Genomic DNA, 81,485 nt, shown 5'->3' on the forward strand with positions numbered 1-81,485 from the left:
AAGGTTGCCTGAAAATGTGTGCAGCAGATTTTGCTTTATCAGGTGGCCTATTCTGTATCCCATCAACTCGCCGAACCTGTCTCACTCTCCGCGCGCAACATGGCGGCAGCGTCGTCGAATTCGCGGATGAAGTTACCTTCGCCGAGCAGGGCGACGATGCCGCTGCGCTCCAGGCTGGCGCGTACTTGCTCATTGGCGCCGGTAACGATGACGCGAATACCGCGTTTTTGCAGGCCGCCGATAACGCGCTCCAGCGTGAGGATGCCGGTGATGTCGATATAGGGCACCCAGCGCAGCCGCAGCACAACTGTGCGCGGCTGGGTGTTGATGTCGGCCAGCGTGGTTTCGAATTTTTCCATCGCGCCGAAGAAGAAGGGGCCGTTCACGATAAACATCAGCACGTTGTCCGGCAGGGCGGCGGCATCGCGGCTGTGTTCTTCCTTGCGCACCTCCACCGCTTTGGCCATTTGGCCGATAAAGTGCAGGGTGGACACAATCACGCCGATGTTCACCGCCACCACCAAATCCACCAAGATGGTGAGGAAAAAAGTTATGAAAAACAACACGACGGCGGCACGCGGGGCGCGGCGCAGGATGCGGATGCAGCGTTTGGGCTCGCTCATGTTCCAGGCTACCTGAAACAGGATGGCGGCCAGTGCGGCCAATGGAATATCGGCAGCCAGCGGCGCGGCCGCCAGCAGGATCAGTGCCAGCGTGAGGGCGTGCACCATACCGGCCAGCGGGCTGTTACCGCCCTGGCGGATGTTGGTGGCGGTGCGGGCGATGGCGCCGGTGGCGGCGAACCCGCCGAAAAACGGCGTGATGATGTTGGCCAGCCCCTGCCCCACCAGCTCCTGATTGGCGCTGTGGCGCGTGCCGGCCATGCCGTCGGCCACCACGGCGGAGAGCAGCGATTCGATCGCGCCGAGCATGGCAACGGTGAAGGCGGGCAGGATGAGCTGGGCGGTTTGCGCGGCGGAAAAGGCGGGCAGGGAAAAATGCGGCAGCGCGCGCGGAATCGCGCCGTAGGCCGAGCCGACCGTGGCGACGCCCTCGAAGCAGAACAGGCTTTGCAGCACGGTGGCGCACAGCAGCACCCACATCGGCGAAGGCAGGCGGCGCAGCAGCGGCACTTTGGGCATCAACAGCAGCAGCGCGAGCGAAAACAGCCCCAGTGAGGCGGTGGCCGGATGCAGGTTCGGCAGGCTGTGCAGCAGCGACCACAGCTGCTGGTGGAAATGCTCGCCGCCAGCTTTGGGCAGGCCGAAAAACGCCGCCCACTGCCCCACGAAAATCACCACGCCGATGCCGGCGGTAAAACCCATAATCACCGGCATGGCGATGAAGCGTATCATGCCGCCGAAGCGGAACAAGCCCATAAACAACAATATGATGCCAGCAAGGAGAGTGGCGATTTGCAGGCCGTCGAAGCCGAATTTGGCGGTGATGCCAGAGAGGATGGCGATAAATGCGCCGGTGGGACCGGCAATCTGCACGCGCGAGCCGCTGGTCACGGCCACAATCACGCCGGCCACGATGGCGGTGTAAATTCCTTGTTCGGGTTTCACGCCGGTGGCGATGGCGAAGGCCATGGAAAGCGGCAGTGCCACCACGCCCACGATAATGCCAGCCACAATATTGTTCGCCCAATGGGCGCGGCCGAGCAAACCGGCGCGGCGGGCTTCTGTCCAAGCAATCATGTTTGATTCCGTGTGATTCTGTAAAAAAATGTGAATTGTACGCTGGTGGGGTGGGAATGACAAAGGCTGCCTGATAATTCAGGTAGCCTTTGTTTGAACCGGATCGAATGGTAAAGGCGATGCTGAAGTTATTAAATAGATAGGGTGTTTGCGTAGGCAACGGGTTGCCTGAGTGATGTGCCGATACGAAAAGGCTACCTGAAACTTAGCTGCGCAGAAATTCACGTGGTTTGTTTTAGCAGCGTTGAAGGCAGCGCTTTCAGGTAGCCTTTATCTTGCTATGCAGCCTAGGCTTTCAGCTAGCTTGCTCGCCCTGCCGCAGGGCGGCGATGCGTTCGCGGGCGTTGGGGTGGCTGTCGTACCAGCGGGCATACCAGCGGTCGTTCACCAGGCTGGCGGCGTTGTTGCGGTAGAGTTTGATTAGTGCGGAAATCAGGTCTTCGGCATGGGTGTGCGCGGCGGCGAAGTGGTCGGCTTCAAATTCGTTGCGGCGCGAGGAAAGGCTGCCCAGCGGGGCGAAGGGGAAGGAGAGCACGGGCAGCACCAGCATCATCAACAGCAGCGCCATGGCGTGGCTGGGGTAGGCCACGCCCAAGCCGTGATACACGGCGGCGAAGTGGATGATTTGCCCGAGCGCAAACAGCACCAAAATCGCGAGCAGGAAGCGCACGGCGATTTGCTTCATGATGTGGCGATGTTTGAAATGCCCCAATTCGTGCGCCAACACGGCTTCCACTTCTTGCGGTTGCATACCTTTGAGCAGGGTGTCGAAAAACACAATGCGTTTGTTTTGGCCGAGGCCGGTGAAATAGGCGTTGGCGTGGCCGCTGCGTTTGCTACCATCCATCACGAAAATGCCGTTGCTGGCGAAGCCGGTGCGCGTGAGCAGATTGGTGATGCGCTGTTGCAAGTCTTCATCGGCCAGCGGTTCGAAGCGGTTGAACAGCGGGGCAATCCATTTGGGAAACGCCCACAGCATCAGCAGCGAGAAACCGAGCCACAACAGCCACACCCGCAGCCACCACGCATTTCCGGCCGCGCCCATCAGATAAATCACGGCATACAGAAGCGGAATGCCGATGGCCGCGCCCAGCAGCAGGCCTTTGATTTGGTCGGCAAAGAAAGTGCCCAAGGTCATGTTGTTGAAGCCGAATGCGGCTTCCAGCCGGAAGCTGCGGTAGAGCGCGAAGGGCAATGACAACAGGCTGCTAACCAGCGAAAACAGCACCACCAATAGCACGCCTTGGTTCAGCAGCGAGGTGGCAAGGCGGTTGGCCGTCTCTGCCAGCAGATTCAGCCCGCCGCCGAGAGTAAACATCAGCAGCAGCAAGGTTTCATACAAAATATGCCAACGCGAAAACCGCTGTTTGGCCAGCGTGTAGTCGGCGGTTTTTTGGTGCTCTTCCAACGAGACTACGTCTTTAAAATCGCGCGGCACGCGGCCTCGGTGCAGCAGCACGGCACGGCTCTGGCGCAAAGAGAGCAGTAGTTGCAGCAGAGTGGAAAAGGCGGTGAAACCGAGAAAGAGGTAAAACACGGTGGCGGACATGAGCTGCTCCGAATGGAAAACGGGCGGCAGTATAGTGGGATTTCTGATGAAGAGCTATGGCACTCGCTTGATTTGCCGTAATGGATGCATAGTGCATGGCTGGCTGATTTATATTTGAAAAGAATGATTTGTTTTGTTTGGATTCAAATGCTTGGCAAAGCAGTGGAAATTTGTGCGATGGAAGCAGGCAAAAAAGCGGCACATATTGAATATGTGCCAAATCTACAAAGGAGAAATAGAGGAGAAACTTGTTAAGCGGTCTCCTTGACCACCCAACAAGATGTATTATAGGGCGGCCTAAAAAGGAAGGCAAGGCTAATACTATGATTTAACCTGCTTTTTCTAGATTGTAAGTAAGTGTGAATGTAGAATGCTAGCAGCATGAAACTAAAACAGAAATTAAATATACTGATTTATTCGAAATTCAGATTGTATATGGATTTAGGACGGATGTCGGTATTTTATGGCTGCTATATGCAAAATGCTGTGTGCAAATAATACACTAATTTTTCAGGTAGCCTGTTTGGATAGAAAGCTACCTGAAAAATATGAGTGTGGTTTAGAAAGCATCCCAATCGTTCAGCATCACGCCCAGGCCGATGCTGTTGTGTTTGTGGTTGTAATCGAGCAGGCTTTCGCCGTAGCCGTGGAAGGCCTGCACATAGCCTTTGAGTCGGCCGGCGATGGGGAAGGTGTAGTTCAGCTGCAGGCTGCCTTTGCTGCTGGCAGGATTGTAGCGGGCGAGGGCACCGAGGGTTTGGCGGTCGTTGAAGCGGTAGTACATCTGCAAATCGCCGTAGCCCATGTAGCGGTTGATGTTGGAGTTGTCGTCATCGTCGCTTTTTTCGGGAATGCGCCACCACAGGCGCGGCACCACGGTGAGGTTGCCCCATTCCATGCCGGCCATGGCGTAGATGCGGTTCCAAGAGCGGGAAAGTGGGTCGCTTTGGCCGTTGGATTGGTGTGCGGCACCAATGCCGAGCATACGCAGGCCGCCGCCGCCAGGCAGAGCGGCTTTCACGGGCTGGGTAAGGAAGATTTCGGGCTCGTAGTCGGTGTTGCGGAAGGGGGAGGACATGGAGCCTTTATATACTTGCCAGTGGGAAACTTGAGTGTAGCCGAACCAGAGGTCGGCGTTGGTGCCGAATAGGTCTTGTAATAGCTTGGTTTTGAAGGAAATCTGCATTTTGGCTTCAACGTGGTTTTGGCGCTGCTGCTCGGGAATGGCGGAAGTGTGTTCGGGGGAGGAGGGGTTGCGGTTGGGCGAGCTGTTGTACCAGCCGGGCAGCAGGTAGAGCGGGCGGTGGGCACGCACGCTGAGGATGCCGGATTCGTGGTTGACGTCTAAATCGTAGGCGAGGCTGAGCGGGCTGAAGGCCTGCGGCTGGGTGGGGGCGGCAGGGGCTTCGGTGAGCACCACCTTGGGTGTGCTCTCGGCCTGGCTTTGCTCGATGCTTTGTTTGATGTCGATGGCGGCTTTGGTGTCGGCGGGAGCAGACAAGGGCTGGGTGGGCGGAAGTTGTGCACCCATGCTGTGGTCGTAGCAAGCAAGGCGGGCGGAGGGGTCGCCGATTTGGGTACAGGCCAAGGCGCCGGCGGGGGCTTGGGTTTGGGCGGCGCTGTGGGCAGAAACGAAAAGGACGGTGGCGATGAGGGGGAGGCGGGATGTTTGCATGATGGTTGGGGTGTGAAACGTCATCTTTGGAGTAAGGCTACCTGAAAACCTGCTTCAGATTTCGCCCATGCGGTAAAACAAATCGGCCAGTGCGGCCAGGCGCAGGGTGTCGCAGCCCCAGCGTTCGGATTGGATGTGGCGCATCCACAAAATGGGGCGCATACTGCGGCGCAAGGTGCGAATTATAGCGGGATTTTGCTTTTGCAGGCAGGTTTTGTAATGTTCAGCGGCTTGGTCGAGTAGGCCGCTGCGCAGGAGGATGTCGGCGGTGGATTGCAGGTAGCACAGCCAGTCGCGGCTTTGGCACAGCGGCAGGCTGAGTACGGTAGCGGGGTTGTCTTCGAAGTCGATGAAGCCGATGCCGCCGGCTTCGGTCAGCACCATATTGCGGGCGAAAGCTTGGCTGAGAAATTGGTTTTGCCGGTGTACGGCTTCGATGGCATGCAGGCCTTGCAGCCAGCCTTCGAGGCTGCCGACTTTGGTTTGCTTTTCGATGGCGATGAGCAGGGTTTGCTCGCCCACATGGCTCATCAATAGGGCATTCTCCTGCACGGCCAATAGTTTGGGCGCGGTGATGCCGGCTTCGGCCAGCTCGCGCAGGCGGCCGGCTTCGATGGCAATGCCGGCATGGCCGCCGGGATTGGGCACCGGGGTGAATACGCTCAAACGGCACACTTTGGCCAGGCCGTTGAGCAGGCTGTAACGCCAGGCGGCTTGACGCAGGGCGGCTTTGCGCAGCCACACGGTTTCGCCGTTGTCTAAACGGTGGCGGGCGATGGTTTCGGTTTGGGCGGCAGCAAGGGCGGCCAGCTGGGCGGCGTAGTTCATGGCAGTGCGGGAAAAAGAAAGCAGCATTATATAGCGAAACAGTTTTGCCCGCCTTGCTGTGAGGCTACTCCATTTTTAAGTAACCTGCCGCACATTCACACTACCAGGCGAGAAGGCGAAGTCAGCGATATGGTATGGATACAGGGTAAAGTAGGCACTTTGGTGACGCTGGTGCCCATCTACGCCTTGGGCAGCTTCCAAGGGCGGTTGCCCTTTCCAAGCCCTCCGTGCCGATGCTTACCGTTTCTGAAGATGCCGACAACTTGCAAAAATGCTTCGAGCTCGGTGCGTACGGCTATATTTTGAAAAACACCGATACCGATTTCCTGGTGGCCGCTATCCGCCAGGTCGTGGCCGGGCAGCAAACCGTGTCGCCCGAGCTTCCCGCCCGACCATTCCGCCATCATCGATTCCCGCACCCAGAGCGAGCACGATGTGTTGCACTGCGCAGCTGGTGGTATCAGCAACAAAATGATTGTCTGGCGGATGTTTTTATCCGAAAACACGGTGAAGGCGTATATGCAGATTATCTTCCGCAAACTAAACATCGACAACTGCGTATGTGCTGCCGTGTATGCCCGAGAATTGGGCTTGGATAAGTGAAGAGGAATAATGAGATTGGCGGTTTCAGGTAGCCTTTGGATGAGGCTACCTGAAAACTGAAAGACAGAAGGCTGGCGGCTGTTGCTGTTTCAAATAGCGGGATTGCCGGTGTCGGATTTCAGCATCCGGCCTACAGCGAGCTGCAATCAGTAAAGGCTACCTGAAAACGAGCTACGCAAGTTTCTGTGAAGCTAAATTTTCAGGTAGCCTTTTCAGCCTTTCTTATGTCCGCCGCACACTTTACAGGTGGGATTGGGGGGGTGGAGAAGTGCTGCCATTGGCCGCTGAGTGCGTTGTATCAGCACAAAACGCCGTTTTCGGCAGGCAGGCCGAGCAGGATTTTCAGGGTTTCGGCAGCTTGGGTGGTGCCGATGATGCCCACTAGTGGGGAGAACACGCCGAATAGGGTGTAGGTAGTGGTGGCCGGCAATGTTGCGGTTGCCTGCGGCTAGGGTTTGATAAATGTCTTGTGTGGCGGAATCCACTATATCGGCCCCCCATTTGGCTGATGCTTTTCAGATTAACGGGCTTGTCTTTGGCGAAAATCGGGCTGCTGATGAGCAGGCAGAAGATGAAGATGCTGTGTTTCATGTTTGTTTTCTGGTGTAGTGTTACAGAAAAAAACAGCCTGATGTGGCTTACATTTCAGGCTGTTTTCGCTCGGGCGCGGGGATTAGCGATGCTGCTTTTGATAATCCTTGTTCCACGCTTGAACGGCGGTATTGGCATCGCGCGCGGCGGAGTGCAAGGTGTTGCAGGCAGATAAAGTGTCCAGCAAAACGGCGCATAAAACGATTCTTTTCATATGGATTTTTCCTTTTAATTGATTGATATGTGTGATTGATGATTAAGCTTGTTTGGCGGCTTGCATATTTTGGATAAACCGGTCAAACAGATACCCCACATCTTGCGGGCCGGGGCTGGCTTCGGGGTGGCCTTGGAAGCAGAACACGGGTTTGTCGGTCAGCTCGATGCCTTGCAAGGTGTTGTCGAACAAGGATTTGTGGGTAATCCTTGCGTTGGCGGGCAGGGTGTCGGCATCGACGGCGAAGCCGTGGTTTTGGCTGGTGATGACGACTTTGCCGCTGTCCAAGTCTTGCACGGGGTGGTTCGCGCCGTGGTGGCTGAAGTGCATTTTCAGGGTTTTCGCGCCGATGGCGAGGCTGATGAGCTGGTGTCCCAGGCAGATACCGAAGATGGGTTTGCCGCTTGCCATCAGTTTTTGCACGGCTTCGATGGCGTAGGTACAAGGTTCGGGGTCGCCGGGGCCGTTGGACAGGAACACGCCGTCTGGGTTGAGCGCCAACACGTCTTCCGCGCTGGTTTGGGCGGGGACGACGGTCAGGCGGCAGCCGCGTGCGGCAAGCATACGCAAGATGTTGGTTTTTACGCCGAAATCATAGGCGACAACGTGGAACGGTTGTTCGGCAGGGGTAACGAAACCTTTGCCCAGCGCCCATTCGCCTTCGGTCCATTCGTAGGCTTCTTTGCAGGAAACTTCTTTCGCCAAATCTTTGCCGACCATGCTGCCGAACGCGGCGATGAGTTCTCGAGCTTTTTCAACCGTTGCGTCCGCGCCGGTCAGAATCGCGCCGCCTTGTGCACCTTTTTCGCGCAGCAGCGTGGTCAGGCGGCGGGTGTCGATGTCGGCGATGGCGACGGTTTTGTTACGCACGAGATAGTCGTGCAGGCTTTCGGAGGCGCGGAAGTTGCTGTGCAGCAGCGGCAGGTCGCGGATAATCAAGCCTGCGGCATAAACGCTGCGGCTTTCTTCGTCTTCGGTGTTGGTGCCGGTATTGCCGATGTGGGGATAGGTGAGGGTTACGATTTGTTTGCAGTAGGACGGGTCGGTCAGGATTTCCTGATAGCCGGTCATGGAGGTGTTGAACACGACTTCGCCGGAAGCTGAACCTTTGTAACCGATTGATGTGCCTTGAAATACGCTGCCGTCAGCGAGAACGAGAAGGGCGGGAGTGGTCATGATTGGTGTCCGGACGCGGGGGATAAAGAACACGTTTCGCGGCTTTCTAAGCGGGGCAAAACGTGCTTCGGAGAAGGCGGCAGTGCCTGCTGGAAGCGAGTTATTCTAATGGACAACGGGAGGGCTGGGCAAGTTTGGGCGGGGAGTTTTCAGGTAACCTGAGCGCTTGTACGGTGGAGGAGTTATATTTGGCTGTTGCCATACCGAAGGCTACCTGAAATTTGTGGAAGGCAGACAAAACAATATAGCTTTTAGGCTACCTGAAGAAGCGGTTTCCATATTTTCGGGTAGCTTTTTCGTATCGCAGCAAAAGGTCACCTGAAACCGCACACTTTATTTCGGCTGGCGGCTGATGCGGATTTGTTCGATGCGCTGGCCGGCTTTGGCGGCCACGGTGAAACGCCAGCCGTGGTAGTCGAGGGTGTCGCCTACCTCAGGCAGGGTTTTCAGCTCTTCGATCATCAGGCCGGCCACGGTGTGGTAGTCGGCATCTTCTTCGGGCGAGGGCAGGCCGAGCTGCGGGGCGAGCTCGGCATATTCGTGGCTGCCGTCCACCAGCAGGCTGTCGTTATTTTCAGAGCTGTTTTCGCCAGACTGGGCATTCTGCTCTTTGCGCTCGTAGGCTTCGGGGAATTCGCCGGCAATGGCGGAAAGCAAGTCTTTGGTGGTAACCATGCCCTGCACGGCGCCGAATTCGTCCACCACGAGGGCGTAGTCGGCACCGCTTTGGCGGAACTGCTCGATGGCGGAAAGGGTGTTGGTGCTGTCGGGCAGGATGAGCGGCTGGCACAAAGCAGCCTGGATATCTGGCTCTTCGCCGCTGAGCAGCTGGTTGAGCAGGTCTTTTTTGTTGATGTAGCCCAAAGGCTCGTCGGCACCGGCCTTGCCCACCACCAAGAGGCGGGAATACGGGGAGTTTTGCAGCTGGGCGTATTGCTGCTCGCGGCTTTGGGAAATATCGAGGCGTTCGATGTCGCGGCGGGGCACCATGATGCCGGGCAAGGGGCGCTCGGCCAGGGTGAGCACGCTGCGGATCATGGATTTTTCGTTTTCTTCAAAGTGGCCGGCATCGTGGTTTTCTTCGCCGGCTTTGGCCAGCATGGTTTCGCGGATGCCCATCATGCCGAGCACGTTTTCGGCGGTACGGCGGCGCCAAGAGCGGCTGCCGTAGGCGTTTTTGTCGGTATTGCGCTGGGAGATTTGGTTGAACACTTCAATCAGTACGGAGAAGCCGATGGCGGCATACAGATAGCCTTTGGGGATGACTACGTGGAAGGCTTCGGCAATCAGGCTGAAGCCGATCATCAAGAGGAAGCCGAGGCACAGCATCACCACGGTGGGATGGCGGTTGACAAATTCGGTGAGCGGTTTGCTTGCCCAAATCATCATGGCCATCGCCACAATCACGGCGGCCATGGCGATTGGGATGTGCTGCACCACGGCCACGGCAGTAACCACGGCATCGATAGAAAACACGGCATCGAGCACGAGAATCTGCAACACCACGCCCCAAAACGGCGCATGTTGTTTGCGATGGTCGGTGTCGGAAACGGCGTAGTGGTTGGCGCCTTCCAGCCGTTCGTGCAGCTCGGTGGTAGCTTTATAAAGCAGGAACAGGCCGCCCACAAACATGATGATGTCTTTGCCGGCCACTTCCAGCCGCCCCAAGGCAAACAGCGGGGTGGTGAGCTGCATGATGCGGCCCATAAAAGCGAGCATTAGAAGCCTGATGAGCACAGCCAAAGTCAGGCCGGTGATGCGGGCGTGGTCGCGCTGGGCGGGGCGCACTTTGCTGGCCAAAATGGCCACGAACACCAGGTTGTCGATGCCGAGCACGACTTCGAGAATAATCAGCGTGGCGAAGCCCAGCCAGGTTACCGGGTCGGCCAGCCAGGAGAAATCCATAAGTAGAATCCTTAAAATTAAAACGGCAATGAGCTTTTTTCAGAACCCCATCTTTGGCGCATTTCTTCGCAGTACGCCTCCCGAATGTTGGAAAATATTCAAATTTGAATTGAGATCAAATATGGGGTTTTGCAAGGGTTTCATAATAGGGAAAAACTAAAGGCTACCTGAAAATGCCGTGGGCAGTTTTCAGGTAGCCTTTAAATACGACGCACCGCGTACAAACTTATCTACCGAGGCAGGCTCGGGCTCTGAGGAGGCAGGGGAAGCAGGGTGCATATCGGTACGGGAGTAGTAAAGAGATGGCAAGTTTAGCAGATTGCGACAGCTTGCTGAAGCAATTATTCCTTTGGTTAAACTCAAACAGTATGGCGGCTACACTACTGGCCGTTGGCGGTAGAACAGCAACCCCGGCAGCGCCAGCCCGAAGGCCAGTGCGCCGATAACGAAGCCTGATTTTACAAAATAATCCACCGCCTGCTCTAAAAGCTGTCCGGAAAAGCCCTTGTGATTTATCTGCACCAGCGCAATCATAGCCTTATACACATACACGCCCGGAATCATCGGAATGATGGCGGCCACAGTAAACACTTTCGGGTGTGCCCGATAGCGTTGCGACAAATATACGCCGATAAAGCCCACCAGCGAAGCCGCACACAGCGTGGCCAAGCCCTGCGACAGACCAAACTGCATCATGAGCGTGCGCGAGCCATGCCCCAGCGCACCCAAATAAGCACAGTATTTCAACGCATTGCGCGGTACATTGAACAAAATCGCAAAGCCCACGGCGGGGATAGCGGCGAAGAACATATCGTCTAGCAAATTCAGCAGCATGGTTTAATCCCAAGCAGAAACATTCAACAGGCTCAAGGCCAACACAATGCCCAAACAGGTGCTGAACGTGAGCAGCATGGCCACTGCCCAGCGGCTCATGCCCATATTCACATGGCCTTTGAGCATATCGGCCAGCGAATTAATCAGCGGCATCCCAGGCACTAGCAGCAGGACGCTGGCCGCCGTGGCGATTTCCGGGTGCTCGCCCCAACCGAACTTCAGTGCCGTGCCCGACACCATTGAAGCCACAAAAGCAGTAACCGCGAACACCACTGCCGGGTTGTAGTGCCGTGCCGACAACCTTTGGCGTACCCACATGCCGCAGGCCGAAGCAATAAACGTGATGAAGCAAATCAGCGGATCGCCACCCGAGAGGTGGGCAAAGCTCGCGCAGGAGAGCCCCATCATAAACACCACAAAATAGCGGTTGTATTTTTCCGGCTTCACCGCATCCAGCTGTTCACGTACTTCCTGCACGCTATATAGACCGTCTTCCGCATCCAGCACAATGTGCTGCACCGCTGTGATCACCGACATATTGATGCCTTTGTCGAAATTCTTGCGCGTGGTGGTGATGCATTGATTGCAACGGCGCGTGGTGATCACAATAGCATTGGGTGTGAGCGCACACTCCACACTGTCCATGCCCAGCGCACGGCCAAGGCGCACGGCGATTTGGTCAATAAGCGTGCTTTCCGCACCGTATTGCAACAGCAACAGTGCGGCATGGACGCACAGGCGGGTGATTTCCTGCTGCTGTTCGTAATCAGTGGAAACGGAGGGAAGGGAGGCGGGAACGGGAGTCGTCATTAAATATACCGGCTGGGAAAAACAGAAGGAAGACGCGTGCAGAAAACGGCTGGGAATGCTGTGGGTTAAAGAGCCGTTTGGTTGGATGTATGATGGGAACGAATTATACCGCAAGCCCCGTACAGCAGCCAATTGTGCAGTGTGAATGCGGGTGTTTACGGGCAAAAAGGCTACCTGAAAACGTGAACTTCAGTGAGGTTAAAACGGTTTCAGGCAGCCCTTATATGGTGTGGGTGCTGATATACGCCCGTGGCATTGCTTTTCCCCACGGGAGAAGGATACAGATGATAGGCTGCTTGAAAACGGGATATCAACATGGTAAACAACCCATCATTTTCAGATTACAATACCGCTTCAAACCCCATATCGGCATCCAGCAAGAATCATGTTTCCACGAGTTCTTTCCGTCTCCGCCGCCCGAGGGCTGCGTGCGCACCTGCGCGGCGGCGGCTTGGTGGCTTATCCCACGGAATCCAGCTACGGATTGGGCTGCCTGCCCACGCATCGCCGCGCCTTGCGCCGGCTGATGCAGCTGAAAAAACGGCCGCAGCACAAGGGGTTGATTGTTATCGGCAGTAATTTGGTGCAGCTCGAGCCATTGCTGCAAAGGCTACCTGAAAACCAGCGCCGGCTGGCACAAAGCACTTGGCCGGCGGCGGTAACGTTTTTATTTGCGGTATCAGGGAGTGTACCGGCGTTGTTACGCGGGCGCGGGCGGGAAAAACTGGCGGTGCGCGTGCCGGCGCATGATGGGGCACGGCGTTTGTGCGCGCTGCTGGGCGCACCGCTGGTGTCCACTTCGTGCAACCGCAGCGGGCGGCGGGCTTTACGGCATCAGCGCGAGGTGCAGCGCTGTTTTGGGCGGGATGTGTATGTGGTAAACGGCCGCTGCGGTGGGGCGAAGCGGCCGAGCCGGATTGTGGATGCGCAGAGCGGGACGTGTTTGCGTTAGAGGCTACCTGAAAGCTGTTTTCAAGTAGCCTCTAACATACTATGCCGCGAGGTATGTGGCAGATCGGCGTTGCTGCGGGAATATTTGAATTTTCGTCCCTTTCAAATTTTCAGGTAGCCTGTATCATTCATGTCCAGTTCACCTTTGCGCCTCATACCTGCGCCCGCAGACGGATGGCAAGATCGATAGATTAACCATACTTGGCTTCTAAGCCTATGGGTGTTAAAAGCTACCTGAAACTTGCAGGAGCAGGGTTTATATCCGCCTGCTGCAATGGCTGAGCTTGCTCGAAGCAGTTTTTTAATTTGGCTGAAACGCGCCCGCTGTTAGCAAAGTTTCAGGTAGCCTTCATCTATCTTTGCCAATCCGGCGGCGGTTTGTTATAAGGTAATCTGATTAAAACGAATAAACAATGAGGTAGCTATGCGCTTGGGCGGGTTGTGCTGTTGGGTGGCGGGTGTGCTGCTGGCTTTTCTGTTGCCGGCAGCACATTTTATTGCCATTGCCTCTGCCTTGGCGCTGTTGCTCGCTCTGATCGGCTGCTTCCGGCGCGTTCGTGGGGCGTGGTGGCTGCTGTGCGGGCTGCTTTACGGTGTGTGGCGGGTGCAGCTGGCGCTATCGCAGCAGTGGCCGGCGGAGCCGGAGTTTCAAAGGGTACGGCTGGATTTTCAGGTAGCCTCGGTGGCGGAGGCATCGGCGCAGTCGGTGCGGTTTGAGGCTTGGGCGCAAACGGAAGTGGGGGAGCGGTTTCGGCTGCTGGTGTCGGACCGGTATTTGCGCGAATGGCGGCCGGGCAGCCGCTGGCGGATGACAGTGCGGGTGCGGCCTACGGTGGGCGAGCGCAATGAAAACGGTTTCGACCGCGAGGCTTGGGCGTTGAGCCGGTATATCGACGGCATGGCTTCGGCTGCCCGCGAGCGGGTGGAACTGCCGTCGGACACGGGCTGGCAATCGCGTTGGCAAAACTGGCGCTACGAGCGGCAGCAGGCTTGGCAACAGGCGGCGGAAAGCTACCCGAACGGGGCGGCGCTGATGCGGGCTTTGGGCGGTGGCGGATACGGCGGGCTGGCGGATGAGCATTGGCGGGCGTTTCGCGTGTTGGGCATCAATCATTTGATTAGCGTGTCGGGGCTGCACATCGGCATGGTAGCGCTGGCGGCAGCGTATCTGGCGAGGCTTTTGCTGCTGCGCCTGCCGCTGGCCGAGCCGCGACGCTGGTATTTGGCGGCGGGTTTGGCAGCAGCTTTGTTTTATTCGGCATTGGCCGGCTTCGGCGTGCCGATTCAGCGCAGTTTGCTGATGCTGGCGGTGTTTGCCTGGCAATGGTATCGGCGCGGCAGCCCTGCGCCGTGGCGGGCTTGGTGGCAGGCTTTGGCCGTGGTACTGCTGTTCGACCCGCTCTCGGCTTTGGGCGTGGGCTTTTGGTTTTCCTTCGGCGCGGTGGCGGCGCTGATTTGGGCGGCACAAGGGCGGCTGGAGTCCATGCCGGATGACGATGTGGCGGAAGACGGCTGGCTGAACGCGGCCAAGCATTCCGGCAAATGGCGCACCGCGCTACGCGCCCAATATGCGGCCACGCTGTTGGGGTTTTGGCAGGCCGGGCAGGTGTTCGGCATTGTGCCGCTGGCCGCGCCTTTCGCCAATGCGCTGCTGATTCCGTGGTTTTCCTGGGTGTTGGTGCCGCTGGCTTTGCTGGCGGTGCTGCTGCCGTTTGAAGGCTACCTGAAAACGGCGGCGGCCATCGGCGAGTACATCATGAGCGCGGTGGTGTGGGCGGGCAGTTGGGTGCCCACCGGCGCGCTGGCGCATTTGCCGCCGCTGTTTTGGCTGGCCGTGTTGGCTGCGCTGGCGGTGTGGCTGTTGCCGCGCGGCTTGGGTTTGCGGTCTTGGGCGGCGCTGGTGTTGGCGGCATCCTGCCTCTATCGCATGCCCGCGCCGGAGTACGGCACGGCGGCGGTGCGGATTATCGACGTGGGGCAGGGGCTTGCCTTGCAGGTGCGCACGCAAAACCATTGGCTGCTGTTCGACACCGGCACGGCAGGGGCGGCGCAGACACAGCTGGTGCCCAACCTGCTGGCGCAGGGGCTGCCGCCGCCCGATGTGCTGGTGCTCTCGCATCACGATGCCGACCACGACGGCGGCTTCTCCGCTGTTCAGGCAGCCTTTGCACCGCGCAAATTGTATGCCGGCCAGCCGGAAGCCTATGCCGGCGTAGCCGAATGGTGTGCCGGCGGTACCACGTGGGAATGGGACGGCGTGCACTTCGAATTCCTCACCCCGCCGCGAAACCCCGAAGCTGACGACAACGAACAAAGCTGTGTGTTGCGCGTGTTGGCCAACGGGCAGGCCGTGCTGGCGGGCGGCGATTTGGGTATTGCGGGCGAGCGCTGGCTGGTGGGCACATACGGCGATTCGCTGCACAGTCAATTATTGGTGCTGGGGCACCATGGCAGCCGCTCCTCATCCGATTCGGCCTATCTGAACGCGGTGGCGCCCGAAGCGGCGGTGGCGGCCAACGGCTTCGCCAACCCCTACGGCCACCCCGCCGCCATCGTGCGCCACCGCCTCTCCGCCCACCGCATCCGGCTCTACACCACCGCCCGCAGCGGGCAGCTGGATTTCGTGCTGGGGCAGGGCGGGGAAATGCGGCCGCAGCGCTTGGGCAGGAGGTTTTGGCAGCGCAAGCCGTTTGAGGGGTGAAGGTTTCAGGTAGCCTGTTGGTGGATTGAGAGGCTACCTGAAAATCTTTCCGCCACTTAATCACTCGTCCGCGTTCACCACCCGTTTGCGGTACAATGTGCGCCCTTCCTGTTTTCAATCAGGCTACCTGAAAGCGCGTAGCCCAACTCCTCCCGCAAGCCCGAAATATGACCGCCCCTGTTTACATCCCCCTGCGCCAACACACTGAATTTTCCATCACCGACGGCACCTTGCGCATCAAAGAGCTGGTGAAGAAGGCCGCCGCTTTCGGCCTGCCTGCGCTGGGCATCAGCGATTTGATGAACACGTTCGGCCTGGTGAAATTCTACAAAGCCTGCCGTAGCGCGGGCATCAAGCCGGTGGTGGGGGCGGATGTGTGGGTGGCGAGTCCGGACAATCCGGAGCAGCCCTTCCGCGCCATGCTCTTGGTGCGCAACGAAGCGGGCTACCGCCGCCTGTGCGAGCTGCTCACCCGCGCTTATGTCGGCACGGATCGCAACGTTGCCCATGCCGAGCTGGAGCCGCAATGGCTGGCTGAGGGCGATAATGAGGGGTTGATTTGTCTTTCTGGCGCGCATTTGGGCGAAGTGGGCCGCCAGCTGATGAACGGCCATGACAACGCCGCCCGCGCCGCCGCGCAGAAATACGCGCAATGGTTTCCCGATGCTTTTTATTTGGAACTGCAAAGGCTACCTGAAAAACCGGAATGGGAAACTTCGGTTTCAGGTAGCCTCAAATTGGCGGCGGAATTGGGCTTGCCCGTGGTGGCCACCCATCCGGCGCAGTTTTTAAACCCCGACGATTTCAAGGCACACGATGCGCGGGTGTGTATTGCCGGCGGCTGGGTGCTGGCGGACAAACGCCGCCCGCGCGATTTTGTGGCCGGCCAGTATTTTGCTTCGCCGGAAGAGGTGGCCGCGCGCTTTGCCGATTTGCCCGAAGCATTGCAGAACACGGTGGAAATCGCCAAGCGCTGCAACCTCACGCTCACGCTGGGCAAAAACTTCCTGCCGCAGTTTCCCACGCCCGACGGCATGAGCTTGGACGACTACCTCGCCCAACTGGCCAACCAAGGCCTGCGCGAACGGCTGGCCGCGCTCTATCCGGATGAGGCGGAACGCGAACAAAAGCTGCCGGAATACCAAGCGCGGCTGGATTTCGAGCTGGGCACCATCGTGCAGATGGGCTTTCCGGGCTACTTCCTGATTGTGGCCGACTTCATCAACTGGGCGAAAAACAACGGCTGCCCGGTGGGGCCGGGGCGCGGTTCGGGCGCAGGCTCGATGGTGGCGTATTCCTTAAAAATTACCGATTTAGACCCGCTGCGCTATGCGCTGCTGTTTGAGCGTTTCCTCAATCCCGAGCGCGTGTCGATGCCCGATTTCGATATTGACTTTTGCCAAAACAACCGTGGCCGCGTGATTGAATATGTGCGCCAAAAATATGGCTTCGAGGCAGTGAGCCAGATTGTTACCTTTGGCACAATGTCTTCCAAAGCCGTAATCCGTGATGTGGGGCGCGTGCTGGAGCTGCCGTTCGGCGTGTGCGACCGGCTTTCCAAGCTGATTCCGATGGAAGCCAACAAGCCGCTGAGCCTGGAGAAGGCGATGGAGGCCGAGCCGGAAATCGCCAAGGTGCTGGAAGAGGAAGAGGCCGAAGAGCTAATGGAGCTGGCCAGAAAGCTGGAAGACCTCACGCGCGGGCTGGGCATGCATGCCGGTGGCGTGTTGATTGCGCCAGGCAAGATTTCCGATTTCTGCCCGGTGTATCAGGCCGATGAATCCGCCTCGCCCGTTTCCATGTATGACAAGGGCGACGTGGAAGATATTGGGCTGGTGAAGTTTGACTTCCTTGGCCTGCGCAATCTTACCATCATTAAAATGGCGCAGGAATTTATTGCGCAAACCACCGGCAAGCACATCGATGTGAACCACATTGACCTCACCGACCAGCAGGCCTATGAAGTGTTCCGCAAGGCCAACACCACGGCGGTGTTCCAGTTTGAATCCACCGGTATGAAAAAGATGCTGGCGCAGGCCAATACCACTAAGCTGGAAGAAATTATCGCCTTCGTGTCGCTCTACCGTCCCGGCCCGATGGATTTGATTCCGGACTTCATCGCCCGCATGAAGGGCGTACGCTTCGAATACATGCACCCGCTGCTCGAGCCCGTGTTGCAGCCCACCTACGGCATCATGGTGTATCAGGAGCAGGTGATGCAGGCCGCGCAGGTGATCGGCGGCTATTCGCTCGGCGGTGCGGACTTATTGCGCCGTGCCATGGGCAAGAAAAAGCCCGAAGAAATGGTGAAACACCGCGAAATCTTCGCCGAAGGTGCGGCTAAACAGGGCATTGCCCGCGAAAAAGCCGATGAAATCTTCGACTACATGGAAAAATTCGCCGGCTACGGCTTCAACAAATCCCACGCCGCCGCCTACGCCTTGGTGGCCTACCAAACCGCCTGGCTCAAAGCCCACTATCCGGCCGAATTCATGGCCGCCACCATGTCGAGCGAATTGGACAACACCGACCAGCTCAAGCTGTTCTACGACGATGCCCGCGACAACGGCATCCGCTTCCTGCCGCCCGATGTCAACCATTCCGGCTACCACTTCCAGCCCGATGCCCAACGCCGTATCCGCTACGCCCTGGGCGCGATTAAAGGCACCGGCGAAGCCGCGGTGGAAGCCATTGTGGCCGCACGCAAAGAAGGCGGCGCATTCAAGAGCCTGTTCGACTTCTGCGAGCGCGTGAGCCGCCAGCACATCAACCGCCGCACCATCGAAGCCCTGGTGCGCGGCGGTGCATTCGACAGCATCGAGCCCAACCGTGCCCGCCTGCTTGCCAACATCGACCTGGCCATGAGCAACGCCGAGCAGCAGGAAGAGAATGCTAACCAAGGCGGCCTGTTCGATATGGTGGAAGACGCGATTGCCCCCTTAGAAATGATCGATGTGCCCGCCTGGGGCGAAGCCGAGCTTCTGGCCGAAGAAAAACAGGCCATCGGCTTCTATTTTTCCGGTCACCCCTTCGGCCCGGCCGAAAAAGAAGTACGCCAATTCGCCCCCACCCGACTCTCCCAGCTCAAGCCCAACGACAACGTGCGCGTGGCCGGCTTCGCCACTGTCATCCGCAGCATGGTGGGCAAGCGCGGCAAAATCGCCTTCATCACGCTGGAAGACACCGGCGGCAAAGCCGAAGTGATGATTAGCGGCGAAACACTCGAGCAGCTCAGCCGCGACACCCTGCGCGCCGACCAAGTGTTGATTGCCGAATGCCGCATCAGCCGCGACGACTATGGCGGCGAAGACGGCTTGCGCATCATCGCCAACCGTGTTTACACCCTGCAGGAAGCCCGAAGCCACTACGCCCGCGCCCTCACCCTGCACCTCGCCCCCCACGACAACATCCCCCGCCTGGCCGAACTGTTGCAACGCGGCGGCGAAGGCAAACGCGTTCCCCTGCGCCTGCACTACGCCAACGGCCAAGCCAGCGGCGAGCTCATCCCCGACAGCCGATGGCAGCCCTGCCTCAACACCGAACTCTTGGAAGAACTGGTGTCGCTCTTAGGCGAGCGGCAGGTAGGGGTAAATTGGTAGGGGCTACCTGAAAAGCATTGTGCTAACAGCAGTGGATTCGGCATTGATACCTGGCATGATGAGAAGCAGGCTACCTGAGAAGTTTCTGCAGCAGGACAGGAAGGTTTTCAGGTAGCCTGCGCAGTATGTACAGGCTACCTGAAAGTCTTTATTCCGTTTGGTCGTCCAAACTACCAATGTTGGACAAAATAAACCGGGTCAAATCTTCAGCTTGCGCCTGCCAGCCATTCAGCACGGAGAGGCGGTAATGTGTTTGCAGGTTGGCGGCGGCGAGGCAGCCGTGTTGTTCGTGCACCCACAGCGGCCATAGGGCGCGCATGAAGGGCGGCACTTTTTTTTCTTGCAGCAGGCGGCTGATTTTTTTGTGGCCGTGCGGCAGGGGCAGGGTGTCGTCGGGTTGCGGGGTGCGCCAGATGCCGCTGTTGGGTTGAATCAGGTTTTCAGGTAGCCCGTGGGTGGCAGGTTGCCACACGGGTTGGGCAAGCAGTTTGCCGGTGGTCCATTCGGCGGGAACGGGAAATAGGCAGCCGGCGTAGAGTATGGCGCGGCCGTGCGGCAGCGGCCATTGGGCTTGCTGCACGGCGGGGTTGGCGAGGGTGGCGGCGAATTGGCGCACGCTGTCGGCACGGGGGCTGCCTAGGCGGTGGTTACGGGCGAATAGGTGCAGCTGGTGGGGTTGCCGCAAGGGGGGAAGCTGCCGCCAAGAGGCTACCTGAAAACGGCTGGCGGCGTCATATAGGCTGTTGTGCTCAGCTTGGCTGTAGTCTTCCAATAACGCCAAGTCGTGTTGCAGGCGGCCGACGGTGGCGAGCAGCTGGTGGGTGAGGTGCGGCACGCGCTCTTGCCACGGGGGCAGGGCTTCGCGGCGCAGCCAGTTGCGCAGCAGGGAGGTATCGGCGTTACTGCTGTCTTCCACCCATGTCAGCTTGTGTTCTTGGGCGTAGGCGAGCAGCTCGGTTCGGGGAACGGCCAAGAGGGGGCGCCATAGGCTGACGCGTTCGTTCAGCGCCCGCAGGGCAGGCATGGCGGCGAGGGCACGGAGCCCACCGCCGCGCAGGGTGGCCAGCAGCAGGGTTTCGGCTTGATCATCGGCATGGTGGGCGAGGGCAACGGCATCGGCGCGGCTTTGGGCGAAGCAGCGGTAGCGTTCGGCACGGGCAGCGGCTTCGAGCCCGAGTTTGCCGAACGCCACCTGCACGCGCTCTATGCGCAACGGCACTTGCCATCGGGCGCACAGTTCGCGGCAGAATTCCGCCCATTCGTCGGCGGGGGCATCGAGACCGTGGTGGATGTGTACCGCGCTCAATTCCAGCGGCAATTCGTTGCGCAGGCTGCATAACAGGTGCAGCAAAACCACGGAATCGAGCCCGCCGCTGAAACCGACTTCCACGGCAAAACGGCCGGCGTTTGGCGCCGGCCATTGTTGGGCAAGGTGTTGCCGCAGGGGGTTATTTGTCAGTGAATTTTCCATAGGCCATGATGCGGTCGAAGCGTTTGGCCAGCAGCTGTTCCACCGGTTGGTGTTCCAAATCGGCCAGTTGCTGGCGGATAGTTTTGCGCACGTTGTTCATCACGGTTTCGTAATCGCGGTGGGCGCCGCCCAAGGGCTCGGCGATGATTTGGTCGATCAGCTCGAGGCTCTTCAGTCGCTTGGCAGTGATGCCTAGGGCTTGCGCGGCATCGGCGGCTTTTTCGGCGGTTTTCCACAGAATGGAAGCGCAGCCTTCGGGCGAAATCACAGAATAGGTGGCGTATTGCAGCATATTTACGGCATCGCCCACGGCAATGGCCAGCGCGCCGCCGGAGCCGCCTTCACCGATGACGGTGCAGATAACCGGCACGCGCAAGCGGGTGAGCTCATACAGATTGCGGCCGATGGCTTCGGATTGGCCACGCTCTTCAGCACCGATGCCAGGATAGGCGCCGGGGGTGTCGATAAAGGTAAGCACAGGCAGGCCGAATTTTTCCGCCATCTTCATCAGGCGCAGGGCTTTGCGGTAGCCTTCAGGGCGGGGCATGCCGAAATTACGGCGGATTTTGGCCTTGGTATCGCGGCCTTTTTGGTGACCGATAACCACCACGCTCTGACCTTCAAACTTGGCCAGCCCGCCCACGATGGCATAGTCGTCTGCATAGTGGCGGTCGCCGTGCAGCTCTTCAAAATCAGTACACAGCGCTTCGATGTAGTCGAGGGTGTAGGGGCGCTGCGGATGGCGCGAAACCTGCATAATTTGTGCGGGAGTGAGCTTGGCAAAAATGTTTTTGGTGAGCTCGTTGCTTTTCTTTTGCAGGCGTTCGATTTCTTCGGAAATATCCAATACCGAGTCGTTTTGCACGAAGCGCAGTTCTTCTATTTTCTGCACCAGTTCGGCAATGGGCTGCTCGAAATCGAGAAAAATCTGTTTCATGTGTCTGTTTCCTTGTTGCGGCTGCCAACGATTGACGGAGGCAGCCCAAACTAAGCTCGCTTGGGGAGGCTAAAGCACTTATTTCCTACTGATTACCTCGCTGCCGCGGATAAAAAAAGTGTTTTATCTATAGCTGTAGCGCGGAGACTATTTTTTAACATTACTTTGCGGTCTAAACCGCTGTAATGATACGCTAGGATGCGCAGTTTGTGCAGCCGTTGCTACTGATTTTTCGTGGGCCAGGTTGGTTTCAGGTAGGCTTTAAAATGGCTAACTGTTTTGTTGTATCGAGGCTTTTGCTAATTTTTGTTATGTTTGAAATGTGGGGCGCGGGGTTTTAGCTCCGCAGAAACTTGCCTCCTTCGGAGACCTCGTTTTAACTTCGATGAAGCTAATTTCAGGTAGCCTGTTGTTAGATGCTGCAAATAGGGCAGATACTAAATAGTACTACAGGCTACCTGAAAACCATTGGCTGGATTTTCAGATAGCCTGATTGGGTGGAGCTATTTGCTGTCGTTACTGCCTCGGCGGGAGAATTGGATACCGAGCTGTTTGAGCTTGCGGTACAGGTGGGTGCGTTCGAGGCCGACTTTCTGCGCTACTCTGCTCATGTTATGCCCTTCCTGGGCAATATGGTATTCGAAATAGCGGCGTTCCAAGTCTTCGCGCAATTCGCGTAGGGGCAGGTCGAAGTTGAAGCCGCCCACCAATTCGGAGGGTTGGTTGAGCGTGAACTGGCTGAGCACGGCCTGCACATTTTCCAAACAGATTTCTTTGCTCTCGGCGGTGAGCACAATGCTTTTCACCACACTGCGCAGCTGCTCGAAGTTGCCCGGCCAGTCGTATTGGCGCAGGGCGTTCAGGGCGGCAGTGTTGAATTTAACGACGGTTTTGCGGCTTTCGGAAAACTCTTGAATCAGCTGCTCCACCAAGAAAACAATGTCTTCGGGCTGGTTGCGCAATGGTGGGATGCTGACCATGATGGCCGAGAGGCCGTTGAGCAGGCGGGAGTCGAAGTCTGGGCTGGTAATCAGCTCTTGCACAGGCTGGCTGCAGGCGCAGACGATGCGCACGTTGTAGCGGTCGGCCTTACCCAAGAGGAAGAGGATGCCTTGCTGGATGCTTTTGCCGTATTGGGCGATGTCGCCTAGATAGAGCACTCCGTTGCCGGCTTTTTGCAGCAATTCGATGGGGCTGCTGCTGATTTGTTCGATTTTGCCGGGTTCCACCCAGGGGGCGTTGCCGGTTTGGAAGTAGTGCGCCACCAACTCGAACGGTGAACCTGGCTCGCCGGAGAGCAGTACGGGGGCTTGGGTGCGGGCGGCGCGTTCGAGCTGCTGGTTGAGCTGCTTCACGGCTTCGCTGGTGCCGAGTTTGTCCAGCGACATGGTGGAGGAAGCCTGCATAGCGCTGTGTTTGAAGGCACGTTCTACGGCAGCCAAAAGCTTTTGTAGGGCGATGGGTTTTTCCAAGAAATCCAGCGCACCAATTTTGGTGGCCTCCACGGCAGTATCGATGCTGGCGTGGCCGCTCATCATCACTACAGGCATGTTGAGCTGACCAGATTTGGCCCACTCTTTGAGCAGAGTAATGCCGTCGCAATCGGGCATCCAAATGTCCAGCAACACCATGGTGGGGCGGGTCTGGTTTCGAAGTTGGCGGGCTTCTTCGGCATTTTCGGCCAGAGTAACCGAATAGCCTTCGTCTTGCAGGATTTCCGACAGCAAATCGCGGATGCCCACTTCATCATCTACAATCAAAATATCACTGCTGCGCATCGTTTTCCACCAGTAGGGGTAAAGTAATTTTCACACAAGCCCCGCCTTCTGGGCGGTTGGCCAGCGATATGCGGCCTTTGTGCTCTTCAATAATTTTTTTTACCACCGGCAAGCCCAAACCGGTGCCGCCGGGTTTGTCGGTAACATAGGGATCAAAGGCGTGGAGAAGCATGTCTTCGCTGAAACTTTTGCCGTTATTGCAAATGTTTAGCAGCACTTTATCATCTTGCACCGCCGTTTGGATGAACACTTTCGGCTGTTCGTCTGCAGCAGCGGCTTCGGCGCCATTTTTCAAAATATTGTGTAACACTTGGCGCATGGCACCGGCATCGGCTTCGACCACGGCTTCTATATTACTGAAATCCGCTTCAAATGTACAATTTGAGCTCTCATACAGCACCAAAAGCTCGGCAGCCAAAACGTTTAAATCGATACGTTCCAGTTTGAGTTTCGGTGCTTTGGCGTAGTTGCGGAAGGCTTCAACCATATCTTTCATGGCGGCCACCTGGTTGACAATGGTGTTGGTGGCGCGCTCAAGCATCGCGGCGTCTTTATCGTCCAGTTTGCCATCGAGCTTCCAGGCCAGGCGCTCGGCGGAAAGCTGGATGGGAGTGAGCGGGTTGCGGATTTCGTGCGCCAAGCGCTGGGCCACTTCGCCCCAGGCGGCTTCTTTCTGCGCCTGCACCAGTGTGGTTACATCGTCGAACACCAATACAGTGCCGGCGCCGTTGTCTTCAGGCAGGCGGGTGGCCTTGCCCAGCAGGATACGGGATTCGTCGGGTGCGGCATAGGTGAGCTGCACGGGTTTGTCGCTGTCGATGGTGGGGAGGATGGCAAGCAGCACTTGGGCGGCCAGCGCCTCGGCCACGCCGAGCTTGTGCCATTCGTGCACGCTACTTTCCCGGCAGGCGGCCAAGTCGAGCATTAGGATGTGCCCAGCACTGCTGTTGTAGGCTTTCAGGTAGCCTTGGTCGTCGAGCGTAACCACGCCGCTGGTCAGGCTGGAGAGCACGCATTCGAGATAGTGGCGGGCGGCTTCCTGGCGGATATGGGAAGCGTTGAGCTCGGCGGTCATGTGGTTGAACAGGGTGGTGAGGCGGCCGAGCTCGTCGTTGCGGTATATGGCCAGCTGTTGCGAATAATCGCCCTGTGCCACGGAGCGTGCACCGGCAGCCAAGGAGAGAATCGGCGCAGTGAAGCGTTGAGCGAAAAACAGGGCAATTACCAGCGCGAGCAGAATGGCCAGCAGGGTGGCCATCAAGAGGGTGAACAGGAAGAAGGTTTGCAGACCTTGTTTGGCATAGCTGATTTCAGCGTAGCGGGCGCGGGCGGCTTCAATCAGAGTTACGTCGTTGGCTACTTGTTTCTGCACCGGTTGGCGGAAGAACAAAATATAGTTTTGGCCGTGTAGCTCGGGCAGGGCGAGCCAGCCTTGGGCGTAGAGTGTGTGGCCGACGTTGGCTACGCTGCGTGCGCTGCCGGTGGTTTTCACTTGTTCGAGGATATCGTGTGTGAGTTCGGGTGGCGGCAGTTTGTCGGCATCGGGCTTGCGGTATTCGGCAGCGGGGTTCAAGGTTTTGCTGTCGTAGAGTGCGAGCTGGTCAAAGCCGCTATTGGCAGAAAGCTGGCTCAGAGCCTGCCGCGCGTCTTGCTGCAGCGACATTTCGCCGATTAAGGCTACCTGAACAGTGGCAGCTTTGCGCACTGAGGTGTCCAGTGCCAAATCCAGTGCGGATTTGCTCAGGCTCAGACTGCGCTCCAGCGCTTCTTCGGTTTCGTTGCCAAACCAGGAGTCGATGCTGTGCGAAATAAACTGGGCAGATACGCCGAACAGGAACAGGCCGGGCAGGATGGCCACCAACATAAACATTTTGGCCAGGCGGATAGCAGTTTGCGAGCCGAACACCCGCCTGCGCCGGTCGAGCCAGAGTTTCCACAGTTGGGAGATGAGAATGGTGAGCAGGATGCCTAAGAGGGCGGCGCTGAAGGTAAGAATCCACCAGAAATACTGCGCCAGCTTGCTGGCGTGGCCAGTGGCGAGCGCCAGCACATATAGGGTGAGCATGCCCAAAACAGCGATGAAGGTGAGCAGACGGCGCATGTTTTCCCTTTATTGCTGGCTGATGAGCAGTTTGCACCAGCCGGAATCGAGCTGCCAGCTCTTCGAGGTTTCGCCGTTGATTTGGAAGGGGCGCGGCAAATCGCTGATGCTCAGGCTCAAGCGCACATCTGCGGCTACATCGGCGGGGGTGGTGTCGGAGAGTGTGCCTTTGTCGAGCACTTGCCAGTTGGCCACCGCACCGACGGCTTTCAGTGCGGTGGGCAAGGTACCGTATTCGGTGGCAAACGAGCCGACGCTGACACGGTAGCGGTCGGTGAGCGGGTGGTAGGCGAGTTTGTAGTTGATGGTTTGCGCCGAGCCGACCAGCTGGCCGAGCCGCCAGCGGTAGGCGGCCAGGGTGGGCGACTGCAAGCGGTAGCTAAGTTGGAAATTAAGCGGCACGCCTTGTTTGAGGGCTACCTGAAGCTGGCCGGGCAGCTCGGTTTGGAAGCGGCTGTTTACCGACAGGCGGCCGTCTGAGGTGAGAGTGGCGCTGGAACGGGTAACGTTGATGCCTTCTGCCCGCACGCCCACGGCTGCAAAAGCCAGCAGGCAGCAGGCGAGCAGGCTAAGCAGTTTTGTGGATAAGCGCGTAATAGAAGCCATCTTGGTGCGGGTTGGGTAACAGGGTTTCGCTGCGTGTACAGGCAGCGTCGGGGTGGCGTTGCAAAAAGGCTTGCAGCTGGCTGCCGTTTTCTTCGGCAAACAGCGAGCAGGTGGACAGGAGCATCCTGCCGCCGGGTTTGAGCGTGCACCACAGGGCATTGAGCAGATCGGTTTGCTGGGCGGCCGTGCTCTTGGCATCCTGCGGTCGGCGCAGCCATTTGATGTCGGGATGGCGGCGGGCAACGCCCGAAGCGGTGCAGGGCACGTCGGCCAACACGGCGTCGAACAGGGAGCCATCATAACACGAAGCCCATTGCCGTGCGTCGGCTGCGTGCAGCTCGGCACTCAGGCCGAGGCGGTTGAGGTTGTCGCGTACTTGTTGCAGACGCGCAGGGTCGATGTCGATGGCGGTCAGCTTGCAGTCTGCCCATTCGAGCAGGTGGCCGCTTTTGCCGCCGGGCGCGGCACAGGCATCGAGTACGCGTTCGCCGTTTTGCACGTCGAGCCAAGCGGCGGCCTGTTGTGCACCCCAATCCTGCACGGATACGGCGCCTTCGGCAAACAGCGGCAAGGCGGACACGGGCACAGGTGTGGCGAGCATCACAGCGTGGCTACCGAGGATTTCGGCCTGCATGCCGTGTTCGGCTAGGATTTTCAGGTAGCCTTCCGCATCGATGTGCCGGCGGTTGATGCGCAGGGTCATCGGCGGATGGCTGTTGAAGGCTTCGGTGATTTGCAGCCAGTGTTCGGGGTAGTCTTGCCGCAGCCGTTCGAGCCACCAGCCGGGCAAGTTGTAGCGGCCTTCCAGGCTTTGCTGCGCCTGCTGCATCAGGCTGTCACGCTCGCGCAGGAAACGGCGGAGCAGGGCATTAGCGAGGGCTTTGTATTGGCCTTTGCCGATTTTACCGGCAGCGCGCACGGCTTCGTTTACCACGGCATGGGCGGCATTGCGGCTGTAGGCGAGCTGGTAGAGTGCGGCCAATATCAGGCTGCTGATGTCGGCACGGGGCAGGGGCTTGTTCAGCATCAGGCCGAGCAGGGCACGCAGGCTACCTGAAAAACGTTGGCAGCCGTAGGCAATATCTTGCAGCGCGCCGCGTTCTTGGGCGGAGAGCTTCGGGTGGTCGCGCCAGATTTCGGCCAGCACGTCGGACAGGTTGCGCCCGGCTTCAACGGCAGCCACGCTGTGGGCGGCGAGGGTTTGTATGTTGGCCAGGCTCATGGGTGTTCCGCTCCGAATCGGCTGCCGGCGGCGACAGGGTGGCCGGCCAGAAAGGCGGCGGCTTCCATGCGGGCGCTGCCGGCGGGCTGCAGGGTTTGAATCAACAATGAGCCACTGCCGCAGGCTACCTGAATACCGTTTCTGTCGGCTTGCAACACGCTGCCGGCCACGCCATTGGCCGAGCAGGCTTGTGCAGCCCAGATTTTCAGCGGTTTGCCGTGGTAGTCGCACCAGGCGCCGGGCACAGGGTTGAAGGCGCGGATGCGGCGTTCGATGGCTTCGGCGGGCTGCGCCCAATCGATTTGGGCATCGGCTTTGCTTAATTTGTGGGCGTAAGTGATACCGTGTTCAGGCTGGGGCTGGGCGTTGCGTTGAGAATAGTGTTGCAAATCGGCAACAATGGCGCGCGCACCGATTTCGGCCAGTTTGTCGTGCAGGGTTTGGGCGTTGTCGCCGGGGAGAATCGGGCAGGGATGGCGGCTGATAACGGCACCGGTGTCAAGCCCGGCGTCCATTTGCATGATGCAGATGCCAGTTTCGCTATCGCCTGCTTCAATAGCGCGCTGGATGGGTGCGGCACCGCGCCAGCGCGGCAACAGCGAAGCATGGATGTTGAGGCAACCGTGGTGCGGAATGTCGAGCACGGCTTGCGGCAGTAACAGACCGTAGGCGGCCACCACCATGACGTCGGCTTCCACGGCGCACAGCATTTCTTGTGCAGATTCGCTTTTCAGGCTTTCGGGTTGGGCTACCTGAAAACCGAGTTCGAGCGCGGTTTCTTTCACGGGCGAAGCTTGCAGCTTCATACCGCGCCCTTTGGGGCGGTCTGGCTGGGTGAGCACCAGCGGGATGTCGAAGCCGGCCTGGGCAATGGCGCGCAGGGCGGTGGCGGCGAAATCGGGGGTGCCGGCAAAAATGACTTTGCGAATCATGGTTTCAGGTAGCCTCTTGCTCGGGTTAGAGCGTGTGTTTGTCGAGTTTCTTCATTTTGGTTTTGATGCGTTCCTGCTTCAGGCGCGACAGATATTGCACGAAAACTTTGCCGTCGAGATGGTCGACTTCGTGTTGGATGCAGATGGCTTGTAGGCCGTCGGCACGAATAGTGTAGGGCTTGCCTTCGGCATCCAGCGCTTCGGCCACGATGCTTTCGGCACGGGTTACTTTGTCGTATACACCCGGCACCGAGAGGCAGCCTTCTTCATACACGGTTTCGCCGTTGCGCTCCAAAATTACAGGGTTGATCAGCACTTGCAGCTGGTCGCGGCTTTCAGACAAGTCCATCACCACCACACGCTCGTGCACGTCCACCTGTGTGGCGGCTAGGCCGATGCCCTTTGCTTCGTACATAGTGTCGGCCATATCGGCCACCAGTTTTTTGATGCGTTCGTCCACTTGTTTTACCGGTTTGGCCACCAGGTTTAGGCGGGGGTCGGGATAGCGCAAAATATTTAGTAAAGCCATTTGATTTCTCTCTTAAGTGTGCATAGATAGATACGTTCTTATTGCAGTTGTAACGGTTTTTTCGCCTGAATACTGGCGCAAGATACCTAAAATGTTCTATGATTCCGTTAATTTCATCAACAACAACGTAAATAAAGCGTTATCAGGTTCGTTAATCCTAAAGGGAAGCTCTCTCATGAGAAAACATATTATAACCTTGCTTTGCGCCATTGGCTTGACTGTTTCTGTTCTGCCCGCCGAGGCCGCGCCCCTGCGCGTACGCCCCAACGCCCCCGCACGCTATACCGTGCGTACTGGCGACACCTTGTGGGGCATTTCCGGCAGATACCTTTACCGTCCGTGGAAATGGCCGCAGCTGTGGGGCGCCAACCGCCGCACCATCCGCAACCCTCATCTGATTTATCCAGGTCAAGTGCTGGTGTTGCACTATGTCAACGGACAGCCGCGCCTGCGTGTGGATAACGCCGGTGGTATTCCCACCGTTAAACTGCAGCCGCGCGTGCGCGAAACTTCTTCCGGCTACGGCATCTCCACCCTCAATCTGAACTACTACCGTATGTTCATGAAACACCCGCAGGTGATTGCCCGCCGCGCCACCCAAGATGCACCGCGCATCATCGCCGGCCCGGAAGGTAAAACCATGTATTCTCTGGGCGACCGCATTTATGCCTACGGCGTTACCGAATCAGGTGAATACCTAGTTTACCGCCCGATTAAAGATATTCGTGATCCCGAAACAGGCAAATTCATCGGTCAGCTGGTAACCTTTAGTGGTAAACTGGCTACCTTGCCGGTAACCAGCACCGCCTTGGCCGAGCGTTCCGAGCGCGACCGCCAAGCCCTGCCTGACAACCAATACTACACCCGCCTACACCCTTTGGTGAAAGTGCCGACCGAAACCGCACAGGCATTGCAGATTCGTGAGCAAGTGGCTGAAATCCGCCAAGGCGATTACCTGCTGCGTTATAACGGCGAAGAAAACGCCTTCAATATGATGCCCCACGAGCCCGAAAACCAGGTGCGTGCCCGCATCGTGGATGTGTTGGACGGCATCAGCGAAGCCGGTCGCTTCAGCACTGTTATCCTGAACAAAGGTTCGGCTGATGGTTTGGATAAAGGTACTGTGGTGAGCCTGTACCGTCAGAGCCGCCAAGTGCGCACCGATATCAATCCGAGCCCGACTGTGAAATACGTGAGCATCCCGGCTGAAGAAATTGGTTTGGCCATGGTGTATAACGTGGGCGAACATGTTTCTTCTGCCATTGTGCTGGAATCTAGGGTAAACGTATCAGTGGGCGATTTAGCCACTGAGCCCGGCCACGATTTGGATGACATGGGTCATCAGTACCGCCATACACCCAATGACCCGCAAGGCCCGTATGAATACGACCACCATCAATACGACTTCCGCAGCAATATCGATCCAACCCGCTAAGCATGAAACAGTGTGATTGAATAAAAGGCTACCTGAAAAGGTCAGGTAGCCTTTTTGTTGCGGGAGAGGGCAGAGTGTTGAATAAGGAGTAGGGATACAGTTGAAGCATGTTTTAAAAGACAGCGGGTAGTGTGGGTTTGAGCTCGCTGTGTACTAATCTATATTCACATTGTTGCTGATGGGTGTGTTAGTGGGTGTGGTTGGCATTGCGATATCGATATTTTGTTTTACCTGCTGTTTCCAGGTTTCAGGTAGCCTTGAGTTAAGCATTATATCAGACACAAGTATCCAAGCTATGGCTAGTTGAAATGCTGTGTCCAAAGTTTCTGCATGGTAGGGGTGATGTGGAATTCGTCGTCCGAGTCTTCGTCGAGCAGTGCCAATAGTGTACGAGCGGACGGGAATTCTGCCATTGCTGCTCCAGCAGGGCGGAAATGGTATGTTCGATTGCCGGATCGTGGATGGCTTCTACAGCTAGGTAGATATTGAATGAGGTAAGGATGAGCCCCATCAGGGCGTGCTGTTCTTGGCATGAAAAACTGCCGGTTTCGTAGGCAGAGATGAATTCGGGCAGGTGTCTGGGGTTGGTGTTCCCGATTCCCTGTCTTGCATATCGGGGAGGTAGACAAGGCCGGGGAGGCTGCTGAGTTTTCCGTAGAAGTACATAGTTTAGATATGTTTTTCTATTAGAAGGCTACCTGAAAACCACTTGCGGTTATTTCAGGTAGCCTTTTGCTATTTGGACTGACAGAATCCGCTTACCAAATCGATTTAATAGTTCAGCCGTTGCAGGCGGGCGATGCGGTCGTCGAGGGTGGGGTGGGTGCTGAACAGAGAACGCAGGGTGTTGTCGTTGATGCCCATGGCGGCCATGGGGGGCGGCAGGCTGCTGTGGCTGCCTTTGAGCCGTTGCAGGGCACAGATCATTTTGGGCGCCCCCACCAGTTTGGCAGCTCCGGCATCGGCACGATATTCGCGCTGGCGGCTGAACCACATCACGATGATGCCAGCCAGCCAGCCGAAGATCACTTGGAATACCATGCTGACTACGGTTTGGATGGCGCTGCTGCCGCCATCGTGCTGCCGGTTTTGACGCAGGGAGGAGGCAATAACGGAGGCGATGATTTGGGAGAAAAACAGTACAAAGGTGTTCACCACACCTTGAACCAGGGTGAGCGTAACCATATCGCCGTTGCCGACGTGTGCCATTTCGTGTGCGAGCACGGCTTCCACCTCGTCACGGTTCATGATTTGCAAGAGGCCGGTGCTGACGGCAACCAGTGAGCTGTTGCGGCTGGCGCCGGTGGCGAAGGCGTTGGGCTCAGGCGACTCATAAATGGCAATTTCGGGGGTTTGCAGGTTCCATTGTTTGGCCTGGACTTCCACCACGCGCACGAGCCAATCTTCGGTTTCGTTGCGCGGCTGGCGAATAACGTGGGCGCCCACGGCCTGCTTGGCGCTGCTTTTCGACATGATGAGGGCAATCAACGAGCCGGAAAAGCCGGTGATGGCGGAGAGCAGCAGCAGGCCGGAGATATCTTGCGGATTGAGGCCGAGCAACCCGAACAGCAGGCGGGCAGCCAGGAGTACGGCCATATTGGTGAGGAGAAAGAGGATTATGCGCTTCACGGTATTGGTCTGGGCGGTTTGATTTCAGGTAGCTTTTTGGCTTCTGCTTTTGTTTACTGCAGGCTGCTGCGGCATAGTGCCGCTGTGCCGCTTTAGCGGGAATGCTGTTTGGTGTGCTGTTTGACGCGGCAGTTTCTTGGCGAAACTTGTTTATTGGTTTTATGTGGTGAAGCTGAGGTTTTCAGGTAACCTTTTCTTGCCACCGCAATCATGCAATATATTGCCATAAGATCGCTGCTTTGGGGCTACCTGAAAAACCGGTTTCTTATAGTTAAATCAACTGGCCGTTAATCGAGTTGGGCGACAGTTTTGCCGATGCCTCGCAGTTGGGCGAGTTTTTGTTCCATGGTTTGCTGCTGGCGGCGGAATTCGGCCAGCTCGGCAGTGGTGAGCCGTTTGGCGGGCAGGGCGACACCGGCGGGGTTTACCGGCACGCCGTTGAGGCGTACTTCGTAGTGTAGGTGCGGGCCAGTGCTGCGGCCGGTGGTGCCGATGAAGCCGATGATGTCGCCGGCGCGCACGCGCTGACCGGGGGCGGCATTAGCGGAAAACGCACTCATGTGGCCATAGAGCGTTTGCATGCTGTCGCTGTGGCGCAGGATCACGGTATTGCCATAGCCGCCTTTGGGGCCGCGGAATTCTACGATGCCGTCGGATGGGGCGTGAATCGGCGTGCCGGTGGGGGCGGCGTAGTCGATGCCAGTGTGCATGCGCAAATAGCCTAATATCGGGTGGACGCGCACACCGAAGGGCGAGCTGATGCGGCTGCCCGGCACGGGCTGGGTTTCAAAACCTTTTTTCAGCGGCTGGCCGTGTTCGTCGTAGTAGCGGCCGTTGCCGTCTTCGCCGAAGTAGTAGGCGCGGTAGAGCTTGCCTTGGTGGCTTATTTCCACGGCGAGGATATCGCCCATGGAAATCTGCTGGCCGTGAAAGTAGTTTACCTGATAAAGGATGCGCACGGTATCGCCGGCTTCGAGCTTGTAGAGATCGAGCCGGTTGCTGAACAGTTCGCGCAGGGAATCACGGACTTCGGCAGGGATTTCGGCACGCGACATGGCACCGGCGGTGGTGCCGCTGGAGCGGATAATAACGGATTTGAGCGTAGACAGGGTGGTGGTTTTCACGTCGTCGGTTTTAGCCTGCCAGCGGTTGCCGGCATAGGCTAAATCAACCAGTTGGGTTTCGCCGTTATCGTCGTCGTTGAAAAACTGCACCTGCACGGGGTGGCGCTGGGTATCGAGCCTGAGGCTGACGGTTTGGTCGGGGTGCAGGTGGGGCTGTTTACCTTCTGAGGCGGCAGCTTGGGTAATGTCCTGAATTTGCTGGGCGGAAAGGTTGAAGCGCTCCAACACGTTGCGCAGGGAGTCGCCGGGCTGGATGACTTCGTCACTCCAGTAGCCGGTGGCCGGGGTTTTGCCTTTGGCGCGCACGGTGGCGAGTTTTTCTACGACGCGTTTGCTCTGCATCGCGCCTTCCGGCTTGGCAGAGGCGGCAGCGATGATGGCAATTAAAATGAACACGCCCAGCAGCGCAGCGGCCGCAACAAGGGCTATGCGGGCACGGCGGGGTAGGCGGGGAAATAGGGCGGATGGGGACACGGTTTGGCAGGATGCCGTTGGGGCAAACGGGTCTATCGGAAGCGCACTATTTTAATGGATAGGCAGGGCAGGGCGGGTGCCGCTTTGCGGTTTTTTACTTGTTATTGAACTAGGGTGCGGCTGGAAACCGACACAGGGGAGGCAAATGGTTGGGCTTAATTGGGGATTTTGGCTTCAGGTAGCCTTTTTCTTTAAGTAAGGCTATCTGAAAACTGTATCAACGCTCGATGTTTTAACTATTCTGTTGCTGATTGCACCGGATAAATTCGGCCATGGTCATATCGGCGGCGGTGATGGCGGGGGTCATGATTTGCTGCACGGTGCGGCCGATGGAATCGTTGGTGTGGGTATGGCTGCCATACACGAACAGCTGGAACAAGTCGGCCACGCGGATGGCTTCGGGGCTGGTTTTCAACATCCAGCCGTTGCGCAGGCTTTGCGCAATGTAGCCGCGTCGGGCGAGTTGTTCCAGCAGGTCGCCCAACTCGTCGTAGCCCAGCTGGATGTGGCGGCGGAACTGTTGGGTTTTCAGGCTTTTGCCTTGGCTTTGTGCCTGGGCGAGCAGGGTGAGGATGCCCAAGGCGTCGTGAAACCGCGTGCCGTGGCAGCCTTGGCGGCGGAAAGCCTCGCCTTCCCAATAGGAAAGCGAGGCGGCCAGGAGCGCGCCGCTGAGGATGACAATCCAGTTTAAGTTGAGCCACAGCAGAAACATCGGCACGGCGGCAAAGGTGCCGTACACCAACTGATAGTTGTTGAAGTTGGCCACATACACGCCGAACCCGCGCCGCAACAGTTCGATAGACACCGCCGCCAGCGCGGCGCTGATCAGGGCGTGGCGGAGGGGCACATAGCGGGCGGGCACGAGCTTGTAGAGCAGGCAGAGCATGCTCCAGGTGGCGGTGAGGGCAACCGTAAATTGCAGCAGCGAGGCGAGCAGCGGATAGTGCAGATAAAACAGGGTGCGCCGCCACACGATGCCCCACAGCGATATACTCACACCCACCAAAAGCGGCCCCAGGCTGAGTAGCGCCCAATACACCAGCACGCGGGTAACGATGCTGCGCGGGCGTTTCACCCGCCAGATTTGGTTGAAAGTGCGTTCGATGGTGTGTACCAGCATCAGCGAGGTGATGATCATCATGGCGATACCGATGGCGGTGAGTCGGCTGGCGTGGTCGCGGAATTGGAAAATGTAGTCGCTCACCGCCGCCACGCCTGCCGGCATCATGATTTCCGACACCAAGCGGTGAAACTGAGCGGAAAAATCAGCAAACACGGGAAAGGCAGATACCACCACCACGACCACGGTAAACAGCGGCACCAAGGCCAGCAGCGTGGTAAATGTGAGGCTTGACGACACCTGCGGAATGTTCACTTCATAAAAACGCGTATAGAGGAAACGGGCAAACGCCAGCGTACGCGAGTGGCGCAGGGGTTCGGGCAGGGAGAATTTGGGCAGTAGGCGCATGGTGTGTTGGGGCTACCTGAAAACCTGTTTTGGTTTTTCAGGTAGCCTGTGTATTTGGTTTAAATGATGCCGGCTGAATGTTTTAAAATAATAGCGTTGCGAGCCAACCGAATCAGTCGGCCTGCCGTATTGTAAAATAATGTTATTGAAAAGACAAAACCACCCTGCTAGGGCAGGGCGGGAGCGAGGCAAACCATGAACATTACCGTATTGGCCGTGGGCAACAAAATGCCCGGTTGGGTGGACGAAGCCGTGAAGGAATATGCCAAACGCTTCGGCCGCGACATCAAATACACCCTGAAAGAAATCAAGCCGGAAAAGCGCGGTGCGGGCGTGAATGCGGCGCAGGGCATGGCGGCGGAAGAAAAACGCATCTTGGAAGCCATGCCGGCCGATGCGTTTTTGGTGGTGTTAGACGAGCGCGGCGTTGCGCCCACTTCGCAGGAGCTGGCAGGCTACCTGAAAAAATGGCAGCAGAACGGGCGGCATGTTTGCATGGTAATCGGCGGGGCAGACGGGCTCACCAAGCGCATCAAACAACAAGCCGGCCTGATGCTGCGTCTCTCTAGCCTCACCCTGCCGCACGGCATGGTGCGCGTGTTGCTCACCGAACAGCTGTATCGAGCGGTGTCGATTCTGCATAATCATCCGTATCATCGTGAATAATGTTTCATTTTTAATATGATTTGAATATAGCTAAAGCGCTTATTTCTTCCTACTGCATAGGCTCGCCTTGTCGTAACTACTCGTACTGTCTGTGGCTTGCAGCCTTGTATAAAAATATGTTTTAGCTATTTGCAATACCTATGCCGCACATAAAAAATTGCCCCGGCAAAAGCGGGGCGCAAAAAAGGAACACAAACCACTACCAAAACTAAACATCTCGTAACAGGGCGAAATGCTGAAATTTAGCAGTTCAGCACAAGATAGAACCGTCTTGCTTTACTGAACGTGCATGTATTATACCGAAGAATGGCTATATCATCAAATGATAATTATTACTATTAACGTAGATATCGTGTAATAATTTGTTAATCCTACAAATCATTTTTACTGCCAGATAAGCTAATTCGAAGTATTGCCGCATTGCCGGCCAAGCAGTCTTTGCTGCAGTCTAACAAACTAGTATGTGTTGGCTTGCCTTACTGCATGTGTGTACTATCTGAGGCTCGCTGCCTTGCCTTGATTTAAAGTTAGTCCGCTATGAGTTAAGATGCTTCCCATTTGCCAACATTATTAAAGCTATACTCCGATGAAACATTTGCGCCAAATCATTCTTGATACAGAAACCACCGGTTTTTATTATGATCGCGACGACCGCCTCATCGAATTTGCCGGCCTGGAAATGATCGACCGCCGACTTACCGGCAACTATCTGCATTTATACGTCCACCCCGAGCGCGACATTCCTGAAGAAGCCGTCAAAGTGCACGGCATTACGCTGGATAAGCTCGAAGGCAAACCCAAGTTTGCCGAAATCGGGCAACAGATTGCCGATTTTATTGCCGGTGCCGAGCTGGTTATCCACAACGCTCCCTTCGACGTGGGCTTTCTCAACGCCGAATTCCGCCGAGCCGGCCTGCCGAGCGTGGAGGAGCTGACTGCTAATGTAGTGGATACGCTGGTAATGGCGCGCGCCATGTATCCCGGCCAGAAAAACTCACTGGATGCCTTGTGTACCCGCCTCGAAGTGGATCGCAGCAAACGCGTATTCCACGGCGCATTAATCGACTGCGAACTGCTGAGTGAAGTTTATCTGGGCATGACCCGCTCGCAATTCAGCTTGGCCGACCAGTTTGCCGAAGAAGAAAGTGCCGAAGCCGATGCGCCCGCTGTGGTGATCGCGCCTACCGAACGCCCGGCGCAACTGAAAGTGCTGGCTGCCAATGCCGAGGAAAACGCCGCCCACGAAGCCTATCTGGACGAGTTGGACAAAAAAGCCGAAGGCGGCAGCATCTGGCGGAAAACGCCATGAGCCGCTATTTTGCCCTCGTGCCCGCGGCCGGCGTGGGCAGCCGCTTCGGCGCCGCCCTGCCCAAACAATATGTGCAGATAGCCGGCCGCACCGTGCTGGAGCACACCCTGCGCCGCCTGTTGGCTGAGCCGCAGATTGTTCAGGTAGCCGTGGTGTTGGCGCGGGATGATGCGTGGTTTGAACGGGAAGTGAGGCTACCTGAAAACTTGGCTGCCAAACTGCGAACGCTGTATTGCGGCGGCGAGAGCCGTGCCGAAAGCGTGTTTAACGGGCTGAATTCGCTGCTGAAACACGGCGTGATGCGGCCGGACGATAAAGTGCTGGTGCACGATGCCGCCCGCTGCTGCCTGCCTGCTGAAGCCTTGCGGCGGCTGTTGCAAGAAGCAGGGCAGCATCCGGTTGGCGGCATTTTGGCTTTGCCCGTGGCCGATACCCTCAAACGTGGCAACGGCGAAAATCACATTGCCGAAATGGTGAGCCGAAGCGGTTTGTGGCAGGCACAAACCCCGCAGCTTTTTCCCGCCGAGTTGCTGCAACGGGCGCTGGCTGCCGCCAATCTGGCGGAGATTACCGACGAGGCCTCCGCCGTTGAACGACTGGGTTTGCAACCCTTGCTGGTGCAGGGCGACAGCCGCAATTTGAAACTGACTTGGCCGGCAGACGAGAGGATTGCACGGCTGCTGTTGCAAGATGAGGCTACCTGAAAAAGCCAAGCTTCTTTTGCTCGGCTGAATATTTTTCAGGTAGCCCTTATTGTGCTTGAGGCTACCTGAAAGTTCCATCTGGTTTTCAGGTAGCCTGAAATAACGGGCAAACTGCTATTTGGAAGCAGTTTGCCCGTTGGTTTTGGCTGGATGGTTTAAGCGGCTTCCCCAGAAGTCACTGAATACGCTTTGCCCTCATGCCCGTCTTCGTCGATGATTTGGCGCACGGCGGCGGCGAGGGCGGTGCGGGTCATGTATTGGCAGGGGATGGCGGGGAGCTGTTCGTGCAGCTGATAGGTGGTGTCGTCGCCGTCGGCGAGCCCGCAGGGGCGCAGGATGGTCCAGGCGAGGGGGCTTTGGCGCAGGGCGTTTTCGGCTTCGGTTTTGGCGGCCACGGCTTCGCCCAGGGCTTGTTTGAACATGTCACTCATCAGCGCGTATTGTTCGCCACAGCCCATGCTGGTAACGAGGATGAGGCGGGCTTGGGGGGCGTGCTGTTCGAGGGCGCGGATGATGTGTAGGTTGCCGGTGGCGTCGCTGCGGATGCCTTGTTCGTTTTTGCCGCCGATGAAGCTGACGACGGTGTCTGGCCGGAATTGTTGCACGGCGCGGGCGATGGCGTCTGCATCGAGTGCGTCGGCAACGGTGGTGGGGATGTGGTGTCGGGCGAAGAAGTCATCGGTTTCAGGTAGCCTTAATGCGGCTACAGCAGCTTGGGGGTTGGGAAGCCGTTGGATGAGTTGGCGGCCGCTGGAGCCGTTGGCGCCGAATATCATCAGCATGGTGGTGCTCCTGTGGGGAAATGGTTGGGAGGTTTGCGCGGATAAATATTCCGGCAAGAGTGCAGGCTGCCTTTTGGTTTTAGCTTCACAGAAACTACGCCTTCACTATGTGAAGACTGCATTTTCAGGTAGCCTTCAAACTATCCGGGTGGGTTTAGGCGAACAGGGCGCGCATGGCTTGGATTTGGTTTTGTTTGAGTTCGCCGGCTTCATCGCGGCCGACGAAGATTTTGAACATGGCGCCGCCATTGCGGTTGACGAAGTTGAGCGACACGGTGTCTTTGCCCATGAAGGGGCGTTCGATCAGGTAGATGGCGGCGCAGTTTTCATAATAAATGTGGCCGTGGATGCCGCCTTCTTCGGCATGTTCGAAGTTGTAGAAGCCGCGGCCGACTTTACCGTTGGGGATTTTCCCGGTTACTTCGGCAATCACGTCGGGGGTGTGGGCGATGAAGGTAACGGCTTCGTCCCAGCTGGCAAGGGCTTGCATGATTTCGACAAAGCGGTTACCTTCGGTTTTCTTGATGAGCTGTGCAGGCAGGCAGTTGATCACGTCTTCAAAGCTGCATTGGTGCTGGCCGGCAAGCATTTCGAGGATTTGGCCGGGTTTTTCGGCCAGAGAGTTGCGCAATACGGTTTGCTGTTCGGTAGAGAGTTTTTGCATAGTGCTTTCCTTTTCATCAGGTGGGAGGGACATCATCAGTTTACGGGTGAGGGTGGGCGACCAGTAGCGGCCGCTGGTGTTGAGAATGGCCTGGCCGTTCTCGTGGATGGTTAGGAGCTGGGCTTGCTGCCATTGGCGCAGTAGGGTTTGCACTTCGGCGTTGTCGGCAAACAGGGTGGTGTCGATGCGGCCGAGTTCGATGTCGTGCTGCACTTGGCCGAGCAGGGTTTTGTGTCGGCCGTGGCGGCTCATGAAGGAGAGGGCTTTTTGGCCGGCAGGGGCTTTCAGGTAGCCTTTTAAGTCGCTCTGCACTTGGTAGCTGAAGCCGCCGAAGTTGCCGCCTGCGCCGGAACCGAAGGCGAGGCAGGGCATATTGGATTTGACGAGGGTGTTGTAGCGGTTGCGCTCGCCGCGGCCGGGATAGGCGAAATGGTTGTTGCTCACTTGCTGCCAGCCGAGCCGCGCCAGTTCGCGCACGGCGTAGGCGTAGTGTTGGGATTGCACATCAAAACCGAGCAACGGCGGGAATGCGCCTTTTTCAATCATGCGGTTGATGGGCAGGAAGGGGTAGCAGTTGAAGGCGTAGGTGTCGAGGCCGGACAGGGGCAGGCCGGCGGCGCGTTCGATGTCGTGCGCCCAGATTTCGTCGGTTTGGCCGGGCAGGCCGAAAATCAGGTCGGCCACAATCACAGCATCGAGGCCGCACAGCTCTTTCAGGTAGCCATAGGCTTCTTCGCCGCTGTGTTTGCGGCCGAGGCGGCGGCGGATGGCGGTGTTGAAGGTTTGAATGCCGATGGAAATGCGGTTCACGCCGGCTTCAACGGCGGCGCAGGCTTTGTCGAGCCCGAAATGGCTCATGCGGCCTTCGAGGGTGAATTCGCAGTCGTCGGCCAGCGGCAGGTATTGGTAGCAGGCGCGGATGAGGCGCACCAGGTCGGGCGTATCCAGCGCGGTGGGGGTGCCGCCGCCGAAATACACGGCTTGGATTTTGCCGCTGCCAGTGCGCTGTTCGGCTTCGGCAGCCAGCTCTTCAATCACTTTGTCCACATACGCGCCGCCGTGCTCTTCTTTCCAGGCGTTGCGGTAGAAGCCGCAGAACACGCAGTGGTTGGCGCAGAAGGGGATGTGGAGGTAGGCCAGGCCGTCTTCATCGAGCGAATGGGCGATTTGGCTTTGCCACAGTTTCTGCCATTGCGGCATCGGCACGGGCACGCCGCCCCAAATCGGCATCAACGCCTGCCTTTCGGGAAAGGCTTGCGGCGCAGCTTCTTTCGACGGCCAGCGGATGGTTTTGATGGTTTGTGGGGCAGCAGCAGACATAGACTTTATTGGCAGATAGTAAACAAAATAGGAATTGATTCTACTACATGGAATGGTGTTGCTGAAATAGCAGAGTAGAAGCGTTTTCCTTTACCTTATTTTAGTGGTTTATTTTTATAAGATTTCTGTATATTTAAAGCAATTATTTCTTCATGCTGCGTTGGTTCGCTTCTCCATACTCCTGTACTGTCTTCAGCTCACCGCCTTGTATGCAAAAATAATTGTTCCAGCTATAGGGAAGGCTACCTGGAAAACGAGGTGGTGGTTTCAACTAGCCTTTGGTATGCTGAGAGGAATTGTTGAAGCTTAATTTTGCTTTACTGTGGTTTACAAAAAATAGGCAGCTGGTGTAGACCGAGCTGCCCATTTTTTGCCTTGCTGCCAACTACTGTTTCTCTTCCCGCAGCTCGCGGCGCAGGATTTTGCCTACGTTGGATTTAGGCAGCTCGTCGCGGAACTGAATGTCTTTTGGCACTTTATAAGCGGTGAGCTGGGTGCGGCAGAAGGCGATGATTTCTTCGCGGGTGAGCGCCGGGTCTTTTTTCACCACGAAAAGCCGCAGGGTTTCGCCGGTTTTGTTGCTGGGCACGCCGATACAGGCGGCTTCCAGCACCATCGGGTGTTTCGCCACCACTTCTTCCACTTCGTTTGGATACACATTGAAGCCGGATACCACAATCATGTCTTTTTTGCGATCCACTAGTTTGATGAAGCCTTGTTCGTCCATTTTCACTATATCGCCGGTAGCGAGGAAGCCGCGCTCGTCCAGTACAGCGGCGGTTTCTTCAGGGTGTTGCCAGTAGCTCTGCATGATTTGCGGGCCTTTAATACACAATTCACCGATTTCGCCCAGTGGCACTTCGTTTCCTTCACTGTCACGGATTTCCACCTCGGTGTTGGAGATGGGCAGGCCTACGGTGCCATTGTAGTCGCTGATGTTCAGCGGGTTGGCGCATACGCCGGGGCTGGCTTCGGTGAGGCCGTACACTTCCACAATCGGCTGGCCGGTGAGCGCTTTCCATTGTTCTGCCACGTTTTCTTGCACCGCCATGCCGCCGCCCAGGCACAGTTTCCAGCTGGAGAAATCCACGCTTTGGAAATCGGGGTGGTGGAGCAGGGCGTTGAACAGGGTGTTTACGGCGGGCAGCACGCTCACGCGATATTTTTTCAGTTCTTTGATGAAAAATTTAATATCACGCGGGTTGGTGATGAGCAGGTTTTGCGCGCCGATGCGGGTGAAGATCATCAGGTTTACCGTGAGCGCGAACACGTGGTACATCGGCAGCGCGGTTACCACCAGTTCGCCCTCGACGGTAAGGTTGGATTGAATCCACTCTTCGGCCTGCAGCATATTGGCGCAGATATTGCCGTGCGAGAGGATGGCGCCTTTGGATACGCCGGTGGTGCCGCCGGTGTATTGCAGAAAGGCGGTGTCTTCGAGCGTAACCGGCACGGGATGGAAGGTGTGCGCCGCGCCTTGCTTGAGTGCGTGGTTGAAGCGCACGAAGTGGGGCAGATCATAGGGCGGCACCATTTTTTTCACATGGCGCACAATCAGATTCATCAGGCCGCCTTTGAAGAAGCCGAGCAAATCGCCCACCGAGGCGAGGATGATGTGTTTCACATCGGTTTCGGCCACCACTTCGGCCAGCGTGTGGGCAAAGTTTTCCAACACCAGGATGGTGGTGGCGCCGCTGTCTTTCAGCTGGTGTTGCAATTCGCGCGGGGTGTAGAGCGGGTTTACGTTCACCACGATGCCGCCGGCCTGCAAAATGCCGAATACGGCCACGGGATATTGCAGCAGGTTGGGCAGCATCACGGCCACGCGCGCGCCTTTTTCCAGCTTGAGCACGTTTTGCAGATAGGAGGCGAACTGCTCGGCCAGGCGCGCGGTTTGGGCATAGGTTTGCACCTTGCCGAAGTTGGTGAAGCCGGAGCGCTTGCCGTAGAGGTAGGCGGTTTCGTGGAATACTTCGCAGATTGAACTGTAGCGGCGCACGTCGATTTCGGGGCGTACGCCTTCCTGATAACTTTGCAGCCAGATTTTTTCCAATTTGGTCTCCTGATAGGGGCTACCTGAAAATTCAGCTTTGCAGCAATTTGCCGCGCCGTGCTTTCAGGTAGCCTTTAAGGTTTGTGTTGCTGGGTTTTATGTTTGGTTTGAAGGGGTTAAACGCCTGTGCCGGCTTGATCGATAATGCCGCCGCCCAGGCAAACGTCGCCATCATACAGCACGGCGGATTGGCCGGGGGTAACCGCCCATTGCGGCGCGTCGAATACCAGCTCTGCGGAGTCGTCGCCCAAATAGCGCAGTTGGCAGGGCGCATCGGCCATGCGGTAGCGGGTTTTGCAGGTGTAGCGGCCTTCGGGCGGGCGGCTGCCGTGTGCTTCGCCGGGGTTTTCAGGCAGCGTCCAGCTTAATTGGCTCATGGTGAGGCTACCTGAAAATAATAGCGGGTGTTGGTGGCCTTGCACCACGATTAGGCGGTTGGCGGCCAAATCTTTGCCGGCCACAAACCACGGCTCGCCTGCGCCGCCGATGCCCAAGCCTTTGCGCTGGCCGAGGGTGTAGAACATCAGGCCGACGTGTTTGCCCACGACTTTGCCTTCGGGCGTAACCATATCGCCTTCGCTGGTGGGCAGGTATTTTTGCAGAAACTCGCGGAAGGGGCGCTCGCCGATGAAGCAGATGCCGGTGCTGTCTTTTTTGGTGGCGGTGGGCAGGCCGGCTTCGGCGGCAATGCGGCGCACTTCGGGCTTTTCCAAGTGGCCAAGCGGGAAGAGGGCGCGTTCGAGCTGGGAGGGCTGGAGGCGGTAGAGGAAGTAGCTTTGGTCTTTGTTGGCATCCAGGCCTTTGAGCAGGTAATGCTTGCCGTTGCGCACTTCTTTGCGGGCGTAGTGGCCGGTGGCGATGGTGTCCGCGCCTTGCTCGACGGCGTAATCCAAAAAGCATTTGAATTTGATTTCGGCGTTGCACAGCACGTCTGGGTTGGGCGTGCGGCCGGCTTGGTATTCCTGCAGGAAGTAGGCGAATACTTTGTCTTTGTATTGGTCGGCGAAATTGACGATGTCGATGTCGATGCCGATGATGTCGGCCACGGCGATGGCGTCGAAGGAATCCTGTTTGATGCTGCAGTATTCGTCGTTGTCGTCGTCTTCCCAGTTTTGCATGAACACGCCGCGCACTTGCTGCCCCTGCTGCTTGAGCAGGTGGGCGGTTACGGAGGAATCGACGCCGCCGGACAGGCCGACGATGATGTTTTGCGGGGTAGGCATAGTGTTTGGTTTCTAGGTGGGGCTACCTGAAAGTTTTCAGGTAGCCTTTTAATTTAAGACTGGCCTTGCCGTTTCTTCACGCTCACTTGGCGTTTTTTGGTTTTGGCTTTGCTGCGGGCTTTTTCATCGCGTTTGGCGATGCGGTTGCTCAAGGTGGTGCGGCGCAGGGGTTTGTTCTTGGTTTTTTCCGCCGTATCTTCGTAGGGGTTGTCGGAAATATTGTATTGGATGCGCAGCGGCGTGCCTTGCAGGTTGAAGGCTTTGCGGAAGGTTTGCGTGAGGTAGCGGGTGTAGCTGTCGGCCACGTGTTGCAGCGAATTGCCGTGAATCACGATCACGGGCGGGTTCATGCCGCCTTGGTGGGCATAGCGCATTTTGGGGCGCACCAGCCCGGCGCGGGCGGGCTGCTGGCGTTCGATGGCCGACTGCAGCACGCGGGTGATTTTGGGAGTGGGCATTTTGATGAAGGCCGCGTCGTAGGCCGATTGGATGCTGGCAAACAGGCTGTCGATGCCGCGCTCTTTCAGGGCGGAAATGAAGTGGAATTTGGCGAAATCGAGGAAGTGCAGCTTGCGCTCGATGTCTTTTTTAATCGCGTTGCGCCGCTCTTCGGAAATGCCGTCCCATTTGTTCACGGCAATGACCAGCGCACGCCCGGCTTCCAGCGCAAAGCCGGCGATGGTGGCGTCTTGGTCGGCAATATCTTGCTGCGCGTCCAATACCAACACGGCTACGTTGGAGGCTTCTACCGCCTGCATGGCCTTGATCACGGAGAATTTTTCCACCGCTTCTTCCACCTTGCCGCGGCGGCGCACGCCGGCTGTGTCGATGATGGTGAAGGGTTTGCCGTCGCGTTCAAAGTCGATATGGATGCTGTCGCGGGTGGTGCCGGCCATATCGAATGCAATCACTCGCTCTTCGCCCAAAATGGCGTTCACCAGCGTGGATTTACCCACATTCGGGCGGCCGATAACGGCGAACACGGGGTGTTTGTTTTCCGGCTGTTCTTCTTCGGCTTCGGGGAAGTTTTCCAGCACTTCTTCCATCAGATAATACACGCCGTCGCCGTGCGCGCCGGAAATAACGTGCGGCTCGCCGAGCGCCAGCTCGTAGAATTCGGCAGCCAGCACGTCGCGGCGGCCGCCCTCGCCTTTGTTCACGGCCAGATACACGGGGCGCGGCGATTGGCGCAGGCGGTCGGCAATGATTTTGTCTTGCGGTGTGAGGCCGGTGCGCGCGTCCACCAGGAAAATCACGGCATCGGCTTCATCCACGGCCTGCAGGGTTTGCTTGGCCATTTCGTGCAGGATGCCGCTGTCCACCACAGGCTCGAAGCCGCCGGTGTCCACCACGAGATAAGGCTTGCTGCCGACTTTGCCGTGGCCGTAGTGGCGGTCGCGCGTGAGGCCGGGTAGGTCGTGCACCAGCGCGTCTTTGGTGCGCGTGAGGCGGTTGAACATGGTGGATTTGCCCACATTGGGGCGGCCGACTAGGGCGATAGTGGGTTTCATGATATGGTCTTTCTGTATCAGGCTGCCTGAGCCAAGCAGCGAGCAGGTGCGCGGGGGCACGGAAGGGTTGGTGTGGCTTCGTTGGAAGCGGGTTTTCAGGTAGCCTTTGATTTTGGAGTGCGGCTGCCAAAAGTGTGTAGGCGAGATTATAGCTGGTTATGAATGGTTTGGCTTGGGGAGATGGGCCGGACGGATGGGGAGGCGGTGGTTTTAGTTTACGCTGGGGCTAATGTTTTCAGGTAGCCTGCTTAGCAACAGAAGGCTATCTGAAACCAGAAACCTGCCGTTCTTAAAAAACGGCAGGTTTCTATTTGGCTTACAGCAGGGTATCCGACAGCGGAATATCCTGCGGCTGCATGGGCGTGGCGGGCAGGGGCTGCTCGCGCGGTTCGGTGGTGCGGCGGCGCGGGGCAGGGCGGGTGCTGGCGGGAATCGGGGTTTCAGTGCTGCCGGTACCGTCGGTGAGTGCTTCCACAGCACTGCCTTCAGGCAGGATTTCGTCCTGCTGCTGGGGCTCGGAGGCTTCCACAGCTTGCGGGCGGCTCAGCTCGGCAGCGCCGTTTTGCCAGGCCACAGATTGTAATTTGCCCTGCACGCGGGCGTTGGTGTTCTGGCAGGTGATGCAAACCAAGCGGCCGTTGCGGCTGCGCAAAACGCTGTTGATGCGGGCTGGGTTGGCGGTGAGGCCGTTGGCCTGCGACCAGGCAGCAATACTTTGGCGCAGGGCGGTGGTGTTCAGGTTGCGCTGTTGGTAGGGGTCGGCATAGGCGGCGAGCCAGAGGTGATTGTTGGCATCGGCATTGAGGCTGGCCAGCTGGTAGATCACAGCGGCGTTGGCGCCGGTGTGCACGCTGCGGGCAAATTGCAGTGCGTTGTTGCTGTGCATGCGCACGCAGCCGTGGCTGCGGATGCCGGGCACGCTGGCGGGGGCGTTGGTGCCGTGGATGCCCAAGCCTAAGCGTGGCGGGCCCAAGCGCACAAATACCGGGCCCAGCGGGTTGCTCGGGCCGGGCGGGATGCTGCTGATTGCGGGCAGACCGGCGGCAGCGCGCTCGCGGCGGATGCTTGCAGGGATGGCCCAAGTGGGGTTGTAGGCTTTGGAACCGATGTTGTAGTTGCCCAGCGGGGTGCGGGTACGGTTTTTACCCACGGCCACGGGATAGATGTTTTTCAGTTGGCCGTTTTCATACAGGAAAAGGCGCATCTGCGGGATGTTGATGACGACGTGCTGGCCTTCGGCCATCGGTGAGAAATCGGGCAGCGGGGTGTTGTTGGCGGCGGCGGTGCCGACGGCGGCCAGGAGGCAAAGTAATGCGAGTTTTTTCATGTTAATCGTTGGGAAAAATAAGTTTGCGTGTTGTAAAGACGATAATGGTGTCATGATACCCGAAACTGCCACCGCTCGATGCGGCAGGCTACCTGAAAGCGGTAAAACGTGTTTTAATGCCACACATTGTTCCGATTACGGCGCATAGTTTATGCACGGCCGGCTCGGTTTGATTTGTTTAAATGTAATAGAATAATAAGTTAGCAAAAATTTCAGGCTACCTGAAAGCCCAGCGTCTTACAAAACCCAAACCACATTCACTGCTTTTCTGTTCACTCACTTCACGGAGCAGCCATGCAACACCACATCATCCAATCCTTGCTGGACACCGATCTCTACAAATTCACTATGCTGCAAGTGGTTCTGCACCAATTTCCACAGGCGCACGGCGTGTATGAATTCCGCTGCCGCAATCTGGAAGAATGCGTATATCCGCTGGTGGATATACGCATCGAGCTAGAAGCCGAGCTCGATGCCTTATGCACCCTGCGCTTCACCCCGGAAGAGCTCAACTATCTGCGCAGCCTGCGTTTTATTAAAAGCGATTTTGTGGATTATTTGGAGCTGTTCCAGCTCAAACGCCGCTTCATCCAAGTAACCGTGGACGAGCAGAACCGGCTCTGCATCCGCGTGGAAGGGCCGATTATCCAAGCCATGTTTTTCGAGATTTTCGTGTTAGCGATTGTGAACGAACTCTACTCCCGCCGCCTTGAGACTCCTGCAGTGCTGGCTGAAGGCGAACGCCGTCTACAGGTTAAGGCTGAACTGTTGCGGGGCTATGCTGCCGCCCAACAGATAGGCGAGCCGCCTTTCCTCGTATCCGATTTCGGCACACGCCGCCGTTACAATCTCGCCTGGCAGGAACACGTGGTGCACACGCTGAACCAAGCCGCCCCCAGCTGCCTGCGCGGCACCAGCAACGTTTATCTGGCCAAAAAACTCGGCCTCATCCCCATCGGCACCATGGCGCACGAATTTATGCAAGCCTTCCAAGCTTTAGACGTGCGCCTGCGCGATTTCCAAAAAGCCGCACTGGAAAGCTGGGTGCGCGAATACCGCGGCGACCTCGGCATTGCGCTCACCGACGTGGTGGGCATGGATGCCTTCCTGCGCGATTTCGACCTTTATTTTGCCAAACTCTTCGACGGTCTGCGCCACGACAGCGGCGATCCCTATGTGTGGGGCGAAAAAGCCTACGCCCACTACCAAAAGCTCAAAATCGACAGCCGTACCAAAATGCTCACTTTCTCCGACGGCCTCGATTTGGAAAAAGCCTGGGCGCTGCACCAATACTTCAAAGACCGCTTCAAAACCAGCTTCGGCATCGGCACCAACCTGACCAACGACATGGGGCACAAGCCTTTAAACATCGTGCTCAAACTGGTGGAGTGCAACGGTCAATCCGTAGCCAAACTCTCCGACAGTCCCGGCAAAACCATGGGCGATAACAATACCTTCCTCGCCTATCTGCGCCAAGTGTTCGAAATTGCCGACATGCAATAGGGCGTGAAAAATTTTCAGGTAACCTCTTGCTGCTAGCATTTAGATGCTACCTGAAACTTTATCCATGCCCTTCGGATTTCTACTATATATGAAATGGCTGGCTACCTGGCCGTCATCTTAAAACTATGTACCGCTGCTTCGGGCTGGCCGATCTTTATGGCCGTGTGTGGCAACCAGCATCGTTTACCTTGGCTCTGGTTCGGACTCCGATATGCTGTGTACGATGGCACGGAACAGATTGGATTTTCTGTGCCTGCTGGCTATTGGTTATGATGAAATCTGCCGGGGTGATTTGCTGCTGTTGCCACCCAACCATAATAAAGACAAACTTTTTGTCAAACCCAACCTGCCTTTTGCTCTTGGTTGGGAAATACTTTCCACACCACTGTTCCTGAGCTTGGAACGGAGATTATGACGCCGGTTTTGTTGATGGGGCAGGGAAATGCAGACAATATGTTTGTTTGTTGGGTTAAGCAGCAGGTAGCGGAATAAATGGGTAACGGCTTGCCGCCTTATGTCGGGAGATGCTAAGCCGCTCTGCCCGATATGGCTCCTGAAAATTTGTAATGGTGGGTTTTATATCCGCCTGCAACGTTAGTACGGGCTATCTGCAAACGTAAGTTGCACCCGCAATGTTGGTTGTGTTAAAGGCTGCCTGAAAGTTTCAGGTCCTTTCCCATCCCAATCTGCTAAATACTCCCAATCTTCATTTGGATGCGGGCATATGTGTCGGGAAAAGTAAATTGTTCGTGCCGCATTAGCCCCAAAATGCCGCTTCAAACCCTGCCGCTCTTGTTCGAAGCGGGTGTATTGCCAGCAGTGTGTATATTAAGGCAGCCACCGATGGCGCAATCAGGCGGCGGTTTGCTACGGTGCCGTAGCCGGTCATCAGCCAATAAACGGGGCTGCCGGACGCGGCGGTGTCGGCGAATAGGATTGAGTCGTCAAACATATTGCCAAATACCGCCCATTCTTCGCGCCAGCCGTCTATTGGCAAATATTGTTTCGCCTCGTTGTTCCAGCCGAACGCCCAATCGTTCCAAATATCGGGCAAACCCGCATAAGGCAGCCATTGCAGGAATAAGGTTTGCATTTCCAGCCAGTAGTCGGCACGCGGATTTTCGCCCTGCCACGTGCCATCCATATGGCGGTAGAAATCTGCCAGCTTGCCTAAATGCAAGTGGCGGTTGTCGGCCAAGGCGGGCAGGTTTTGCGGTTCTGGTGTGTAAGGCAAGCCGAAGGTTTGGGCGAAAGTGCGGATAAGGTTGGTGTTTGGCATGGGGTTTTATTCCTGTTCGGGCAGTTTTGCCTGGTGTTTATATTTTCAGGTAGCCTCGCGGGTAGGTTCTACATTCGTGGTGCGGGCTACCTGAAACTGTAGGCTGTAATCCTTAATGGTGTTTGGATTGAAGGCTACCTGAAACCCTATTCGGCTGCTCTGGGATTAAATTCGTCCAGTTTCTGCTCTACCCAAACTCGGGCGGTATTGGGGTGTCGGGCATGGTTCGGCTTCGCCGAAGTGGGAGACGGCGGGCAGGGAGTGCAGGTCGGTATCGATGTCTAGGCTTAAAAAGTAGCCATGCAGGTCAAAGCTTACGTTGAGGACGCAGCCGGGGAGGGACGATGCGGTCGTGCAGGTGGCTGAAAAGGCAGTGCTGCTAGTCGGCGCAGATTGTGCTGCACTTGACAGCGATGTCTGGTACGCCGAAGCGTTCGTTGAGTTTCCAGCAAGGTTGGCGGCCTTGGCTGATTTTGAAGTGGACGTTGCCAATTTGCTGGTCGCTGAGGCAAACTTGCTATTCGCCTGTACCTTCGATGCAGAGGTTTTTGCCGAAGCTGGCTGCTGATTTGGCTGTATTCAAAGGGTTCGGGCTAGGCAATGCGGATTTCGCGGATGGTGTCGATGGTTTGGGGTATGATGGGTCCCTCCACAAAGTTGGGGCGGATTATAGCGGATGGGCTTGGTTTCCTCTTTTACAGGCTATGGCTGAAGCGCATTTTCCCCTACAAGGCGGCGAGCTGCAGATAGCATAAGAGTACGGTAAGGCGAGCCGACACCATATGAAGAAATAATTGCTTTAGCTATATCTAAAAGTTTCAGGTAGCCTTTCATTTGGCAACCTGAGCCAAGGCAATAAAAAACAGGCAAGCTTGCAGCCTGCCTGTTTGCATGGTTTGGCATAATTAATCGTTGAATATGTTGCGGCTGCCAACAAATACTTGGCTGCTGTATTTACAACTGCCAGCAGTTTGGCAGCCGGGGATGGTTACACTCAAAGTGTAGCGGCCGGTATGGGTGGCGCGAAAGCCGAACATAGGGGCGTCGTCTTCTTTAGTGTCGGCTTTGATTATGCTGCCGTCGGCTGATTTTAGGGTCAGGTCGATGTTGTTGCAGCCAAGGTCACAGGCGGCGAAGAAGGAGTAATATTTGCCGGCGGTAAGCTGAACCTGGTGGTTTTTGGTTTCACCTGATTTGGCGCTGCCTTGGAACAGGTTGGCTTGGCGGGCGCCGGGATCTTTCTCCTGAATAACTTGTTTGTAGAGCTGCTGGGCTTCAGGCAGCCATGAACTGCCAGGCGCGGCCAAGGCGGTAGGGGCGGCGATTAGGGCAACCAGGCCTAAAACGGCAAATTTTTTCATGTTTCTTCCTTTTGTTTGGTTATATTATGAGTAAAAGTGTACGCATTATAATGTAAACTTGAGAAATGCTCTACTTTCCTATATTTTTAAAATCACTGGTTTATAGTTATGTACTTTGTGTTTTCGGACGGGTTAGGGAAGGCAAAAGGCTACCTGAAATTTTAGCTTCGCAGAAACTCGCGAGCTCGTTTTCAGGTAGCCTTCTTTAGTGCACTCGAGTTCAGCGATTGAATACGGGTTTGGTGCCCATGAATACCTGGCTGCTGTATTCGCATTGTTCGGTGCTGCATTTCGGCATGGTAACAGTGAGGGTGTAGGTGCCGGTGCGGTTAGCACGCCAGCCGAACATGGGGAAATCATCGTCGTCGCTGTTTTCTTTAACCACGCGGCCATCGGCGGCTTTGAGGGTCAGGTCGATGTCGCTGCAAGAGTAGTCGCAGTCGGCGAAGAAGCTGTAGTATTTGCCGGCGGTAAGCTGTACTTGGTGGCTCCGGTTTTGCTCTTTAGCAGCACGGCCGCTAAACAGATGGATTTGACGAGCTTGGGCGTCTTTTCTGTGCACTATATCGCGGTTGATTTTTTGTGCTTCGGGCAGCCAAGGGCCGTTTTCAAAGGCTTGGATACTGTAGGCACAGCCGGAAGAGGCTTCGCATTTGGTCATGTTGGCGGTGAGGGTGTAGGTACCGCTGGTTGAAATAGCGCTGTTGATGACGGGGTTATCGTCGTCGTCTTTATCTTCTTTGATGGTTTTGCCGTTGCTATCGGTCAGCTTGAGGTCGATGTCAGAGCATTGGCGGTCGCAGTCGGCAAAGAATACGTAGGATTTGCCGGCTTCGAGCCGGATGGTGTGGTTTTGGCTGCGGTTTTGTGCCAGATTGCCGTTGAACAGCTGGAGTTCTCGCGCATCGGCACTCCGTTGACGCACGATTTCGCGGTTGATTCTTTGTGCTTCGGGCAGCCAGTCATCGGCCTGCGCAGGTGCAGCGAAGGCGGGGGCAGCAGCCATCAAAGCGGCGATGGCGGCAAGAGTAAATTTCTGCATGGAATGCTCCTTCTGGTTAAGAAAGTAATAAAAGGGGAACAACAGGCAGATTATAGCCAATGTGCGGGAATTTAACTAATCTTTTCTTATGTTAATCAGGCTACCTGAAAAACCATTTTCAGGTAGCCTGATTGGGGCTTAACGTACCGAGCGGATTGGTTCGGCTTGCAGGAGAACATGCTGCCTGCGGTCGAGCAGTTCCAGCCTGTTGCCGTTGATGCGGTAGGCGGCGGTGCGGGCAAAGGCGGCAGAGAGCCGCTCTTCCTGCACCTGAACGTTCGGCGGACAGAGCATCAGAGTGGTGGCGAGTTCGCCGATTTGCAGATTTCGGCCTTGGTGGCTGAAGTGGCCGGATAGGGAGTTACAGCCGAACGAGGCGTTCATGCGATTGTTGGCGTTGAACTCCAACGATCCGTTGGCAGCGTGGCGGCCGATGCGGGTGATGCGCCAGCCGTGGCGAGAGAGTTCTGCTGCGGGTGCGCTTGGTGCTGTGGCGGCAGGGGCAGGCCGGTCTGGCCCAGCGGGGGGCGGTGGTGCGCTGTCGGCAGGGTTGGGGTGGGCGGCGCAAGCGGTGAGTAGGAAGGCGGCAAGATAAATCGGTTTCATCGTGTGGGCTCCTATCTGGTGGAAAATTATTGAATCCAATATATTTGGATTATACACCCGAGGGTGTTGCAGTGTTAATTGAAATATAGCAATTTAAAAACATTTTGTTTTGAGAAAGGCAAACAGTATGGCAAAGGCTGCCTGAAAACTATAGTATAGTCGCCCCAAATAGGAACGATACGGCGTTGGTTCATTTAGCTGTGCTGCCTGTGGCTCGCTGCCTCGCTTCCTTCCTATTTGGAACAACCCGAATATTCTAACAAACACAAGGACACACCGTGTCAGTCGGACACTACGAAAATTTTCCTGTCGGCTCGCTGGTTTTGCCGCGCCGCCTGCGCCGCCCGGTGCACGCCATCTACGTGTTTGCCCGTACTGCCGACGACATGGCCGACGAAGGCGATTTGCCCAGCGAAGAGCGTCTGCGCCAGCTCGATAATCTGCGCGCCGAGCTCGACCGCCTTGCCGCCGGCCAAACCTCGCACAGCGAATTGATGCAGCGGCTCGAGCGCGAAGCCATCCGTCCGTTCAATCTTCCGCTTGAACCTTTCTACCACTTGCTTTCCGCCTTCAGCCAAGACGTGGCTAAAACCCGCTATCAGCACTTTGGCGAGCTGGTGGATTACGCCCGCCGCAGTGCCAATCCGATCGGCAGATTGCTGCTGCACCTCTACGGCCACACCGACCCGCTCAGCCTCGCCCAAAGCGACGGCATCTGTACCGCCCTGCAACTCATCAACTTCTGGCAAGACGTGGCCGTGGATTGGCAGAAAGGCCGCGTTTATCTGCCGCAAGACGACCTAGAAAAATTCGGCGTGAGCGAAGCGCAAATCGCCGAAGGCCGCGCCGATGCCGCCTTCCAACGCCTGATGGCGCACCAATGCCAGCGTGCCCACAAAATGCTCAAAGCCGGCTCTCCGCTGGGCAAAACTTTGCATGGCCGCATCGGCTTCGAGCTGCGCCTGATTATCCTCGGCGGGCAAAGCATCCTGCGCAAGCTGGAGGAAAACCGCTACAACGTCTTCACCCGCCGACCCGTGCTCGGTGCAAAAGATTGGTGGCTGATGCTGAAACGGTCTTGGCTCAAGAAGTGAGCAGTTTTATTTAGCCCAGCCAAAAGGCTACCTGAAAATTTTAGCTTCGCAGAAAATCGCGAGCTCGTTTTCAGGTAGCCTTTTTGTTGTGCGGCAATATTGTTAACTTCAAGGATACTCAATCAGCGCATAGGCCGAATGGTTGTGGATGCTTTCGAAGTTTTCGCTTTCCACGCTGAAGCAGTCGATGCGCGGGTCGTTTTTCAGCGCCACGGCGATGTCGCGCACCATGTCTTCCACGAATTTGGGGTTTTCGTAGGCGTATTCGGTAACGTATTTCTCATCGGGGCGTTTGAGCAGGCCGTAGAGCTGGCAGGAGGCTTTGTTTTCCACCAAATCGATGATTTCTTCAATGGAAACTTCCTGTTTGTGGCAGGCGAGGGTAACGGTAACGTGCGAGCGCTGGTTGTGCGCGCCGTATTGCGAAATTTCCTTGGAGCAGGGGCACAGGCTGGTAACCGGAGCCAATACTTTGATTCGGTGGCTGTATTCGCCGCTGGCCGACACTTCGCCCTGCCAGGTGACGGCGTAGTCGAGAAACGAGGTGATGCCGCTCACGGGGGCGGCCTTTTTACGGAAGAAGGGGAAGCTGATATTGATGCGGCCGGCTTGGGCATCGAGCCGCTCCAGCATATCGAGCGTGAGCTGATGCAGGCTGGTGAAATCGAGCACCAGGTGCTGCCGCTCTTCTATCAGCGCCACAAAGCGCGACATATGCGTGCCTTTTTGCGAGGCAGGCAGGGCAACGGTCATACCGATGCGGGCGATAGTGTGCTGCACGCCTTCTGCGCCCTGGATTTGCAGCGGGAAGTGCAGGTCTTTGATGCCCACTTGGTTGATGGGCATATTGCGTTGGTCGGGGCTGCTTTGCACGTCGGCAATGGCATTCATCCGTGGTTTCCTTATCGGGTGTGTGTGGCGGTGGATTAAGGGGGCGAAGTATAGCCCTGCCGCTGCCGCCGGGCAATTGTTGGCGTGAGTTTATAGCGCAGATTTATGGCTGCAATTTTGTGCAATCGGGTGTGTTGCCCGGTTTTGGTTTATCATACCGCCCGCACCACCCCCTGTTTAAAGGACTGCCATGAATATCCTTTTTATTGCCGACCCGCCGGCCACTTTCAAGACCTACAAAGACACCACCTATGCCATGATGCGCGAAGCCGCCAAGCGCGGGCACAAATTGCACCACACCCTTGCCGCCGAACTCTCCGTGCAAAACGGCAAAGTTGCCGCCCTTGCCGCGCCTTTCGAATTCATCGGCGCGAAAGACGACCACGATCACAACTGGTTTCAGGTAGCCTCAGCCGAACAACGTGTGCTTGCCGATTTTGATGCCGTGATTATGCGCACCGACCCGCCGTTCGATATGCAATACCTCTACAGCACCCAGCTGCTCACCCTCGCCGAACAGCAGGGTGCAAAAGTGTTCAACAGCGGGCAGGCCATGCGCGATTTCAACGAAAAACTCGCCATTTTGAATTTTTCCCGATTCACCGCGCCCACCCTCGTTTCCACCCGCGCCGCCGACGTGCGCGCCTTTTTAGCCGAACACGGCGACATCATCGTAAAACCGCTCGACGGCATGGGCGGCATGGGCATTTTCCGCCTCACCGAGCGCGACCCGAATATCGGCAGCATCCTCGAAACCCTGATGCAGCTCGACACCCGCACCATCATGGCGCAGCGCCACATTCCCGAAATCGTGCACGGCGACAAACGCATCCTCGTGATTGACGGCGAAGTTGTGCCCTTTGCCCTTGCCCGCATCCCGCAGCAGGGCGAAATACGCGGCAACCTAGCCGCAGGCGGGCGCGGCGTGGCGCAGGAGTTGAGCTGGCGCGACCGCGAAATCGCCGAAACCCTCGCCCCCGAGCTGAAGCGGCGCGGCATTTTGCTGGCGGGTTTGGACGTGATTGGCGAAAATTTGACTGAAGTAAACGTCACCAGCCCCACCGGTTTCCAAGAAATTACCAAGCAAAAAGGCTTCGACGTAGCCGCTAAATTTATCGACGCAGTGGAACGGAACGCAGCATAGTTTTCAGGTAGCCTTAGCTGGTTTGGCTGAAGGCTACCTGAAAAACCACAACCCATCCCCACACACCCACATAAGGAATCCCTACTATGAAACCCGGCAAACACGGCCTCGCGCGCCTTATCGCTGCCGCCCAATATTCCCGCGACGGCCTCGCCGCCGCCTACCGCAACGAAGCCGCCTTCCGCCAGCTGGTGTGGCTGCACGCCGTGCTGCTGCCCTTGGCGTGTTGTTTCGATTTTGATACGCCCATGCGTATGCTGCTGGTGGGCGCGTCGCTGCTCTCGCTGATTGTGGAGCTGTTCAACACCGCCATCGAAGCCGTGGTGGACAGGATTTCCGAAGAGTTGCACCCGCTCTCCAAAATCGCCAAAGATGCCGGCTCCGCTGCGCAACTGGTGGCGCTGCTGCTCGTTGGCATTTTTTGGCTGATGGCCTTCAACACCCTGTAGTCCAACCCCGTTTAATAGAAAGGAAAGCATATGAAGCTTAAGCAAATCGTTATCCTCTCCAGCCTGCTTTTGGCCGCAGCCGCCCAGGCGGAAGTGCGCGCCAGCCCTGTGGCAGAAAGCATGGTGGGTGGAGGCTACCTGAAATCACAACTACCTGATTCAAAATCATGAAAGACAACTTCCAACTCCTCGACGACACCCGGCATATGTTGCAATGGTTTGCCGACGAACCCTATGCAGAAATCCGACGCAGCATCGAAAGCATTCTGCGCGAACATGTGGCCGACAGCCGCCTGCTCGATTTTACTGTTACCTCCCCGCCAGATTGGCTCACCGTGGGCGCTCACTCCGAAAGCAATCCCGAAGCTGTAACCGTAAACCGCACCGCCGTGGCCTTTGAGTTTTGTCTGCCAAAGACGAGCGCAACAAACCGCCCAATTCATCCAAAATTTCAGCAGCGCCCATTTGGAGCACTACCACTACGAAGCAGGCAAAGAAGCCTAAAGGCTACCTGAAAACCGAATCTTCAATGCAGTGGAAACGAACCATGCGAGTTGCGGCGAAGCTCAAATCGATGCCAAACCCATGAATAAAAAACCGCTACTTGCCCTATTATTCGGCACAATTCTTCTGCTGCTCGGCGGCTATGTTTTTCTGCGGCACAGCAGCAATCCGCCTGGCAGCCTGCCCAACACAGGCAACAGTGCCGGCCTCAGCCCCAGGCAGCAAAGCCTATTGCAACAGCCTGCCCTGCCGCCGGGCAGCGAAATTATCAAACTCGTTGTGCGCAAAGCCGAGCGTGAAATGGATGCCTACGATGCGCAAGGCAATCTGCTGAAAACCTATCCTATCGCACTCGGCTTTAGCCCGGTTGGCCATAAACAATTTGAAGGCGACGGCAAAACCCCCGAAGGCCGCTACACCGTCAACGACCGCAATCCCTACAGTGGCTATCATAAAAATCTCGGTATTTCCTACCCCAACGCCGCCGACCGCGCCCATGCCGCCGCACAAGGCAAAAGCTCCGGTGGCGATATCAAAATCCACGGCCTGCGCAATGGCTTCGGCCTTATCGGCGCGCAACACCTGCACCGTGATTGGACCCACGGCTGCATTGCTGTAACCGATGGCGAAATCGACGAACTTTACGCCCACGTCAAACCGCAGGCTGAAATTGAGATTTTGCCTTAGAGGGTAGGGTAGTCTTTTATGTGGTTCAGTTGTTTCTATTCCCGCTTCTGCGCCACCGCCCATTCATACAGCGCCTTCTTGTTTGCCCCGCTGATTTCCGCAGCCAGTGCGGCGGCTTTTTTCGGTGGCAGTTCGGCGGCGAGCAGGCTCATGATGTGTCGCGCCTGGTCGTTCAGTTCATTGGCAGCGGCGGCTTCGGGCGGGTGCAGCACCAGCACCATCTCGCCGCGCGTCTGGTTGGCATCGGCACGCACGGCGGCCAGCACTTCGGCCACGCTGCCGCTGATGAAGGTTTCAAATGTTTTGCTAATTTCGCGTGCCAGCACCAAATGCCGGTTGGGCAGGATTTCGGCCATTTGGGCGAGTGCCGCCTCGATGCGGTGCGGCGTTTCAAACATCGCCACGGCATAGGGCACTTCGCACCAACGCTCAAACCATTGCACCCGTTCGCCCGCCTTGGGAGGCAGAAAGCCGGCAAAATAAAAATCCGACTGCGTTACCCCGGCCACGCTCAAAGCCGCCATTACCGCGCTGGCTCCGGCCACCGGCACCACCTTGAAACCCGCTTCCCGCACGCCCGCGGCCAGCCGAGCCCCGGGGTCGCATACCGCCGGCGTGCCCGCATCCGATATTTGCGCCACCACCTGCCCGGCGGCGAGCGCAGCGGGGATGGTTTCGGTCATTTGCCGCTCGTTGTGTTCGCGCACGCTCACGAGCTTGGCGCGGATGCCGTAGGCGGAGAGCAGCTGCTGGCTCACGCGCGTGTCTTCCGCGCATACCAAGTCTGCCCGTTGCAACACCGCCAGCGCACGCAGCGTGATGTCGGCCAGGTTGCCGATGGGCGTTGCCACCACATACAGCGTTTGCGGCTCAATCTGCGCGGCCGCCTTATCCAATATTTTTTGCCACATTCTCTTCGGGTATGATTGCGTTTGAAACGCCGCAAACTATAGCAAATTAAATTCGCTTCCGATACAAGGCGGGGTAGGCCGTGGCGGAAGCGGAGCTGATTTACGGTATCGCACGAAAGGAAAACCATGCGCCTTAACCACGCCACCGGCCAAGCTGCCGAAGATACCGCCGCAGGCTACCTGAAAAAACAGGGTTGCCGCATCCTGGCGCGCAACTGGCATTGCCGCTATGGTGAAATCGACATCATCGCCGAGCAGGGCGGGGTGTATTTGTTTGTGGAAGTGCGGCAGCGGCGCAGCCAAAGCTTCGGCGGCGCGGCAGCGAGCATCACGCCGGCCAAACTGGCCAAACTCAGCCGCAGCGCCGAAACCTGGCTCCAGCAAAATGCGCCGAATCAACCTTGCCGTATCGATGCCATCTTGATTGAAGGCGATCAGCCGCCGCAGTGGTTGCAGAATATCGGCGGGTATTGAAGCGGCAGTCGGTGCTGGCGCAAGGCTACTTGAAAGAGGGTTGGATTTTTTGGCTTTGCAGAAACTTGCGTTACTGGTTTCAGGTAGCCTTTGGCGCTTGCAGTGAGGTTGGTATTGACCACACCGGCAAGCCTAAACGGTGCTTTGCTCGCCCGAGGTGGTAAAGGCCACCTGAAAATGCGGATGTGTTTTGTGCTTGACAGCAACTGGCGCTGCTTGTTTTAGCCGTGCCGCAGGCGATGTTTCAGGTAGCCTTTACCCGCTTGCCCGTTGCCAGCAATTGTTCAAACCACCATATGCCGCTACAATAGCCGACGTTTTCATTTTTTATTTTTCAGGTAGACTTTATGAACCCAGCCGCCCAACGCGTATTGCAGCATTTTCAGGAAAGCATTGCCGCCAAACAGCAGTGTGCCGAACAATTGGCCGAGCCAACGGCGCGGGCGGCAGCGTTGCTATTGGATTCGCTGATGGCCGACGGCAAGATTCTGGTGTGCGGCAACGGCGGTTCGGCAGCCGATGCGCAGCATTTTGCCGCCGAGCTCACCGGCCGTTTTGAAAAAGAACGTATGCCGCTGGGCGCCATCGCGCTCACCACCGATACTTCCGCGCTCACCGCCATCGGCAACGATTATGCCTTTGATCAGATTTTTTCCCGCCAAGTGTCTGCACTCGGCCGCCCGGGCGATGTGCTGGTGGCGATTTCCACTTCCGGCAATTCCGGCAATGTGCTTGCCGCCATTGATGCCGCCCGCGAGCAGGGCATGAGCGTGGTGGCGCTCACCGGGCGCGACGGCGGTAAAATCGCTGGTGTGCTTACAGAAGGCGATGTGCTGCTCAACGTGCCGCATAATCGCACGGCGCGGATTCAGGAAATCCATATCCTGCTGATTCACGCTCTGTGCGATCATATCGATACCGCTTTGTTTGAAGAATAAACGCTTCACCCATTTCCGCCCAATTAAGGACAATAAACCATGAAAAAAAGTTTCCGCCTCCTGCTGTTGTGTCTGCTGCCGCTGCCGCTTTCCGGCTGTTTTACCGCGCTGGTGGGCGCGGGCGCATTCGGCGTGATGTCGGCCACCGACCGCCGCAGCACCGGCGCGCAGGCCGACGACCAAGTGATGGAAGTGCGCATCCAAAACACGGCGCTCACCCATCTGCGCAGCAACAACACTACGCAGGGCTTTGAGCCGAAGCTTTCTGTGGTGAGCTTCAACCGTCAGGTGCTGTTGATGGGTTTGGTGGCCAGCGAGGCCGATAAAGCATTTGTAGAGCGCGTGGCACGCGCCCAGCCCAATGCCGAGAAGATTTACAACTATATTCAGGTAGCCACCAGTGCACGCGGCTTCGGCGAGGTGAGCAACGATTCGTGGGTTACTTCCAAAGTACGCACTACCTTGCTCGGCACCAAGGGTGTGTCGGCCAATCATGTGAAAGTGGTAACGTATAACGGCGTTACTTATGTGATGGGCATCCTCACACCCGAAGAGCAGGCGCTGGTGAGCAACACCGTGAGCACCACCGCCGGTGTGCAGCAAGTGGTTACGCTGTATGAAACCTTCGTGCCCAGCAATGTGCGCTAGACACGCTTATCTTTGAATTGTAAGGAAAGTTCATGACCGGCAAAGAAATGCCTTCTTCTTCCAAAAAGCCGCAGCGCAGCACGTTTAGCCACATTTTGTGGATAGCGTTTATTGTGGCCTTTATCGTGGTGTTTGCGCTGGTGGCCATGGCTTGGCTCACGATACAAAAATCTGATTTCGGGCCAAGCGCTGGTGATGCTTCCACACCGCAGCAGGGCGTGGAAATTTGGCAGCCCAACGGCGCATCAGCCGCGGCCGGCCAAACCTACAGCCTGCCACCGGCTGCCGATATGGATGCCGCTTCCCAGGCATCCGAGCCGGCACAAGAGCGCCCCGCCGCGTCGCGCCGCGTTACACCGGCCACCCCTGCTGAGGAAGAAGTGCCGATTCAGCCGGTTGCCCCGCAGCAGGAAACCGAAATCCGACCGATTGAGGTGCCGGTGAAACCTGCGCCGCAACCCCAGCCGCGCCAGCCTGGAGGCGATGGCGGTGGCAATCCGGTGGATAGCCTGTTTTAAAACGGAGGTTACCTGTAAAGCGCAGTGTAGCGAAGTTTTAGGCAGCCTGTTTGTGGTTATGGTTGCAGCAATGTTTAATGGCCGGCTATTGCTATAGTTACACGTATTTCTTCCTACTGCGTTGGCTTGTTTTGCCGTATTGCGTTGTACTGTCTGCGGCTTACTGCTTGGTATGAGAAAATGTGCTTCAGCTATAGTTAAGAGGAGAGAGATAGTGAAAGTTTACCGCTTGCTTACCGGCACAGACGATTCCGTGTTCTGCCGCCGCGTAACCGAAGCCCTGCAACAAGGTTGGGAGCTGCACGGCAGCCCGACCTTGGCGCACACCGACAACGGCGTGCGCGTGGGGCAGGCGATTGTGAAAGAAGTGGCGCAATACGACCCGAATAAGCCCTTGAGCGAATATTGATATGCAGCAAATAGCAAAGGCTACCTGAAAACTTTTCAGGTAGCCTTTATGGTGTCTGGGCGCGCAATCAATTGCTCTGCACTTGAACCCGGCTCGGAAACTTCGCGGCCACTTGGGTGATGATGCTGTGTGTGCGGGTGCCGCGTTCAACCACCTGTTTTAGCCGCGCTTCGTCCAGCCCCTGTTTTTCCACTTCTTGCAGCACTCTGTGGTATTTGCTAAAGGCACTGGTGCATTCGGCAAGCAGGGCATCATCGGGAATCGAGTGGCAGCCGCCTCGGTCAGAATTGGCCATAAACCCAGCACTATGCCGCACCGGCATCATCACAGCTTCGGGCACACTGCCGAAATCGGTACGCTCATTTAGATGGGTGAGGAAGCGGTTTTCGTTGTTGATGAACACATTGTAGTGTTCTACAAATTCTTTCAGCTTCACGGTTTTAACAGCATCGTAGCCGCGCCAGCCTAGAAGGACGATGGCAAGGGCGCCGCCGATGAGGATTTTTTTGGCTTTAGGGGACATGGTTTCTTTTTGGTTTGCTTGAAAAAAGTCATGATTAGATTGCTATATTGTTGGCAGGTAGTTTCAGGTAGCCTCTACAGTGTGCGGGAGGCTACCTGAAAATATAGTCGCCCTAGGGGGAGGACGATACGGTCTTGGTTCGCCTTGCTGTATCGTTCTTATTGTTGTGACTTGCCGCTTTGTTTCAATCCCTATTGGAAGCAATATATATTATACTGGATTGCACCGATACCCATTATCCGGCCAAACCCACCAGCAGCTGCCGGATGGCGGGCCAGGCTTCGCCGGTTTCTGCGCCTTTGATGATGCGGTCGATGCGGGCGCATTCTTGCAGGGCGGCGATGAGGCGCGGAGTGGCGATGCGGCGCACAGCCAGGGGGGCGAGTTGCTGTTTGCTGCCCCACAGGCGCAGGCTGTTGCGCACTTGGGCTACGGTTTGCCCTTGTTTGAGGGCGGCGGTGAGGCGGATGAGGGTGCGGATGTCGTCGGCCAACATCCACAGCAGCATCACGGGCTCTTCGCCGTCGGCTTCGAGGCCTTCGAGCAGGCGCACCACGCGGGCGGGCTCGCCGCTCATCCAGGCAGCGGCAAGCTGGAATACGTCGAAGCGCGCTACGTCGGCCACGGCGGCTTCGGTTTCGGCAATGCCCAATTCGTGGCCGGCAGGGTGGAGCAGGGCGAGTTTGTCGATTTCCTGCTTGGCGGCCAAGAGGTTGCCTTCCACGCGCTCGGCAAACAGGGCCAGCGCTTCGTTGCCGATGGATAAGTGATGCTGCGCGAGGCGGCCGCGTATCCAGCCGGGCAGGGCTTGGGCATCAACGGCTTTGGCTTCGGCCACGGTGCCGCTGCGGCTGAGGGCGGCAAACCATTTGGCCTGGATCTGGGCGCGCTCGAGTTTGGGCAGGAGGATGACGGTTACGGTGTCGGGCGGGAGGTTGGCGGCCAGTTGTTCGAGGGCTTCGCCGCCGGCTTTGCCGGGCTTGCCGCCGGGCAGGTGGATTTCGAGCAGTTTGAGTTCGGCAAACAGGCCGATGCTGTTGGCGGAGGCGAGGAGGTCTTGCCAGTCGGCGGTGGTGTCGGGGGTGTGGGTTTCGCGGTTCAGGTAGCCCTGCTCTTTGGCGGCGGCGCGGATGGCGTCTAAGGCTTCTATCCGCAGCAGGGCTTCTTCGCCATGCAGCACATACAGCGCTTGCAGGGGCTGTTTGAGCTGCGGCAGCAGGCGTTCGGTGCTGATGGCGGCCATTATTCGGCTTTCAGGTAGCCCAGTCGGCGCACGAGCTGGCGGGCAGCATCCACGCGCATGTCGGCCCAGAGTTGGGCTTCTTCTTCTTGCTTACCGAGGATTTCGCTGTCGCTGTAGTCCAGTGTGCGGTATACGGTAATCATCATCGGCTTGCCCAGGGCTTTTTCGCCGCGCCAAGCTTGGGCGGATACTTTGAGCTCCAGCTGGTATTCGGTTACTGTGCCGGAGAGGTTGAGGGTTTGGATGTTTTTATTGGTTTGGATATCGGTTACTTTGACGATGGCATCGGCAAAGGCGCTGTCGAGCTTGGCATGGCGGCGCAGCAGTTCGGTTTCGATGTTTTGCTGCAATTCGCGCCCTTGTACGGCCCAGGTTTGGTAGGGCAGGGGCGGGTTGAGTGCGGGGTCGCTGCCGGCTAGGCGGAAGCCGCAGGCGGCCAGCAACAGCAAAAGGGGCAGCATCAGATATTTTTTCATGGTGTTTCCTTGACTTGCGTCGTAAGAGACGGCGGCTTGGGGGCGTATTCTAGCGGATTGTGGATGGGGGAGGCTACCTGAAAACGGATAGGTGTTTTCAGGTAGCTCTTCAGTATGGACTCAGGCTATACATGACATGGTTGTCCGTGCGTACAAAATCAGTAGTCAGGTCAATCAGTTTTGCCTGGCATTAGTTTCGGCGGAGGTAGTATTGGGCATAAATCCTTGAGCTCTCACTAATGGTAAAGAAGGTATTAATTAATTATATTCTTTTTCTTCAATAACAAAAGATAGATATAGTACAAAAGAAAAATACTCCCAATAACCATATCGTATATTAATGTTTTTTTTCCTAAGAGTTGCCAACGATTGCGAAAGAGGAAAGTATAAGCATCTAAAAGCACCATTGCAACGAGAGCATACCTCATTATAGAGACTGCTATTTTTTTGTAAAATAGCAGAACAGCCATAATGCTAACAGGTGGCAAAAATACCGTGATACCAAACAAGATAGCTAACAGCAAAGGATAATCTTTAAAATATATCAATCCCCCTGCTCCAAAATGAGCACCGATATACGCTTCGTTGTACGACATTGTCAAATAAAAGTCTTTGATGCCTGCGAGCACTATCAGTAAAAACATAATACAGATAAACCAAATAGTAATAGTTCTTGTCATTTCATCAATTCATTATCTATGAAATAAATTTGAAAATTTCGTGTTTTTATTCTGTTTTGTTATAATATTCCGCATTGGTATGCGCATCAGCGGGTACGGTTTGCACCCAGCGCATAAGTTTGTCCGTTGCGCCAGGCAAACCACCAATACAGGCGCATGCTCGGGTTATTGGGCTTGCTCATGCGGCAAAACGCAAATGCTTGATTGTGGATGCACACCATCGGCATAACTCGGAGTTCAGACGGCAGCAAGGCTTTCCATTCGCGCACTTTCTGCACGGAAGAAGTCTGCAAACGGCATTCGCCTGAGCCTTGGCACACCGGTGCCCATGGACTGTTGCCGTTTTTCCCGTCCATCATCCATTGCGTGCCGCGCTGGTAATAGCGCATCTGCACCTGCGTGAGGTGCTGGTTCTTATCCAGTAGCACGTATTCGCCGGCATCCGATGCATCCAAACCAGCTGCCCATGCATTGGACCAACGCCAGCCATAAAACTATGATTTTGGTAATTTTCATAAAGATCTCCAAAGATAAAACCGTTGCCTATTCCTGCAGAAGCGCGGGTTGATTGAGCAAACGGTGCAGCTTACTTTCTAGCAGGCCAAAGCAGCCTGCACCTTAGTTTGCAGTTTAGACAGATACTCAAGCGGCATTATTAAGGCTACCTGAAAAACCTTTTACCGTTTTCAGGTAGCCTTATCCTTGCATTATGCCAGCTTCGCTCTAACCAGTTCCTGCACTTGCGCGGGATTCGCTTTGCCTTTGCTGGCCTTCATCACTTGTCCCATGATCGCATTCAGTGCTTTTTCGTTGCCGGATTTGAACTGTTCCACGGCTTTGGCGTTGTTTGCCAGCACTTCGTCCACCATCGCTTCAATCGCGCCGGTATCGGTCATCTGCTGCAAGCCGTGTTTTTCAATGATTTCGGCAATAGAGGCTTCGGGTTCCGCCCACATGGCTTCAAAGGCTTTTTTCGCCAATTTGCTGCTTAGAGTGCCGTCGGCGATTTTGCCTACCAGCGCGGCGAGGCGTGGGGCGGTAATCGGGCTGTCGGCAAGTTCCATGCCTTCTTTGTTCAGCGTGGCGGCGAGTTCGCCGTTCATCCAGTTGGCCGTCAGCTTGCCTTGTCCGCTGGCTTTGGCGGCTTCTTCAAAATAGGCTGCCTGCACGTGGCCGGCGGTGAGCAGGCGTGCGTCGTAGTCGCTCACGCCGTAATCCGCCACGAAACGCGCTGCCATTTCTTTCGGCAGCTCGGGCATTTCTGCTTTGGCTTTTTGCAACCGGTCGTCTGAAATGATAACGGGCAACAAATCTGGATCGGGGAAGTAGCGGTAGTCGTGCGCGTCTTCTTTCAAACGCATCACGCGGGTTTCGCCCTTTTCCGGGTCGAACAGCATGGTTGCCTGTTGCACTTTGCCGCCATCTTCCAAAATCTCGATTTGCGCTTCCACTTCGTAATTAATCGCCTGTTCCAAGAAGCGGAAGGAATTGAGGTTTTTAATCTCGCGGCGCGTGCCGAATTCCGCTTGGCCTTTCGGACGCACGGATACATTGGCATCGACGCGGAACGAGCCTTCCGCCATATTGCCGTCACAAATGTCCAGCCAGGTTACCAAGCTGTGCAAGGCTTTGGCGTAGGCAACGGCTTCGGCGGCGGAGCGCATTTCGGGTTCGGATACCACTTCCAACAGCGGCGTGCCTGCGCGGTTCAGGTCGATGCCGGTTGCACCGTTCAAGCCTTCATGCACGGATTTGCCCGCGTCTTCTTCCATGTGCGCGCGGGTTACATTGATGGTTTTCACCGCGTCGCCGACCACGATTTCCAGCTTGCCGTGTTCGACAATCGGTAAATCCAACTGGCTGATTTGATAGCCTTTTGGTAAGTCGGGGTAGAAGTAGTTTTTGCGGTCGAACACGTTTTTCTGATTGATTTTCGCATCCAAAGCCAAGCCTAATTTGATGGCTTTTTCAACGACTTCCCGGTTCATTACCGGCAGTACGCCCGGCAGCGCGCATTCCACCACGCTGGCGTGCGCATTGGGTTCAGCACCGAACGCAGTCGATGCGCCGCTGAAGATTTTGGATTTTGTGTTGAGTTGGACGTGGATTTCCAGTCCGATTACGGTTTCCCAGGTCATAAGGGGGTCTTTCTATTGAAGAAGGGTTAATCGGTTTGTAAGGGTTTCCGGTTGGGCAGAGGCTACCTGAAAACCTAGATTCTATCTTTCAGACGGCCTTTTACCGCTATTTTCTGCGCGGCTGGAAGCCGGGAAGCTGCCAGTGGAAGCGGTAGGCGGCCAGCCGCAGAAACAGGCCGGCGGCAAACAGCAGATGCAGGATAAAGGCGTTTATCCAGCCGAGCCGCGCGAGGAAATACATCAGCCCGCCGATGAAGATGGCAACGCTGCCGTAGAGGTCGGCACGCAATACGATGGGCACGTCGTTCACCAAAATATCGCGGGCGATGCCGCCGCCCACGGCGGTTACAAAGGCGAGCACGATCACGCCGAACAGGTTTAATTGCAGGCCGATGCCGATTTGCGCACCGGTGATGCTGAAGGCGGCCAGACCGATGGCGTCGGCAATTAGGAAGGCAGCGGCAAGGTGGGTGCGGCGGTAGCGTTGCACGCGCAGCAGCCAGGCGATAGCGAGGGTGGTGAATACCACAATGAGCGCGTCGGTGTGCCGGAACACCTGCGGCACATGCCCCACCAGCGCATCGCGCATCATGCCGCCGCCCACAGCGGTGAGCAAGGCGGTGATGACCACGCCGAGCACATCAAGCCGCTTGCTGTAGCCGACAAGGTAGCCGGACACGGCGAAGGCGGCGGTGCCGATGATTTGGATGAAGTCGGTGGTGGTCATGGTTTCAGGTAGCCTTAATCTGCATTATTGCCGTTTAACTGCTTGAACTGCCGATAACTGTCGAGCAGGCGGCTTTGGTAGAGGCCGCTGCCGGAAAGGGTAATCATCAGGTAGCTTTGGGCGCGGGTCATGGCAACGTAGAGCAGGCGGGTGTTGTCGGCTTCTTGGTTTGCGTCTTTATGCTTCAAGGTACAGATGCCCATCAACATCACGCGCTGGAATTCGAGGCCTTTGCTGCTGTGCATGGTAAAGATGGCAACGGTGTTGTTGTGCGGATTGTAGGCCTTTTTGCTGCCGCCGTAATGCAGGGAATGGTGGATACCTTTTTGTTTCAATAATTTGGCAACGTCATTGCATTGTTCTTTGTTATGGCAAATGATAGCGATATCTTGCGGTGGAATACGGTCTTTGAGCCATTTGTCGAGGCAGCGGGCAAGATAGTCGAGCTCACCCTGCCAGTCAGGACACTCTTTGATGTAGGGTGAAATGCCGTTTACGCCTGCGGCTTCCGGCTCAACCAATGGTACGCCGTCTTCACCGCTTTCGTGCGGCTGCATTTTGTTTTGAGCAAACAGGTAGGCGAAGCCGATAATTTCTTTGGTGTTGCGGTAGTTCAGGCGCAGGATGGTGGTGCGGCCTTGGGCTTTGATACCGACGCTGGAAAGGGTGAAACCCAATCCTGCACCGCTTTTTTTGTAGATGGCCTGGGCATCGTCGTAGAGCAGCAGCAAATGGCCGTTGTCGGCATCAAGCATATGCACGCTCAGGCGCAGCCAGTCGGCCTCGAAATCGTGGCCTTCGTCAATCAGCACCGCGCCGTAGCGGCCGCCGGGCAGTGTGCCGTCGTGCATGGCTTGCAGCACGGTCAGCGGGGCGTGTTCGTAACCGGGCAGGTGGCGGTAGTGCTCGGGCGTGTCCAGCCCGTATGCTTTTTGCAGTTTGCCGCACCATTGGTGGAAGCTGCACACCTCCACTTTTTCCGCCAAGCCTTTGTCGGCCACGGCGGTACGTAATTTATCGGCCAATACGCGGTTGTAGCACAGCACCAAAACGGGTTTGTCGGACTGTTCGGCTAGGTATTGGCAGCGCATCAGCAAAATCAGGGTCTTGCCGCTGCCTGCCACGCCGTGGATGACGCGGTGGCCGCCGCCGATGCTGCGGGCAAGCTGTTCCTGTTGGATGTCCATGATTTTGATGATGTCGGGCGCGGCGATGGGGTGCGGCACAGAGTCGGCAGCTGGGTGCTCAGGCTGCTTTTCCGTTTTGCCGTCGGCATGCTCGGCCGCGAACAGTTCTTGCTGCCGTGGAATACGGATACGGATTTCGGGGAATAGGCAATAACGGATACGGTCTATTTGTGCAGTATCCAGCGAACAGGGAAAAGAATGGGTAAACATTTTTTCCAAACGGCTATAAACGCGCTCGGAAGATTTTTCTTGTAAACTTTCTTTATACCAAGTCTGTTTGATAGGGAATAGTTGCTTGAATACGGCATTGCCGACTGCTTCATCTAATTTTTTAATTTCAGCATGTGCTAGATGGGTAAACACTACGCCGTGTGCATAGGGAAATATCAGGGCTCCTTGATATGCTCCGCTTTTTTGTAGCAGATATTTATCTTGTTTCAGTAGGTTGGCAGCGTATTGTATGTAACCTCGTGCCTGTTCTAATGGATGTTTTTGTACAATGCTGTGCCCGTCTACCATCAGTTCACATTTTTGCGGATTAAAATAGTTGAGCGATTTTAACTTCCAATCTTTCACTTCCAAACACAGTAATCCCAGTTTCGGCAACAGAATTAGAAAGTCTGCATACAAACGTTTGTTCCCAATCGGAATATTGCACCAAACAATACTGTCTTCTTGCAAATGCTGATTCAGAAATTTTGCTACACTACGCTCACCTACCGTATCCATCCGCTGTATAGCTTCATTTAGGCTGGGAACAAACTGAGCCATATTTCTTAATCTCCAAAAACTTTATTCTTATTTTTCAGGTAGCCTCGAAACAGAGGCTACCTGAAAACTTTCACGCTGGTGCTTTCGTGTGCCAATCGCTCGCCAACTGTACTTGATGCGCTGCACCAAGGATTTTGGCTTCGGAGAAGTGGTTACCGATAAATTGTACGCCGATGGGCAGTCCGCTGCCGCTGAAACCTGCGGGCAGGGTCAGGGAGGGCAAGCCGGCCAGATTCACGGCGATGGTGTAGATGTCGGAAAGGTACATCTGCACGGGATCGTGGATGTCGCTGCCGAGTTTCGGGGCGGCGGTGGGCGCAGTGGGGGCGAGGATGAAATCACATTGCGCGAAGGCCGTCTGAAAATCGTTGGCAACAAGGCGGCGCAGTTTTTGGGCTTTCAGGTAATAGGCATCGTAGTAGCCGTGCGACAACACATAAGTACCAATCATGATGCGGCGTTTGACTTCGCCGCCGAAGCCTTCGGCGCGGGTGTTGCTGTACATTTCTTCAAGGTCGTTGAATTTTGCAGCACGATGGCCGTAGCGTACGCCGTCGTAGCGGGAAAGGTTGGTGCTGGCTTCTGCGGAAGCGAGGACGTAGTAAGCGGGGATGGACAGGGCGGTTTGCGGCAGGGAGACTTCAATGGTTTCCGCGCCTTGCGCTTTTAAAAGGTCGATGACGTTTTGCAAAGCAGCCTGCACATCGGTATCCGCGCCTTCGCCGAAATATTCTTTAGGCAGACCGATTTTCATGCCTTTGAGCGGTTTGTCCAAATCGCGGGTGTAGTCTTCTTTGCTGCGTTCCAAGCAGGTGGAATCGCGCTCGTCGAAGCTCGCCATTGCATTGAGCAAAATCGCGCAGTCTTCGGCGGTTTGCGCCATCGGACCGGCTTGGTCGAAACTGGATGCGTAGGCAACCATGCCGAAGCGGGAAACTGTGCCGTAGGTGGGTTTGATGCCGGTGATGCCGCAGTGTGAAGCAGGCTGGCGGATGGAGCCGCCGGTGTCCGAACCGAGCGCGGCAGGAGCAAGGCGTGCGGCAACGACGGCTGCGGAACCGCCGGACGAACCGCCTGGGACGTGTTCGGGATTCCACGGGTTTTTGGTCGCACCGTAGAACGAGGTTTCATTGGTCGAGCCCATGGCAAACTCGTCCATATTGGTACGGCCGAGCGTTACCATGCCTTCGTTAAGCAGGTTTTGGACGACGGTGGCTGTGTAGGGGGAGACGAAGTTGTCCAGCATTTTGGAACCGCACGCGCTGCGCCAGCCTGTTTGACAGAAAATATCTTTGTAGGCAATGGGTACGCCGGTGAGCGCGGTGGCATTGCCTTGCGCGATACGTGCGTCGGCGGCGCGGGCTTCGGCAAGGGTTTTGTCTTGATCAAGAGTAATGTAGCCGTTGATAGCCGGGTTCTGCGCAGCAATGGCGGCGAGGTATTCGGTTGCCAGTTCGACAGCGGAGATTTGTTTGGATTGCAGCAGTTGGCTGGCTTGTTTGAGGGTATATTGGGTCATGAGGGTCTTTCGGTTGAAAATAAGTGGAATTTTAAAGGGTTAATAGTACAGGCTGCTTTTTGAGGCCGTCTGAAAATATCAGCCTATCAATTTTTGGTAAGTATCCGGTTGGTTGAGCTGTGTGGCGGAACGGTACAGCAGCGATTGTTCGTCATTTTCATCATAATCATCAATATAAAATGCAAACAGCAATATGCCGTTTTCAGCACGATTACCGAACAGGCCTTCTTGATCGCATTGCTGCAGTGCGGCTATCAGGGCAGTTTCGTATTCGGCACGTTTTTGCTGATAGGTGCCGTCATCGTCATCTAGATTTTCTATGCTGCGGTATCCAGCTTGGTAGAGCTCGCTTTGGTTTTCCAGCCAGTTTTTTGAAACGTTCTGAATTTTGGTTTCACCGTCATAAAGTGTGCATCTGCCATCCCAAATCGCCTGCAAAATAGTGCAGTTTTTGTATTCTTTCCTGTGCTTGGCAGCAAAGGCAGCTAAATCCTGATGGGTAATCGCGGCGTTACCAGCAGCAAAAAAGTCGTCTACCAGATAGAAATAATACGCGGCAACTTCTTTGCCTACCTGTTCAACCTGCTGCTTGATGCGGCTGAAACATTGGCGGATATGGCTAACGGCGGCAGCGTGTAGGTGTTGTTGCTCGGATGGCATGTGGTTCCTTTGGTTTTTCAGGTAGCCTTTGCTGCTTTGAGGCTACCTGAAAATCTTGCGGGCAGGTTTATTTGGCTGCGCTAACGTGGCCGCATACGGCTTGCACCATTTTGGCGGTGTGCTGGTCTTCGCCGCCCACTGCGTTGAGTTCATTGATAGTTTCTTCGCTCAGTTCGGCAGGCTTGGCATAGGGGTGGGTATCTTTTAAGCCGTTTAGGCTGCCGTCGGAGTTAAACAGGGCCAGTGCGCTCATCACGGATTGGTGTTTGCCGCTGCCGCAGAATACCCAGTCGGATACCAGCATATAGGGCTCAGCGCCAGTGCGTTGCGAGCGGTGGCGGGATACGACGGAATACCAGCCGCCGCCGAGGGCTTGGATGGTGTCGGGATAAAGATAGGCAGTGTAGGCGCCGTCGCCGTCGCTTTGGTAGTTGTAGAGGCGCACGCCTTCGCCGAGCTTGGTTTGCGCCATGGCGGCAGCTTTAGGGTTGGCTTCACGTTCGGCCGGGCTGGCTCCGGCGTGGGCAGTGGCGGCGAGAATGCCCAAGAGGGCGGTGAGGAAGAGTTTTCTCATGATGTTTGCTCCGTGGGGGTACTTCAGGTAGCTTGAGGCCTTTGCTAGAGTTGCCGAATTAAGAATGCAGTTTAGGGCATTTCACTAAGCACCTTCTTTATCTCACTGCGGCGTTAGTTCACCTTGTCGTACTAACGTTGTACTGTCTATGACTCGTTGCTTTGTAAAGGAAAAGAATTTGTTTAGCTGTCGCAACACAGCGAGCGCAGACATGCCATTAGGTGGGTGAGCGATCTGGCACAACGTTCCAAATATGCTACTGGTGGTAGTTTTGTAAAGGACTCAGCCTGAGAAAAACTACCTGAAAGTTTATTCCTCAATTACTTGCGGCACGATATACAGGCGGTTGCGCACTTCGGGGGCAACGGCTTGGTATTCGGCAGTGTGGTCGGTTTCGGTGATTTGGTCGGCACGCAGGCGCAGGGCGAGTTCGTGCGGGTGGGTCATAGGTTCGATACCGTCGGTATTCACACTCTGCATCTGCTCTACCATGGCGAAAATGCCGTTGAGCTCGTCGAGGGTGGTGGCTTTCTCGGCTTCGGTCAGGCTCAAACGCGAGAGGCGGGCGATTTTTTCAACGTCGGAAAGTGTAAGCGACATAAAAATTCCTTAAATTATGTTTAGCAAACAGCCCAATCTCAGGTATCATTACGCGTTTCTTTTGAGACTGGCTTGCAAAGTTAGAATTATAGCCTAAAAGCCTGCCTCTCGGCACGGCATAAGAATAAGGTTGCGCAAAGCAGCGCCGGTCTCTCCATGGGCTTGGTTTATTTAAAGTATTCATCAGTATTCAAACGCTAGGATTTAAAGCAATGTTCCGCTTTCTCACCCGATATTTCTCTAATGATCTGGCCATCGATTTAGGTACGGCCAACACTCTGATTTACATCAAAGGCCGCGGTATCGTTTTGGACGAGCCTTCGGTGGTGGCTCTCCCCAACGACATGAGCAACAATAAGAACGCCACGGTGGCGGTGGGTGCGGAAGCCAAGCGTATGCTGGGGCGTACGCCAGGCGGCATTCAGGCGGTGCGCCCGATGAAGGATGGGGTGATTGCCGACTTTAATGTTACCGAGAAAATGCTCAAGCACTTTATCCGCAAGGTGAACAACAGTCGCTTTGCTGCCGCTCCGCGCATCGTGATTTGCGTGCCCTGCGGCTCAACCCAGGTGGAACGCAAGGCGATTCACGATTCGGCGCAACAGGCTGGTGCGGCCTCTGTAAATCTGATTGAAGAGCCGATGGCAGCAGCCATCGGTGCAGGTTTGCCGATTGAAGAACCGACTGGCTCCATGGTAGTGGACATCGGTGGTGGTACGACCGAAGTTGGCATCATCTCTTTGTCTGGCGTGGTGTATTCCCATTCTGTGCGTGTGGCAGGTGATGCGTTTGATGAAGCCATTATCAATTATGTACGCCGCAATTACGGCATGCTGATTGGTGAAGCCACCGCTGAAGAAATCAAAAAAACCATCGGCACGGCCTTCCCGGGCAATGCCGTGCGCGAAATCGAAGCCAAAGGACGCAATCTGGCCGAAGGTATCCCACGCGCTTTCACTATCAGTTCCAATGAGGTGCTGGAAGCCTTGGCTGAGCCGTTAAACCAAATCGTGCAGGCTGTGAAAAACGCATTGGAGCAGACTCCGCCGGAATTGGGCGCAGATATTGCTGACCGTGGCCTAGTGCTCACCGGTGGCGGTGCACTGCTCAACGGTTTGGATCGTTTGCTGGCCGAGGAAACTGGCCTGCCGGTGAGCATTGCCGAAGACCCGCTTACCTGCGTGGTGCGTGGCTCCGGCAAGGCGCTGGATTTAATCGGCAAGATGAACTCTGTGTTTGTGCCCAATCCTTGATTTATCCTGGCATCCCATGTGCTGCAAAATCGGCGCGGGATGCCACTTAGTTTGTTTTGTGTCAGACCTGCCTACGCGGTGTCTTCAGTTTCCAAGTAACCTGCCTGTTATTCTCCCTTATGTCGCAAGAAATCAATTTTGTCAGCCCGATTATCAGTTCTACCAGCAAGCTGGTGTTGCTGGGGATTGTCTCAATGGCATTGATGGTACTGGACAACCGTTATGCGGCATTGCGGCAGGCTAAATCTTATGTAGCGACCGGGCTTTATCCCTTGCAGTGGGTGGCACGCCAGCCGGCAGAATGGGTGAGTGGCGGCATGGCATTTATGCGCGACAAACAGCAGCTACTCGCCGAAAACACACGCCTGAAAGAAGAAAATGCCCGCCTGAATATGCAGTTGCAGCTACAAGCGCCGACGGCGCGCGAATTGAGCGAGCTGAAAACACTGAACCGTTTGCAGCCGCTGCTTGCGCCCAAGGCAGTGCTGGCGGAAATCGTATCTAATGGCCGTATCCCGCGAGCCGATCGTCTGTTGATTACTAAAGGCAGTAACAGCGGGATTCAGGTAGGTGATCCGGTGAGTGACGAGAAAGGCTTAATTGGCCAGGTAACCGCCGTACAGCCGGCCACAGCGGAAGTGGCGCTGATTAACAACCGCCAGTCGGTGATTCCGGCGATGGTGGCTGAAACCGGCGTACGCACACTGGTGTACGGGCGCGGTGAAACGCTGGATTTGCGTTATTTTCCAGTGTCGGCCGAATTGAAAGAGGGCGATTTGCTGGTTACTTCTGGTATTGACAGTATCTACCCAGCCGGCATTCCGATTGCCAAAGTGGCACATGCTGACCGCAATTCCGGTACGCCGTATTACCGTACTGTGCTGACGCCGTCAGCCAGTCTGAGCAGCAGCAGCTATGTGCTGGTGATTCCGCAGAAGCCGCAAGTGTCTGCAAGGCTACCTGAAGCCACTTCCGAGCCGCTAACCGAACAAGATACGCAGGAATAAGCATGTCTCCGATCTCCCCGCTTAAAGAATCCACACCCAAACGCTGGGTGGCATTCAGCTTTTTGCTGGCGTTGCTCTTCGATTTCGTTCCAGTGCCCCCGCCCTGGGTGTTTCCTTTGCCTGATTTCACATTGATAATGCTGGCTTATTGGCTGCTGCACCGGCCGCGGCTTATCGGCATCGGTGTGGCGTTCTGCCTTGGCTTGCTAGTGGATATCGGCACCAATTCACTGCTGGGGCAGCACGGCTTGGCTTATAGTGTGGCCGCATTTTTGATTGAACGCAACCGGCGGCAGGTTGTGCTCAATTCCTTCGGCTGGCAGGCCGTAGCAGTGGCGGGTGCAGTGTTGGTTAGCCAGCTGGTGGTTTTCCTGGTCAGCCTGTTTCAGCAGCAGCCGTTTCCTCTGTGGCGGTTGTGGCTGCCTTCGCTCCTCACCGGCCTGTTGTGGCCGCAGTTGAATAACATGATGCTCGCCATCGACCACTACCGCCGTTCCCGTAAATGAAGTCGCGCCGCCATTACACGCCCGCTAAAGCGCCGTCCCGCAGCCGGCAGAAGGATTATCTGCTGCGCTTGATGGTGGCGTTTGCTATAATTTTAGTATTCTTCAGCGTGCTGGCATGGCAGTTTGTGCGACTTCAGGTAGCCAGGTACGATGAATTTGTGGACAAGGCCGTTGCCAACCGTATCTCCCTTATCCCCACCCCGCCGATTCGCGGTGAAATCACCGATGTGAACGGCGTGGTACTGGCTCACAATTATCCAGCTTATTCACTGGAAGTCATCCCCAACGAATTGGAGATGAAAGTTGAGGATTTGATACCGGTTTTGCGCCCGTATGTGGAAATTAGCGAGGCCGATGTGAAGCGCTTCCAGCGTTTCCGTGCCGAATCCCGCTCCTACGAACGCATCCCCCTGAAATTGAAACTGAGCACCGAAGAAGCCGCTCGGTTGGCAGCGGTGCTGTTCCGCTTCAAAGGTGTGGAAGTGAATGCACGCACTTTTCGCGAATATCCCTACGGGGGGCTCACCACTCACATCATCGGCTACATCGGCCGCATCAGCGACAAAGACCGTGACCAGTTGGAAAGCGAAGACCGCTACGAGCTTTATCGCGGCACCACCCACATCGGCAAAATGGGTTTAGAGAACTATTACGAGCAGCAGCTGCACGGCGTGCCCGGTTATCAGGAAGTGGAAAAAGATGCGCAGGGCAATATAGTGCGTACCTTGAAAACCGCACCAGCCGCGAGCGGGCAGACCCTGCGCCTGTCGCTTGACATCCGTATGCAGCAGAAAGCTAGTGAACTGTTGGGCAACCGGCGCGGCGCAGTGGTGGCTATCGATCCGCAAACAGGCGGTGTGCTGGTTTTGGTATCGAAGCCGACTTACGATGCCAACCTGTTCATTGACGGCATCGACAGCGATACGTGGAAAAGCCTGAACGACGATTGGCAACGCCCGCTCATCAACCGCGTTACCCAAGGTCTGTATCCGCCCGGCTCCACCTTTAAGCCGTTTATGGGCATGGCTGCGTTGCAAAGCGGGCAGATTACGCCCAACACTGTGCTGCCTGCGCCCGGCGCGTGGAGCATTCCCGGCAGCCGCCACCAGTTCCGTGATTCGGTGCGCAGCGGGCACGGTTCGGCCAATCTGGGTAAGGCCATCCAAGTATCATCCGACACCTTTTTCTACCGCCTAGGCTACGAAATGGGCATAGAAAAAGCTTATCCCTATTTGGCGCACTTCGGCTTTGGCCAGCCAACCGGCATTGATTTACCTAATGAATACAAAGGAATATTGCCTAACCCCGAATGGAAGGCGCGCCGTTTTGCCAATTCGCGCAACGAATCTGCCCGCCAGTGGCGCGCTGCTGATATGGTTACTATCAGCATCGGGCAGGGCTATAACGCTTACACGCCGCTACAGATGGCGCACGCCACCGCCATGCTGGCCAACAACGGCGTGAGGTATCGCCCGCACTTGGTACGCGAGCTCACCGACCACCAAAAGCAAACTCGCATTTTAGTCGGTACCCAGCCCAGTGCCATCCTACCGTTCAAACCGGAATATTTCGCTTTTGTGAAGCAAAGCATGGAGCGCGTGTTGCGCCCGGGCGGCACGGCTTGGCGCATGGGCGTGGGGCTGAAATACAGCATGGGAGGCAAAACCGGCACAGCGCAGGTGGTGCAGATTCGGCAGGGCGCATCGTATAACGCGGCCGCGCTGGCCGAACGCCACCGTGACCATGCCTGGTTTATTGCCTTTGCGCCGGCACAGAATCCAAAAATCGCCATCGCTGTGCTGCTAGAAAACGGTGGCTGGGGTGCGAATGCCGCGCCGGTGGCGCGCCAGTTGGCCGATTTTTACCTGATGCAACTACAGGGCGAAAACGGTAAAAACCTGCCGCTGCCCAAGCTTGCTGTACCGAGAGATGGTGCGATGAGGCAGGTAGAGTATCCACTGATTAACGTCCAAGCGGTGCGCACCCTGTCTGCCTATCGGGCGGTTTCAGGCAGCTTGCCGGCTGCCGCATCCGAGGCCCGATAATATGCAGCACCCGTCTAAACACGCTATCCGCCGCTACTGGCGGAAAATTTGGGATCCGATGGACATGTGGCTGTTTTACAGCATGCTGGCCATCTATGTGATGAGCCTATTTTTGCTGTATTCGGCCGACGGCCAGAACATCGGCCAGCTGGAAAACAAAACCCTGCACACGATAGTGGGCTTTGTGCTGCTGTGGTGCATTGCCCGTACTCAGCCGCAGGTGCTGAGCAACTTCGCCATTGTGTTGTATGGGGTGAGCCTGCTGATGTTGGTGGGGGTGCACTTTTTCGGTGTGATTGTGAATGGTTCGCAACGATGGTTGAATTTGGGCATCATCCGTTTGCAACCCTCAGAGTTGATGAAAATTGCGCTGCCAATGACGGTGGCGTGGTATCTGCAGAAACACGAAACGGAGCTGGGCTGGCAGCATTATTTGGCTGCATTGGTGCTGATAGTTGCGCCGGGCTTCTTGATTTTGAAGCAGCCTGATTTGGGTACGGCTGTGTTGATTATGGCGTCCGGGCTGTTTGTGATATTTTTTGCGGGGCTGCCGTGGAGGGTGATTGCGGTGGCCGTGGTCGGCTTTTTTGCCTCACTGCCTCTGTTGTGGCAATACGGTATGCATGACTACCAGCGCACCCGCGTGCTGACCCTGCTCGATCCGACTAAAGACCCACTCGGCGCGGGCTACCATATTTTGCAGTCAATGACTGCTATCGGCTCCGGCGGTGTGTGGGGTAAGGGCTGGCTCAATGGCACACAGACGCATCTTGACTATATCCCGGAGTCCACCACGGATTTCATCTTCGCTGTGTATGGTGAAGAGTTCGGTCTTATTGGCAATCTCCTGCTGCTATCGGTGTATACCATCATGTTGGGGCGTGGTCTCTATATTGCTGCCAAAGCCCCTACGCTCTATAGCCGCACCTTGGCCGGTGCACTCACTATGACGCTGTTTTGTTATGTGTTTGTGAATATGGGCATGGTGAGCGGTATCCTGCCGGTAGTGGGTGTGCCGCTGCCATTGGTGAGTTACGGCGGCACGGCCACGCTTTCTATCATGATCATTGTTGCTATGTTGATGGGCATCAGTAATCAGCAGAGCAAGATGTAGGGCGGTGGAGGCTACCTGAAATTTCAGGTAGCCTTTGTTGCGGATTGTATGTTTGCTGGCAGAAATAATGATATATGTGTTGAATCTGCAATACATTTGACATAGTGTGGTGTCTGGTAATGGCAAAGGTTGCATTGCCTGTATAGAATAGTGGCAGTTCTCCGGCCAATGCTGGGGGGGTATTCTTTTTGGTTACTCAGATCAGAAAAGGGTATTTTAAGCTTTATTGCGGCGAGTATTTTCAGGTAGTATTAGCCACGGAAAGAGCATAATGAAGAAAATGGTTTTGTTGGTTATAGACACCCAGCAGGCATTGCTGGATATGGGAGCTTATCGCGGGGTGGAAATGTTGGATGCCATCAGCCGAATGTTGCTTGCTGCCCGTACGCATGGGCGTGAAGTCATCTATGTGCGGCATAACGAGGCGGATTCGCCCTTTGCGCCAAACTCGCCCGGTTGGCAGATTGCTGCCGCTGTTGCGCCGCAGGCCGGTGAGAAAGTAGTGGATAAATGGTATAGCAGCGCTTTTCGCGGTACGGATTTGCTGGATTACCTGCGTGGCAACGGAGTTGAGCGCTTAGTGGTGGTTGGTATGATGACTGAATACTGTGTGGAAACTACTGTGCGGGCTGCCAGCGATTTGGGCTTTGAAGTGATTTTGCCAGAAGGTGCCAACAGCACACTGGATAATGGCCGCTGGTCGGCTAAAGAGCTGTATGAGCATCATAATTTCGATATTATGCGTGGGCGCTTCGCAGCTATGCCGAGCGTAGATGAAGCCGTGGCGCTGTTATCTGACTGATTTGATGTTTTGAGAGAAATGATGATTACTCATATCCTGTATTTGTTCACTGGCCTGATTGCTCTAAATAATCCATTGATTGCACTTGGATATTTTGTTGATAAAACAGTGGATTTTACTTTGAAGGAGCAGCGTAAAACCGCGCGCCTGGTAGCGATTAGCGCCTTTGTCTGTATGGTGGTGGCCGGGGTAATTGGTACGCCGTTGTTGAAAGTTCTAGGCATCGGTATTCCGGCCTTCCAAATTGCCGGTGGCATTTTAGTATTTGTGATTGCCATGAACATGATGGGAGGCGAGGATAATCCGGTGAAACCTAATTTAAACAAGGAGCATTTAAGCCTGCCGCCGGAGAAACAATTTACCTTTGCCGTGGTGCCGATGGCTACGCCGATTATCGTTGGTCCGGGCGGATTTTCTATCATTATCATTTATAGCAGTCATGTGGAAACGTGGGTGGGTGCACTACAACTTCTGGCCGCCTGTTTTATGGTGGGGGTAACCTGTTATTTGATTTTGGCCTGTTCGGCCAGACTGAGCAAAATACTTGGCAGTGTTGGCATCAAGATCATCAACCGCGTGTCTGGCCTGCTGCTGGCAGCAATTGCGGTGGAGATTGTATTGGCTGGTTTGCGAGGCTTATTCCCGGCTTTGAAAATAACGGGTTAAGTTTGAGTATAAATAAGGAAGTGATGAAGGGCGGGGGCGTACCCGCCCTTTTGTTTGTATCTCAACTTTCACTTTGCCATTTTGTATCAATATTTTTTAGTGATTACATGATATGTTGTATCTATAATGATGAATATTCGCTTCTTATCAACTAATTTAGAGTACAATCCCTAGAGCTACGCTCTTCTTTTCCAACTCTTTATTTGGAGACCGTTATGCCCCAATTGTCCGACATTCAAATTGCTCAAGCTGCCTCCATCCGGCATATTGACGAAATCGCCGCCAAGCTCGGCTTGAAACCGGAGCAGTTGGAGCATTATGGTAAATATAAAGCCAAAATCCATCCTGTGGATGCATTCAGGCTACCTGAAAAGCAAGGTAAGCTAATTTTGGTGACTGCAATCAGCCCCACACCGGCCGGGGAAGGCAAAACTACAGTAACCATCGGCTTGGCCGACGCGCTCAATCGCATCGGTAAAAATGCTGTCATTGCCCTACGTGAGCCTTCACTCGGCCCTGTGTTTGGTATCAAAGGCGGTGCGGCTGGTGGCGGCTATGCCCAAGTGCTGCCAATGGAAGATATTAACCTGCACTTTACTGGCGATTTTCACGCTATTGGTGCCGCAAACAACCTTTTGGCTGCTCTTATCGACAACCATATCTACCATGGTAATGCGCTCAATATCGATACAAAACGGATTCTGTGGCGGCGTGCAGTGGATATGAATGATCGCCATTTGCGCAATATTATCGGTGGGTTAGGTAAAATTGCCGATGGTGTGATGCGTGATGATGGTTTTGATATAACTGTTGCCTCCGAAGTGATGGCGGTATTCTGTTTGGCCAAAGATATTGCCGACCTCAAACAGAGGTTGGGTAATATATTGGTGGCATATACCAAAGATGGTAGCCCGGTGTATGCACGCGATTTGAATGCACAGGGTGCAATGACAGTGCTGTTAAAAGATGCCATTAAGCCAAATCTTGTTCAGACCATTGAAGGTACGCCCGCTTTTGTGCATGGCGGCCCGTTCGCTAATATTGCCCACGGTTGCAATTCAGTTATCGCTACGCGTTTGGCGTGTCATCTGGCCGATTATGCTGTTACCGAAGCTGGGTTTGGGGCGGATTTGGGTGCCGAGAAATTCTGCGACATCAAGTGCCGGTTGTCTGGTTTACGGCCGGATGCTGCAGTGGTAGTGGCTACCGTGCGGGCATTGAAATATAATGGCGGCTTACCAAAAGATGAGTTGTCCGGTGAAAATCTGGCCGCATTGGAAAAAGGGTTACCCAATCTGTTGCGTCATATTGATAATCTGAAAAATGTGTTTGGCTTGCCGGTGGTGGTAGCGCTCAACCGATTCAGTGCCGATACACAGGCCGAGTTGGATTTGGTGGCCGAAGCTTGCAAACAACGTGGTGCAGAAATATCGTTTACCGAAGTGTGGAACAAAGGTGGTGCCGGTGGTGAGGATTTGGCGCGCAAAGTGGCCGCTGCTGTCGATCAATCATCTGCACAGTTTAATTTCTCTTATGAAGTAGAGAAAAGTATCCCGGAAAAAATCCGAACAGTTGCACAACGGATTTATGGTGCAGACGATGTGGATTTCAGCGCAGAAGCGCTGGCCGGTATTGCTAATCTGGAAGAATTGGGTTGGGACAAACTGCCGGTTTGTATGGCAAAAACGCAATATTCGTTCAGTGATAACGCTAAATTATTGGGTGCGCCGCAAGGCTTTCGCATCACCGTGCGCGGGTTGACTTTATCTGCCGGAGCAGGGTTTGTTGTGGTGCTGTGTGGCAATATGATGAAGATGCCAGGTTTGCCCAAAGTGCCGGCTGCAGAACGAATGGATGTGGATGAAGATGGAGTAGTTAGTGGATTATTCTGAATAGTTTTATAATGAAAGAATTTAATAGCCTGGCAGTTGCTCGGCTATTTTTTGTGCAGGTATCTTTCAGGCAGCCAGTAGTCAGTTGTATTTATGCCGGGTAAATTTCATTTCACCTTAGTGATTTAGTTTTTGTTTGTGGATATTTTGTTTTCCGGTATTTGACAAAATATTTTGGTAGGCGTATAGTCCGCATCTTCGCTGTTCCTTACGGCACGGTTTTGTTGTCGGTTTTACGGTTCA

At 56.0% G+C, this 81,485-nt stretch carries 75 protein-coding genes and 2 pseudogenes; 29 read left to right on the forward strand and 48 right to left on the reverse strand.

The genetic code is table 11. The annotated features are described in order from the left end of the window. Nucleotides 1–62 precede the first annotated feature (62 nt). The 5 genes from A7P97_RS07455 to A7P97_RS09775 all read right to left on the reverse strand — a co-directional run bounded on the left by A7P97_RS07455 (nucleotide 63) and on the right by A7P97_RS09775 (nucleotide 6,159). A complete protein-coding gene (locus tag A7P97_RS07455) occupies nucleotides 63–1,700 on the reverse strand; it encodes a SulP family inorganic anion transporter (RefSeq protein WP_067529745.1) in 1,638 nt (545 codons plus the stop codon). A 295-nt stretch (nucleotides 1,701–1,995) separates the two neighbouring features. After that, nucleotides 1,996–3,249, reverse strand: a complete 1,254-nt coding sequence (locus tag A7P97_RS07460; protein WP_067529746.1) for a M48 family metallopeptidase — start codon at nucleotides 3,247–3,249, stop codon at nucleotides 1,996–1,998. A 559-nt stretch (nucleotides 3,250–3,808) separates the two neighbouring features. Then, on the reverse strand, nucleotides 3,809–4,924 hold the full coding sequence (locus A7P97_RS07465; RefSeq protein WP_067529833.1) for a phospholipase A: 1,116 nt from the start codon (nucleotides 4,922–4,924) through the stop codon (nucleotides 3,809–3,811). A 54-nt stretch (nucleotides 4,925–4,978) separates the two neighbouring features. Further along, entirely contained in the window at nucleotides 4,979–5,752 is a 774-nt protein-coding gene (locus A7P97_RS07470) for a hypothetical protein (RefSeq protein WP_067524358.1), read from the reverse strand. 179 nt (nucleotides 5,753–5,931) lie between these two features. Then, the gene (locus A7P97_RS09775; RefSeq protein ID WP_125080089.1) at nucleotides 5,932–6,159 is read right to left on the reverse strand and encodes a hypothetical protein; all 228 of its coding nucleotides are present in this window, start codon (nucleotides 6,157–6,159) and stop codon (nucleotides 5,932–5,934) included. Between the two features lie 28 nt (nucleotides 6,160–6,187). Here A7P97_RS09775 and A7P97_RS10455 point away from each other — a divergent pair, with 28 nt between their 5' ends. Beyond that, the gene (locus A7P97_RS10455) at nucleotides 6,188–6,355 is read left to right on the forward strand and encodes a helix-turn-helix transcriptional regulator (protein ID WP_185737508.1); all 168 of its coding nucleotides are present in this window, start codon (nucleotides 6,188–6,190) and stop codon (nucleotides 6,353–6,355) included. A 212-nt stretch (nucleotides 6,356–6,567) separates the two neighbouring features. Here A7P97_RS10455 and A7P97_RS09785 read toward each other — a convergent pair. The 6 genes and pseudogenes from A7P97_RS09785 to A7P97_RS07495 form a co-directional block, all read right to left on the reverse strand. Continuing rightward, a pseudogene (locus A7P97_RS09785) lies at nucleotides 6,568–6,761 on the reverse strand (molybdopterin-synthase adenylyltransferase MoeB); the annotation flags it as partial. A gap of 267 nt (nucleotides 6,762–7,028) precedes the next feature. Continuing rightward, the gene (locus tag A7P97_RS10895; RefSeq protein ID WP_255361629.1) at nucleotides 7,029–7,160 is read right to left on the reverse strand and encodes a hypothetical protein; all 132 of its coding nucleotides are present in this window, start codon (nucleotides 7,158–7,160) and stop codon (nucleotides 7,029–7,031) included. A 42-nt stretch (nucleotides 7,161–7,202) separates the two neighbouring features. Next, nucleotides 7,203–8,336 (reverse strand): glutamine-hydrolyzing carbamoyl-phosphate synthase small subunit, encoded by a 1,134-nt coding sequence (carA, locus tag A7P97_RS07480; RefSeq protein WP_067529748.1) that lies wholly within the window; start codon nucleotides 8,334–8,336, stop codon nucleotides 7,203–7,205. Between the two features lie 333 nt (nucleotides 8,337–8,669). Continuing rightward, nucleotides 8,670–10,241 carry a TerC family protein gene (locus A7P97_RS07485; RefSeq protein ID WP_067596343.1) on the reverse strand — a complete coding sequence of 524 codons (1,572 nt, stop codon included), beginning with the start codon at nucleotides 10,239–10,241 and terminating at the stop codon, nucleotides 8,670–8,672. 375 nt (nucleotides 10,242–10,616) lie between these two features. After that, nucleotides 10,617–11,075, reverse strand: a complete 459-nt coding sequence (locus tag A7P97_RS07490) for a threonine/serine exporter family protein (RefSeq protein ID WP_067529750.1) — start codon at nucleotides 11,073–11,075, stop codon at nucleotides 10,617–10,619. A gap of 3 nt (nucleotides 11,076–11,078) precedes the next feature. Continuing rightward, nucleotides 11,079–11,885, reverse strand: a complete 807-nt coding sequence (locus tag A7P97_RS07495; protein ID WP_067529751.1) for a threonine/serine exporter family protein — start codon at nucleotides 11,883–11,885, stop codon at nucleotides 11,079–11,081. Nucleotides 11,886–12,270: 385 nt separating this feature from the next. Between A7P97_RS07495 and A7P97_RS09790 the strand changes: the two genes are divergently transcribed. The 3 genes from A7P97_RS09790 to dnaE all read left to right on the forward strand — a co-directional run bounded on the left by A7P97_RS09790 (nucleotide 12,271) and on the right by dnaE (nucleotide 19,136). Next, nucleotides 12,271–12,837: an L-threonylcarbamoyladenylate synthase gene (locus tag A7P97_RS09790; protein WP_082886525.1), complete on the forward strand. Its 567-nt coding sequence runs from the start codon at nucleotides 12,271–12,273 to the stop codon at nucleotides 12,835–12,837. Between the two features lie 477 nt (nucleotides 12,838–13,314). Further along, a complete protein-coding gene (locus A7P97_RS07505) occupies nucleotides 13,315–15,537 on the forward strand; it encodes a DNA internalization-related competence protein ComEC/Rec2 (RefSeq protein ID WP_231865682.1) in 2,223 nt (740 codons plus the stop codon). A gap of 167 nt (nucleotides 15,538–15,704) precedes the next feature. Continuing rightward, complete coding sequence (dnaE, locus tag A7P97_RS07510; protein WP_067529754.1) at nucleotides 15,705–19,136, forward strand: DNA polymerase III subunit alpha; 3,432 nt, start codon at nucleotides 15,705–15,707, stop codon at nucleotides 19,134–19,136. 148 nt (nucleotides 19,137–19,284) lie between these two features. Here the strand turns inward: dnaE and tilS are convergent, their stop codons facing one another. The 8 genes from tilS to def all read right to left on the reverse strand — a co-directional run bounded on the left by tilS (nucleotide 19,285) and on the right by def (nucleotide 28,712). Further along, on the reverse strand, nucleotides 19,285–20,607 hold the full coding sequence (gene tilS, locus A7P97_RS07515) for a tRNA lysidine(34) synthetase TilS (RefSeq protein ID WP_067529755.1): 1,323 nt from the start codon (nucleotides 20,605–20,607) through the stop codon (nucleotides 19,285–19,287). After that, nucleotides 20,585–21,544: an acetyl-CoA carboxylase carboxyltransferase subunit alpha gene (locus A7P97_RS07520; RefSeq protein ID WP_049258112.1), complete on the reverse strand. Its 960-nt coding sequence runs from the start codon at nucleotides 21,542–21,544 to the stop codon at nucleotides 20,585–20,587. The genes tilS and A7P97_RS07520 overlap by 23 nt, the downstream gene beginning before the upstream one ends. Before the next feature lie 503 nt (nucleotides 21,545–22,047). Beyond that, nucleotides 22,048–23,322 (reverse strand): sigma-54 dependent transcriptional regulator, encoded by a 1,275-nt coding sequence (locus tag A7P97_RS07525; protein WP_067529756.1) that lies wholly within the window; start codon nucleotides 23,320–23,322, stop codon nucleotides 22,048–22,050. Beyond that, nucleotides 23,309–25,423, reverse strand: a complete 2,115-nt coding sequence (locus A7P97_RS07530; protein ID WP_067529757.1) for a PAS domain-containing sensor histidine kinase — start codon at nucleotides 25,421–25,423, stop codon at nucleotides 23,309–23,311. Before A7P97_RS07530 ends, A7P97_RS07525 begins: the two co-directional genes overlap by 14 nt. Before the next feature lie 9 nt (nucleotides 25,424–25,432). Continuing rightward, entirely contained in the window at nucleotides 25,433–26,029 is a 597-nt protein-coding gene (locus A7P97_RS07535; protein WP_067529758.1) for a DUF4390 domain-containing protein, read from the reverse strand. Continuing rightward, nucleotides 25,992–27,251 carry a 16S rRNA (cytosine(967)-C(5))-methyltransferase RsmB gene (rsmB, locus tag A7P97_RS07540; RefSeq protein WP_067529759.1) on the reverse strand — a complete coding sequence of 420 codons (1,260 nt, stop codon included), beginning with the start codon at nucleotides 27,249–27,251 and terminating at the stop codon, nucleotides 25,992–25,994. The genes A7P97_RS07535 and rsmB overlap by 38 nt, the downstream gene beginning before the upstream one ends. Next, nucleotides 27,248–28,183: a methionyl-tRNA formyltransferase gene (fmt, locus tag A7P97_RS07545; RefSeq protein ID WP_067529760.1), complete on the reverse strand. Its 936-nt coding sequence runs from the start codon at nucleotides 28,181–28,183 to the stop codon at nucleotides 27,248–27,250. Before fmt ends, rsmB begins: the two co-directional genes overlap by 4 nt. 25 nt (nucleotides 28,184–28,208) lie before the next feature. Beyond that, a complete protein-coding gene (def, locus tag A7P97_RS07550; RefSeq protein WP_067529761.1) occupies nucleotides 28,209–28,712 on the reverse strand; it encodes a peptide deformylase in 504 nt (167 codons plus the stop codon). A gap of 175 nt (nucleotides 28,713–28,887) precedes the next feature. On the opposite strand from def, the gene A7P97_RS07555 reads away from it, so the two are divergent. Beyond that, complete coding sequence (locus A7P97_RS07555; protein ID WP_067529762.1) at nucleotides 28,888–30,147, forward strand: LysM peptidoglycan-binding domain-containing protein; 1,260 nt, start codon at nucleotides 28,888–28,890, stop codon at nucleotides 30,145–30,147. Nucleotides 30,148–30,918: 771 nt separating this feature from the next. Here A7P97_RS07555 and htpX read toward each other — a convergent pair. The 3 genes from htpX to A7P97_RS07570 all read right to left on the reverse strand — a co-directional run bounded on the left by htpX (nucleotide 30,919) and on the right by A7P97_RS07570 (nucleotide 34,842). Continuing rightward, the gene (gene htpX / locus A7P97_RS07560; RefSeq protein WP_067448107.1) at nucleotides 30,919–31,776 is read right to left on the reverse strand and encodes a protease HtpX; all 858 of its coding nucleotides are present in this window, start codon (nucleotides 31,774–31,776) and stop codon (nucleotides 30,919–30,921) included. A gap of 287 nt (nucleotides 31,777–32,063) precedes the next feature. Further along, nucleotides 32,064–33,374, reverse strand: coding sequence for a M23 family metallopeptidase (locus A7P97_RS07565; RefSeq protein WP_082887640.1), 1,311 nt, complete (start codon nucleotides 33,372–33,374; stop codon nucleotides 32,064–32,066). 232 nt (nucleotides 33,375–33,606) lie between these two features. Continuing rightward, nucleotides 33,607–34,842, reverse strand: coding sequence for a YihY family inner membrane protein (locus tag A7P97_RS07570; RefSeq protein WP_067529763.1), 1,236 nt, complete (start codon nucleotides 34,840–34,842; stop codon nucleotides 33,607–33,609). Nucleotides 34,843–35,037: 195 nt separating this feature from the next. Between A7P97_RS07570 and rlmH the strand changes: the two genes are divergently transcribed. The 3 genes from rlmH (at nucleotide 35,038) to ispD (ending at nucleotide 37,521) form a co-directional block, all read left to right on the forward strand. Further along, nucleotides 35,038–35,508, forward strand: a complete 471-nt coding sequence (gene rlmH / locus A7P97_RS07575; protein ID WP_067529764.1) for a 23S rRNA (pseudouridine(1915)-N(3))-methyltransferase RlmH — start codon at nucleotides 35,038–35,040, stop codon at nucleotides 35,506–35,508. Between the two features lie 586 nt (nucleotides 35,509–36,094). After that, entirely contained in the window at nucleotides 36,095–36,817 is a 723-nt protein-coding gene (gene dnaQ / locus A7P97_RS07580) for a DNA polymerase III subunit epsilon (RefSeq protein WP_067448114.1), read from the forward strand. Beyond that, nucleotides 36,814–37,521, forward strand: a complete 708-nt coding sequence (gene ispD, locus A7P97_RS07585) for a 2-C-methyl-D-erythritol 4-phosphate cytidylyltransferase (RefSeq protein WP_067529797.1) — start codon at nucleotides 36,814–36,816, stop codon at nucleotides 37,519–37,521. Before dnaQ ends, ispD begins: the two co-directional genes overlap by 4 nt. A gap of 155 nt (nucleotides 37,522–37,676) precedes the next feature. Here the strand turns inward: ispD and A7P97_RS07590 are convergent, their stop codons facing one another. The 6 genes from A7P97_RS07590 to A7P97_RS07615 form a co-directional block, all read right to left on the reverse strand. Then, on the reverse strand, nucleotides 37,677–38,303 hold the full coding sequence (locus A7P97_RS07590; protein ID WP_067529798.1) for an NAD(P)-dependent oxidoreductase: 627 nt from the start codon (nucleotides 38,301–38,303) through the stop codon (nucleotides 37,677–37,679). A 154-nt stretch (nucleotides 38,304–38,457) separates the two neighbouring features. Further along, nucleotides 38,458–40,287 carry a heme anaerobic degradation radical SAM methyltransferase ChuW/HutW gene (hutW, locus tag A7P97_RS07595; RefSeq protein ID WP_067596344.1) on the reverse strand — a complete coding sequence of 610 codons (1,830 nt, stop codon included), beginning with the start codon at nucleotides 40,285–40,287 and terminating at the stop codon, nucleotides 38,458–38,460. 385 nt (nucleotides 40,288–40,672) lie between these two features. Then, nucleotides 40,673–42,340 (reverse strand): AMP-binding protein, encoded by a 1,668-nt coding sequence (locus A7P97_RS07600; protein ID WP_067529800.1) that lies wholly within the window; start codon nucleotides 42,338–42,340, stop codon nucleotides 40,673–40,675. Nucleotides 42,341–42,456: 116 nt separating this feature from the next. Further along, complete coding sequence (mnmA, locus tag A7P97_RS07605) at nucleotides 42,457–43,563, reverse strand: tRNA 2-thiouridine(34) synthase MnmA (protein ID WP_067596345.1); 1,107 nt, start codon at nucleotides 43,561–43,563, stop codon at nucleotides 42,457–42,459. 53 nt (nucleotides 43,564–43,616) lie between these two features. After that, entirely contained in the window at nucleotides 43,617–45,074 is a 1,458-nt protein-coding gene (gene der, locus A7P97_RS07610; protein WP_067529802.1) for a ribosome biogenesis GTPase Der, read from the reverse strand. A gap of 316 nt (nucleotides 45,075–45,390) precedes the next feature. Beyond that, entirely contained in the window at nucleotides 45,391–46,401 is a 1,011-nt protein-coding gene (locus A7P97_RS07615; protein WP_067529803.1) for a L,D-transpeptidase, read from the reverse strand. A gap of 294 nt (nucleotides 46,402–46,695) precedes the next feature. On the opposite strand from A7P97_RS07615, the gene pncB reads away from it, so the two are divergent. After that, on the forward strand, nucleotides 46,696–47,904 hold the full coding sequence (gene pncB, locus A7P97_RS07620) for a nicotinate phosphoribosyltransferase (protein ID WP_067529804.1): 1,209 nt from the start codon (nucleotides 46,696–46,698) through the stop codon (nucleotides 47,902–47,904). Nucleotides 47,905–48,070: 166 nt separating this feature from the next. Continuing rightward, a complete protein-coding gene (locus tag A7P97_RS10190) occupies nucleotides 48,071–48,319 on the forward strand; it encodes a hypothetical protein (protein ID WP_151086342.1) in 249 nt (82 codons plus the stop codon). Nucleotides 48,320–48,661: 342 nt separating this feature from the next. Here A7P97_RS10190 and A7P97_RS07625 read toward each other — a convergent pair whose 3' ends face one another. The 5 genes from A7P97_RS07625 to A7P97_RS07650 form a co-directional block, all read right to left on the reverse strand. Further along, the gene (locus A7P97_RS07625) at nucleotides 48,662–49,183 is read right to left on the reverse strand and encodes a hypothetical protein (protein WP_231865683.1); all 522 of its coding nucleotides are present in this window, start codon (nucleotides 49,181–49,183) and stop codon (nucleotides 48,662–48,664) included. A gap of 379 nt (nucleotides 49,184–49,562) precedes the next feature. Next, nucleotides 49,563–49,676: an MOSC domain-containing protein gene (locus tag A7P97_RS11070; protein WP_369799509.1), complete on the reverse strand. Its 114-nt coding sequence runs from the start codon at nucleotides 49,674–49,676 to the stop codon at nucleotides 49,563–49,565. Nucleotides 49,677–50,088: 412 nt separating this feature from the next. Continuing rightward, nucleotides 50,089–50,544 (reverse strand): hypothetical protein, encoded by a 456-nt coding sequence (locus A7P97_RS07640; protein WP_067529807.1) that lies wholly within the window; start codon nucleotides 50,542–50,544, stop codon nucleotides 50,089–50,091. A gap of 220 nt (nucleotides 50,545–50,764) precedes the next feature. Further along, nucleotides 50,765–51,586: a hypothetical protein gene (locus A7P97_RS09800; RefSeq protein WP_082887641.1), complete on the reverse strand. Its 822-nt coding sequence runs from the start codon at nucleotides 51,584–51,586 to the stop codon at nucleotides 50,765–50,767. A gap of 138 nt (nucleotides 51,587–51,724) precedes the next feature. Then, nucleotides 51,725–52,192, reverse strand: a complete 468-nt coding sequence (locus tag A7P97_RS07650) for an META domain-containing protein (protein WP_067529808.1) — start codon at nucleotides 52,190–52,192, stop codon at nucleotides 51,725–51,727. 278 nt (nucleotides 52,193–52,470) lie between these two features. Between A7P97_RS07650 and hpnC the strand changes: the two genes are divergently transcribed. Further along, nucleotides 52,471–53,286, forward strand: a complete 816-nt coding sequence (gene hpnC, locus A7P97_RS07655) for a squalene synthase HpnC (protein WP_067596346.1) — start codon at nucleotides 52,471–52,473, stop codon at nucleotides 53,284–53,286. A 108-nt stretch (nucleotides 53,287–53,394) separates the two neighbouring features. Here the strand turns inward: hpnC and folE2 are convergent, their stop codons facing one another. Continuing rightward, nucleotides 53,395–54,177 carry a GTP cyclohydrolase FolE2 gene (gene folE2 / locus A7P97_RS07660; RefSeq protein ID WP_067529810.1) on the reverse strand — a complete coding sequence of 261 codons (783 nt, stop codon included), beginning with the start codon at nucleotides 54,175–54,177 and terminating at the stop codon, nucleotides 53,395–53,397. Between the two features lie 190 nt (nucleotides 54,178–54,367). Here folE2 and gshB point away from each other — a divergent pair, with 190 nt between their 5' ends. The 5 genes from gshB (at nucleotide 54,368) to A7P97_RS07680 (ending at nucleotide 56,961) form a co-directional block, all read left to right on the forward strand. Next, nucleotides 54,368–55,321, forward strand: coding sequence for a glutathione synthase (gene gshB, locus A7P97_RS07665; protein ID WP_067529811.1), 954 nt, complete (start codon nucleotides 54,368–54,370; stop codon nucleotides 55,319–55,321). Between the two features lie 86 nt (nucleotides 55,322–55,407). After that, nucleotides 55,408–55,770, forward strand: coding sequence for a diacylglycerol kinase (locus A7P97_RS07670; protein ID WP_067529812.1), 363 nt, complete (start codon nucleotides 55,408–55,410; stop codon nucleotides 55,768–55,770). Between the two features lie 30 nt (nucleotides 55,771–55,800). Then, a complete protein-coding gene (locus A7P97_RS10460) occupies nucleotides 55,801–55,941 on the forward strand; it encodes a hypothetical protein (RefSeq protein WP_185737510.1) in 141 nt (46 codons plus the stop codon). Beyond that, the gene (locus tag A7P97_RS10205; RefSeq protein WP_067529813.1) at nucleotides 55,938–56,285 is read left to right on the forward strand and encodes a hypothetical protein; all 348 of its coding nucleotides are present in this window, start codon (nucleotides 55,938–55,940) and stop codon (nucleotides 56,283–56,285) included. Before A7P97_RS10460 ends, A7P97_RS10205 begins: the two co-directional genes overlap by 4 nt. A gap of 70 nt (nucleotides 56,286–56,355) precedes the next feature. Beyond that, entirely contained in the window at nucleotides 56,356–56,961 is a 606-nt protein-coding gene (locus A7P97_RS07680; protein WP_067529839.1) for a murein L,D-transpeptidase family protein, read from the forward strand. Nucleotides 56,962–56,996: 35 nt separating this feature from the next. On the opposite strand, the gene rsmI is transcribed toward A7P97_RS07680, so the two are convergent. Then, on the reverse strand, nucleotides 56,997–57,872 hold the full coding sequence (gene rsmI / locus A7P97_RS07685; RefSeq protein WP_067529814.1) for a 16S rRNA (cytidine(1402)-2'-O)-methyltransferase: 876 nt from the start codon (nucleotides 57,870–57,872) through the stop codon (nucleotides 56,997–56,999). 126 nt (nucleotides 57,873–57,998) lie between these two features. Here rsmI and A7P97_RS07690 point away from each other — a divergent pair, with 126 nt between their 5' ends. The 5 genes from A7P97_RS07690 to A7P97_RS07710 all read left to right on the forward strand — a co-directional run bounded on the left by A7P97_RS07690 (nucleotide 57,999) and on the right by A7P97_RS07710 (nucleotide 60,859). Next, nucleotides 57,999–58,346: a YraN family protein gene (locus tag A7P97_RS07690; RefSeq protein WP_067529815.1), complete on the forward strand. Its 348-nt coding sequence runs from the start codon at nucleotides 57,999–58,001 to the stop codon at nucleotides 58,344–58,346. Between the two features lie 347 nt (nucleotides 58,347–58,693). Continuing rightward, a complete protein-coding gene (locus A7P97_RS07695) occupies nucleotides 58,694–59,284 on the forward strand; it encodes a phosphoheptose isomerase (protein ID WP_067529816.1) in 591 nt (196 codons plus the stop codon). Nucleotides 59,285–59,323: 39 nt separating this feature from the next. Next, on the forward strand, nucleotides 59,324–59,932 hold the full coding sequence (locus A7P97_RS07700; protein WP_064106386.1) for a BON domain-containing protein: 609 nt from the start codon (nucleotides 59,324–59,326) through the stop codon (nucleotides 59,930–59,932). Nucleotides 59,933–59,964: 32 nt separating this feature from the next. Then, complete coding sequence (locus tag A7P97_RS07705; RefSeq protein WP_067529817.1) at nucleotides 59,965–60,450, forward strand: hypothetical protein; 486 nt, start codon at nucleotides 59,965–59,967, stop codon at nucleotides 60,448–60,450. Between the two features lie 214 nt (nucleotides 60,451–60,664). After that, nucleotides 60,665–60,859, forward strand: a complete 195-nt coding sequence (locus A7P97_RS07710) for a DUF1737 domain-containing protein (RefSeq protein ID WP_067441242.1) — start codon at nucleotides 60,665–60,667, stop codon at nucleotides 60,857–60,859. Nucleotides 60,860–60,926: 67 nt separating this feature from the next. Here A7P97_RS07710 and A7P97_RS07715 read toward each other — a convergent pair whose 3' ends face one another. The 13 genes and pseudogenes from A7P97_RS07715 to gatC form a co-directional block, all read right to left on the reverse strand. Next, a complete protein-coding gene (locus tag A7P97_RS07715; protein WP_067529818.1) occupies nucleotides 60,927–61,382 on the reverse strand; it encodes a hypothetical protein in 456 nt (151 codons plus the stop codon). A 235-nt stretch (nucleotides 61,383–61,617) separates the two neighbouring features. Continuing rightward, a complete protein-coding gene (gene holA, locus A7P97_RS07720) occupies nucleotides 61,618–62,625 on the reverse strand; it encodes a DNA polymerase III subunit delta (protein ID WP_067529819.1) in 1,008 nt (335 codons plus the stop codon). Next, nucleotides 62,625–63,101, reverse strand: coding sequence for an LPS assembly lipoprotein LptE (gene lptE, locus A7P97_RS07725; RefSeq protein ID WP_067529820.1), 477 nt, complete (start codon nucleotides 63,099–63,101; stop codon nucleotides 62,625–62,627). Before lptE ends, holA begins: the two co-directional genes overlap by 1 nt. A gap of 254 nt (nucleotides 63,102–63,355) precedes the next feature. Further along, nucleotides 63,356–63,781 (reverse strand): hypothetical protein, encoded by a 426-nt coding sequence (locus tag A7P97_RS07730; RefSeq protein WP_067529821.1) that lies wholly within the window; start codon nucleotides 63,779–63,781, stop codon nucleotides 63,356–63,358. 86 nt (nucleotides 63,782–63,867) lie between these two features. Further along, the gene (locus A7P97_RS07735; protein WP_231865684.1) at nucleotides 63,868–64,236 is read right to left on the reverse strand and encodes a hypothetical protein; all 369 of its coding nucleotides are present in this window, start codon (nucleotides 64,234–64,236) and stop codon (nucleotides 63,868–63,870) included. A 252-nt stretch (nucleotides 64,237–64,488) separates the two neighbouring features. After that, nucleotides 64,489–65,919, reverse strand: coding sequence for an Asp-tRNA(Asn)/Glu-tRNA(Gln) amidotransferase subunit GatB (gatB, locus tag A7P97_RS07740; protein WP_067529822.1), 1,431 nt, complete (start codon nucleotides 65,917–65,919; stop codon nucleotides 64,489–64,491). A 106-nt stretch (nucleotides 65,920–66,025) separates the two neighbouring features. Further along, entirely contained in the window at nucleotides 66,026–66,646 is a 621-nt protein-coding gene (locus A7P97_RS07745; RefSeq protein WP_067529823.1) for a trimeric intracellular cation channel family protein, read from the reverse strand. Nucleotides 66,647–66,660: 14 nt separating this feature from the next. Beyond that, a complete protein-coding gene (locus tag A7P97_RS07750) occupies nucleotides 66,661–68,043 on the reverse strand; it encodes a DEAD/DEAH box helicase (protein WP_231865686.1) in 1,383 nt (460 codons plus the stop codon). Nucleotides 68,044–68,271: 228 nt separating this feature from the next. After that, a pseudogene (locus A7P97_RS10775) lies at nucleotides 68,272–68,604 on the reverse strand (NERD domain-containing protein); the annotation flags it as partial. Nucleotides 68,605–68,674: 70 nt separating this feature from the next. Then, nucleotides 68,675–70,123, reverse strand: coding sequence for an Asp-tRNA(Asn)/Glu-tRNA(Gln) amidotransferase subunit GatA (gene gatA, locus A7P97_RS07755; protein WP_067529825.1), 1,449 nt, complete (start codon nucleotides 70,121–70,123; stop codon nucleotides 68,675–68,677). Between the two features lie 78 nt (nucleotides 70,124–70,201). Continuing rightward, complete coding sequence (locus tag A7P97_RS07760) at nucleotides 70,202–70,783, reverse strand: DUF4303 domain-containing protein (RefSeq protein WP_067529826.1); 582 nt, start codon at nucleotides 70,781–70,783, stop codon at nucleotides 70,202–70,204. 67 nt (nucleotides 70,784–70,850) lie between these two features. Further along, nucleotides 70,851–71,357, reverse strand: a complete 507-nt coding sequence (locus A7P97_RS07765; RefSeq protein WP_067529827.1) for a hypothetical protein — start codon at nucleotides 71,355–71,357, stop codon at nucleotides 70,851–70,853. A 309-nt stretch (nucleotides 71,358–71,666) separates the two neighbouring features. Beyond that, complete coding sequence (gene gatC / locus A7P97_RS07770; protein ID WP_067529828.1) at nucleotides 71,667–71,957, reverse strand: Asp-tRNA(Asn)/Glu-tRNA(Gln) amidotransferase subunit GatC; 291 nt, start codon at nucleotides 71,955–71,957, stop codon at nucleotides 71,667–71,669. A 212-nt stretch (nucleotides 71,958–72,169) separates the two neighbouring features. Here gatC and A7P97_RS07775 point away from each other — a divergent pair, with 212 nt between their 5' ends. The 8 genes from A7P97_RS07775 to A7P97_RS07810 all read left to right on the forward strand — a co-directional run bounded on the left by A7P97_RS07775 (nucleotide 72,170) and on the right by A7P97_RS07810 (nucleotide 81,242). Further along, nucleotides 72,170–73,210 (forward strand): rod shape-determining protein, encoded by a 1,041-nt coding sequence (locus tag A7P97_RS07775; RefSeq protein WP_067441210.1) that lies wholly within the window; start codon nucleotides 72,170–72,172, stop codon nucleotides 73,208–73,210. Nucleotides 73,211–73,329: 119 nt separating this feature from the next. Beyond that, entirely contained in the window at nucleotides 73,330–74,217 is an 888-nt protein-coding gene (gene mreC, locus A7P97_RS07780) for a rod shape-determining protein MreC (RefSeq protein ID WP_067529829.1), read from the forward strand. Nucleotides 74,218–74,219: 2 nt separating this feature from the next. Next, nucleotides 74,220–74,723 (forward strand): rod shape-determining protein MreD, encoded by a 504-nt coding sequence (gene mreD / locus A7P97_RS07785; protein ID WP_067441206.1) that lies wholly within the window; start codon nucleotides 74,220–74,222, stop codon nucleotides 74,721–74,723. Continuing rightward, on the forward strand, nucleotides 74,720–76,768 hold the full coding sequence (mrdA, locus tag A7P97_RS07790) for a penicillin-binding protein 2 (protein ID WP_067529830.1): 2,049 nt from the start codon (nucleotides 74,720–74,722) through the stop codon (nucleotides 76,766–76,768). Before mreD ends, mrdA begins: the two co-directional genes overlap by 4 nt. Nucleotide 76,769: 1 nt before the next feature. Next, on the forward strand, nucleotides 76,770–77,882 hold the full coding sequence (gene rodA, locus A7P97_RS07795) for a rod shape-determining protein RodA (RefSeq protein ID WP_067524331.1): 1,113 nt from the start codon (nucleotides 76,770–76,772) through the stop codon (nucleotides 77,880–77,882). Nucleotides 77,883–78,153: 271 nt separating this feature from the next. Beyond that, complete coding sequence (locus A7P97_RS07800) at nucleotides 78,154–78,684, forward strand: cysteine hydrolase family protein (protein WP_067441202.1); 531 nt, start codon at nucleotides 78,154–78,156, stop codon at nucleotides 78,682–78,684. A gap of 21 nt (nucleotides 78,685–78,705) precedes the next feature. Next, on the forward strand, nucleotides 78,706–79,350 hold the full coding sequence (locus A7P97_RS07805) for a MarC family protein (protein ID WP_067524335.1): 645 nt from the start codon (nucleotides 78,706–78,708) through the stop codon (nucleotides 79,348–79,350). Between the two features lie 215 nt (nucleotides 79,351–79,565). Beyond that, entirely contained in the window at nucleotides 79,566–81,242 is a 1,677-nt protein-coding gene (locus tag A7P97_RS07810; protein ID WP_067529831.1) for a formate--tetrahydrofolate ligase, read from the forward strand. The last annotated feature ends 243 nt before the right edge of the window (nucleotides 81,243–81,485 follow it).

Source organism: Eikenella sp. NML070372, from assembly GCF_001648415.1.
GTDB classification, from domain to species: Bacteria; Pseudomonadota; Gammaproteobacteria; order Burkholderiales; family Neisseriaceae; genus Eikenella; species Eikenella exigua.

Excerpts from the sequence above, each read along its gene's own strand:
- A7P97_RS07455 (WP_067529745.1), bottom strand. The coding sequence starts at position 1,700 with ATGATTGCTTGGACAGAAGCCCGCCGCGCCGGTTTGCTCGGCCGCGCC.
- A7P97_RS07460 (WP_067529746.1), bottom strand. The coding sequence starts at position 3,249 with ATGTCCGCCACCGTGTTTTACCTCTTTCTCGGTTTCACCGCCTTTTCC.
- A7P97_RS07465 (WP_067529833.1), bottom strand. The coding sequence starts at position 4,924 with ATGCAAACATCCCGCCTCCCCCTCATCGCCACCGTCCTTTTCGTTTCT.
- A7P97_RS07470 (WP_067524358.1), bottom strand. The coding sequence starts at position 5,752 with ATGAACTACGCCGCCCAGCTGGCCGCCCTTGCTGCCGCCCAAACCGAA.
- A7P97_RS09775 (WP_125080089.1), bottom strand. The coding sequence starts at position 6,159 with ATGATGGCGGAATGGTCGGGCGGGAAGCTCGGGCGACACGGTTTGCTG.
- A7P97_RS10895 (WP_255361629.1), bottom strand. The coding sequence starts at position 7,160 with ATGAAAAGAATCGTTTTATGCGCCGTTTTGCTGGACACTTTATCTGCC.
- carA (WP_067529748.1), bottom strand. The coding sequence starts at position 8,336 with ATGACCACTCCCGCCCTTCTCGTTCTCGCTGACGGCAGCGTATTTCAA.
- A7P97_RS07485 (WP_067596343.1), bottom strand. The coding sequence starts at position 10,241 with ATGGATTTCTCCTGGCTGGCCGACCCGGTAACCTGGCTGGGCTTCGCC.
- A7P97_RS07490 (WP_067529750.1), bottom strand. The coding sequence starts at position 11,075 with ATGCTGCTGAATTTGCTAGACGATATGTTCTTCGCCGCTATCCCCGCC.
- A7P97_RS07495 (WP_067529751.1), bottom strand. The coding sequence starts at position 11,885 with ATGACGACTCCCGTTCCCGCCTCCCTTCCCTCCGTTTCCACTGATTAC.
- A7P97_RS09790 (WP_082886525.1), top strand. The coding sequence starts at position 12,271 with ATGTTTCCACGAGTTCTTTCCGTCTCCGCCGCCCGAGGGCTGCGTGCG.
- dnaE (WP_067529754.1), top strand. The coding sequence starts at position 15,705 with ATGACCGCCCCTGTTTACATCCCCCTGCGCCAACACACTGAATTTTCC.
- tilS (WP_067529755.1), bottom strand. The coding sequence starts at position 20,607 with ATGGAAAATTCACTGACAAATAACCCCCTGCGGCAACACCTTGCCCAA.
- A7P97_RS07520 (WP_049258112.1), bottom strand. The coding sequence starts at position 21,544 with ATGAAACAGATTTTTCTCGATTTCGAGCAGCCCATTGCCGAACTGGTG.
- A7P97_RS07525 (WP_067529756.1), bottom strand. The coding sequence starts at position 23,322 with ATGCGCAGCAGTGATATTTTGATTGTAGATGATGAAGTGGGCATCCGC.
- A7P97_RS07530 (WP_067529757.1), bottom strand. The coding sequence starts at position 25,423 with ATGCGCCGTCTGCTCACCTTCATCGCTGTTTTGGGCATGCTCACCCTA.
- A7P97_RS07535 (WP_067529758.1), bottom strand. The coding sequence starts at position 26,029 with ATGGCTTCTATTACGCGCTTATCCACAAAACTGCTTAGCCTGCTCGCC.
- rsmB (WP_067529759.1), bottom strand. The coding sequence starts at position 27,251 with ATGAGCCTGGCCAACATACAAACCCTCGCCGCCCACAGCGTGGCTGCC.
- fmt (WP_067529760.1), bottom strand. The coding sequence starts at position 28,183 with ATGATTCGCAAAGTCATTTTTGCCGGCACCCCCGATTTCGCCGCCACC.
- def (WP_067529761.1), bottom strand. The coding sequence starts at position 28,712 with ATGGCTTTACTAAATATTTTGCGCTATCCCGACCCCCGCCTAAACCTG.
- A7P97_RS07555 (WP_067529762.1), top strand. The coding sequence starts at position 28,888 with ATGAGAAAACATATTATAACCTTGCTTTGCGCCATTGGCTTGACTGTT.
- A7P97_RS07570 (WP_067529763.1), bottom strand. The coding sequence starts at position 34,842 with ATGCGCCTACTGCCCAAATTCTCCCTGCCCGAACCCCTGCGCCACTCG.
- rlmH (WP_067529764.1), top strand. The coding sequence starts at position 35,038 with ATGAACATTACCGTATTGGCCGTGGGCAACAAAATGCCCGGTTGGGTG.
- dnaQ (WP_067448114.1), top strand. The coding sequence starts at position 36,095 with ATGAAACATTTGCGCCAAATCATTCTTGATACAGAAACCACCGGTTTT.
- ispD (WP_067529797.1), top strand. The coding sequence starts at position 36,814 with ATGAGCCGCTATTTTGCCCTCGTGCCCGCGGCCGGCGTGGGCAGCCGC.
- A7P97_RS07590 (WP_067529798.1), bottom strand. The coding sequence starts at position 38,303 with ATGCTGATGATATTCGGCGCCAACGGCTCCAGCGGCCGCCAACTCATC.
- hutW (WP_067596344.1), bottom strand. The coding sequence starts at position 40,287 with ATGTCTGCTGCTGCCCCACAAACCATCAAAACCATCCGCTGGCCGTCG.
- mnmA (WP_067596345.1), bottom strand. The coding sequence starts at position 43,563 with ATGCCTACCCCGCAAAACATCATCGTCGGCCTGTCCGGCGGCGTCGAT.
- der (WP_067529802.1), bottom strand. The coding sequence starts at position 45,074 with ATGAAACCCACTATCGCCCTAGTCGGCCGCCCCAATGTGGGCAAATCC.
- A7P97_RS07615 (WP_067529803.1), bottom strand. The coding sequence starts at position 46,401 with ATGAAAAAACTCGCATTACTTTGCCTCCTGGCCGCCGTCGGCACCGCC.
- pncB (WP_067529804.1), top strand. The coding sequence starts at position 46,696 with ATGCAACACCACATCATCCAATCCTTGCTGGACACCGATCTCTACAAA.
- A7P97_RS07625 (WP_231865683.1), bottom strand. The coding sequence starts at position 49,183 with ATGCCAAACACCAACCTTATCCGCACTTTCGCCCAAACCTTCGGCTTG.
- A7P97_RS07640 (WP_067529807.1), bottom strand. The coding sequence starts at position 50,544 with ATGAAAAAATTTGCCGTTTTAGGCCTGGTTGCCCTAATCGCCGCCCCT.
- A7P97_RS09800 (WP_082887641.1), bottom strand. The coding sequence starts at position 51,586 with ATGCAGAAATTTACTCTTGCCGCCATCGCCGCTTTGATGGCTGCTGCC.
- A7P97_RS07650 (WP_067529808.1), bottom strand. The coding sequence starts at position 52,192 with ATGAAACCGATTTATCTTGCCGCCTTCCTACTCACCGCTTGCGCCGCC.
- folE2 (WP_067529810.1), bottom strand. The coding sequence starts at position 54,177 with ATGAATGCCATTGCCGACGTGCAAAGCAGCCCCGACCAACGCAATATG.
- gshB (WP_067529811.1), top strand. The coding sequence starts at position 54,368 with ATGAATATCCTTTTTATTGCCGACCCGCCGGCCACTTTCAAGACCTAC.
- A7P97_RS07670 (WP_067529812.1), top strand. The coding sequence starts at position 55,408 with ATGAAACCCGGCAAACACGGCCTCGCGCGCCTTATCGCTGCCGCCCAA.
- A7P97_RS10460 (WP_185737510.1), top strand. The coding sequence starts at position 55,801 with ATGAAGCTTAAGCAAATCGTTATCCTCTCCAGCCTGCTTTTGGCCGCA.
- A7P97_RS10205 (WP_067529813.1), top strand. The coding sequence starts at position 55,938 with ATGAAAGACAACTTCCAACTCCTCGACGACACCCGGCATATGTTGCAA.
- A7P97_RS07680 (WP_067529839.1), top strand. The coding sequence starts at position 56,356 with ATGAATAAAAAACCGCTACTTGCCCTATTATTCGGCACAATTCTTCTG.
- rsmI (WP_067529814.1), bottom strand. The coding sequence starts at position 57,872 with ATGTGGCAAAAAATATTGGATAAGGCGGCCGCGCAGATTGAGCCGCAA.
- A7P97_RS07690 (WP_067529815.1), top strand. The coding sequence starts at position 57,999 with ATGCGCCTTAACCACGCCACCGGCCAAGCTGCCGAAGATACCGCCGCA.
- A7P97_RS07695 (WP_067529816.1), top strand. The coding sequence starts at position 58,694 with ATGAACCCAGCCGCCCAACGCGTATTGCAGCATTTTCAGGAAAGCATT.
- A7P97_RS07700 (WP_064106386.1), top strand. The coding sequence starts at position 59,324 with ATGAAAAAAAGTTTCCGCCTCCTGCTGTTGTGTCTGCTGCCGCTGCCG.
- A7P97_RS07705 (WP_067529817.1), top strand. The coding sequence starts at position 59,965 with ATGACCGGCAAAGAAATGCCTTCTTCTTCCAAAAAGCCGCAGCGCAGC.
- A7P97_RS07715 (WP_067529818.1), bottom strand. The coding sequence starts at position 61,382 with ATGTCCCCTAAAGCCAAAAAAATCCTCATCGGCGGCGCCCTTGCCATC.
- holA (WP_067529819.1), bottom strand. The coding sequence starts at position 62,625 with ATGGCCGCCATCAGCACCGAACGCCTGCTGCCGCAGCTCAAACAGCCC.
- lptE (WP_067529820.1), bottom strand. The coding sequence starts at position 63,101 with ATGAAAAAATATCTGATGCTGCCCCTTTTGCTGTTGCTGGCCGCCTGC.
- A7P97_RS07730 (WP_067529821.1), bottom strand. The coding sequence starts at position 63,781 with ATGACAAGAACTATTACTATTTGGTTTATCTGTATTATGTTTTTACTG.
- gatB (WP_067529822.1), bottom strand. The coding sequence starts at position 65,919 with ATGACCTGGGAAACCGTAATCGGACTGGAAATCCACGTCCAACTCAAC.
- A7P97_RS07745 (WP_067529823.1), bottom strand. The coding sequence starts at position 66,646 with ATGACCACCACCGACTTCATCCAAATCATCGGCACCGCCGCCTTCGCC.
- A7P97_RS07750 (WP_231865686.1), bottom strand. The coding sequence starts at position 68,043 with ATGTTTACCCATTCTTTTCCCTGTTCGCTGGATACTGCACAAATAGAC.
- gatA (WP_067529825.1), bottom strand. The coding sequence starts at position 70,123 with ATGACCCAATATACCCTCAAACAAGCCAGCCAACTGCTGCAATCCAAA.
- A7P97_RS07760 (WP_067529826.1), bottom strand. The coding sequence starts at position 70,783 with ATGCCATCCGAGCAACAACACCTACACGCTGCCGCCGTTAGCCATATC.
- A7P97_RS07765 (WP_067529827.1), bottom strand. The coding sequence starts at position 71,357 with ATGAGAAAACTCTTCCTCACCGCCCTCTTGGGCATTCTCGCCGCCACT.
- gatC (WP_067529828.1), bottom strand. The coding sequence starts at position 71,957 with ATGTCGCTTACACTTTCCGACGTTGAAAAAATCGCCCGCCTCTCGCGT.
- A7P97_RS07775 (WP_067441210.1), top strand. The coding sequence starts at position 72,170 with ATGTTCCGCTTTCTCACCCGATATTTCTCTAATGATCTGGCCATCGAT.
- mreC (WP_067529829.1), top strand. The coding sequence starts at position 73,330 with ATGTCGCAAGAAATCAATTTTGTCAGCCCGATTATCAGTTCTACCAGC.
- mreD (WP_067441206.1), top strand. The coding sequence starts at position 74,220 with ATGTCTCCGATCTCCCCGCTTAAAGAATCCACACCCAAACGCTGGGTG.
- mrdA (WP_067529830.1), top strand. The coding sequence starts at position 74,720 with ATGAAGTCGCGCCGCCATTACACGCCCGCTAAAGCGCCGTCCCGCAGC.
- rodA (WP_067524331.1), top strand. The coding sequence starts at position 76,770 with ATGCAGCACCCGTCTAAACACGCTATCCGCCGCTACTGGCGGAAAATT.
- A7P97_RS07800 (WP_067441202.1), top strand. The coding sequence starts at position 78,154 with ATGAAGAAAATGGTTTTGTTGGTTATAGACACCCAGCAGGCATTGCTG.
- A7P97_RS07805 (WP_067524335.1), top strand. The coding sequence starts at position 78,706 with ATGATTACTCATATCCTGTATTTGTTCACTGGCCTGATTGCTCTAAAT.
- A7P97_RS07810 (WP_067529831.1), top strand. The coding sequence starts at position 79,566 with ATGCCCCAATTGTCCGACATTCAAATTGCTCAAGCTGCCTCCATCCGG.